This is a genomic window from Aeromicrobium halocynthiae, from assembly GCF_039531385.1.
Classification (GTDB): Bacteria; Actinomycetota; Actinomycetes; order Propionibacteriales; family Nocardioidaceae; genus Aeromicrobium; species Aeromicrobium halocynthiae.
Genome location: NZ_BAAAPY010000006.1, coordinates 1 through 112,017 on the forward strand (window position 1 = coordinate 1; position 112,017 = coordinate 112,017).

Below are 112,017 nucleotides of genomic sequence, written 5' to 3' on the forward strand. Positions count from 1 at the left end.
TCAGTGTCAGGGTGGGGCTCGCCGCCATCAGCGGCTGGTTGGATCCTGAGCATCTGAGGTCTGGCTCATAGGTTCGCTGTCGCCTTCGGGTTGATGAGCATGTGTTTTGCCGGCCTCGGGTGTGAAGGACCGGCCGGCGTGACTTGATAGGAGCGTGGCATCGCCCCGACTGAGATGTGTCCGCCGACCGGCCCAACCGTCCTCGCATCTGAGTGAAGGAGGCAACCACCATGGTTGTTGTTGGAGCCGACGTGCACAAGCGGACACACACGTTCGTCGCTGTCGATCAGGCTGGCCGCGAGCTCGGCCACAAGACGTTCGATGCTGATTCGACTGGTCACCGCAAGGCGGTCGCCTGGGCCCGGGAGCGGTTCGGGACAGAGTTGCTGTGGGCGGTCGAGGACTGTCGCCATCTCTCGGCGCGGTTGGAGCGTGATCTGTTGACCGCGGGCCAGCAGGTGGTGCGAGTGCCGCCGAAGATGATGGCCGAGCAGCGTCGCATCGCCCGCACTCGCGGGAAGTCCGACCCGATCGACGCTGCCGCAGTCGCGCGGGCCGCGTTGCGTGAGCCGAACCTCCCGGTCGCGTCCCATGACGAGACCTCGCGTGAGCTGAAGTTGCTGGTCGACAGGCGTGATGACCTGGTCAAGCACCGCACCGCCACGATCAATCGGATGCTGTGGCGCGTTCACGAGCTCGACCCGGCGTGGGCGCCGAAGGCGCGTTCGCTGGACCTGGCCAAGCATCAGCAGATCCTCACCGACCGACTCGCTGGGGTGGGTGGGATCGTGGCCGAGCTGGCCCGCGACGAGCTCGCCGACGTCGTCGAGCTGACCGGGAGGATCAACCAGCTGGAACGGCGTATCGCCGAGCTGGTCACCACAGCCGCACCCACCCTGCTGGCCATGCCAGGGGTCGGCGTTCTGACCGCTGCCAAGCTGGTCGGAGAATCCGCTGGCATCACGCGGTTCAGGTCCGAGGCCGCGTTCGCCCGGCACGCCGGGATCGCCCCGATCCCCGTCTGGTCAGGCAACACCCGTGGCCGGGTCCGACTCACCAGATCCGGCAACCGGCAACTCAACGCCGCCATCCACCGCATCGCCATCACCCAGATCCGACTCGACGGCCTCGGCCGCATCTACTACGAGAAGAAGAAGGCCGAAGGCATGTCCACCCCCGAAGCACTGCGCTGCCTCAAACGCCGTCTAGCACGTGTCGTCTTCAACCACCTCACCACCGACCACACAGCCGCCCGGGCTTGCCTTCCGGCCGCGGCTTGACATAGGAGAAACCCATGACCACCTACTCCATCGCCCTCGTCCCCGGTGACGGCATCGGGCCCGAGGTCACCACCCAGGCCCTCGCCGTGCTCGATGCCGTCGCCCCCGCCCATGGCGTCTCGCTCGGGACCACCGAGTACGACCTCGGCGCGCGCCGCTGGCACGCCACCGGGGAGACGCTGCCGGACTCGGTGCTGGAGGAGATCCGTGGTCACGACGCGATCCTGCTGGGCGCCGTGGGCGACCCCGGGGTGCCGTCCGGCGTGCTGGAGCGCGGGCTCCTGCTGCGACTGCGCTTCGAGCTCGACCACTACGTCAACCTGCGCCCGAGCCGCCTGTACCCCGGTGTCCCGACGCCCCTCGCGGATCACGTCACCGGTCGTGGCGGGACCGGCGCCGCGCGCGACATCGACTTCGTCGTGGTGCGCGAGGGCACGGAGGGCCCCTACGTGGGCAACGGCGGCGCCATCCGGGTCGGCACGCCGCACGAGGTGGCGACGGAGGTCAGCCTCAACACCGCCTACGGCGTGGAGAGGGTCGTGCGTGATGCCTTCGCCCGCGCGCAGGCGCGACCGCGCCGCACGCTCACCCTCGTGCACAAGAACAACGTCCTCGTGCACGCCGGCCACCTGTGGAGCCGCACCGTCGCCGCGGTGGGCGAGGAGTTCCCGGACGTCACCGTCGACTACCTGCACGTCGACGCGGCGACGATCTTCCTCGCCACCGACCCGTCCCGGTTCGACGTCATCGTCACGGACAACCTCTTCGGCGACATCCTGACCGACCTCGCCGCGGCCGTCACCGGAGGCATCGGGCTGGCCGCGAGCGGCAACGTCAACCCGGACCGCACCGCCCCGAGCATGTTCGAGCCGGTGCACGGCTCGGCGCCCGACATCGCCGGCCAGTCAAAGGCCGACCCGACGGCGGCGATCCTGTCCGGTGCGCTCCTGATGGAGCACCTCGGGCACCACGACGCCGCGGCCGCGATCGCGTCGGCCGTCGAGGCCGACATCGCCGAGCGCAGCGGTCCGCGCAGCACCGAGGAGGTGGGGGAGGCCATCGCGTCACGCGCGGCCGGGCAGGTACGCGCGGGCTGACCCACGCATCCGCTCCCGACCCGACCGAGGAAGTACCGTGACCCCCATGACCACCCCGCCGTACGAGAGCCGACGAGATCCCCACCCCGCACCACGGACGCCGTCCGAGCGGGAGGCGATCCTCGCCGAGCCGGGCTTCGGCGTGCACTTCACCGACCACATGTTCCTGGCCGAGTGGACGCCGGACTCCGGTTGGCGCGACGCACGCGTCGTGCCGTACGGCCCGTTGTCGATCGACCCGGCCACGGCCGTCCTGCACTACGCCCAGGAGATCTTCGAGGGCCTGAAGGCCTACTCCCATGCCGACGGCTCGGTGTGGCTGTTCCGGCCCGAGGAGAACGCTGCTCGTCTGCGGCGCTCCGCCCACCGCCTGGCCCTGCCCGAGCTGCCCGACGAGTGGTTCCTCGGCTCGATCCGCGACCTCGTCACCGCGGACCGCGCGTGGGTGCCGCACGGCGGGGAGACGAGCCTGTACCTGCGACCGTTCATGTTCGCCTCCGAGGTCTTCCTCGGGGTGCGGCCGAGCAAGCACGTGACGTACAGCGTCATCGCCTCCCCGGCCGGCGCGTACTTCCCCGGCGGGGTCCGGCCGGTCTCGATCTGGCTGTCCTCGGACTACTCCCGCGCCGCCTCCGGAGGCACGGGCGCGGCGAAGTGCGGTGGCAACTACGCCGCGAGCCTGCTCCCGCAGCAGGAGGCCATCGACAACGGGTGTGCCCAGGTGGCCTTCCTCGACGCCGAGAAGCACCGATGGGTCGAGGAGCTCGGGGGGATGAACCTGTACTTCGTCCAGTCCGACGGCTCGATCGTCACGCCCGAGCTCACCGGGTCGATCCTCGAGGGCATCACCCGTGACTCCATCCTGCAGATCGCCCGCGACCTCGGGCACGAGGTGGTCGAGCGCCGGGTCAGCATCGACGAGTGGCGCGACGGCACCGCCGACGGCACCATCACCGAGGTCTTCGCGTGCGGCACCGCCGCCGTCGTCACGCCCGTCGGGGCGCTGAAGTGGGACGGCGGGCAGGCCGTCGCCGGAGACGGCGAGGCGGGCAAGGTCACGATGGACGTGCGCTCCGCGCTCGTCGACCTCCAGTACGGCCGCGCCGACGACCCGCACGGTTGGATGCGCCAGGTCGTCTGAGCCGCGAGGCTACTCGTCGGTCCGTCGGGGGTGTGGCATCGTGTGGCTGGCGTCACACGTCGGCGATCCCGACCATGGCGCCTGTCCGCCCGGCCGTCGACCCACCCTCGCGAGGAGCCTGCCGCATGAACGCCGCCGACCTGCCCACCCGGACCGAGCACGACCTGATCGGTGACCGCGAGGTCCCGGCCGACGCGTACTGGGGCATCCACACGCTGCGCGCGCAGGAGAACTTCCCGATCAGCGGGGTGACGATCGGCGACAGCCCCTTCCTGGTCGAGGCGCTCGCGTGCGTCAAGCAGGCCGCGGCACTGACGAACCACCAGCTCGGGCTGCTCGACGACGAGCGCTTCGCGGCGATCGAGCGGGCGTGCGAGGAGGTCCGTGCGGGCGACCTGCACGATCAGTTCGTCGTCGACGTCATGCAGGGCGGTGCCGGCACCTCCACGAACATGAACGCCAACGAAGTCATCGCCAACCGTGCGCTGGAGATCCTGGGCCGGGCGAAGGGCGACTACGCGTTCCTGCACCCCAACGAGCACGTCAACCTCAGCCAGTCGACCAACGACGTCTACCCCACGGCCGTCAAGATCGCCATCATCGAGGCGACGCACTCGCTCCTCGGTGCCATGGAGGTGCTGCAGGGGTCCTTCGCCGCCAAGGCCGAGGAGTTCCGCGGAGTGCTGAAGATGGGGCGCACGCAGCTGCAGGACGCGGTGCCGATGACGCTCGGCCAGGAGTTCGGCACCTACGCCGTCATGCTGGGCGAGGACCGCAGCCGGCTGTCCGAGGCGGTCGCGATGCTGCACGAGATCAACCTCGGGGCCACGGCGATCGGCACTCAGCTCAACGCGCCGCTGGGGTACGTCCCTGTGGCCTGTGAGCACCTGGCGGCCCTCACGGGGTTGCCGTTGGAGAGTGCCGTCGACCTCATCGAGGCCACGCAGGACTGCGGCTCGTTCGTCCAGCTCTCGGGCACGCTCAAGCGCGTCGCGGTCAAGATCGGGAAGATCTGCAACGACCTACGGCTGCTGTCCTCCGGTCCGCGTGCCGGCCTCAACGAGATCAACCTGCCGGCCGTCCAGGCGGGCTCGAGCATCATGCCCGGCAAGGTGAACCCGGTCATCCCCGAGGTCGTCAACCAGGTCGCCTTCCAGGTGATCGGCATGGACGTGACCGTCACGATGGCCGCGGAGGCCGGTCAGCTCCAGCTCAATGCGTTCGAGCCGGTCATCTGCTACTCCCTCTCGGTCGGCACGTACCGCCTGCGGGAGGCGATGCTGGTGCTCGCCGAGCGGTGCGTCGACGGCATCACTGCCAACGAGGAGCTGCTGCGAGCCGAGGTGGAGAGCTCCATCGGTCTGGTGACGGCCCTCAACCCCTTCATCGGGTACGCCGCGGCCACCGAGGTGGCGAAGGAGGCGCTCGCCACGGGTCGAGGTGTGGCCGAGCTCGTCCTCGAGCGGGGTCTGCTGCCTCCCGAGCAGCTGCGTGCCATCCTCCAGCCCGAGGTGCTGGCGAACCTCGCCCCCAGACCGTGAGAGCACAGACCGTGAGAGCACAGACCGTGAGAGCACAGACCGTGGGGAGCAGGTGCCTCACGCCCCGGCGAACAGCACCTCGGCCGGGTCGTCCTGCCAGGTCGCGGTGAGCACCTGAGCCCGGTCGTCATGGGCGATGTCGATCGCCAGGACCGGCTTCACCGGCGTCTCCTTCGCCTGTGGGTCACCCAGTCCGTGGGCGATGTCGCGCAAGGTGATGCCCGCGGGGCCCACCGGGTCGTGGTCCGGCCACTCGGCGACGAGCCGGTGGACGATGCCTGCCACGACGGCACCACCGACGGCCCGCGCGCCCGGACCGACGTCGTCGATCCGCAGCTCCGGCAGCCCGAACTGCACGAGCCCGTCGGTCTGCAGCCGGCCGTCGAGGACCGCCGCGGCGTCGAGGACGTACCACTGGCTCGCGGCGCCGGCGGAGACCTCGTGCGAGCCGAGCTCCAGGACCCGCGGGACCGTCAGGTCGACGACGACCCCGTCGTGCTCCTCGGCCAGTCGCAGTGCCTCGACGCGCAGCTCGACGGCGGCGTCGACCGCGCGTTCGACCGGCACCCGGTGGTGCAGCACGCGTTGGTGGCGCAAGCTCTCGAACCGTTCGAGCGCTGCGGCCGACGTGCCGTGGTGCCGCAGCAGGGCGGCGCTGGGGAGGGGGAGCGTGTCGTCGACGCCGAGCGGTCGAGGGGTGAGGACGACGTACATCGCCTGGCACGTCCGCGGGACGGGCACGGGTCTGGTGCTCATAGGCGGCTCAGTCTAGGATGTGGTCCGTGCAGCACCTCTCGATCATCATCGTCGGGCGCGCCGGGCACACCGGGACCATCGCCTCCCGAGGCTGACCACCTCAGGACCGACCCCTCGCCCGACGCGCTGCCTCCCATGACCTGGGAGGCTTTTTTGTTGAGGGCCCCACCCCAGAGCAGGACGCAGCACCCGACACCGGAGGACCAGACCGTGATCACCGACGACTTCCACGTCTACGACACGACGATGCGCGACGGCGCCCAGCAGGAGGGTCTCAACCTCTCCGTGCAGGACAAGCTCCACATCGCCCGCCACCTCGACGACCTCGGCGTGGGATTCATCGAGGGTGGGTGGCCCGGCTCCAACCCCAAGGACACCGAGTTCTTCGCGCTGGCCGCCAAGGAGCTGGAGCTGACCAACGCCCGCCTCGCGGCCTTCGGGGCCACGCGACGCGCCGGTGCCGTGGCCGCCGACGACCCGCTCGTCGCAGCCCTGCGCGAGTCGGGCGCGCCGGTCGTCACCCTCGTGGCCAAGAGTCACGACCGTCACGTGGAGCTGGCGCTGCGCACGACGCTGGAGGAGAACCTCGCCATGGTGCACGACACCGTCGAGCACCTCCGGTCGGAGGGCCAGCGGGTCTTCGTCGACCTCGAGCACTTCTTCAACGGCTACCTCGACAACCGCGACTACGCCCTCGAGGTGGTGCGAGCGGCGATGGAGGCCGGCGCGGACGTGGCAGTCCTGTGCGACACCAACGGTGGGATGCTGCCCCACCAGGTCAGTGACGTCGTCGCCGACGTGCTCGAGAGCACCGGGGCCCGGCTCGGGATCCACGCCCACAACGACACCGGCTGCGCGGTGGCGAACTCCATGGCCGCCGTGCTCGCCGGGGCCACCCACCTCCAGGGATGCATCAACGGCTACGGCGAGCGGACCGGCAACGCCGACCTCGTCACCTCCGTCGCGAACCTCGAGCTCAAGCTCGGACGGCCCGTGCTGCCCGAGGGAGCACTCGCCGACGCGTCCCGCATCGCCCACGCCGTCGCAGAGATCACGAACTACCCGCCGTCGGCACGCCAGCCGTACACCGGCGTCTCGTCCTTCGCGCACAAGGCCGGCCTGCACGCGAGCGCCATCCGCGTCGACCCCGACCTCTACCAGCACATCGATCCCGCCCTCGTCGGCAACGACATGCGCCTGCTCGTCTCGGAGATGGCCGGCCGCGCCACCATCGAGCTCAAGGGCAAGGAGCTGGGTTTCGACCTCGCCTCGGACGCCGAGCGGCTCGCCCGTGTCACGGACCGGGTGAAGTCGATGGAGCAGCAGGGCTACACCTTCGAGGCGGCCGACGCCTCGTTCGAGCTGCTGCTCGCCGAGGAGATGGAGGGCGCCCGACCGGCCTTCTTCGAGGTCGAGTCCTGGCGGGTCCTCGCCGAGTCCGACCGCGGCGCCCCCGCCGACGTCCCCACCGCCGAGGCCACCGTGAAGCTCCGGGCGGCCGGCCAGCGCCTGGCGGTGATCGGCGAGGGCAACGGTCCGGTGAACGCCCTGGACCACGCGCTGCGCCAGGCCATCGAGCAGGTCTACCCCGACGTCGCGCGCTTCCACCTCATCGACTTCCGCGTGCGGATCCTCGACCAGGGTCACGGCACCGACGCCGTCACGCGGGTCCTCATCGAGACCACCGACGGCAAGGACGCCTGGGTGACGGTGGGCGTCGGAGCCAACATCATCGAGGCCTCGTGGGAGGCGCTCGTCGACGCGTTCACCTACGGTCTGCGTCGCCACGGCGTCGCTCGGGCCGAGGCCTGAAGCGCACGTGGGACGTCTTCGCCTGCTCGCGCTCGTCGTGCTCCCGACGCTGCTCGTCGGCGCCGTCATCGCAGGGGTGCTCGTCGTCGACGCGCTGGACCGCCGGGAGCAGGTCGCCGAGGCCGACGCCGCCGCCGAGCGGTACACCCAGCAGCACGAGGCGTTCCGCGAAGCGCTCGCGGGCTCGGTCGACAGCGCGGACTTCGAGGACGTCGACCGGGTGCGCAGCGCCGTCGCCGCCGCCCGCGAGGACGTGCCGACCCTCCCGGCGGTCGGCGAGCACGGCGCCGAGAGCTCGGAGGGCTACCGCTTCGCCCGACGGGTGCACCAGCTGACCGAGACCAACCTGGTCGACCTGGAGTCCGCGCTCGACCGCGCAGAGGAGGCGCAGGCCTTCGCCGCCGACGCCGAGCGTGCGCTCGACGTCGACCCGCGGTCGTTCCTCACCACCACGACGGTCCCGAGCGGGGCCCCCGTGCGCGCCTCCGTGATCCCGCCGATGCAGTCGGCCCTCGCTCGGTTCGAGGCGGTCGAGGTGCCCGAGGGCGGGGACGACGCGGCGGACGAGGTGTCGGGCGCGCTGCGGTTCGTCATCGGCGAGGCCGAGACCCTCGCCCGCGAGCTCGACGCCGGCCGCGGGTACCAGTTCGAGTTCGGTCTGCGGTACGGGGAGGCGCGCGGGGCGGTGCAGCAGTACGTCACCGCGGTCGTGGCCGAGGTCCGCGAGGCCTTCGACCTCGTGGTCGGCGAACCTGCGGGACAGGTCTGAACGTCCTAGCGTGGGGACCATGAGCGGCTCACTGCCCGATGGACGACACGAGCGGCCCGACGGGGTCGACGACGCGACGGTCGAGGCCGTCGGCAAGCTGACCGAGGCGCTGGAGGTCGTCGAGCAGGCGCGAGGCTTCCTGTACGGGTTCCACCGCCTGTGCGGCACGGCCGACCTGACCCTCGGCGAGGCCGTCGACGCCCTGCGTGACGCGGGGCACGAGGACCTGGCCGAGGAGATCGCGCGCGACCTCGTCGGACGCAACATCCTGGAGGGTCGGTGGAGCTTCCAGGTCGTCGAGGAGTACGACGCCGACTACTACGCGGCCTTCAAGGAGAGCGAGCGCCGCGTGCGCGACGCCCTGCTCGACGGGACGCCGCACGTGTTCGAGGCCGAGATGAAGCAGGACCGGCGGACCGAGGGCAGGCGCCACCACGAGGCGCACCCCTGACCGGTCATCGAGTGCCGTCCCTGCGCATCGGGACGTGCTCGATGCCGGCCTCCATGAAGTTCTCGCCCGAGCGCACGAAGCCGAAGCCGGCGTACCAGTCGTGCAGGTAGGCCTGGGCCCCGAGCGCGATGACGCCATCGCCCCACCGCTCCAGGACGGTCTGCATCAGTCGGCTGGACAGTCCGCGGCCCCGGGCGTCGGCGCGGGTGGCCACCCGGCCGATCTTGCGCAGCCCGGACTCTGTGGTGAAGGTCCGTAGATAGCTGGTGAGTCCGGCGTCGTCGGCGAGCCAGACGTGGGTGCACGTGGGCAGGAGGTCGACGCCGTCGACGTCGGGCTCGTCGCACTGCTGCTCGACCGCGAAGACCGCGTCGCGGATGCGCCAGATCGCGTAGACCTCGGCGGCGCTCAGGTCGTCGCCGCGGCGGACCACCGGCTCCTGGACGCCGCTCATGCCTGGGCCCCGGCTCTCTCGGCGCGCGCGAGCAGGTCCTCGCACAGCCCCAGCAGACGGGCTCGCAGTGGGGCGGCGCGCTCGGTCAGGTCGCGCTGACGACGGACGTACTCGGCCTTCCCCTCGCCGGTCTCGATCGCGATCGGTTCGATGCCCAGCCCGGTGACGTCGTAGGGGGAGGCGGCCATGTCGGTGCGACGGACCTCCATCGCCAGCTCGAACGCATCGAGCACGACGGTCGCCTCGATGAACGGCAGCATGCGGAAGGCGATGCGGTACAGGTCCATCGTGACGTGCAGACAACCGGGCTGCTCACGCCGGAGCTGGTCCGCGCGCTGGAGCGGCCACGCGTTGAGGGGACGCGCGGCCGGGGTGAAGAAGCGGAAGGCGTCGACGTGCGAGCACGCGATCCGATGGGACTCCACGACCCGCGAGGTCCCCTCGGCGCCCAGTCGCAGCGACAGCTGGGGGTGCCGGACGGACTCGCTGCGGTGGACCATGGCCCACTCGTGCAGGCCGAAGCACCCGAAGGCCGGCTCCCGGGCCGTCGTGACCTGCAGCAGGTCCCTGGTCCAGCGGAGTCCCCGGACGCGCCGGTCCAGTCGTGCGGGATCGACGGTGGTCACGTCGCCGGTGGTGACGTAGGCCCCGAGACCGGCGTACTCGGGTGCGTCCACCAGACCGGTGCCGAGGCCAGGGTGCCAGCGCTCGAGCTGCCCGGGGGAGAGGTTGTAGTACTCGAACAGGAAGTCCTCGACGGGATGCTTCTCCCCGCGCAGCGACCGCTCGAGGCGACGGCTCGTCCACCGCGCGGCTCGCGTCCGGTGCCGTTCGGCCCGTGGACCCCACTGGTCGCGGGTCAGGCGGGTCATCAGCGGCTGCACGAGCGGCAGGTGCCGAAGATCTCCAGGGTGTGGGCGACGTCGGTGAACCCGTGCTCGCGCGCGACGGCGTCGGCCCAGGTCTCGACGGTGGGACCCTCGACCTCCACCGTGCGACCGCACTGACGGCACACGAGGTGGTGGTGGTGCCCAGCGCTGCAGCGCCGGTAGAGCACCTCGCCGTCGTCGTTGCGCAGCGCGTCGACCTCGGAGGCGTCGACGAGTGTCTGCAGGTTGCGGTAGACGGTCGACAACCCGACCTTCTCGCCGCGGTGACGCAGCTTGTCGTGGATGTCCTGGGCGCTGACGAACGACTCGAGCTCGTCGAGGATCGCCTGGACCGCCCGCCGCTGACGGGTGTTGCGCACGACTTCGACCACGGTTCCTCCTCCGCCTGCCTCGAGCACCGACTAGCCCGAGGGTACCCGCCGGGTCTCACGCACGCCCCACCCCTTGACGGCGCGGCCCACGACGACGCGACCGACGGCGGCGACCGCGAACACCGCGAGGGTGAGCAGGACGATCGCCGGCCCCGGCTGCACGTTGGCCTCGTAGCTCAGCACCACGCCCCCGAGTGCCGAGGCCACACCGACGACCATGGCGAGCAGGTGCGTCCCGCGGAAGCTGCGGGTGAGCTGTTGCGCCGCAGCGACCGGGACGACCATCAACGCCGAGACGAGCAGCAGCCCGACGGTCCTCATCGCCACCGTGATCGTCAGCGCGGCCATCACCGCGAGCAGGAGGCCGTAGAGACGTACGGGGACGCCGCTGACCCGCGCGTGCTCCTCGTCCTGGCACAGGGCGAACAGCTGTGGTCCGAGCAGGAGGGACGTGGTCACCACGACGACGCCCAGCACGGCGACGATGCCGACCTCGAACCGGTCGACGGTCGTGATGGCGCCGAACAGGAACTGGTTCAGCGCAGCGGGGCTCTCGCCGGCGAGGTTGATGAGGAACACCCCGCCGGCGATGCCGCCGTAGAAGAGCATCGCCAGGGCGAGGTCGGCGCTCGTGCGGGTGTAGATGCGGAGCACCTCGATGAGGGTCGCACCCAGCGCGGCGATCACCAGCGCGGTGAGGACGGGGGTGGTGCCGGTGAGAATGCCCAGTGCGACCCCGGTCAGCGCCACGTGCCCGAGACCGTCGCCGAGCAGCGCGAGCCGCCGCTGGACGAGGAAGATCCCGATGGCCGGCGCCGCCACGCCGGTGAACAACGCGGCGACCAGGGCCAGGCGCATGAACTCGTAGTCGAGCAGTCCGATCACGGCCAGACTCCTTCCCGCGGAAGCGGCTCGAGCCGGTCGGGTTGGCCGCTGTGCAGGTGGGTGTGACCGTGCTCCGCGTCGCGCACGGCGCCAGGGTCGCCGTCGTGCACGACGCGCCCGTCGGCGAGCACGACGGCGCGATCGAGCAGTGGCCGCATGGGACCCAGCTCGTGGGCCACCAGGAGCACCGCGGTGCCCTGGTCGGAGAGGCCGGCGAGCAGCCGTGCGAGCGCCTCGGTGTTCTCCTTGTCGACGCCGGCGGTCGGCTCGTCCATGACGAGCAGCTCGGGCTCCCCGGCGAGCGCACGCGCGATGTGCACCCGCTGCTGCTGGCCGCCGGACAGCTCGACGAGGGGGGAGCGGGTCCGCCCGCTGAGGCCGACCGCGTCGATGGCGGCGGCCACGGCCCGCTTGTCGGCGGCGCGCGGCAGACCCGCGAACCGACGATGGGTCAGCCGGCCGCTCGCCACGACCTCCCCGACCGACGCGGGGACGCCGCTGACCGTCGCGGCACGCTGCGGCACGTAGCCGAGTCGTGAACGGTCACGGAAGCGTTCGACCGGTGTCCCGAACAGGCGGATGCTGCCGGTGAAGGGGACCAGGCCGACGGCGGTCCGCACGAGCGTGGACTTGCCGGAGCCGTTGGCTCCGAGCAGCGCCACGAACTCGCCCGCGCCGACGTCGAGTCGCACGTCGTGCAGCACCTGTCGCCCGCCGAGCTCGACGTCGAGCCGGTGGATCGAGAGTGCCGGGTCGGCTCGCCCTGCGCCGGTTCGTCCCGGGTCTGGGGGACTGGCGCTCACGAACAGGCGTTGGCCTGCGTGATGGCCTCGAGGTTCTGTCGCATGAGGGAAATGTAGTCCTCGTCGGACGTCTCGTCGCTCAGACCCTCGATCGGGTCCAGGACCGCGGTCTCGACCCCGGCCTCGCGCGCCACGGTGTCGGCCACGGCCGAGCTCGCCAGACGCTCGGTGAAGACCGTGGTGATGCCCTCCTCCTGCACGAGGTCGGAGATGCGCGCCAGCTGCGCGGCGGACGGCTCGTTGCTCGGGTCGAGGCCGTTGACCGCGATCTGCTCGAGGTCGTACGTGCGGGCGAGGTAGCCGAACGCCTCGTGGCTCACGACGATCTCGCGGCGCTCGCAGGTGGCGACGCCCTCGGCGAAGTCGGCGTCGAGGGTCTCGAGCTCCTCGACGAGCGACTCGGCGTTGGCCGCGTAGGTCTCGGCGTTGTCCGGGTCGGCCGTCGCGAGAGCGCTCTCGACGTCGCGGGTCAGCTCGACCATGTTCGCGGGGTCCAACCACAGGTGGGGATCGTTCGGCCCGTGGTCGTGGTCGGAGTGGTCGTCGGCCTCGTCCTCGTGCGCGTGGTCGTCGCCGTGGTCACCGCCCTCGATCAGCTCGACACCTTCGGCGGAGTCGACGACGGTGGCCGGATCACGGTCGGCTGCGGCGACGGCGTCGTCGACCGCGGCCTGGAAGCCGGACTGGTAGACCACGAGGTCGGCGTCCTGGACCGACGCGATCTGCTGCGGGGTCAGCTCGAGGTCGTGTGCGTCGGTCCCGGGACGGATCAGCACGTCCACGGTCGCGAGGTCCCCGGCGACACGCTCGGAGACGAAGGCGACCGGGTAGAAGGACGCGACGACGGTGAGGTCGGCGTCGTCCCCGGCCTCGGCGCCGCAGGCGGCCAGTGCGGGAACGGTCAGGAGGGCGGCGGCGAGGGGACCGATGGTTTTGCGCATGGGAACGATTCTCGGAAATGATGAGAACGAATGTCAAATCAGCGTGATCCGCCCCGACCACCGACGCCGGTGCCACCACGTGGACCCTTCCGTGGGCGACAATCGTCGGCGTGAGAACACTCCTGGCGCTCGGTGCGACGATGGTCCTCCTGCTGGCGGGCGCCTGCTCCACGGACGACGACCCCGAGCCCGTGCCCACGCCCTCGGGCTTCGAGGCCCCGGACGGCGTGGAGCTGACCCCGCCCGGGTCCGAGCTCGCCGTCGAGGAGCCCGCCACGGTCGTGCTCGACCTCGGGGGTGCTGCCTCGAGCGCGATCACGGTGGAGGTCACCGAGGTGGTCACGGGGACGATGCGCGACTTCCGGTTCTTCTCCCTCGACGAGGCGGCCCGCGCGTCCACGCCGTACTACGTCCGTGCCACGGTGACCAACGAGGGCCCGGCCGGCCTCGGGGGAGTGAGCCTGCCGCTGCTCGCCCACTCCGACGCCGACACCGTCTACCCGGCGAGCGAGCTCGTCGGCACCTTCGAGCCCTGCCCGACCCCGACCGTCCCCGAGTCCTTCCTCGCGGGCAGCAGTGCCGACGTCTGCCTGGTCTTCCTCGTCCCGGAGGGGGAGACGCTGCGCACGGTCGACCTCCAGCCGGGGGAGCCGTCGGACGCGGTCCGCTGGGTCGCGCCCGAGGACGACCGGGACGACCAGGACGACCGGTCCGAGGACGGCTGAGAGGTCGACCTGCGGCGTGCCCCGTCGACCACGGACCGGCCCTCGTGGTCCGGTGCGGCACCATGGGACGGTGACGACGACCGCCCTGCCCGCCCGGCGTGAGCCCCTGAGCCTGGGCCCCCTGCAGCTCGAGGTGCCCGTCGTGCTCGCACCCATGGCAGGCGTCACGAACGTCGCCTTCCGCCAGCTGTGCGCCGAGCAGGGGGCCGGCCTCTACGTCTGCGAGATGATCACGTCCCGCGGACTGGTCGAGGGTGACCGCACGAGCCTGTCGATGCTGACGTTCGCAGAAGGCGAACGCGTCCGGTCGGTGCAGCTGTACGGGATCGACCCCGACACGATCGGTCGGGCCGTCCGGATCCTGTGCGAGGAGCACGGCGTCGACCACGTGGACCTCAACTTCGGCTGCCCCGTCCCGAAGATCACCCGCCGCGGAGGCGGTGCGGCCCTGCCGTGGAAGTCCGGGTTGCTCGGCCGCATCCTGACCGCAGCCGTCGGCGGCGCCGAGGGGTTCGACGTGCCGGTGACCATGAAGACCCGCAAGGGGATCGACGAGGACCACCTCACCTTCCTCGACGCCGGGCGGATCGCCGAGGACACCGGTTGCGCCGCGATCGCCCTGCACGGGCGCACCGCCGCCCAGCACTACTCCGGGCGGGCCGACTGGGACAGCATCGGCGAGCTGAAGGCCTCCGTCGGCATCCCGGTGCTCGGCAACGGTGACGTCTGGGAGGCCGACGACGCCCTCGCGATGGTGGCCTCCACGGGGTGCGACGGAGTCGTGGTCGGTCGCGGCTGCCTCGGTCGTCCGTGGCTGTTCGCCGACCTCGCGACGGCGTTCGGCACCGCCGACACGTCGGCGCGACGGCTGCCGACGCTCGGGGAGGTCGCCGGGGTCATGCGCCGTCACGCCGAGCTGCTGTCGGACTGGCTGGGCGAGCCGCGCGGCTGCACCGAGTTCCGCAAGCACGTCGCGTGGTACCTCAAGGGCTTCCGCGCCGGGTCCCAGGTGCGCTCGCGGCTCGGCACGCTGTCGTCGCTGGTCGAGCTCGATGCCCTCCTGGGCGAGCTCGACCCCGACGAGCCGTTCCCCGAGCGTGAGCTGGGCCGGCCGAGGGGACGCCAGGGCAGTCCGCGTCGGGTGGCCCTTCCCGAGCGCTGGTTGGACTCGCGGGACGTCGACGCGGTGGACGCCGAGGCCGAGGACGACACCAGCGGCGGGTGACCGGGCTCTCAGGACGTCTCGACCGGCGCCGGGTGGGCCCGTGAGCGTGCCCGCCGGGCACGCTCGACCTGCTCGAGCGCGATCGCGCGAGCCGTCTCGGCGAGGAGGTGCCGCCCGTCGGCGTCCACCGGTCCGTCCGGGGTGTGCACCTCGAGGGTCGCGAGTCCGAGGCGGCGCTGCAGCGGGCCCTGGCGCACCTCCACCGACTGCGTCTTGTGGTGCGGGACGACGTTGCTGCGGCGCTGGAACCATCCCTCCACCCCGACGAACCCGACGGCGTCGGCCCCGACCCACCGCGACCGCCAGACGAAGGGCGCGAACGGCCAGGACCGTGGCGGTGGTCCGGTGCGCTCCATCTCCTCGGGCCTGACGTCGAGGACGTGCCTGACGATCTGCCCGATGCGTTCACGGTCGGCCACCGGAACGAGCGTCGACGTGCTCTCGCCGGACCCGTCGCCGGCGTCGTTGCCGTACCCGGCGACGTCGACCTTCAGACGGGCCCACCCGAGGCGGCGCCAGACCACGGGCTCCTCGACGGCCAGGCCCTGGATGCGCTCCCACGGCACCGTCTGCGTGGTGCGGGTGAACAGTCCGCGCTCGATCCGCAGGCCCCGCCGGTCCTCGGTGAGGGTGGAGTCCCACTGGGCCGCGACGCGGTGGGAGACGATGTTGAGCAGGACCGTGGCGAACGGGATGGCCGCGCCGAACGCGGCGAACGGCGCGTCCACCGCCACGAGCACCGCCAGGACGGCGACCCCGAGCACGAGGGACGCGGCCAGGTCGAGGGAGACGAGTGTCCCGAGCAGGAGACGGGCCGGCGTGACGTGGCTGATCACCCGTCGCTCGCGTGCGGGGACGGTGCTCCCGGCGGTGTCGCTGGCGGTCTCGCCGAGCTGGGACCCCGGCTCCGCCTCGACGCCCGGACCGTCGGCACGCTCGAGCAGGACCCGGCGCAGCGCCCGGGCGTCGGCGAGGCGGAGGTACTTCAGCGAGGTCCGGGAGTCGGACCCCCCGGCGGTCTCCAGACGCAGCTCGCACAGCCCGACGAGACGCGCGAGGAGCGGCTCGGCGATGTCGACGGACTGCAGGCGCTCGTACGGCACCCGGCGCGAGGACCTGAACAGCAGTCCGGAGTCGACGCGCACCTCCTCGCCGTCGATCACGTAGGTCGTGACGTACCAGGAGACGAAGCCGACCGCCGTGCCGACGACGAAGCCACCCACCGCGAGGAGCACGGGAACGAGCAGCAGGAGCCACCACGGCAGGTCCGGCAGTCGACCGTTCTGCAGCGAGGAGAGGACGAGGGTGGCCGCCGCCGGCAGCGAGAAGAGCAGACCGGTCGTGACCGCCGTGAGCGGGTGCGTGCGCAGGCCGACCGCGTCGGCGAGCGGGGCAGCGTCGGGCTCAGAGTCCGGCGCCATGGCTCTCCCCGAGCTCGGTGAGGCGGTTCCGCAGGCGACGTGCCTCCTCCGTGGGCACCCCGGGGACGTCCGCGGCCGTCTCGGTGCTCGCGGTGTGGAGGGTGACGGTGGCGTAGCCGAGCCGGCGCGCGAGCGGACCGGCCGAAACGTCGACGAACTGCATGCGGCCGTACGGCACTGCGACCAGCCGCTTGAACAGGACCCCCGACGTGACCAGGAGGTCGTCCTCGGCCTCCGCGTAGCCCCAGCTGCGCTGGTTGCGTCCCGCCCACGTCCAGGCGACCGCGGCGACGACCAGGAGGACGACGACGCCCGCGGTGGCCGCGACTCGCACGGCCGTCGAGGAGGTGGTGGCGCCGACGACCGCGGCCGCGACGGCGGGCAGCGCCAGCATGGGCATCGCGACGAGGCGACGGCCGGTGGCGAGGGACGCGGAGACGGGGACCCAGTCCTCGCCGACCGGACGGAAGATGTCGGTGCTCACCCCGCGAGCCTATGCCGCCGCCCCGACCGTTGCAGGGACGGTCAGGTTTGACCCTGCGGGGCCCGCAGTGCGACACTCGTAGACGCAGCCACCGCTGCCGTTCCCGTCATTTTCCGCGGAGGAATCCATGGCCAAGGCGCTCGTCGGTTTCGTCGGAGGTCCCATCCCCGACCAGGCTCGTGAGATCGCTCAGCTGCGTCGTCGCGTCGCCGACCTGCAGGACGAGGTCCTGCGCCTCAAGAACGAGAACGACGGTCTGCTCAAGGCGCTCGGTGAGCGCGTCGACGCCGTCGACGAGCTGCTCGAGCCGCTCGCTCGCTGACGCGACGCGCGCTCGGTCGGCGCCGGTCCGGCCCTCGGGGAACCCGGCTGTTCTAGGGTGGGACGACGGTCCGACCATCGGGCGGTTCCAGCGACCACGTCCTGCTGGTCCGGTCCCGCCGACGCAGGAGGTTGCGGTGTATCTCAAGAGCCTGACCCTGCGCGGCTTCAAGTCGTTCGCGTCCACGACGACCCTGCAGCTCGAGCCGGGCATCACGTGCGTCGTCGGCCCGAACGGGTCGGGGAAGTCGAACGTCGTCGACGCGCTCTCGTGGGTCATGGGCCAGCAGGGCGCCAAGTCGCTGCGCGGCGGCACGATGGAGGACGTCATCTTCGCCGGGACGTCGGGTCGACCGCCGCTCGGTCGGGCCGAGGTCGCCCTGACGATCGACAACACCGACGGTGCCCTGCCGATCGAGTACAGCGAGGTCACGATCTCGCGGACCATGTTCCGCAACGGTGGTTCGGAGTACGCGATCAACGGCACGCCGTGCCGGCTCCTCGACGTCCAGGAGCTCCTGAGCGACTCCGGCATCGGTCGGGAGATGCACGTCATCGTGGGGCAGGGCCAGCTCGACTCCATCCTGCGTGCCACGCCAGAGGAGCGTCGCGGATTCGTCGAGGAGGCCGCGGGGGTGCTCAAGCACCGCAAGCGCAAGGAGAAGGCGCTGCGCAAGCTCGAGTCCACCCAGGCCAACCTGACGCGGCTGCAAGACGTGCTCACCGAGCTGCGTCGCCAGCTCAAGCCGTTGGGTCGCCAGGCAGAGGTCGCGCGCCGCGCGGTCACGATCCAGGCCGACGCCCGTGACGCCAGGGCCAGGCTGCTGGCCGACGACGTCGTGACGGCACGCTCCACCATCGCCGAGGAGCTGGCGGACGAGGCGGCTCTGAAGGATCGTCGCGCGAGCCTGGAGCGGGCGATCGCGGACTCGCGTCGTCAGGAGATGGAGCTCGAGGACGCCCTGCGTGCCGACTCCCCGGCGCTCTCGGCCGCCCAGGAGGTCTGGTACGGACTGTCGGGACTGCGCGAACGGCTTCGTGGGACAGCAGGTCTCGCGACGGAGCGGGTCCGACTCGCCGCCGTCGAGACCGACGAGCGGCACCTGGGGCGCGACCCCGAGGACCTGGAGGCAGAGGCCGCCCGCGTCCGCGAGCAGCACGACGCGCTGGGCTCGGCCGTCGAGGCGGCGGCTCGGTCCCTGGAGGAGGCGATCGCGGCGCGCACCGAGGCCGAGGAGGCGTACGGGACCGAGGAGCGTCGGGTGGCAGGACTCCTGCGTGCTGCCGCCGACCAGCGCGAGGGCCTCGCCCGGTTGCGAGGCCAGGTGGGAGCGCTGCGCAGCCGGGCCGAGGCTGCCGACGCCGAGGTCGCGCGTCTCACCGCTGCCCGCGACGAGGCGGTCCGTCGTGCCGATGAGGCCCAGCACGCCTTCACGGTCGAGGAGCACCAGATCGCCGGTCTCGACGCCGGTGAGTCCGGCCTCGACGCCGAGCACGAGAGCGCCGAGGCCGCCCTCTCGGTCGCCGAGGCCGCCGTCGCCGAGACCATCACCGCCGAGCAGGAGGCCGAGCGCAGGCACGCCGCGCTGCAGGCCCGGCGCGAGGCGCTCGAGGTCGGGCTCGCGCGCAAGGACGGTGCTGGCGCGCTGCTCGCCGCGTCCGACGAGCTCAACGGCCTGCTCGGGTCCGTGGCGGCGCTGCTGAGCGTCCGCGCCGGGTTCGAGACGGCCGTCGCCTCCGCCCTCGGCTCGGCTGCCGACGCCGTGGCCGTGGACCACCTCGACACCGCCGTCGACGCCATGGAGAAGCTCAAGGCAGAGGACCTCGGGCGCGCCGGCCTGCTCCTTGGCGGCGAGCACGAGGTCGACGACGCCGGCTGGCCCGGTCTGCCCGACGGCGCCACCTACGCCGTCGACGTCGTGGAGGCGCCACCTGCGCTGCAGAGCACCCTTCGTCGGCTGCTGTTCAAGACGGCCGTCGTCGACGACCTCCCGGCAGCGCGCGACCTCGTGTCCCAGGCGCAGGACGTCACCGCGGTGACGAAGGACGGCGACATCCTCGGTCGACACTTCGCCTCCGGTGGTTCGACGTCGGAACAGAGCCTCATCGAGGTGCAGTCGGCGATCGACCAGACGACGGCCGACCTCGAGCGGGCCGAGCACGCGCTGCACGAGGCACGTTTCGCCAAGCAGCGCGCTGCGGCCGACCGGGACGAGGCGCGCCGACGCGCGGAGGCGGTGCTGGAACGCCTGCACGAGTCCGACGCCGAGATGGCCGCCGTGGCCGAGAAGCTGGCCAACCTCGGGTCGACGGCTCGGTCGGCGCGTGCCGAGGCCGAGCGGCTCTCGGCGGCGATCGAGGAGGTCCGCGCCGCTCACGAGCGTGACCTCGGAGGACTCGCCGAGCTGGAGGACCGGCTCCAGCAGGCTGAGGACGCCCCGGAGACCGAGCCCGACACCGCCGAGATGGAGCGGCTCGCGGAGGCGGCGTCGGCCGCTCGGCGCGCCGAGACCGACGCACGGCTGGCCCTGCGCACCAACGAGGAGAGGGCACGCGCCCTCGAGGGCCAGGTGGCCTCCCTCGTCCAGGCCGCGGCCGACGAGCGCGAGGCGCGCATCCGTGCCCGTGAACGCCGGGAGCGTCAGCTGCGCGACGCCGAGACCGCACGGGCCGTGCTGGCGGTGAGCGACGTCCTGCTCGACCGGCTGGAGACCTCCCTGGCCTCGGCGGCGGCCGAGCGGACCCGCATCGAGCAGTCCCGCTCCGAGCGCGAGGAGCGGCTGCGCGAGGTTCGCGCCGGGCTGCGCGAGCTCTCCACGGAGCTGGAGGGCGTGACCAGCTCGGTGCACCGCGACGAGATGGCGCGTGCCGAGCAGCGCCTGCGCCTGGAGTCGCTCGAGGCGCGTGCCCTGGAGGAGCTCGGCATCGAGGTCGAGGCACTCGTCGAGGAGTACGGTCCCGACCAGCTCGTCCCGCCGCCTGCCGCGCAGGAGACCGAGGACGGTGGCGAGGACGCCGGTGGTGCCGAGCCCCAGCCGTACGACCGTGCCGTGCAGACCAAGCGACTGCGCGCCGCCGAACGGGGCCTGGCGATGCTGGGCAAGGTCAACCCCTTGGCGCTGGAGGAGTTCAGTGCGCTCGAGGAGCGCCACCAGTTCCTCTCCGAGCAGCTGGAGGACCTGCGCAGCACCCGTCAGAGCCTGCTGGACATCGTCGAGGAGGTGGACGCGCGCGTCGAGCAGGTCTTCACCGAGGCGTGGCACGACGTCGAGGCGGAGTTCGCCGGCATCTTCTCGCGGCTGTTCCCCGGCGGCGAGGGTCGGCTGATCCTGACGGACCCGCAGAACATGCTCACCACCGGCATCGACGTGGAGGCGCGTCCACCGGGCAAGAAGGTCAAGCGGCTCTCGCTGCTCTCCGGCGGCGAGCGTTCCCTCGTCGCGGTCGCCTTCCTCGTCGCGCTGTTCAAGGCCCGGCCCAGCCCGTTCTACATCCTCGACGAGGTGGAGGCCGCGCTCGACGACACCAACCTCGGCCGGCTCCTGGAGATCTACGAGGAGCTGCGTGCCAGCTCCCAGCTCATCGTCATCACCCACCAGAAGCGCACGATGGAGGTCGGCGACGCCCTCTACGGCGTCTCCATGCGTGGCGACGGGGTGTCCGCGGTGATCAGCCAGCGTCTGCGCGAGGAGGAACCGGTGTGAGCGTCTCGATGACGTCCGAGCCCGCCCTGGCCGACTACCCGGCCCGGTACACGATCTCGACGCGGTGGGAGGACGAGGACGTCTACGGCCACGTGAACAACGTCGTCTACTACTCCTACGTCGACACCGCGGTCAACGGTTGGCTCATGCAGGCCACGGGCACCGACGTCCGACGGCTCGAGGCGTACGGCATCGTCGCGGAGACCAGCTGCCGCTTCCTGCGCGAGCTGCGCTTCCCCGGGGACGTCGAGGTGGGCCTGCGGGTCGAGCGGCTCGGCACCTCGAGCGTCGTCTACGGTCTGGGCCTGTTCCAGGGCGACCCGGTGGCCCCGGCCGCCGTCGCGCGGTTCGTGCACGTCTACGTCTCCGGCGAGGAACGTGCCGTCACCCCGGTCCCCGCCCTGCTCCGCGGGGTCCTCGAACCCCTGACGTGATCCGCGCGGCGCTCAGACGTCGAGCGTGCGGACCGTCCTGGTGATCGTCGAGCCGTCGTTCTCGAGGAAGACGATGTGGCCGTAATCCAGGCGTAGCCAGTCCTCGGTGCTGTCGGTCAGGGGCTCCGACGCGAGGATCACCGCGGTCGCGTCCTCCTCGGTGCAGTCGCGGAACCCGTACGTGGTGTCGTCGTTCTCGATGTCGCGGCCCATCAGGTAGTAGAGCGGCTCGAGCAGCATCGACAGCGCGTAGTCGTCGGTGCCCGGACCGGACTCGCGCAGGGCCAACCAGTCGCCCTCGGGCCACGTCTCGCCGCTGTGGCCCAGGCCGGCGTTCACGCCGATGATCCGGTCGGGGGAGACCAGGGCCACCTTGAACTTGGCCAGCGCCACGAGGTCCAGGTCGGTCATCGCCCGCTGCACGAGCCGGATCATCTCCTCGACCGCACGCTGGACGCTCGCGTCGTCGTCTCCCTCGAGCAGCGAGAGCAGCAGCACGTAGAGGAACTCGGTGTCGGTGTCGCCGGCCATCTGCGACAGGTACTCGTCCTTGCAGTGGGCGAGCAGCTCGCGTTGCAGCAACCGCCAGCTGGGGAGGTCACCGTTCTGCGCGATGATCCAGGAGGAGCCCTCGTAGGAGAACGGGTGGCAGTTCTCGTCGCTGAGCACGACGCTGGCCTCGTAGGCGCTCGCCCGGACGTGGGCGAGCACCGTGCTCGCCTGCAGGCTCGGGATGATGCCCGGGGCGTTGTCGTCGTAGAACGCCGCCATGGGCCGGCGGTACAGCAACGGTCTCTCCGGTGCGAGCAGGTGCTCGCTCCAGGCACCGAAGCCCCACCCGGCGAGCTGGAGGTCCGGATGACCCTCGGGGTCGAGAGCCTGGTTGAGCAGGCTGTTCTCCGGCCTCAGCAGGAGGTTCTCCAGGGGGACGTCCGGACCGATGTAGGCGAGCACTCGACACATGCGTCTTCCTCACTGCAGGGTGGGGCCCGGTCGTGCGGCCGCAGGACCCGGTCAGCCTAGGGCCGTTCGGGGCCGCTGTCGTGATGGACCCGTCGTGACCGCCGGGGTGACCTGGCGCGTGCTGCCCGAGCGGACAGAAGGGGATCCCCGCCACGCTCGCCGCGATCAAGCAGGTCGTCGAGCTCGGCTGACGACGAGGCGGGCGCTCAGTCGTCGCCCCCCTCGGGGAGCAGCCACCCCGGGCCGACCACGACGAGTCGCACCTCGCGGCCCGGACCGGGCGCGGCGCCGGGCGTGCGGACCGCCACGGTGCTCCCGTCGACCAGACGCACGTGCGCGAGCGAGTCGTGCCCGTGGAAGACGGTCCGCTCGATCGTGCCGGGCACACCGTCGGGGCCCAGACGCAGCTGCTCGGGACGCACCAGGACGCTCCGGCCGTCGGTCGGGCCGGTGACGTCGATGGTCCCGAGGACGGTCTCGGCTCGGGTCCCGGCACCGACCACCCGCGCGTCCACGACGACCGAGTCGCCGAGGAACCGGGCGGTCCAGGCGTCGGTCGGTCGGGCGTACAGGGTCGCCGGGTCGGCCTGCTGGCGCACGCGCCCGTCGCGCATGATCGCCACCTCGTCGGCGAGGGAGAGTGCCTCCTGCTGGTCGTGGGTGATCAGCAGTGCGGTGGCGCCCTCGCGGCGCAGCATGTCGCGGACGTCCTGACGCAGCTGGTCGCGCAGCTGGGCGTCGAGGCTGGAGAAGGGTTCGTCGAGCAGGACGAGGTCGGGCTCCGGCGCGAGGGCGCGGGCCAGGGCGACGCGTTGCTGCTGGCCACCGGAGAGCTCGTGCGGCTGGCGCCGCCGGTGCTCGGCGAGGCCGACGAGCTCGAGCATGCGTTGGACCCGGTCGGCGACGTCGTGGCGGTCGCGACCCTTCAGGCCGAAGGCGACGTTGGCGGCGACGTCGAGGTGGGGGAACAGGGAACCTTCCTGCGGCACGATCGTGACGCGCCGACGATGCGCCGGCACGCGCGTCGCGGCCGACTCGACGACGCGGTCCCCGACCCGGATGCGGCCGCCCGTGACGGGATGGAACCCGGCGACGGTCCGCAGGAGCGTGGTCTTGCCGCACCCGGACGGACCGAGCAGTGCGACCAACCGGTGCTCGGCCACGAGCAGGTCCACGCCCCGCAGCACCGGCGCGTCACCGTACCCGGCGTGGACGCCGGTGATCTCGAGCGCCGTCACCGTGGTCCGTCCCAGGTCACCGGGCGAGAGAGCCAGAAGGCGGGCACGGCTGCGACGAGGAGCAGGGCGAGGGCGTACCAGGACGCGGCTCCGTAGGCGGCGGAGGAGGTTCGGCTCCAGATCTCCGTGGCGAGGGTGTCGGTGCCGGTGGGGCGCAGCAGGAGCGTCGCGGGCAGCTCCTTCATGGCCGTCAGCATGACGAGCAGCCCGCCGGCGGCGATCCCGGGGGTGGCCAGCGGCCACGTGACGGCGCGGTGCGCGGCGACGGGAGGCCGGCCCAACGAGCGGGCCACCTCGGTCAACGCCGGCGGGACCTGACCCACCGAGGTCCGGGTCGCGCCGATCGCCTTCGGCAGGAAGAGGACGGCATAGGCGAACATCAGCACGATCATGCCCTGGTAGAGCGACGGCACGACGCGCAGGGAGAGGTAGACGAGCGAGAGCGCGACGACGATGCCGGGCAGCGCATGACCGCTGAAGCCCCCTGCCTCGACGGCATCGACCACGACGCCGCGATGACGGGCCGCGAGCACACCGATCGGCACGGCCAGCACGAGGGCCAGGGCCGCACCGCCGGCTGCGACCGTCATGGTCGAGACCGTCGCGTCCAGGAGGTCGGCCGGGTCGAGCGCCCGGGCCGTTCCCTGGGCGAGGCGCCGGAAGAGCGCCACCACCGGAACCCCGATCGCCACGACCGGGGCGAGCAGGAGCACGGCGACGCAGCTCAGGGTCGGCACCGGAGCGACCGCGACGGGCGAGAGCGGACGTCCCGTGCCGGACCCGATGCGTCGTCGCTCCCCCCGACCGCGCACCCATCGCTCGAGGCCCACCACGGCGAGGGCGAGTGCGACGAGCACGAGGGCGAGGACCACGGCGTTGTCCCGGCCCACGAACGAGCCGTACTGCCGCTGGATGGCGAACGTGAAGACGGGGAAGCGCAGCAGCGCCACCGCGCCGAAGTCCGAGAGGACGTACAGAGCCACGAGCAACGTGCCGGCGCCCGCAGCAGGCGTGACCTGGGGCAGGACGCCGGTCCGCCAGGACGCCCACCGCCCTCGGCCCAGGGACCTGGCCACCAGCGCGAGGTCCGCGTCGGCGCGGCGCAGGGCGGCACCGACGGGCAGCGCGACGTACGGGACGCAGACGGCGGACAGGACGAACCAGGCCGGCACGAAGCCGCTCCAGCCGGGGACCGTCGACAACCATCCGAACGCGGCGACGTACGACGGCACGGCGAGCGGGAGGGCGGTCAGCACCCACCACCAGCGGTGCCCGGGAAGACGCACGGTCGCGAGGATCCAGGCCGAGGCGACGCCGAGCACGAGGGTCGTCGCGCAGACGGCCAGAGCCAGGCCGAGGCTGGAGACGAGCAGCTCGGCCGTGCGGGGGCGCACGAGCACGTCGGCGAACGTGTCGAGGCCGATCTCACCGGCTCTGACGAGCAGGTAGACCAGGGGCACGGACGCGACGAGGGCCCCCGCCGCCGCTGCGATGAGCAGGGGCAGCGGGGGCCGCGTCGACGTCACTGGGCGGTGCAGTCGACTCAGCTCAGCCCGGACTCGTCGATCATCGTGACCGTCGTCTCGAGGTCGGCAAGGTCGGAGAGGTCGATCTCCGGACCCTGGAGCTCCTCGAGGGCGGGCAGTCCCTCGGGGGCGGCAATGCCCGGGACGAGGGGGTACTCGTAGGTGTTCTCGACGAAGTAGGTCTGTCCCGCCTCGGAGACGAGGTACTCGACGAACGCCCGCGCGTCGGGGTGGTCGGACAGGACGGCCGCGCCGGTGACGTTGACCAGGGCGCCGGGATCGCCGGCCTCGGGGAACTTCAGCTGTGCGCGCATGTTCTCCGCCCCGACCTCGGCAGCGGTCTGGAACCAGTAGTAGTGGTTGATGAGGCCGAGGTCGAGCTGGCCGGAGTTCACGGCCTCGAGCACCTCGCCGTTCTTCTCGTAGGACTGGACGTCGTTGTCGGCCATGCCCTCGAGCCAGGCCTGGGCGGCTGCGTCGCCCTCGGCGACCCGGTAGCCCGTCACGAACGACTGGAACGAAGCGTTCCCGGGCGGGAACCCGACACGGCCCTCCCACTCGTCGGCGGTGAGGTCGGTGACGGAGTCGGGCACCTCGTCGGCGGAGAGCTCCTCGCCGTCGTAGGCGATGACGCGGGCGCGTCCGGTGACGCCGACCCAGGTGCCGTCGGTGGAGGTCAGCTCGGGGGAGACGGCCCCGGTGATCTCGTCGGGCAGCGCGTCGACCAGGCCGGCGTCGGACAGCGCCCCGAGGGCACCGGCGTCCTGGGACAAGAAGACGTCGGCGGGGCTGTTCTCGCCCTCGTCGAGCAGGGTCGCGGCCAGCTCGGGGGTGCCGGCGTAACGAGCCTCGACCTCGATGCCGGTCTCCTCGGTGAACTGCTCGAGCAGCGGCGCGACCAGCTCCTCGTCACGGCCGACGTAGACGGTCAGGGGATCGTCCGAGGCGTCGGCCTCGTCGGAGGAGCCGCCGCAGGCGGAGAGCACGAGCACAAGGCCGAGTGTGGGGGCGATGGCAGGCAGAGCGAGACGCAGGGTGCGAGACGGGTGCATGGTTCCTTGGGGGTAGGGACGGCGAGCCGTGTCGAACCTCGAAGCGGCTCGTCGGTCGCCGTCGATCGGCGTGTTCAGGGCACCCTAACTTAGGCGTGCCTGTCCTTCGACAGCGGTCTCGTCCTCACCGGGTCAGCAGGACCTCGAGCGCATGGGCCATCCAGGGGACGGCGAGTGCCACGGTCGGCACGACGAGCACCGCGCAGGAGATGGCGATTGCGAGGGTCGTGGCCCACCACGACGAACGGTCCGCGTCCCGCAGCCGCTCGAGCCGCACGAGGGCGTCACCACCGGCGCCGAGGGCGCCGGCGGGTGTCCGACTCCCGGCGAGGGCGACGATGGCGCGAGCGAGCGGTGCGTCGCCGACCCGTCGGCGAGCGGCGTCGTCGGCCATCAGCTCGACCAGGAGCTGGCTCTGGCGCAGGGGCGCGTCGGTGCGCAGGACGCGGGGGTAGGCGCGGCGCAGGACGCTGAACGCCTCGAGCACGAGGTCGTGCCGCGTGCGCACGTGGGCGCGCTCGTGCTCGAGCACCGCGGCGACGGACTCCTCGTCGAGATTCTCGAGGGCACCGCTCGACAGGACGACCCGGGAGTCGCGCAGGCGCGGGATGCAGTAGGCGACCGGCGTCTGCTCGGCCAGGATCCGGACCGCCGGCGCGAGCCCGTGCGGCTCGCCGAGGAGGTCCACCAGCTCGCGGTGGCGTCCCCGACGTCGTTGAGTGTCGCGCCAGACGTGCCAGGCTGCCCACCAGAAGCGGGCCCACACCATCAGGCCGACGCCCAGGACCACGACGTGCGCGACGATGCGCCAGGGAGCTGGGTCCTCGTCGGTGACCAGCCACAGGGCGGTGGCGAGGCCGGCTCCGGAGGTCGCGAGGATCGCGGCGAGCGCCAGGGACTGCCACATGACGATCGCGGCGGCGGGGGACCGGTGGGGCCACCGGGCGCGGGCGAGCAGCGCAGGGACCGGCAGCGCCAGGGCGAGGCCGATCAGTCCGAGCGCGACGGGAGTCACGTGCCTGCGCCGCGCTCGATCTCCTCCAGTGCGGCGCGCAGGGCGGCGGCCTCGGCGGCGTCCACGCTCCTGGCGAAGTGCACCAGCGCGGACGTCCGGTCGCCACCGGCCTCGTCGAGAGCGGCGTGCAGCACCTCGGCGGTGGCCTCGTCGCGGCTGCGGGCCGGCAGGTAGCGGAACGCTCGTCCGGCTCGCTCGCGCTGGACCATGTCCTTGGCGCCGAGCCGGTCGAGCACGGTCATGACCGTCGTGTAGGCGAGCTCGTCGGGAAGGGCGTCCAGCACCTCGCGGACCGACAGGGGGCCCGCGGCGTCCCACAGGACGTTCATGACGGCGCGTTCGAGGTCTCCGAGACGGGGCATGACCCCAATCTACTACGTGAGGTAGGACTCGGTGCGTGGCGACCTCCTCGTGTACTACTGTCGGTAGTAGTTACTACGACCAGTAGTAGTTCTGCCCCGACGCGGAGGACACCATGGACGCACTCGAGCTCGCCCGGTGGCAGTTCGGCATCACGACCGTCTATCACTTCTTCTTCGTGCCCATCACGATCGGCCTGATCTTCCTCGTCGCGATGTTCCAGACCGCGTGGCACCGCACGGGCAAGGAGAAGTACCTCCGGCTGACGAAGTTCTACGGCAAGCTCTTCCTGATCAACTTCGCGATGGGCATCGCCACCGGGATCGTCCAGGAGTTCCAGTTCGGCATGAACTGGAGTGACTACTCGCGCTTCGTCGGCGACGTGTTCGGTGCCCCGCTCGCGATCGAGGGACTGCTGGCGTTCTTCCTGGAGTCGACCTTCTTGGGGCTGTGGATCTTCGGCTGGGACCGGCTCAAGCCGGCCCTGCACCTGACCTGCATCTGGCTCGCGGCGATCGGGACCGTCCTGAGCGCCTACTTCATCCTCGCCGCGAACTCCTTCATGCAGAACCCCGTCGGCTATGCGATGAACGAGGAGCTCGGTCGAGCCGAGCTCACCGACTTCTGGGCCGTGCTGACGAACCCCGTCGTCCTCATCACCTTCCCGCACACGATCTTCGCGTGCTTCATGGTCGGTGGTGCCTTCGTCGCGGGCATCTCGATGTGGCAGATGATGCGGCCGTCGAACAACGACGGCAGCGAGACCGGCACGAGCGAGCGGGAGACGTTCCGCACCGCCCTGCGCCTCGGTGGTGTCGTCCTGCTGGTCTCGGGGCTCGGGACGATGATCACCGGAGACATCCAGGGCAAGGTCATGACCGAGGTCCAGCCGATGAAGATGGCGGCGGCCGAGGCGCTGTACGAGGACGAGGCGCCCGCGTCGTTCTCGGTCCTGACGATCGGGACCCTCGACGGACGCGAGCCTGTCCTCGAGATCACCGTGCCGAGACTGCTCTCCTACCTCGGCACCGGCACGTGGGACGGGCAGGTGCGCGGCATCAACTCCCTGCAGGCCGAGTACGAGCAGCTCTACGGGCCCGGCGACTACAGCCCGAACATCCCGGTCACGTACTGGACCTTCCGCATGATGATCACCGCCGGTGCGCTGGCGATGCTGGGCGGAGCCTGGATGCTGTGGGCCACCCGGCGCGGCCGGTCACCCGAGCGTGGCACCCGTTCGGGCCGCTGGCTGCTGCGGACGGCGATCGTCCTGCCGTTCCTGCCGCTCGCCGCCAACTCCTTCGGGTGGTTGTTCACCGAGCTGGGCCGACAGCCCTGGGTGGTCTTCGGGCTCATGCCGACCGCCGCCGGTGTCTCCCCGAGCGTGGGCCCCGGGACCGTCCTGACCTCGCTCGTCGGGTTCACCGCCCTCTACGGGGTCCTCGCGGTCATCGAGGTCAAGCTCCTGCTCACCTACATCCGCAAGGGCCTTCCCGACGTCGATCCGCAGGAGACGGTCGACGACCCGGACAAGCCGCTCGCCTACGCCTACTGACCCCCGACCCACCCGGAACGAGGAACACCGCCATGGAGCTCACGACCGTCTGGTTCCTGCTCATCGCCGTCTTGTGGATGGGCTACCTCGTGCTCGAGGGGTTCGACTTCGGGGTCGGCATGCTCACCGCCGTGCTGGCCCGCGACGAGAAGGAGCGGCGGGTGCTGCTCAACACGATCGGGCCGGTGTGGGACGGCAACGAGGTGTGGCTCCTCGTGGCCGGCGGGGCCACGTTCGCGGCCTTCCCGGAGTGGTACGCGACGCTGTTCAGCGGGTTCTACCTGCCGCTGCTGCTGATCCTGGTGGCCCTGATCCTGCGCATCGTCGGCCTGGAGTACCGCAGCAAGCGCCCCGAACAGGCGTGGAAGCGTCGGTGCGACGTGGCGATCGTCTTCGGCTCCGTGGTGCCCGCGGTCCTGTGGGGCGTGGCGCTGGCGAACATCGTGGCCGGGGTCCCGATCGACGCCGACAAGGAGTTCGTCGGCAGCGTCCTCGACCTGCTGAACCCGTACGCCCTGCTCGGCGGTCTCGTGACCCTGACGGTCTTCCTCACCCACGGAGCGATCTTCGTCGCGCTCAAGACGGTCGGTGACATCCGCGAGCGCTCGCGTGGCTTCGCGCTGCGCGTCGGCTCGGTCGCGGCGGTGCTGGCGGTGGTCTTCGTCGTCTGGACCGCCGGTCGCGACGACAGCGTGCTGGTGTGGGCAGCCGGTGGCGTCGCCGCGGCAACCTTCCTCATGGCCCTCCTCGCCACCGGCTCGCGCCGCGAGGGCTGGGCCTTCACCGGGACGGCCCTCAGCATCGCGGCCGTCACCGTGATGCTGTTCGGTTCCCTGTTCCCCGACGTGATGCCGTCCTCGCTCGATCCTGCCTGGAGCCTGACGACGGAGAACGCCTCCTCCACGCCGTACACCCTGACGATCATGACGTGGGTCGCGGCCGTCTTCACGCCCGTCGTCGTCGGCTACCAGGCCTGGTCGTACTGGGTCTTCCGCCGCCGCATCGGCACCCACCACATCCCCGACGACGTGCTCATCGAGTCCGGCACGACGGGAGCGTCACGATGAAGCCCGTCGACCCCCGGTTGGTGCGACGCTCCCGCGCGGTGCGGTGCCACCTGGTGGCGGTGGTCGGACTCGGAGTCGTCACCGCCGGTCTGCTCGTCGTGCAGGCCGGGTTGGTCGCGAGCGTCGTGGCGGCGCTGTTCACGTCCGACCCGGCCCTGCTCGCCGCCGTCGCCCTCGCTCTCGTGCTCGTCCTGCGGGGGCTGGTGTCCTGGACGTCGGGCGTGCTGGCGACTCGCGCCTCCACGACGGTGCGCACCGAGCTGAGGCACGAGCTCGTCGACCATCTGCTGGACCCTCGCCGCACGGGGCAGGTGCCTCAGTCGGCACGGTTCAGCACCCTGCTCGACGGTGGTCTCGACAGGCTCGACGGCTACGTCGCGCGGTTCTTGCCGCAGGCGGCACTCACCGCCGTCGTGCCGGTCGTCGTGGTGGTGGCCCTCGCCGTCGTCGACCTGCTCTCGGCCCTCATCGTGGTCCTGACGGTGCCGCTGGTCGTGGTCTTCCTGGTGCTCGTCGGCCTGGTGACGCGTGACCGGCTGGACCGGCGCTGGGGCGAGCTCGGACGGCTCGGGCGGCACTTCTCCGACGTCCTCGACGGCATCGTCCTGTTCAAGGTCTTCGGCCGTGACCAGGAGCGTGGTCTGCGGGAGAACGGACGACGGCACCACCGCGCGACGATGGAGTCGCTGCGCACGGCGTTCCTCTCCTCCCTCGTGCTCGAGCTGTTCTCGACGCTGTCGGTCGCGATCGTCGCGGTGAGCACCGGCCTGCGACTGGTCGGCGGGTCCATGGACCTGCAGACGGGCCTGTTCGTCATCGTCCTGGCCCCGGAGGCCTACCTCCCGCTACGTCGGCTCGGCGCGGCCTTCCACGACAGTGTCGACGGTGCCACGGTCGCGCACGAGGCCATGGACCTGCTGGAGTCCGGGCGGTCGAGCGGATGGGCGGCGCCCCCGGTCCGGCCCCGGATCGTGCTGGACGGACTCGAGGTCCGCCACGAGGGGCGCGAGGCGCCGTCGCTGCGGGTCGACCACGAGGTGATCGAGCCGGGGGAGTTCATCGCCGTCACCGGTGCGTCGGGAGCGGGCAAGTCGACGCTGCTGGCCGTGCTGCTCGGCTTCGTCCACCCCACCGCCGGTCGGGTGATCGTGGGTGGGCACGAGCTCGACCAGCTCGACGTCGAGCAGTGGCGCCGACGCATCGCCTGGGTGCCCCAGGTGCCCGGCCTGCTCGCCGGGACGGTCGCCGACAACGTCCGCCTCGGTGATCCCGACGCCGACGACGAGCAGGTCCGGCGTGCGCTCCGCGACGTCGGGGCGGCTGACGTCTCGCCGGACCGGTCGATCGACGAGGCCGGTCGCAGCCTCTCGGCAGGAGAACGACGACGTCTCGGGATCGCCCGAGCCCTGCTGCGGGTGCGGACCGGGACGACCGACCTGCTGCTGCTCGACGAGCCCACAGCAGGACTCGACGACGCCCGCGAGAGCGCGGTGCTCGGCGTCCTGTGCGACCTCGACGTCACCGTGCTCGTCGTCTCGCACCGGCCGGAGGCGGTCCATGTCGCCGAGCGGGAGATCAGGCTCGACGTCTCGTCGGGGACCGTCGTGTCCTCGGTGGCCGAGGGGACGACGCGATGAGTCGCGAGTCGCGGCGACGCCTCGGCGCCGGCGCGAGGACCGTGCTCGCCACGGGCCTCGCCGCCGGGGCGCAGGTCAGCTCGGTGGCCCTGCTGCTGACCTCCGGCTGGCTGGTCGTCCGGGCCGCGGAGCAGCCGCCGGTGCTCTACCTGCTCGTGGCCGTCACCTCGGTGCGCATGTTCGGCGTCTCACGCGCCGTCCTGCGCTACGCCGAACGGCTCGTCAGTCACGACGTCGCCCTCGAGCGGGCCGTCGAGGCCCGGGTCGGGGCCTACCGTGCCCTGGACCGGGCCGCCCCGGCCGGTCTGGCTGGACTGCGCCACGGAGAGGTCGTCCAACGCGTCGTCCAGGACGTCGAGCGGACTCAGGACCGCCTCCTGCGCGTCCGGTTGCCGTGGACGAGCGCGGCGGCCACGACGACTCTCCTCGTCGCGGTGACCGCCTGGCTGCTCCCGGCGGCCGGCCTGGTGCTCGCGCTGCAGGCCCTGCTCGTGGCCGTCATCGTGCGCTGGGTGCTGCCGCGGACGCGCGGGCGCTCGAGCGCAGGGCTCGAGCTCACGCAGGAGGACCGGCTGGCCGGTCGCGTCACCGAGCTCACCCGCACCGCACCCGACCTGCTCGCCTACGGCTCCTCCCGCGAGCGGGCCGAGCAGGCACATGCCGTCGTGGACGCGATGGCTCGCCTCGACCGTGGTGACACCGGGTGGCAGGGTCGTGGGACCGCCCTCGTCCTCGCCTCGACAGCGCTCTCGCTCCTCGCGGTCGTCGTCCTGGTGCCAGGAGCCTCCGTCCCGGCGTCGGTGGTCGGCGTGCTCGTGCTCGCGCCGCTCGGCCTGGCCGAGGTCCTGGAGTCCCTCGTGGAGGCCGAACGACACCGTCCGGCCGTCGAGGCCGCGCAACGCCGGCTCGACGCCCTGGAGACGATCGGCGTCCCGGTGGCGACCGCGGGTCGGCGCACGGCCTCGACCGAGGCGCTGCGCATGCAGGACCTCGTCGTCGGGTGGGCCGGACGGCCCGCACCCGGAGCAGCCTGCGGACTCACCGCGACGCTCCCGCGCGGGCAGGTGCTTCTCGTCACCGGCCCGAGTGGCAGCGGCAAGAGCACGCTTGCTGCGACGCTGCTCGGCTTCCTGCCGCCCGTCTCCGGCCGCGTGGGCGGGGTGGACCCCTGCCGCATCGGCCTCCTGGCTCAGGACGAGACCGTCCTGGACACCACGGTCCGCGAGAACCTCAGGGTCGCGGACCCCGGTGCCGACGACGAGGCGATGCTGGCCGTGCTCGACCGAGCCGGCCTCGGCACCTTCGTCCGATCGCTCCCGCAGGGCCTGGACACGGCCGTGGGGGAGTCGGGCTCGCGTCTCTCCGGTGGGGAACGGCAACGCCTCGCGCTCGCCCGGCTGTTGCTCGCCGACCACGACGTCCTCGTGCTCGACGAGCCCACCGAGCACCTCGACGCGCCCACCGCCGCGGCCCTGCTCGACGACCTGGCCCGACTCGTCCCGGCGCACTCCCTGGTCGTCGTGACGCACAGCCCGGCGGTCGTCGACCGATTCGCCGGCGCTCACCGCCTGCACCTCGAGGTGCCGCGCCCGGCCGGCGTCGACCACGCCGACGCCGCCCTCGCGAGCAGCCCGCCGTCGGCCACCTAGGGTGGGATCCGTGACCTCACTGACCACGGAAGCCCTTGTCGCCCTCATCGCCCTGGCCGTCGTCGTCATCGGCGGTGGCGGCGCGTTGCTGGTCCGTCGGGGCCGGGGGGAGCTGCCACCGCCCTCGGAGCTCGACGCGATCACCGAGGAGCACATCGAGCACCCCGAGGACCCGGAACCGCACCTCCCGTCGGAGGACGAGGAGCCACCGTTCGAGGAGACCCCGGCCGTGGGCACCGCCACGCTGGAACGACCCGAGGCGCCCCGCGGTCGACTCGCACGCCTGCGCGGACGGCTCGCGCGCTCCAACTCCTCGCTCGGGCGCGGCCTGCTGGCCGTCCTCGGGCGCACCGACCTCGACGACGCCGCTTGGGAGGAGCTGGAGGACACGCTGCTCGCCGCCGACGTCGGTGTCGGTCCGACGACCGAGCTGGTCGAGAACCTGCGCACGCGCGTGCGGGTGGAGGGCATCGACGACCCCGAGCGCGCCAAGGCGGCCCTGCGCGAGGAGCTGATCGACCTCGTCGGCCCGCAGATGGACCGCTCCCTCAGGAGCATCGGGGACGACGGGTTGCCCGGGGTCGTGCTCGTCGTCGGCGTGAACGGCACCGGCAAGACCACGACCGTCGGTCGCCTGGCGCGCGTGCTGGTCGCGCAGGACCGGACGGTGCTGCTCGGCGCCGCCGACACCTTCCGCGCCGCGGCGGCCGACCAGCTGCAGACCTGGGGAGAGCGGGTCGGCGTCCCCACCGTCCGTGGCGCCGAGGGGGCCGACCCGGCCAGCGTCGGCTACACCGCCGTCCAGCGGGGCATCCAGGACGGCGTCGACACCGTGCTGGTCGACACCGCCGGACGCCTGCACACGAAGGCCGGGCTCATGGACGAGCTGGGCAAGGTCAAGCGGGTCGCCGAGAAGCAGGCACCGATCACCGAGGTGCTCCTGGTCATCGACGCCACCACCGGTCAGAACGGACTGCGCCAGGCGCAGGTCTTCAGCGAGGTGGTCGACGTCACCGGGGTGGTGCTCACCAAGCTCGACGGCACGGCCAAGGGGGGCATCGTCGTGGCGGTCCAGCGCGAGCTGGGCGTGCCGGTCAAGTTCGTCGGCCTCGGCGAGGGTGCTGACGACCTCGCGCCGTTCGAGGCGGAGGAGTTCGTCGACGCCCTGCTGGACTGAGCTCGCTCGATCCCCTCCGTTAGGGTGGTCCTCGCCCATCGAGTCACCCGTCCGACGACCGTCCCGGAGAAGCACCGCGCATGTTCGACAGCCTGCAAGACCGCCTCCAGTCGGCGTTCAAGAACCTGCGTGGCAAGGGTCGGCTCAGCGAGGCCGACATCGACGCGACGGCTCGCGAGATCCGTCTCGCGCTGCTGGACGCCGACGTCGCCGTGCCCGTCGTGCGTGCCTTCGTGGGTCGCATCAAGGAGCGCGCGTCCGGCGAGGAGGTCTCCGCGGCCCTCAACCCGGCGCAGCAGGTCATCAAGATCGTCAACGAGGAGCTCATCGGCATCCTCGGGGGCGAGACTCGCCGCATCCGGTTCGCCAAGACCCCGCCGACGGTCATCATGCTGGCCGGCTTGCAGGGAGCCGGCAAGACCACGCTCGCCGGGAAGCTCGCCCGCTGGCTGAAGGAGCAGGGCAACAGCCCGCTGCTCGTCGCGGCCGACCTCCAGCGACCCAACGCCGTCAACCAGCTCCAGGTCGTCGGCGAGCGCGCCGGCGTGACGGTGTTCGCGCCGGAGCCCGGGAGTACCGGCGCGGGCGACGGCGGCACGGAGGGGACCCGGTCCTCCGGCGACCCGGTCCAGGTGGCTCGCGACGGCGTCGCCGAGGCCAGGCGGTCGCTGCACGACGTCGTCATCGTCGACACCGCCGGCCGTCTCGGCGTCGACGCCGAGCTCATGCAGCAGGCCTCCGACATCCGCGACGCCGTGCAGCCCGACGAGGTGCTCTTCGTCATCGACGCGATGATCGGCCAGGACGCCGTGCAGGTGGCACAGGCCTTCGCCGAGGGCGTCGACTTCACCGGCGTCGTGCTGTCGAAGCTCGACGGCGACGCGCGAGGCGGTGCCGCGCTCAGCATCCGCGAGGTCACCGGCCGTCCCATCATGTTCGCCTCCACCGGCGAGCAGCTCACCGACTTCGAGGTCTTCCACCCCGACCGGATGGCCTCGCGCATCCTCGACATGGGCGACATGCTCACCCTGATCGAGCAGGCCGAGAAGGTCTACGACGCCGAGCAGGCCGAGAAGGACGCCGCCCGGCTCATGGGCGGTCAGTTCACCCTTGCCGACTTCCTCCAGCAGATGGAGGCCATGGCCAAGATGGGCTCGATGACCAAGCTCATGGGGATGCTCCCGGGCATGGGTCAGTTCAAGGAGCAGCTGGCGAACTTCGACGAGCGCGAGGTCGACAAGCTCAAGGCGATCATCCGCTCGATGACCCCGGCCGAGCGCGACAACCCCAAGATCATCGACGGCTCGCGCCGCAAGCGCATCAGTGCCGGCTCGGGCACCACGGTCCAGGACGTCAACCAGCTGGTCACGCGATTCTTCGAGGCCAGCAAGATGATGCAGCAGATGGCCAAGGGTGGTGGCATGCCCGGGATGCCGGGCGCGATGCCTGGCATGCCCGGCGGGCCCGGCAAGCGTGCCGGCGCGCGGCAGAAGCCGCAGAACAAGAAGAAGAAGGGGCGTCGCGGCCCCGGCAACCCGGCCAAGCGCGCCCAGCTGGAGCGCGAGGCCGCCGAGAAGGCGCAGGGCAAGCAGGCCGGTGCCGGCGCGTTCGGCTTCGACCAGGCCGGTGGGGCCGACGACTTCGAGCTGCCCAAGGAGCTGCGCGACCTCCTGTGATTCCACAGGCCCCCGCGTGGATGATCGCCTCTGGTGGTCGGCGCGACTAGGGTAGGTCCGTCGAGAGGAACCCATGCCTGCTGCAGCACCCGAGCCCGGACGTCGTGACCTGGATGCCCGAACGGACGACCAGGTCGCTCTGGAGCGGTCCGCGCAACGCGTCTCGGACGTCCTGCTCACCCTCGAGCACTCCATCGCTGCGGCGAAGAAGGCGTTGAAGGTCGTGCAGAAGGACGGCGTCGACACGAATGCCGAGCTCGCGCTCACGGCGCTCATCCCCGAGCTCGAGCGTCAGCGCAAGCGCCTGCAGCAGGACACGTACTTCGCCGGCGACTCGCTGCGTCTGCTCTGACCCGTGGCGCTCAGCGGCCTCGAGATCCAGGCCAACCTCACGTCGTTCGTGCAGCGGTGGAGCGGGTACCAGGGCACGGAGAAGTCGGAGGCGCAGACCTTCCTGAACGAGCTGTTCGCCTGCTACGGGTCGGACCGCCTGCTGGTGGGGGCGCGCTTCGAGGACTTCAGGTCCTCGGCCGGCTTCATGGACCTGCACTGGCCCGAGGTCTGCATCGTGGAGATGAAGCGCCCCGGCACCGATCCGGCGACGGCACGGCGGCAGATCCAGCGGTACTGGGTGGAGTCGGCCGACGAGGCCGAGGGTCGGCGCGCCGCGCGGTACGTCGTCATCTGCTCCTTCGACGCCTTCGAGATCTGGCAGCCGGGGGAGTTCCCCAAGAACCCGCGCGTGACGCTGCGCCTGGAGGACCTCCCGTCCCGCTACGACGTGCTGGCCTTCCTGGCCGGACCGCAGGTGGAGCCGTCGTTCGTCGAGCACGACCGCGAGATGACCAAGGAGGCGGCGGGGGCGCTCGCTCGGGTCTACGAGTCGCTCGTCGACCGTGTCGCGGCTCCGCCGCAGGACATCCAGCGGTTCGTCATGCAGTCGGTCTGGTGCATGTTCGCCGAGGACCTGCGGATGCTGCAGGACTGGCCGTTCGAGCGGACGGTCCACCGGCTCCTGCAGGACCCGTCGCTGAACTCCGCCAAGGAGCTCGGCTGGCTGTTCCGGGTGCTGAACCAGAAGGGCAAGCAGAACCGCGTCGGCGAGCTGACGGGCACGACCTACGTCAACGGGGACCTCTTCGCCGAGCCTGCCGAGGTGACGCTCCGCCCCGACGAGCTCCGCTGGTTGAGCGAGGCGACGTCGTACGACTGGAGCCAGGTCGACCCCACGATCTTCGGGTCGCTCATGGAGGGCGTGCTGGGCGACCGACGCTGGGAGCTGGGCGCCCACTACACCCACGAGGTCGACATCATGAAGATCGTCGGACCGACGATCGTCGCCCCGTGGCGCGAGCGCATCGAGGCCACCGCCACCCCGGCGCAGGCCCGGGACCTGCTCGACGAGCTGTGCCGCTTCCGGGTCCTCGACCCCGCGTGCGGCTGCGGCAACTTCCTCTACGTGGCGTACCGCGAGCTGCGCGAGCTGGAGTTCGTCCTGAAGCAGCGGATCCGTGACCTCGCGCAGGAGACCGGCCTGCCGGTGCCGCCCGGCCCGTGGCCGTTCGTGCCGCTCACCAACATGCAGGGCATCGAGATCGAGCCGGCCTCGGCGCTGATCGCACGGGTGACGCTCTGGATGGGTCATCGCCAGATGATCGAGCGGTTCGGCGAGGCGGAGCAGCCGCTGCCGCTCGTCACGCTGTCGAGCATCAAGACCGCCGACGCCCTCCGGGTCCCCTGGCCCGAGACCGACTGCATCGTGGGCAACCCGCCGTTCCTCGGTTCGCAGCGCATCCGGCAGGCCTTGGGTGACGCCTACACGGAGTGGCTGAAGACAGAGTTCGGTGTCGGCGTGAAGGACCTGTGCGTCTACTGGTTCCGACGGGCTGTCGATCATCTGCAGCCCGACCAGCGTGCTGGACTCGTCGGCACGAACTCGATCTCGCAGAACCGAGCCCGTAGCGCCTCCTTGCAGTACGTCGTCGATCGGGGCGGCGTCATCACTGATGCGGTGGCCTCGCAGAAGTGGCCCGGCGAAGCCAAGGTTCATGTGTCGATCGCGAATTGGGTGCACGATCCGTCGGTGATTCCGGCCGTCGCCGTCACCGACGGGCTCGCAGTGAGCGCCATCGGACCTGACCTGCGCGAGACAACGTCAGAGCGGACGCCAGAGACCCTTTCGGCCAACCGATCGAAGTGCTTTCAAGGGCCGATCCCCGTTGGCGCGGGGTTCATCCTGGACGAGAGCGACGCTCGTCGGCTGCTATCCATTGAGGAGATGGACTACTCAGCAGTGGTCCGTCCATTCCTGACGTCAGACGACATCTTGAACCGTCCGTCTCAGGCTCCATCGCGTTGGATCATCGACTTCGCGTCGGCCACTCTCGAGGAGGCGAGCCGGTACCCGGCTGCTCTTGAGATCGTGCGCGACCAAGTCAAGCCCTTCCGCGAGGGGGTTCGCCGAGAGGGACATCGAAAAAAGTGGTGGCTCTTCGGGGAACCGCGAGTTGGTATGCGAGCGGCGTTGGAGCCGCTCTCTCGTCACATCGCTACCGGTCGACATTCGAAACGTTTCGGTCTCGCATGGGCAGAACCCTGGACGCTTGCAAGCGATGCCACGAACATCTTCGCCTTCGACGACGACTTCTCCATGGCGGTGCTGCAGTCGCGGGCCCACGTGGCGTGGGCGTGGCAGCAGGCCTCCACCCTGAAGGGCGACCTCCGCTACACGCCGACCTCGGTGTTCATGACCTTCCCGTGGCCCGACCAGGCCACGCAGGAGCAACGCGACGCGGCCGCCGACGCCTCGCGGCGCCTGCTGGCGCACCGCGCCGAGCTGTGCCGGGAGTTCTCGGTCGGTCTCACGAAGCTCTACAACGCGATGGACGAGGGTGCGCACGCCGGGCTCGCGGGGTTGCACCGGGAGGTCGACGTCGCGGTCGCCGCCTGCTACGGGTGGCCGGCCTCGGTGGCGCAGGACGACAGGGAGCTCGTCCGACGGCTTCGTGACCTGAACCAGGAGATCGTCGAGGGCGCCCGCCCGTACGCCCCCTTCGACTGATGATTCACGAGCGCAGGAACTCCTCGGCGCGAGCCTTCGGCCGGCCGATGATCGCGCGATCGCCGCGCACGAGCACCGGACGCTCGAGCAGACGCGGGTGCTGCACCAGCAGGTCCGCGACCTGCTCGGGAGTCGTGTAGGCGTCGGCGTCGAGCCCTTGCTCCACGAAGAACCTGTCCTTGCGGACGAGGTCGGCCGGATCGTCCTCGAGGATCGCGATGAGCTCGAGCAGCTCCTCGCGCGTGAGCGGGGTGGTGAGGTAGCGCACCAGCTCCGGTGCCAGCCCCGCGTCGCGCGCCTGCTCCACCGCGTGGCGGGAGGTCGAGCACGAGGGGTTGTGCAGGATGCGCAGCGTGCTGTCGGACATGGCTGGATCCTAGGGAGCCACGGTCGTCGTGCGTAGGGTGAGCCCATGACAGGCATCACCTTCGCGGTCGACGGACCGGTCGCCACCGTCACGATGGACCGGCCCGAGGTGCGCAACGCCGTCGACGGCCCGATGGCTGCGGCGTTGCGCGACGCCTTCCTGGCCGCCGAGGCCGATCCGCAGGTCTGCGTCACCGTGCTGCACGGCGCGGGAGGCACCTTCTGCGCGGGTGCGGACCTGAGCGCCGTCGCCGACCCCGAGCGGCGCCACGAGCTCGACCCGGCCGGCGGTGGTTCCGGGCCGATGGGACCGACGCGTCTCGCGCTGGGCAAGCCGCTGATCGCTGCGGTCGCCGGCCACGCAGTGGCCGGCGGTCTCGAGCTCGCGCTGCTCGCCGACGTGCGCATCGCCGAGCCCGACGCCGTCTTCGGCGTGTTCTGCAGGCGCTGGGGCGTCCCGCTCATCGACGGCGGCACGGTGCGTCTGCCGCGGGTCGTCGGCCAGGGCCGTGCGCTGGACATGATCCTCACGGGTCGGCCCGTGGACGCCGAGGAGGCGTTCGCCATGGGACTGGTGAACCGTCTCGTGGGGCCAGGGGAGGCCCTCGGTGCCGCGCAGCAGATGGCACAGGACATCGCCGCGTTCCCGCAGGAGTGCCTGCGGGTCGACCGGGCCTCGGCGCTCGCCCAGTGGGACCTCGACCTGGCCGATGCGTTGCGTGCCGAGGGGGCGGCCGGGGTGCCGGTCGTGGCGGCCGAGGGCGCCGCAGGGGCCGAGCGCTTCGTCACCGGCGAGGGTCGGCACGGCGCCTTCTGATCGACGAGGAGCCGCCGATGATCGCGGGGTCGTCAGGCGGGGACGTGCTCGGCAGGGCTTGACGGGATGGTGCGTCCGGTGGGCAGGATCCATCGCAGGACGTCGTGTCCCTTCATGGAGTGGTGTCTCCTGCACAGTGCCCACATGTTCGATCCGTTCGTCGCCCCGGTGGGCCAGGGTTCTCGGTGGTCCAGGTCGCATCTCTCCGCCGGGACTCGACATCCTGGTGCGCGGCAGACCCCGTCCCTGAACCTGATGGCCTTGGCGAGGGTCTCGGGGGCGAACCGTCCGACGTAGTCGTGAGCGAGGACGTCGCTGGTGACGGGATCGGTGACGATCCGGTGCCAGAAGGTGTCGTCGGGGTCGAGGTCGTCGAGGATCCACGAGGCGGGGACGGACCATTCGCCATCACTGGATTCGGCGTGGCCGTCGATGAGTCCGGTGAGGACGTCCGCCTCGATCGTGACGGCGATGTCGCCGGTGACGGTGGGGAGGTCGGTGGTCTCGCCGTGGGTGAGCCAGGAGACGAACAGATCCGCAGTCCGCTGCGGCAGCGTGCGGGTGTCGTCATCGTCCAGAGGAACGCGGGCGGCGCGGTCGAGGCGCTTCATCACCGCCGCTGCCTGGTGCGACGGGAGGTAGGCCGAGAGCCAGGACATGCCGTCCTCGAGGTGGTGCAGCGACACGTGCCGCTGCTCACGGGCCTTCTCCGCCCGCTCGAGCGCCTCGGCGGGCTCGACCTTGGTGACGAACCGCTTGATCCAGGCCCTGAGCTCGCTGGTGGTGTGGGTGGTCGCGTAGGCGAGGGCCTTGGAGTCCAGCAGCGCCCACGAGGACTCCCGTTCCAGGCGATCCAGACCGGTGGAGATCTCCCGAACCCGGGCGGCATCGATGACACCGTCGCAGAACGCGGCCCAGCAGGTGGGCGCGTGGGCGACCATCCGGTCTGCGATCGCGAGCCTCGACCAGACCTGGTTCTCCGAGAGGCCCATGGCCTGCCCGATCGACATCGGGATCGCCGAGCGCTCCACGAGCTGACGCATCGAGCCGTCGAGCCGACTGATGCGTGCCTCCTCGGCGTCGCGGAAGGCGAGCATCGCCGAATACTGTGCCGCCTCGGCCCGCGCCACCGCGCGGGTGGCCGAGGTCATGGCCGCCTCGCTCGTGCTCTCCCCGATGTCCATGAATCAAACCTACGTGCGACCACCGACAGTCGATCTCGCATGATCGCGATGTGGTGCTGGTGGCTCGATGCGTCCGCGTCGGTTCGTTCTTCTCCGCCTCGGCCATGCCCCCAGGCACTGTGTGCAGGGCCTCGTGTCGGACGTCCGTCGCTCTGCGCTGGCGGACCGCGCCAGGGGGTTTGGCCCAGCCGTCCCGGCTCTGGCACAATGACCCATTGCGTCCGGAAGCGTCGCGGTCCCTCTCAACCGCGCGATCCCGGCCCACCGGCTCCCGGCCCTCACGTGCCCCACGCGCGAGGCCGCGTCATCACCTGAACTACCACCAAGGAGACACCACACCCGTGGCCGTCAAGATTCGCCTCAAGCGGATGGGCAAGATCCGCACCCCGTTCTACCGCATCGTCGTCGCCGACTCGCGCACCAAGCGCGATGGTCGAGTGATCGAGGAGATCGGCACCTACAACCCCAAGACCGAGCCCTCCACGATCCACGTGCAGTCCGAGCGCGCCCAGTACTGGCTCGGCGTGGGCGCACAGCCCACCGAGGCCGTCGCGGCCATCCTGAAGCTCACCGGCGACATCGGCGGCACCAACACCCTGCGCCAGCCCGAGCCGAAGGCCGACAAGGCCGAGCTCTTCGACAAGGCGCTCAAGGAGATGCACGCCGAGCCCAAGGCCGAGGCGACCACCAAGAAGGCGAAGAAGGCCGAGGAGCCGAAGGCGGAGAAGGCCGAGGAGCCCAAGGCCGAGGAGCCGACGGCCGACGAGACCCCGACCGAGGACGCAGCCGAGGCCACCGCCAAGGACGAGGCCTGAGCATGGCCGCACCCACCCGTGAGGTCATCGAGCACCTCGTCGCCGGCATCGTCGAGCATCCCGACGACGTCCGGGTCCGCTCCAAGCAGACCCGGAACGGTGACCTCTTCGAGGTGCGCGTCAACCCTTCCGACCTCGGCAAGGTGATCGGCCGCCAGGGCCGCACCGCCAAGGCGATCCGCACGGTCACCCAGGCCGTCGCGGGGTCCACCCGCATCGACTTCGTCGACGTCGACCGCCAGCGCTGAGGACAGCGTGCAGGTGGTCGTCGGCCGCATCTCCCGTGCCCACGGGATCCGCGGCGAGGTGACGATCGACATCCGCACCGACGAGCCCGAGCGCAGATTCGCGCCGGGCTCGTCGGTGCGTGTGGGCGAGCAGGAGATGCAGGTGCGCTCGTCGCGTCGTCACTCGGGCCGGCTCCTGGTGCAGCTGGAGGGAGTGGTCGACCGGACCGCGGCCGAGGCCCTCCAGGGCCGTACGGTCTCGAGCGAGGTCGACCCGGACGAGGCCACGGGCCGCTCCGACGAGTTCTACGACCGTCAGCTCGTGGGTCTCGAGGTCGTCCTCGCGTCCGCGCCCGACGCGCCGGTCGGACGCGTCACGGCCGTGCAGCACCTGCCCGCGCAGGACCACCTCGTCGTGCGCGTGGGCACCCAGGACGTCATGGTCCCGTTCGTCGAGGCCCTGGTCCCCTCCGTCGACCTGCAGACGGGGACCGTGACGGTCGTCGACCTCCCGGGTCTGCTCGACCCGGACGCAGCCGACGAGGTGCGCTGAGTGCGCATCGACGTCGTCTCCATCTTCCCGGCCTACCTCGACGCCCTCGACCTCTCGCTGGCCGGCCGCGCCAGGGCCAGCGGACTGCTGCAGGTCCAGGCGCACGACCTGCGCGACTTCACCCATGACCGGCACCGCACCGTCGACGACACGCCCTACGGAGGCGGAGCCGGCATGGTCATGCGCCCCGAGCCGTGGGGGGAGGCGCTCGACGCCGTCGCGGGCGACGACGCCGTCGTCATCGTCCCGACCCCGTCCGGACGCCCGTTCACGCAGCGCGACGCGGAACGACTCGCGCTCGAGCAGCACCTCGTCCTCGCCTGCGGTCGGTACGAGGGCATCGACCAGCGCGTCATCGACCACGCCTCGACCCGGTGGCGCGTCGAGGAGATCTCGCTCGGCGACTTCGTCCTCAACGGGGGAGAGGTCGCCGCGCTCGCGGTGATCGAGGCCGTCGTGCGGCTGCTGCCGGGATTCATGGGCAATCCTCGGTCGCTGCAGGAGGAGTCCCACGGCCCCGACGGGCTGCTGGAGTACCCGGTGTACACCAAGCCGGCGGTGTGGCGCGGGCTCGAGGTCCCCGAGGTCCTGCGCTCGGGCGACCACGGCGCGATCGCCCGGTGGCGTCACGACCGCGCGCTCGAGCGCACCGCCGAGCGTCGGCCCGACCTGCTCGAGCGCCCCGACGACCACGCCGACGGCGGCGGACCCGAGGCCCCCGACACGCGGATTTAACACACCCGGACGTCGTGTAACGGCCCCGTCACACCTTGGCAAGGCCGGGAAAACACCTCGCACTCAGGATCGTCTCAGCGTCAGGGAGCAGCAGCATCGCTGCCCAGGCGTACCGATTCCCAATCCATAGGTGAGGTAGATATGTCCATCTACGTAGCGTGGACGCTCGTGTGTGCGGCGCTCGTGATCTTGATGACTCCGGGTCTCGCGTTCTTCTACGGCGGTCTCGTGAAGTCCAAGTCCGTCGTGTCGATGATGATGCTCAGCTTCGGCTCCATCGTCGTCGTCGCGATCCTGTACGTCCTGTACGGCGCCAGCCAGATCGGAAGCGAGGGCGGCGGCTACTTCGGCAACCCCCTCGACGACTTCGGCCTGTCGGGGGTCGCCGAGAGCGCCAACGGGGCAGCGTTCGAGGCCACCGAGGTCGCTCAGCTGTTCGAGGGCGGCAGCTTCGCAGACCACGCCTTCCTGGTGGCCTTCTGCATCATCACCGTCGCCCTGGTCTCCGGTGCCGTGGCCGATCGCGCGCGCTTCTGGCCCTGGATGCTCTTCGCCGCGCTGTTCGCCACCCTCGTCGTCTTCCCGACCTTCCGCTGGCTCTGGGGCGGCTCGGGCTGGCTGGCCGAGGACGTCTTCGGTCTCGGGGGTGCCTACGACTGGGCCGGCGGCACGATCATCCACCAGTCCGCCGGTGCCGCGGCGCTCGCGCTCGCGCTCGTCCTGGGACGCCGCAAGGCCGGCTTCTCCAAGGAGGAGGCCGCCCCGCACAACGTCCCGCTGGTGCTCATCGGTGCGGCCATCCTGTGGTTCGGCTGGTTCGGATTCAACACCGGCGTCTACGGCTCCAACCTCGACCAGACGGGGCTGATCTTCCTCAACACGCTGATCACCCCGGCCGCTGCCGCCCTGGGCTACATCGCCGTCGAGACCTTCAAGGACGGCAAGGCGACCGCTGTGGGCGCCGCCTCCGGCATCGTCGCCGGCCTCGTGGCGATCACCCCGGCCTGTGCGTTCGTGACGCCGGTCTGGGCCATCGTGCTCGGGATCGTCGCCGGGTCGATCTGCGCCTTCGCGATCGACCTGAAGTACAAGCTCGGCTACGACGACTCGCTCGACGTGGTCGGTCTGCACCTGGTCGCCGGCTTCATCGGCTGCCTCTACGTCGGCCTCTTCGCCAGCGTCGAGGTCGAGGGTCTGTTCATGGGCGGCGGTGCCACCCTGTTCGGTGCCCAGCTGGTGTCCTCGCTCTTCGTGATCGCCTTCTCCTTCATCGTCACCTACGTGATCGGCACGGCGATCGAGAAGACGATCGGCTTCCGCGCCACGGAGGAGGACGAGATCGCCGGTATCGACATCGTCCTGCACGGCGAGGGCTACGCCCTCGACTGATCGGGACCGGTGGGGCACCCTCTCGGGTGGGTGCCCCGCCACCGAAGGGGCATCCGCTCGGGTGGGTGCCCCTTCGGCGCGTCCAGGCGCCGTGCCATCTCCGCGTATCCGAGCGGTCGCAGCCGGGAGGCGATTTCGTCGCGACGGCCGGGCTGTGGCAGACTTGTCCTTTGGCGCCGGACGGCTCTGCCACAGGGGATCCGTCACGCGACGCCGATGGGTCCGGCCCATCGCCCCCCACTTCTGAACCACCGTCGGTGACCTGTGGCACCAGCGAGGAGCAACCATGACCAACGTCGTCGACCAGATCGCCGCCGAAGCCAAGCGCGATGACGTGCCCGACTTCCGTGCCGGCGACACCCTCAAGGTCCACGTCAAGGTGGTCGAGGGCAACCGCTCCCGCGTGCAGGTCTTCCAGGGCGTCTGCCTCAAGGTCCAGGGCTCCGGCGTCGGCCGGACGTTCACCGTCCGCAAGGTCAGCTTCGGTGTCGGTGTCGAGCGCACCTTCCCGCTCCACACCCCGGTCATCGAGAAGATCGAGGTCGCGACCCGCGGCGACGTCCGTCGCGCCAAGCTGTACTACCTGCGCTCCCTGCGCGGCAAGGCCGCCAAGATCAAGGAGAAGCGCGAGGACTGAGGGTCTCGACCCTCGCTGCGCGCATGTCCTCGTCACGACTCAGGAACAGGCGGTTAGGCTCCGTGCGTGAGTGAGACCACCAAGCGCCAGCTGCCCGTCTGGCAGGAGTCGATCCTCCTGGTGGTCACGGCGGTCGTCATGGCCGTCGTCGTCAAGGCCTTCCTCCTGCAGGCGTTCTACATCCCGTCGGAGTCGATGGAGCCCACGATGCTCGTCGACGACAAGATCCTCGTCCAGAAGGTGTCCTACTGGGCCGGCGACCCGCAGCGCGGGGACGTCGTCGTCTTCGACGACCCCGGCGGATGGCTCAACGAGTCCGAGACCGCGGCGCCGGCCAACGTGCTGCAGCAGGGTCTCGAGCGGATCGGTCTCTTCCCCACCGGCGGTCACCTCATCAAGCGCGTCGTCGGGGTCGGCGGCGACCGCGTCGAGTGCTGTGACGAGCAGGGCCGGCTCATCGTGAACGGCGAGCCGGTCGAGGAGCCCTACCTGCAGGACCCCTCGGTGAACGGCGATCTCACCTTCGACGTCGAGGTGCCCCAGGACTACCTGTGGGTGCTGGGCGACAACCGCGGCAACTCCGCGGACTCCCGGATGCACCAGGGCGACCCCGGCGGAGGGTTCATCCCCGTCGAGTCGGTCGTGGGCAAGGCGTGGCTGCGGGTGTGGCCCTGGAAGCGGATCGGCTTCCTGCGCGACACCGAGGCGTTCTCGGCCACGTCCGGACCGTGACCACCCTGGCGCCCGGACGCTCGGTGCGCCGCGACGCCGGGCTCTACGGGTACGAGCGGGCCCTGCGACGTCGCGGGCTCGAGCCCGTCGCCGGGGTCGACGAGGCGGGCCGCGGCGCGTGCGCCGGACCGCTCGTCGCGGCCGCCGTCGTGCTCGAGCGGGAGGTGCCCGGTCTGGCCGACTCCAAGCTGCTCACCGCTGCCGCGCGTGAGCGCTGCTTCGACCTCATCGCGAGCCGCGCCACCGACGTCGCGGTGGTCGTGGTGCCGCCGCAGGAGTGCGACGCCACGGGCCTGCACCGTGCCAACGTGGCAGCGCTGCGGCGAGCGCTGTGGCGTCTGCGGGTCCGTCCCGGGTACGTGCTGACGGACGGCTTCCCGGTCGACGGGCTCGGTGTCCCCGGCCTGGCGGTCTGGAAGGGCGACCGCGTGGCGGCGTCCATCGCGGCGGCGTCCGTCGTGGCGAAGGTGACCCGTGACCGGCTCATGACCGACCTCCACGAGCGATACCCTCACTACGACTTCGCCACGCACAAGGGCTACACCACCGCGACGCACAGCGATGCGCTCGCCCGGTTCGGTCCGTGCCCGGAGCACCGCTTCAGCTACGTCAACGTCCGTGCAGCGATGGAAGGCCGATGAACGCATGAGCGCCGAGGACCTCGAACGGTACGAGAACGAGCAGGAGCTCGCCCTGTACAAGGAGTACCGCGACGTCGTGAAGATCTTCACCTACGTCGTGGAGACCGATCGCCGCTTCTACCTGTGCAACGCGGTCGACGTGAAGGTGCGCTCCGAGACCGGCGACGCCTACTTCGAGGTGACCATGACCGACGCGTGGGTCTGGGACATCTACCGCCCCGCGCGGTTCGCCAAGAACGTCAAGGTCCTGACCTTCAAGGACGTCAACGTCGAGGAGCTCGCCGACTCCGACGTCAAGCTGCCCCCGGGCACGGGCAGCTGATCGCGACCCCCTCCGGAGACCTCGGGGGCTGAGGCTCGTCCACAGGCAGCCTCGGACGAGGGCGTTTCCCACAGCGGCCCGGCCGACGCCTTCTCCCTGCCGCCATCACGGACGAGGCTGGGGCCATGAGCCACGCCCGCAACCACGCCCTCGGTCGCTACGGCGAACGTGTCGCTGCCGAGCACCTCGTCTCCCTCGGGATGACGATCGTCGCGACCAACTGGACGAGCCGCTACGGAGAGATCGACCTCGTGGCCCGCGACGGCGGCACGCTGGTGGTCTGCGAGGTGAAGACCCGCACGGGCTCGGCGTTCGGCGGTCCGCTGGAGGCGGTCACCCCCACCAAGGCCGCCCGGCTGCGGCGACTCGCCGCCCACTGGCTGGAGGTCCACGACGTGGAGCCGGAGTCCCTGCGGATCGACGTCGTCGGCGTGCAGGTCCCACGGCGCGGCGCGGCTCGCGTCGAGCGGATCGCAGGAGTCGCCTGATGGCCGGCATCGCGCACTCGGTCGCGCTCGAGGGCCTCGTCGGACGTCCGGTCGAGGTGGAGGTCGACGTCAGCTCCGGCATGCCGGGCACCATCGTCGTCGGTCTCGGGGACACCATCGTCAGCGAGGCACGCGAGCGTGTCCGGGCGGCGGTCATCAACTCCGGCGTCGCGTGGCCCGAGCACCGCGTGGCGATCAACCTGGCCCCGAGCACGTTGCCCAAGAGCGGCTCCCACTACGACCTCGCCATGGCACTCGCCGTGGTGGCGGCCAAGCGGGTGATCTCCTCGGACCAGCTCGCCGGGACCGCCTACGTCGGGGAGCTGGCGCTCGACGGCCGACTCCGCGCGGTGCGCGGCGTGCTGCCGGCGACCCTCGCGGCTGCCGAGGCGGGCTTCGAGTCCATCGTCGTGCCGGAGGTCAACGTCCCCGAGGCGCGGCTGGTCCCCGGCATCCGGGTCGTGGGGGTGCGCTCGCTGCGCCAGTGCCTCGCCCGGGTGACCGGTGAGCCCGAGCCCGACGACCCCGAGGTCCCGCCGCTCGACGACTCCGCGGGCACGACGGCATGGGGCGGCGCCGGAGGAGGGATCGGCCTCGACCTCGCGGACGTCGCCGGCCAGGAGGACACTCGCACCGCCGTGGTCGTCGCGGCTGCCGGCGGACACCACCTGCTCATGACGGGGCCGCCGGGGATCGGCAAGACGATGCTCGCCCAGCGCCTCCCCGGACTCCTGCCCGACCTCGACCACGCCCAGGCCCTGGAGGTCAGCGCCGTGCACTCCCTGGCCGGCGTGCTCCCCAGCGACGCCCCGCTCGTGCGACGACCGCCCTTCGTCGACCCCCACCACACCGCGACGGCCGTGGCCATCGTCGGCGGCGGCAGCCGCGGCATCCGGCCGGGGGCCCTGAGCGTCGCCCACCGCGGGGTGCTGTTCCTCGACGAGGCGCCCGAGTTCGCCTCCAACGTCCTCGACGCCCTGCGCCAGCCCCTGGAGAGCGGGCACGTCGTCGTCTCGCGCTCGGCGCAGACCGCTCGGTTCCCGGCCCGCTTCCAGCTGGTGCTCGCGGCGAACCCCTGCCCCTGCGGTCAGGGCGGGTCCGTGACCCAGGAGTGCGACTGCACCCCGCTGATGCGCCGTAGGTACCGCGACCGCATCTCCGGGCCGGTGCGCGACCGCATCGACATCCACCGCCAGCTCGTGGCGCCCTCCCGGCCGGAGCTGGCCCATGCAGTGGCGGCCGGGCGGTCCACCGCCGAGCTCGCACCGCTCGTGCATCTCGCACGCGAACGGCAGCAGCATCGCCTCGCGGACACCCCGTGGGCGTTGAACACCGACGTCCCGGGGGTCGAGCTGCGCAAGCGCTGGCCGGTGAGCGAGTCGGGCAGGGCACTCGTGGAGTCCCAGCTGGCGGCCCGCAAGCTGTCGGCTCGCTCGGCCGACCGCATCCTTCGCGTCGCCTGGACGGTGGCGGACCTGCGCGGGCACGACCGACCGGACCCGGACGACGTCGAGCTGGCCCTCGCGCTCCGCCGCGGCACACCCTTGGGCAGCGGTCTACGCGACCTGACCGTGGGTGCCGCCTCGTGAGCGGGCGCAGCCAGGAGCGACTCGCCCGCCTCGAGCTGTCACTCGTGGCCGAGCCTGGCGACGGGCGGCTCGCAGCACTTCTGCAGGAGCTGGCACCCTCCGACGTCCTGGACGCGGTGCGGCGTGGAACGGCGTCCGTCCCGGCCGTCTGGCGTGAGCGCGTCGCCGGCTCCGACGAGCGGGCTCGCTCGGTCCTCGAGCTCGGTCGCGAGCGCGGTCTGCGGTGGGTCGTGCCAGGCGAGAGGGAGTGGCCGGCCCCGGTCGACGACCTCGCTCACCTCACCGGCCGCGGGATCGGCGCGTCGCACGACGGCGGTGGTGCCCCGGTCGGGCTCTGGGTCCGGGGGCGAGGGCGACTCGACGAGGTGGTCGAGCAGGCGGTGGCCGTCGTCGGCGCCCGCGACTGCACCGCCTACGGCAGCGAGATCGCCTCCGAGCTGGCCGCCGACCTCGCCGACGCCGACGTCGGGGTCGTGAGCGGAGCCGCTTTCGGGATCGACGCCTCGGCCCACCGCGGTGCGCTGGCCCTCGGCGGACCCACGGCCGCCGTGCTGGCGTGTGGCGCCGACCTCGACTACCCACGTGCCAACGCTGCGCTGCTCAGCCGGATCGCCTCCGACGGGGTGGTCGTCAGCGAGCAGCCTCCCGGCCAGGTGCCGACCAAGTCCCGCTTCCTCTCCCGCAACCGCATCATCGCGGCCCTGGCCACCGCGACGGTCGTCGTCGAGGCAGCGGTCCGCAGCGGGTCCCTCAACACGCTCCGGTGGGCCGAGGCGCTCGGCCGTCCAGCCATGGCAGTGCCCGGCCCGGTGTCCTCCCAGCAGTCCGCGGGCTGTCACCGAGCGATCCGCGACGGTCGCGCCGTCCTCGTGACGGAGGGCCGTGACGTGCTCGCCGAGGTGCGGGGTCCCGGCGTCGTCGCCGAGCCACCGCCCGGCGGGTCGGGCACGGAGTTCGACCGTCTGCCCGCACCGGTGCGTTCCGTCCTCGACGCGCTCAACTGGGAGCGTGCGCTGGCCGTCGCGGAGGTCAGCGCGGCCGCCACGGTCGCCACCGGCGACACCCGGCGTGCCCTGGAGCTGCTGCGCCGGCGAGGTCTCGCCGAGACGTCCGACGCGGGCTGGCTCCTCGCACGGCGAGCCGACCTGGCCTGAGCGACGCGGCGGGGCACAGTGGACCCGTGGAGGAGATGGCGGAGGCATGGGCGGAGGCGCTGGCCGCCTTCGAGCGCCACCTACGTCACGAGCGCGGGCTGTCGGAGCACTCCGTGCGGGCGTACCTCACCGACCTCTCCACCCTCGCCGAGCACGCCGGTCGGCTGCGGGTCGACGACCCCCGCCACCTGACGTTGCGCACCCTGCGCAGCCACCTCGCCACCCAGCAGACCCTCGGCCGCGCCCGCACGACACTCGCGCGGCGCGCGACGTCCACCCGTGTCTTCACGGCCTGGCTCGTGCGGACCGGACGCGCCGACGAGGACGCCGGTGCTCTCCTGGCCAGCCCCAAGGCGCACCGCGAGCTACCCGCGGCGTTGAGCCGCACCGAGGTGCGTGACCTGCTGGACGCTGCGGGCCACCGGGCACGCAGCGACGGTCCCGTTGGCCTGCGGGACCACGCGATCCTCGAGCTGCTCTACGCCACCGGCGTCCGCGTCGGCGAGCTGTGCGGGCTCGACGTCGACGACGTCGACCACGCCCGACGGCTCGTGCGGGTCATGGGCAAGGGAGCCAAGGAACGGTCGGTGCCGTTCGGCGCACCGGCCGCCGAGGCGCTGCAGGCATGGTCGTCCGCGGGACGCCCGCACCTCGTCCGGGACGGGAGCGGGCCCGCCCTGTGGCTGGGTGTCCGCGGTGGACGACTCGACGTCCGCGCGGTGCGCGCCGTGGTGCACGACCGGCTCGCCGACGTCGACGGAGCACCCGACCTCGGTCCCCACGGGTTGCGGCACACGGCCGCCACCCACCTGCTCGAGGGCGGCGCCGACCTCCGCAGCGTCCAGGAGATCCTGGGGCACGCCTCGCTCGGGACCACCCAGATCTACACCCACGTCAGCTCCGAACGGTTGCGCGCGGCCTACCGCCAGGCCCATCCCCGCGCCTGACGTCGCGATCGGCGTCGGTCCCTCACACGAAGAGCATCGGGTCGACCGGCGCGCCGTCGCGCTCGACCATGAAGTGCAGGTGGCAGCCGGTGGACAGCCCGGTGGTGCCGACGCTGCCGATCCGCGTCCCGGCCTCGACCCGCTGGCCGACGACCACGGCGAAGGCCTGCAGGTGCGTGTAGCCGGTCCGTGTGCCGTCCCCGTGGTCGAGCACCACCCGCCAGCCGTAGGCGGGGTGCCGCTCGCGCAGCACGACCGTCCCGGCGGCGGCGGCCTGCACCGGGGTGCCGCACGGGGCGCCGAGGTCGACACCGTCGTGGAGCTTGCGAACACCGGTGACCGGGTGCACGCGCATGCCGAACGGCGACGTCACGGGACCGCCGACAGGACGCAGGAACGAGCCGTCGCCTGCCGTCGCTGGCCGCGGAGGTGGTCCGTCCGGGTCGACGAGGCGCACGCGCTGCCCTCGGCCCAGTCGCTCCAAGGGGTCGAGGTAGTCCTCGCCGAGCAGGCGACCGAGGTGCAGGCAGACCGTCGCACAGTGGCTGCCGGCCGGTCCCAGGCGACCGAGGCCCTGGCCGCGGTCGACCGCGTCTCCCACGGCGACGACGCGATCCTCGACGGGCTGGTAGGTGGAGCGTTCCGCACCGTGGGACACCGTGACCACGCCGACCCCAGCGACGGTCCCGGCGAAGGTCACGGTGCCCGGGGCGACGGCGCGGACGGTCTCCCCGGGCGCGCCGCTGAGGTCGACCCCACGGTGGCCGGCACCGTAGCGTGACGCCGGCAGGTCGAGGTCCCGGGCCACCGCGCGAGTGTCGAGCGGCCATGACCAGACCGCGTCCTGCTCGGCCCCGTCCGCCGCCGACGGCACCGTGACGAGGAGGAGCGAGACGGCCGTCGCGACCAGGAGGAGGCACCGGCGGACGGGCGATGCCTGGCCGGGAGATGAGGGCGAGGAGCAGTGCATGCGCTCAGCCAAGCGGCCTGCGGCCGAGGCGCCCACCGACGAGCTGCGCCCTTGTGGACACTGCGGCCCGGTCGGCTCGGCTGTGGATTTCCCGATTCCGCCGGACCTGGCGTACGATGAGCCCCATCACGTCCTCGGACGTGAAATTCGCACGCCCGTCCTCCTTGTGACGCGAGAGCCGAACACGGGCGCGGTCCTGGTCCCCTCGGGGTTGGCCCGCGCAGCACGGGTGTCAGGGCACCGCCGCCGGCGGTGCGACAACCAGGACCGGGCACACGCGTGCCCACGAAGGAGAAACGACCATGGCCGTCGTCACCATGCGCCAGCTGCTCGAGAGCGGCGTCCACTTCGGGCACCAGACCCGTCGGTGGAACCCCAAGATGAAGCGCTTCATCATGACCGAGCGCAACGGCATCTACATCATCGACCTGCAGCAGTCGCTGGCCTACATCGACGCCGGGTACGAGTTCGTCAAGAGCACCGTCGCGCGCGGCGGCACGATCCTGTTCGTCGGCACCAAGCGCCAGGCCCAGGAGCCCGTCGAGGAGCAGGCCAAGCGCGTCGGCATGCCCTACGTCAACCAGCGCTGGCTCGGTGGCATGCTCACCAACTTCCAGACGATGCACCAGCGCCTGCAGCGCATGAAGGAGCTCGAGGAGATCGACTTCGACGACGTGGCCGGCTCCGGCCGCACGAAGAAGGAGCTCCTGCAGATGCGTCGCGAGTACGACAAGCTCAACCGCACCCTCGGTGGCGTGCGCGACATGGGCCGCACCCCGTCGGCGGTCTGGATCGTCGACACCAAGAAGGAGCACCTGGCGGTCGACGAGTGCAAGAAGCTCGGCATCCCGATCGTCGCGATCCTCGACACCAACTGCGACCCCGACGACGTCGACTACCCGATCCCGGGCAACGACGACGCCATCCGCTCGGTCGGCCTGCTGACCCGGGTCGTCGCCGACGCCGTCGCCGAGGGCCTGATCGCCCGCAGCGGCGCCAAGACCGAGGGGGAGGCCGGCAACGAGCTCGGCTCCGAGGAGCCCATGGCCGAGTGGGAGCGCGAGCTGCTGCAGTCCAAGGACGCCCCGGCTGCCGAGGCACCCGCCGCCGAGGCTCCTGCTGCCGAGGCGCCCGCCGAGGAGGCCCCGGCCGCCGAGGCGACCGAGGCCGAGTCCGCCGAGACTCCCTCCGCCTGATCGCCACCCACCCACCCAGAATCTGAGGTAGACACCCCATGGCCATTGCAGCCGCAGACGTCAAGAAGCTCCGCGACGCCACGGGCGCCGGCATGATGGACGCCAAGAAGGCGCTCACCGAGGCCGACGGCGACTTCGACAAGGCGATCGAGATCCTGCGGATCTCCGGTGCCGCCAAGGCCGCCAAGCGCGGCGCCGAGCGCGAGGCCGGCTCCGGCCTGGTCGCCAGCGCCGGCTCGGCGCTCGTCGAGCTCAACTCCGAGACCGACTTCGTCGCCAAGAACGACCAGTTCGTCTCGCTCGCCGAGGAGCTCGCCACCGCTGCCGACGCCACCAAGCCGGCCTCGGTCGAGGAGTTCCGCGGCCAGCAGCTGCCGAGCGGCAAGACCGTCGACGAGGCCATCTCCGGGCTCGCGGCCGTCATCGGCGAGAAGCTCGAGCTGGGTCGCGTCGTGGCCTTCGACGGCCAGGTGGCCACGTACCTGCACCGTCGCGCCAGCGACCTGCCGCCGGCCGTCGGCGTGCTCGTCGAGTACACCGGTGACGACGTCGAGGCCGCTCGTGCCGCAGCCATGCAGATCGCCGCGATGCGTCCGCAGTACCTCAGCCGTGACGAGGTCCCGGCCGACGTCGTGGCCAAGGAGCGCGAGATCGCCGAGGCCACCGCACGCGAGGAGGGCAAGCCCGACCAGGTCGTCGCCAAGATCGCCGAGGGCCGCCTCAACGGGTTCTTCAAGGACGTCGCGCTGCTCGACCAGCCGTCGGTCCAGGACAACAAGAAGTCCGTCAAGGCGATCCTGGACGAGGCCGGTGTCACGATCACCCGCTTCGCCCACATCGAGATCGGCGCCTGAGGCACCACCGCACGACCCATCGACGAAGGGACCGGATCGACCATGGACGAGACCACCACGGACGATCCGGTCCCTGTTCGTCGGGTGCTGCTGAAGCTGTCCGGTGAGGTGCTGGGTGGTGGGTCCCTCGGCATCGACCCCGACGTCGTCAACGGCATCGCCGCCCAGATCGCCGAGGCCGTCAAGGACGGCGTGCAGGTAGGGATCGTCGTCGGCGGCGGCAACTTCTTCCGCGGTGCCGAGCTCAGCCAACGGGGCATGGAGCGTTCGCGTGCCGACTACATCGGCATGCTCGGCACGGTCATGAACTGCCTCGCCCTGCAGGACTTCTGCGAGAAGCAGGGCATCGAGACGCGGGTGCAGTCGGCCATCACGATGGGCCAGGTCGCCGAGCCGTACATCCCACGCCGGGCCATCCGGCACCTGGAGAAGGGCCGCGCGGTGATCTTCGGCGCCGGCGCCGGCATGCCGTACTTCAGCACCGACACGGTCTCGGCCCAGCGTGCGCTGGAGATCAAGGCCGACGCGGTGCTCATGAGCAAGAACGGGGTCGACGGCGTCTACACCGCCGACCCGCGGACCGATCCCGACGCCCGACTGCTCTCGGAGGTCTCCTTCGAGGACGCCCTGCGCCACGGCTTGAAGGTCGTCGACGCGGCCGCGTTCGCGTTGTGCATGGAGAACGCGCTGCCGATGATCGTGTTCGGCATGGAGGGTGAGGGGAACATCTCCCGAGCGCTGCGAGGTGAGAGGATCGGCACGCTGGTCCATGACGGATCGGCGACGACGACAGGAGAAGCACCGTGATCGACCAGACGCTGCGCGAGGCCGACACCAAGATGGGCAAGGCCGTCGAGCACACCCGCGAGGAGTTCGCCGCGATCCGCACCGGTCGTGCCCATCCGGCGATGTTCGCCCAGATCACGGCCGAGTACTACGGCACGCCCACGCCGCTGCAGCAGCTCGCCGGGTTCCAGGTCCCCGAGCCGCGCACCGTGATCATCAGCCCCTACGACGCCGGCGCCAAGCCGGCGATCGAGCGGGCCATCCGCGACTCCGACCTCGGCGTCAACCCGACCGACGACGGCAAGGTGCTGCGCGTGACGCTGCCCGAGCTGACGGAGGACCGGCGCAAGGAGTACATCAAGCTCGCCAAGAGCAAGGCCGAGGACGGGCGGGTCGCGGTGCGGGGCGTGCGCCGCAACGCCAAGCAGTCGCTCGACAAGGCCGAGAAGGACTCCGAGATCAGCCAGGACGAGAACGTCGGCGCCGAGAAGCGCCTCGACGCCCTCACCAAGAAGCACGTCGAGCTGATCGACGAGATGCTCAAGAACAAGGAAGCGGAGCTCCTTGAGGTCTGAGGCACCGACCGACGGACCAGCAGGAGAGCCCGACCCGGCCGTGGCTCAGAAGCAGAGCCGCGCCGGCCGCAACCTGCCGGCGGCGATCGCCGTCGGTGTCGGGCTCGCGGGCACCGTCATCGCGTCGTTGGTCCTGCTCAAGGACGTCTTCGTCCTGGTCGTCGTGGTGGCGCTCGGGATCGGGCTGTGGGAGCTGACGCGGGCCTTCCGCACCGCCGACATCACCGTCCCCGTCCTGCCGGTGCTCACCGGCGGCACGTTCATGCTGGTGGGTGCCTTCTACGGCGGCATGGAGACCGCTGCCGTGGCGATGGCGCTGACCGTCATCGGCACGCTGGTCTGGCGCCTGTCCGACGGCGCGAACGGCTTCGTCCGCGACGCCAGTGCCGGCGTGTTCTCCCTGTCCTACCTGTACCTCATGGGCGTCTTCGTCCTGCTCATGCTCGTCGAGGACGACGGACCGTGGCGCATCGTGGCGTTCATCGTCGTCACGGTCGGCTCCGACATCGGGGGCTACGTCGCCGGCATCCTGTTCGGTCGGCACCCGATGGCTCCGACGATCAGCCCCAAGAAGTCCTGGGAGGGCTTCGCCGGCTCGCTCACCTTCGGCGTGCTCGTCGGCGTCCTCGTCGTGCTCTACGGCCTGCAGGGCCCGTGGTGGGCCGGGGTGGTCCTCGGGGTGGCCGCGGTCATCATGGCCACGCTCGGCGACCTCTCGGAGTCGCTCATCAAGCGCGACCTCGGGATCAAGGACATGGGCGACCTCCTGCCCGGGCACGGCGGGCTCATGGACCGGCTGGACTCGCTCATCGCGGTCGCGCCCGTCGCCTGGCTGATCCTGTACTACCTGGTTCCCGTGGCCTGAGGGCTGGGCCGCCCCGTGTCAGCGCTGCGGGACTACGCCGCCGCCACCAACCAGCCCCCCTTGCAGGGCGGTCCTCGCGCGTTCGACGAGGTGGTGGCACCGGACGGCACGCTCCGCAGGCCGTGGCGTGCCCTGGCCGCCGGCCCGCTCGACCTCGCCGACGTCGACCTGCGACGGGTCGCGCACCAGATCGGACGTCACCTCGAGGACGACGGCGTCACGTACCGGCGCCCCGGCGGCACGTCCGACCGCTGGCACCTCGACCCGCTGCCGCTGGTCGTCACCGCGCAGGAGTGGGCGACGCTGAGCGGGGGGCTCGCGCAGCGCGCCGAGCTCCTCGACGCCGTGGCCGACGACCTCTACGGGCCGCGGCGCCTCCTGCGGGAGGGCGTCCTGCCGCCAGAGCTCGTGCTCGCCCACCGAGGGTTCCGTCGCGAGGTCTCGCGACCCCGCCGGGCCGGTCGGTCCCTGCACGTGGTGGCGTGTGACCTCACGAGGACCGCGTCCGGGCAGTGGCAGGTGGTGGCGGACCGGACCCAGGCTCCATCGGGTCTCGGGTACGCGTTGGAGAACCGTCGCGTGACGTCCCGTGCCATCACGCCGACACCTCTCGACGCCCCCGTCCACCGGCTCGCGCCCTTCGTCCCCGTGCTGCGCGACGCGCTCGCCGGTGCCGCGCCGCGCACCGCGAGTGACCCGCGCATCGTGCTGCTGACGCCCGGTCCCGAGTCGGAGACGGCCTACGACCAGGCGCACCTGGCGACGGTGCTCGGCATCCCACTCGTCCGCGGCGACGACCTCGTCGTCCGCGGAGGTGCCGTGTGGATGCGGGTGCGGGGCCGACTCGAGCGGGTCGACGTCGTCCTGCGGCGCGTCGATGCCGCGTGGTCGGACCCGCTGGAGCTGCGCGGGGACTCCCGGCTCGGGGTGCCGGGTCTGGTGGAGGCCGACCGGCGGGGCAGCGTGCGCGTCGTCAACGGCTTCGGCACCGGGGTCCTGGAGAACCCGGGTCTGCTGCCCTTCATGGACCACGTCTGCGAGGTGCTGCTCGACGAGCCGTTGCGGCTGCCCTGCGTGCCCGTGCACTGGCTCGGCGATCCGGCGACGCTGGCGCGTCTGCGGACCGACCTGCTCGACCTGGAGGTCCGCGCCATCGACGGTGGCGGCGTGCTCGACGCCGACGCCCCCGACGCGCTGCTCGCGGCCGTCGAGGCGGCCCCCCACCGCTACGTCGCCGGCGAGCCGATCGTGTGGTCGCGTGCGCCGCGGCTGGACGCGGGGACCCTGACGGCGTGCGAGGTGTCCCTGCGGGCCTTCACGGTGGCGCACGGCAGCGGGTACCGCCCCCTCGCCGGCGGGCTGGGCTCGGTCCTGCAGGACGGTCGCTCCATCGCGAGCAAGGACGTGTGGGTGCTCAAGGAGTCCGCGTCAGAGCCCGACCAGGGGCTGGAGGAGCCCGCGCGTCCGTCGGTCGCCTCCGGCGCTGCGCCGATCGCCGTGCCCCGCGTGCTGCAGGACCTGTACTGGTTCGGACGCTACGCCGAGCGGGCCGAGCACGGCGTGCGGTCGCTGCTGGCCCTGCCCGCAGTGGGCGACGGGCTCGATCTCGACCGGATCGGCCCCGGCGACCCGGCGGCCGAGGCCCTGCTGGGGGTGCTCGGTGCGAGCGGAGCTCCGGGCGAGCGCGATGCCCGGTGGTTGCAGTCGATCCTCCTGGACGAGCGTCGTCCCTCCTCGGTGGCGCAGTCGCTGGTAGCCCTGCGGGCGGTGGCCGCCTCGGTCCGCGACCAGCTGTCGATCGACGTGTGGCGTGCCTTCGCCGTCACCGACCGGGCCGTGGCCTCGGCCGGGACGGATCTCGCCGTGACCGCGGAGCAGGTGCTCGTCGGGCTGCTCGCGTTGCGCGGGACGACCGAGAGCATGGTGCACGACGACGGGTGGCACGCGCTCGAGGTCGGCCGCGCCCTCGAGCGGGCCCTGCAGGTGGGTGCCCTGCTGAGTCGCACCGTGACCACGATGCGACCACTCTCGGTGGAGGAACGGGTGCACGAGGCCGTGCTGGGGGCGACGGAGAGCGTGGTGACCCACCGGCGTCGCCACCGCGGACGGGTGCGCCTGGTGGGGTTGCTCGAGCTGCTCCTGACCGACCCGGACAACCCGCGGTCGCTCGCGGCCGCGCTCGAGCGCCTGGGACATGCCCTGGCCCGCCTGCCGATGTCGACGTCGAGCTCGCGTCCCGAGCGGCTCCTGGAGGACCTCGTGGCACAGGTGCGCGACGTCGACCTGTCGGCGCTCGCCCGGGTCAGCGGTCAGCGTCGCCGCGGTCTGGAGGACCACCTCGAGGACGTGGAGGGCCAGCTGACCCGCCTCGCCGACGCGTTCGCCGAGCTGCACCTCGTCTCGGGGCCGTCGCCGCGCTCGCTCACCCTGGCGCGGAGGGTCTCGTCGTGAGGTGGCACGTGCGGCACCGCACGCGGTACACCTACGACGACGTCGTGACCGACAGCTACGGCCACGCGGTGCTGCTTCCCCGTGACGTGCCGGGTCAGCGGGTGCTCTCGGCGCAGGTCGACGTGGATCCGGTCGCCGTGGATCGCTCGGAGGACATCGACCACTTCGGCAACCGCGTGACCTACCTGCAGGTCGACGTCCCGCACACCCGGCTGACGGTCGAGGCGGACCTCGACGTCGAGGTCGAGCCGGCCTCCATCGACCCCGAGGCGCTCGGCGCTCCGTGGGAGGCAGCTCGACCGCGGGCACTCGACGGCGTCCCCGCGTGGGAGGTGGTCGAGCTGGCTCTGGAGTCGCCGTCGATCGGCCACGGTGGTGCGGTGCTCGACTACGCACGGCCGTCGTTCCCTCCGGGCCGGGCCCTGGGGGAGGCCGCCCGTGACCTGATGCACCGCGTCCACGACGACTTCGCCTACGAGCCCGGCACGACGAGCGTCACGTCGACGATCGACGACGTCCTGGCCGCCCGGGCCGGGGTCTGCCAGGACTTCGCGCAGCTGATGATCGCGTGCCTGCGCAGCCAGGGCCTCGCCGCGCGCTACGTGAGCGGCTACCTCGCCACCGATCCGCCGCCGGGGCGCGAGCGGGTCGTCGGGGCCGACGCCACCCACGCCTGGGTGGCCGTGTGGACGCCGGCCGGTGAGTGGCTGGCGCTCGATCCGACGAACGACCAACCGGTGGGCGAGCGTTACGTCACGATCGCCTGGGGCAGGGAGTACGCCGACGTCTCGCCGCTCAAGGGCGTCATCGTCTCCGAGGCGTCGTCGTCCGAGCTCGAGGTCCAGGTGGACGTCCTGCCGGCATGATCGGTGTGACGTCGCCGGTGGGCCGGGTCTGAGGCTGCGCCGGTGGTCGCGAGGGGCGAGGATGGGCAGGTGAAGGCCTTCTCTTGTCGCATCTGCGACTCCCCGCTCTTCTTCGAGAACTCTACCTGCGTCACGTGCGGTGCGGTGCTGGCCTACTCGTGTCCCGAGCACGACATCGTCCCCCTCGAGGAGGACGGGACCTACGTCGACGCCGACGACGTCCGCTGGTACCGGTGCGCGAACCTCGAGCTGTCGGACTGCACCTGGTTGACCGACGTCGAGGGCGGTCAGTGCTTCTCCTGCGACCTGACCCGGACCCGCCCCAACGACGCCGACGCGAAGGGGTTGTCGCAGTTCGGAGTGGCCGAAGCCGCCAAGCGGCGTCTGGTGGTCGAGCTCGACGCCCGCGGGCTGCCGATCGTCGGTCGCGAGGAGGATCCTGAGGGCGGTCTCTGCTTCGACCTGCTCTCGAGCGTCGCCGAGAACGTCGTGATCGGGCATGACAACGGCGTCATCACGATCGACCTCGCCGAGGGTGACGACGCCCACCGGGCGAAGGTCCAGGCACAGCTCGACGAGCCCTACCGCACCATGCTCGGGCACTTCCGCCACGAGGTCGGTCACTACTACGAGGGCGTCCTGGTCGGCGACGGTCCGCTGCGTGCGGACTACCGCGCGCTGTTCGGCGACGAGTCCGTCGACTACCAGGAGCAGATCGATCGCCACTACGCCGAGGGCCCGCCGCAGGACTGGGCGGAGTCGTACATCAGCACGTACGCGACGATGCACCCGTTCGAGGACTTCGCGGAGACGTTCGCGCACTGGATGCACATCAGCGAGACGATCGACTCCGCCCGGGCCCAGGCCCTGGTCACCGTCGATCCGGACGCGTTCTCCCTGTTCGCCGACCTCGTGAACGGGGTGTGGGTGCCGCTCTCGGTCGCGCTCAACCAGATCAACCGAGCGATGGGTCGCGACGACCTCTACCCGTTCGTCATCGCCCCGCCCGTCCTCGACAAGCTCGAGTTCGTCGCCGCCCTCACCCGCCCCCACGCCGCCGCGTCACAGCCTCCCGCGAGTGGCGCAAACCTGGCTTTATGAGACGGCGTGTCGCGCTCGATTGCGCCACTCGGTGAGCACAGTGCGCCACTCGGTGGGCACAGTGCGCCACTCGCGTCGTCCGGGATCGTCGGATTCGTGACCGCGTGGTGGCGTCTGGGAGGATGGGGGGATGAGCGAGGAGTCCCGGACCGCCCTGCCGCTGGTCTTCGAGCAGCCGCGCGGACGCAAGAAGCCGCCGCGACACCTCGCGGACCTCACGCCCGAGGAGCGGACGGCCCTCGCGGCCGAGCTCGGTGAGCCCGCGTTCCGCCTGAAGCAGGTCGCCCACCACTACTTCGCCAAGCTCGAGCGCGACCCCGCGGCGATGACGGACCTGCCTGCCGCCAGCCGCGACGCGATCGTCGAGGCCGCCCTGCCGGAGCTGCTGCACAGCGTCCGGGTGATGGAGGCCGACCGCGGCACCACCCGCAAGACGCTGTGGCGCCTGTTCGACGGTGCGCTCGTCGAGTCGGTGCTGATGCGCTACTCCGATCGGGCCACCCTGTGCGTCTCCAGCCAGGCCGGCTGCGGCATGGCGTGCCCCTTCTGCGCGACGGGTCAGGGCGGACTGCAGCGCAACATGAGCACCGGCGAGATCATCGACCAGGTGGTCGACGGGGCGGCCGCCATGGCGAACGGTCTCGTCCCCGGAGGTCCCGGTCGGCTCTCGAACATCGTCTTCATGGGGATGGGCGAGCCCATGGCCAACTACAAGGCCGTCATCGGCGCGATCCGTCGCATGGTGGCGCCGGCCCCTGACGGGCTCGGCCTGTCGGCGCGCAACATCACGCTCAGCACGGTCGGGCTCGTGCCGCGGATCCGCCAGCTCACCGACGAGGGCATCCCGGTGACGCTCGCACTCTCCCTGCACGCCCCCGACGACGAGCTGCGCAACGAGCTCGTCCCGATCAACACCCGCTTCTCGGTCCACGAGGCCGTCGAGGCGGCGTGGGACTACGCGCGCGTGACCAGGCGTCGGGTCTCGATCGAGTACGCGATGATGCGCGACATCAACGACCAGGCGTGGCGTGCGGACCTCCTCGGCGACGTCCTCAACGCCTACGGCGACTGGGGTTGGGTGCACGTGAACCTCATCCCGCTCAACCCGACGCCCGGTTCGAAGTGGACCGCGTCGCGGCGTGAGGACGAGCGTGAGTTCGTGCGCCGCCTCGAGGCCAAGGGCATCCCCACCACCGTCCGCGACACCCGCGGCAGCGACATCGACGGCGCCTGCGGCCAGCTGGCGGCCGCGGAGTGACGCAGGCGCCGACCGGGCGGCCGCGGCTCGTCGCCACCGACCTGGACGGCACGCTGCTGCGATCGGACGGCTCGCTGTCCGAGCGCACGACGACGGCGATCGCCGAGGCCGAGCGGGCAGGCATCGACGTCGTGTTCGTCACGGCCCGCCCCCCGCGGTGGCTGCACGACCTCGCCGACGCCGTCGGCGGGCACGGGGTCGCGCTGTGCGCCAACGGAGCCTTCGTCCTCGACGTCGGCCGGCGTGAGGTCGTCGAGTCCTGGCCGTTCGACGCGGCGCAGCTCGCCGACGTCACCACCGACCTGCGTGCGGCCGTCCCGGGCATCGCCTTCGCCGTGGAGTGTGCCGACGGGATGCGCCGCGAGGAGGACTTCGTGGACCACTACGCCGACGAGCACGAGCCGGGCTCGGTCGACGGAGCGCTGGCCGGGAAGCTGTTGGCTCGGGCACCCCACCTGCCGGACGAGGAGTTCCTGCAGCGGGTCGAGCGCGCGGTCCAGGGCCGTGCGGAGCTCGGCTTCTCCGGTGCGGTCGGTCTGGCCGAGCTGACGCCGAAGGACGTCACGAAGGCCTCGGGACTCGCACGGTGGTGTGCAGGTCGCGGCATCGACCAGGCCGACGTGTGGGCGTGCGGTGACATGCCGAACGACCTGCCGATGCTGCGCTGGGCGGGCCGCTCCTTCGCCGTCGCGAACGCCCACGACAGTGTGCTGGCCGAGGCCGACGAGCGGCTCGGATCCAACGACGACGACGCCGTCGCCGATCTGCTCGAGTCGCTCGTGACGGTCTGAGCGGGACTCAGAGCGGGTTCGGCAGCAACAGCTCGGTGTTCCGGTCCGCCGGCGTGCCGCTGTAGCCGGCTCCGGCCTGAGGGTCGTTGGCGGCGAGCTCTCGACCGAGGCCGGCGAGACGCAGGGGGTCGGCGAGCGATCCGGAGTGCGACGTCGGCCCCGCGTGGTCGACCATCGTCGTGAACAGGGAGATGGTGCCGTCACGGTTGTCGGCGAGCTCGATGAGCCGGGACTGCTGGGGGAAGTCGATGTGCGACGCGCTGTTGATCTCCCAGAACCCGCTCGTGCCGTCGGGGGAGCGATGGGCGGTGACGGCGTTCTTGTGCGTGTGCCCGTTGACCCACGCCACGACCTGCGGATGGGCCAGCAGGAGGTCGACGACGGCCGGTCCGGGGACCCGCGGGTCGAGGTCGAGGCCGGTGGCGACCAGCGGGTTGTTCATCGTGGCGGAGGTGTGGTGGCTGAAGACCATGACGTAGCGGTCGGTGGAGCGCTCGAGGACGCCACGCAGCCAGGCGAGCTGTGTCGCGTCGATCGATCCGTCGGCGTAGCCGTTCGGGTTCACGCTGTCGAGCGCGATGCACCGGACCGGGCCTGCGTCGAAGGCGTAGTAGGCGGTGCCCCGGGATCGGTTGTCCGCGGTGAAGCCGTGGCCCACGGGGGTGCCGGTGGTGCGGAAGTGCTCCTCCACGACCTGACGGCGGGTGAGCGAGCGACGCTCGGGGTCTGCCGTGACGAGGCGGGCCCCGAGCAGGGTCGTGGAGGCCAGGAGCAGCGTGGGGTCGACGCCCCGCAGCGCGGCCAGGACGTCGGCCTGGGAGACCCCCGGTGGCAGCGTGGTGGGCTTGAGCGGGCCCGTCCCGATCACGCCCAGTCCGAGCCCGGGCGGGAAGTTGCCCTGGACGAGACCGTCGTGGTTGCCGAAGACCGAGTACCACGGGGTCGACAGCCCCTGTGCCGTGAAGGGACGACGCGCGGCGTCGAGCAGTCCGTCGACCCGGGGGAAGCCGAACCGCGAGCGGTAGGTGTCGTTGACCGTCCCCTCGGGGTGCCAGTAGTGGCTGTCGCGCGTGCGGTTGTCGTGGACGCCCTCCCACCGGCTGCGGCTGCCGGAGTCCGGACGGACCGTCGTGCCGTCCAGGACGTCGATGTTCCAGCGGACCTCGTTGTACTGGCAGTTGTCGGAGTTGTCGCCCGTCTGGATCGCGAAGGCCAGGTCGGCACCCGTGACGGGCCCGGTGCGGACGGCGTTGACGGCGCGGACCATCGCGTCGCTGATCTGGGCCGAGAGCATCTCCTGGGGCCGGTAGCTGGACGTCAGCAGACCGCCGAGCGTGGGGTCTCCGGCGGTGTACTGGTCCTCGAGCCGGTCGAGGAACTCCACGCGCAGCGGGGACTGTGCGTCGATGATGTGCACGTCGGTCAGGTGCGTGAAGGCGAGGAGGGGACGCCTCGTGCCGACGCGCCCGGGGCGCGCGAGCCCACCAAGGTCGGTACGGACGACGTGCGCCTCACCCGGTGCCGCGACGATCGGCGTGTAGCCGAGCGGGCCGGGCGCCCCGCGCACCAGGCGTCGGGCGACGGTCGTTCGCGCGGCCGAGGAGGGCGAGGCGAGGGCGGACGATGTCGGCAGGCCGGCCGCGGCCACGCCGGCGACGATGGCGCCGGAGCGCAGGAGGGTGCGTCGAGTCAGGCTCACGACGCATGCAACGAGCGAGACGTGATGCAAGTCACGGCCGATGTCCGACGTGCTGACGCGGCGTCCCGGCCCCACGGCTCGCTCGCTAGATTGACGCCATGCTCGACGTGACCCGCGACGGTGCCGTGACCATCCTGACGTTGCAGCGACCGGAGCGTCGCAACGCACTGGACCTCGGGCTCTGCCAGGCGATCCACCGGGCGGTCGACGACGCGGTCGCCGACGACGCGCGCGCGATCGTCGTCACGGGGGAGGGCACCGCCTTCTGCTCGGGGGCCGACCTCGGTGGCGTGTACGGCGGGGACGCTGCCGCGCCCACGAGCGAGGGTGGCTTCCTGGAGGTGCTGTACGGGATGCTGCACCACCTGGCGGAGGTTCCCGTGCCGATCGTCGCGGCGGTCAACGGCCCGGCCATCGGAGCCGGGACGCAGCTCGCCATGGCCTGCGACCTCCGGGTCGCCGACGAGTCGGCGCGCTTCGCCGTGCCGACCGCGAAGAACGGCATGGCCGTCGACGCCTGGACCATCCGCACGCTGGCGGCGCTCGCGGGCACGGGTCCGGCGCGCCGGCTCATGCTCGCGGCCGAGTCGCTCTCGCGCGACGAGGCGCTGCACCACGGTCTCGTCGACCGCGCGGGCGACGTCGAGGCGGCCGTTGCCTGGGCGCACGAGATCGCCGAGCTGGCGCCCCTCGCGCTCGCGTACAACAAGGCCGTCGTCAACGGCACGGCCACGGACACCGAGATCGAGGAACGGTTCACCAGCATCTGGGCGAGCGACGACGTCCGCGAGGCGGCGCAGGCTCGTGCCGAGAAGCGCGCGCCGGTCTTCCGGGGCCGCTGATGCCGTCGCTGGGGTTCGCGATGCTCGACCGGCACGTCGTGGCGGGCCGGGCCGACGACCTCGCCGTCGACGTGGACGGGGCGACACTGACGTTCGCTCGGCTCCTGGAGCACACCGCTGCGCTCGCCGGCGGGTTGAAGGTGCTCGGGGTCGGCGAGGGAGATCTCGTCGTGGTCGACCTGCCGCCGGGGCCCGAGCGGGTCACGGCGGTGTGCGCTTGTCTGCGCCTGGGGGCGTTGCCCGGGCGGTCCGGCCGCCCCGGCGGGAGCACTGGACCTCGGGCCGGCACCGGTGTGCAGGTGCGACACGTCGACGGCGTGTCCGTGGTGACGGCAGGGGCGGACCGGATCGACCTCGTCACGGTGCGGCGGGCCGGCACCTCGGACCCGGCTGTCGCCCTGCCCGGCGACGCCGAGGGGTTCGGCGCGGAGGCCGAGGCGTGCGCGCCCGACGTCGTGCTGCCGCTGCTGGCGGGCCGGCCCGTCACCGTCTGACGCCTGCCCTCCGTTCCTGCTCGCCGCCGCCCGCGTCCGTTCCCTCGGACGTGGAGGGGTCTTGACACGCCGGCGCCCGGGAGTAGCATCCGAACGGTGGTAGGTCATACATACACCGACAGGCGATCCGTACGGCGTCAGGAGACGATCGACGAGATCCTCGAAGCGGCCTGGCGCCTGGCGGGCGCGCACGGCGTGGCCGGGTTGTCACTGCGTGAGCTGGCCGGAGAGGTCGGCATGCGTCCGCAGTCGCTGTACTCCTACTTCGAGTCCAAGAACGCCATCTACGACGCCATGTACGCCCAGGGGTGCCGGGAGTTCGCCGACGGGCAGCGGGAGTGGGAGCTCGTCGGGGACGCGCGGGCGGACCTGAGGCTGATCGCCGGGTACGTGACCGCGTTCTGCACGGCGAACCCGGTTCGGTACCAGCTGATGTTCCAACGGACGGTCCCGGGCTTCGAGCCGTCAGCGGAGTCCTTCGCGCTCGCCGTGGCGAGCCTGTCGGCGGTGCAGGCGCACCTCGCCTCGCTCGGCATCGACGGGCCAGGCGACATCGACCTCTTCACTGCGGTCTTCACCGGCGTGGTGGACCAGCAGATCTCCAATGATCCAGGGGGTGATCGCTGGAGTCGACTCATCGACCGGGCTGTCGACATGTACGTCGACCACGTCGAGTCCACCCACCGTGAGGAACCCCCGCCATGACCGTCACCGCCGTCGACGAGATCGCGCCGACCACCAGGACCGAGGCTCGCGTGCTCGCCCGCACCGAGTACGAACGCCTCGCCGACCAGCTCCGCTCGCTCACCGCGCAGGACTGGCGCAGACCGACCGACTGCCCGGGGTGGGACGTCCGCGCGGTGGCCGGCCACTGCGTCGGGATGCTGTCGGACTTCTCCTCGTACCGCTCCATGATCCGTCGCGTGCGTGCCGCCGAGAAGGCCGCCGCACGCGACGGCGGACCGATGGTCGACTCGATGACCGCCCTGCAGGTGAGCGAGTACGCCCCACTGAGCGTCGAGCAGCTCATCGACCGGGTGGACGAGCACGGTCCCAAGGCGGCACGGTGGCGCACCCGGGTCCCCTTCCCGCTGCGGGCGATGCCGATGAAGGAGGAGGTGGGCGGCCGGCCCGAGACCTGGCGGCTGGGATTCCTGCTCGACACGATCCTGACCCGCGACCCGTGGATGCACCGGGTCGACATCGCCCGGGCGACCGGTCATGACCTGGTGCTCACCGCCGACCACGACGGCCGCATCGTGGCCGGCGTGGTCGCCGAGTGGGCCCGGCGCCACGGGCGGCCGTTCGAGCTCGAGCTCACCGGACCGGCCGGCGGGCGGTTCGTGGCCGGTGCCGGTGATCGTGAGCGGCTCCACCTCGACGCCGTGGAGTTCTGCCGCATCCTCTCCGAGCGCGCGCCCGGGAGCGGCCTGCTGGCCCAACCGGTCCCGTTCTGATCTGGCGACCGCTCGGAGCGGCTCCACGACCGCCGAGCGGTCAGCCGTCGGCGACCAGGGCCTCCACGCCGGCCCAGACGCGCCGCCGGGCTTGCACGTCCTCCCCACGGCCGGGCAGGAAGGACGTCGGCCGTGGCCGACGATCGCACCAGAACAGCCCACTGCGTCGGCGGCCCCCGGGAGCGGCGACGAGCCACACGATCGTGTCGGCACCGTCCTCGGGCGTTCGCAGGAACGGACCGAGCAGGGACGCGAACCGCGGGAGCGCGTCCGTGACACCGGGGGTGTCGGCCCACCCCGGATGCATGCTGTTCACGGCGATCGAGTCCTCGCGGAGCTCGTCGGCGAGCTCCTCGGCCAGGACGACCTGCAGACGCTTGGTGCGCGCGTAGGCGCGCACCCCGTCGTAGTCACCGTCGCGATACTCGAGGTCCCCGGCGATCGTGGCGTCCAGCGGGGCGGTGTACATGCCGCCGGACGAGACCACCACGACCCGCGGGTCGTCCGAGGAGGCGAGCAGGGGACGGAGCAGCCTGGTCAGCAGCAACGGTCCCAGGACGTGCGTGGCCAGCGTCGACTCGTGACCCTGCACCGACTCCTGCCGCTGCGCGGGCATGACGCCCGCGCAGTGGACGAGGGCGTCCAGGCTCGCGTGGTCCTGGCGCAGCCGCTCGGCGTAGGCACGCACGGCATCGAGGTCCGAGACGTCGCAGACGTCCTCGACGACCCGGGTCCCGGGCACGGCGTGCCGGATCCGGTCCGCCGCCGCAGCGAGGCGCTCGGCGGTGCGTCCGACGAGGTGGACCGAGGCGCCGAGGCGGGCGAGACCGACTGCGGTGGCCTCGCCCAGACCTCCGCTGGCGCCGGTGACGACGACGCGCCGGCCGACGAGCGCACCGGCATCGGGGTCGGCCGGCCACCAGCGTCGCCGTACCCGCGGACCGATGGAGGTGTATCCGAGCACGACGGACTTGTCGAGCAGGGTGTCGAGGGCGGAGGTGACCGATGTGCTCATGGTCCAACGCTAGGGCGAGCGGCGTCACGGAGCAGTCCGGCCTCGTGGACGCAGATCGCCACCTGCACCCGGTTCACGGTGCCCAGCTTGTCGAAGACGTGGGAGACGTGCGCCTTGACGGTGGCGAGGCTCACGTAGAGCTCGGCGGCGATCTCGGCGTTGGACCCTCCGCGAGCGATCGCGATGGCGACGTCCCTCTCGCGCTCGGTGAGCAGGTCGAGGCGGGCCCGGGCCTGCTCCGAACGCGTGTCCGGACCGCTGCCCTCGGTGACCTGCTCGATGAGGCGTCTCGTGATGCCGGGGGACAGGGCGGGCTCGCCGCCGGCGACCGCGCCGATGGCGTCGGCGATCTGCGCCGGCGGCGTGTCCTTCAGCAGGAAGCCGTGGGCGCCGGCCGCCAGCGCCCGGACGACGTAGTCGTCGGCGTCGAAGGTCGTGAGCACGATCACCTTGGTCCCGCGGTCGAGCTCGACGATGGCGCGGGTGGCGTCGATGCCGTCCATGACCGGCATCCGCAGGTCCATGAGGACGAGGTCGACCCCGCCGGCCTGGACGGCCTCGAGTGCCGCGCGACCGTCGCCGACCTCGCCGACCACCTCGACGCCGTCCTCCTCGCCGAGCATGAGGGTCAGTCCCGCCCGGACCAGGGCGTCGTCGTCGCAGATCAGCACGCGGGTCATGGGGGCCACGGTAGTGCCCCCTCCAGGACGAAGGAGTCGTGCTCGAGCCGGTGCCGCAAGGTGCCTCCGGCGAGCTCGGCGCGCTCCTGCAGGCCCACGAGTCCGAGCCCGGAGGCGGGCACGGCCGCCGTAGGGCCGAGCGGCAAGCGGTTGCGGACCGAGATCTCCAGCGACTCACCGGCTCGTCCCGCGATGCGGACCTGGACGAGCGTGTCAGGTGCGTGCTTGCGGGCGTTGGTGAGCGCCTCCTGCACCAGTCGGTAGGCCGTGCGCCCGACGGTGGGCGGGACGACGTCGAGGTCGACGTCCTCGGTGTGCACGAGCAGACGCATCCCGCCGTCGCGTGCCTCCTCGAGCAGGGTCGCCAGGTCCGAGGCGTCGGGCTGCGGGGGCTCGGGCACGGCGTCACCGGCGTCCTCGCGCAGCACCCCGAGCACCTCGCGCAGCTCCACCAGCGCCTGGTGCGCGGTCGACCGGATGAGTCCGGCGGTCTCACGGACCTGGGTCGGCTCCAGGTCGGAGCGGTAGGTCAGGGCGCCGGCGTGCATCGTGACCAGGGAGATCCGGTGGGCCAGCACGTCGTGCATCTCGCGGGCGATCCGGGCACGCTCGGCGGTGCGCGCCTGGGCGATGCGCGCGGCCTGCTCGGTCTCGGCGGTGCGTGCACGGTCCCGCAGGCTCTGCAGGAGCTCACGTCGTGAGCCGACGTACATCCCCCACCCGATGGTGAACCCGACGACGACGGCGATGAGCGGGTAGATGATGACGGCCTCGACGTCGACCGTCGGGTCGAAGGCGGTGAGCACGACGCCGGCGACGAAGGACAGGATCGCCAGTGGCACGATCTCGCGCCACCGGCGTCGCGTCGCCAGGGAGAACAGCGCGAGGGTCGCCGCGCCCCCGGCGGAGGCCGAGACGGCGGTCGCCAGGGTGATCACCGTCGTCACGACGACCGGGTGCTCGCGCCGCCACCAGGCCACCACCAGGCACGTCAGACCGAGCGCGAGGTCCAGCCAGAACCAGGAGCGGGCCTCGCGCCACTGCCAGATCGCCAGCTCCGACCAGGCCAGGGCGCCGATGAGCGCCGCCAGCACGAACCGCCACGCGATGCCCCAGCGGGTCAGGGCAGGGGCGGACGAGGTCATGGCGTCACCCTAGGACGATCCGCGGGCCTTCCACCTCGGGCGGAGGTCGCGGCCGGCTCGTCCTTTCGGCTGAGGCCGTTCCCGCCTCGGGGTGGATGTGTCCGGCCGACGCGTCGGGCAGAGTATGGGCCATGATCCAGGTCGAACACCTCACCAAGACGTACGGGGGCTTCACCGCCGTCGACGACGTCTCCTTCACCTGCCGGCCCGGCACGGTCACCGGGTTCCTCGGACCGAACGGCGCCGGCAAGTCCACGACGATGCGCATCATGGCCGGTCTGACCATCGCCTCGTCCGGGAAGGCGACCGTCTCCGGCGTGAGCTACCGCGACATCCCCAACCCGGGCACCCAGGTCGGCGTCCTGCTGGACGCCTCGGCCCAGCACGCGGGCCGCACGGGTCGCGAGGTCCTCACCATCGGGCAGAAGACGATGGGCCTGCCGGCCTCGCGCGTCGACGAGATGCTCGATCTCGTCAGCCTCACCGACAAGGAGTCCAAGCGGCGGGTGCGCAACTACTCGCTCGGCATGCGGCAGCGGCTCGGCATCGCCCACGCGCTGCTCGGTGACCCCAAGATCCTCATCCTCGACGAGCCGGCCAACGGGCTCGACCCGGCAGGCATCCACTGGATGCGCAGCCTGCTGCGCGAGTACGCCAACCGCGGTGGCACCGTGCTGCTGTCCTCGCACCTGCTGCACGAGATCCAGATCATCGCCGACGAGATCATCGTGATCGGCAACGGCCGCATCGTCGCGCAGGGCACCAAGGAGGAGCTCCTGCGCGGCGACGGCACGTTCGTCCGTGCCGGTGACAACGCCGCCCTCGCGGCGGCGCTGCGGGACGCGGGGATCGCCGCGAACGCGTCCGGGGAAGGCCTCGGGGTCGAGGCGGCACCCGAGAAGGTCGGCCAGGTGGCTGCTGCCGCCGGTGTCGCCCTCGTCGAGCTGCGTCCGGCCGACGGAGCCGGCCTCGAGGAGATGTTCTTGCAGCTCACCGCCCCGAACCAGCGTGACCAGACCACCCGAGGAGTGCCCGCATGAGCACGGCGTCGACCCCTGTCACCCCCGTCACCATCGACACCGACCGCCCGGCGGTCCCGTTGACCCGCCTCGTCGGCGTCGAGCTGCGCAAGTCGCTCGACACCCGCGCCGGCCGCTGGTTCAGCATCTCCATCCTCGCCCTGTGCGCGGTCGTGATGCTGATCCTGGCGTTCCTCGTCGAGCCCGGCAACCAGGACTTCAGCTTCTTCCTGAGCGCCATGGGAGGGACGTTGGGCTACTTCCTGCCCATCATCGCGATCATGCTCGTGACGTCGGAGTGGAGTCAGCGCACGGCGCTGGTCACCTTCTCGCTCGAGCCTCGGCGCTCGCGCGTCGTCACCGCCAAGCTGGTCGCCGGCCTCCTGCTGTCGGTCGCCGTGCTGCTGCTGTCGATGGTCCTGGCGGCCATCGGCACGGGACTGGCCTCGGGCGTCCGCGGTCTGGACGTCTCCTGGACGATCGACGGGCGCGAGCTCTTCACGTTCTTCGTCACCAACCTGATCGTGGTCCTCATCGGCTTCGCCTTCGCGATGCTCCTGATGAACACGCCGGCGGCCATCGTGGCGTACTTCGTGTACTCCCTCGTGCTGCCGATCGTCGTCGGCATCGTCGGCGCGCTCATCGAGTGGTTCGGGGACCTCGCTCCGTGGATCGAGTTCAACACCGCCCAGGTCCCCCTGTTCACCGGTGACGGGACACCGACCGGCCAGGAGTGGGCGCAGATCGTGACGTCCGGCGTGATCTGGCTGGTGCTGCCCCTGACGTTCGGCATCATCAGGCTGCTGCGCGCCGAGGTGAAGTGACCCGGCAACGCACCACGAGCTCGGGGTCCGTGGGCGGGACACTCATCCGACCCCGATGAGAGAGGATGGCGGCATGCGCAAGCGTGTCGCCATCCTCGGTTCCACCGGGTCGATCGGTTCCCAGGCCCTCGAGGTCGTCGCCGCCAACCCCGATCGCTTCGACGTGGTGGCTCTGGCCGCCGGGGGCGCGGACCCCGCGACGCTGGCGGCACAGGCCATCGCCCACGAGGTGGAGCTGGTCGCCGTCGCTCGGGCCACCTCCGCGCAGGACGTCCAGCTGGCGATCTACGCCGAGGCCCAGAGGCGCGGCTGGCGCGAGGGCGACCACCGCATCCCGCGACTGGTCGCCGGACCGAGCGCCGCCACCGAGGCGGCGAGGGTCCGGTGCGACGTCGTCCTCAACGGCATGACCGGCGCCGTCGGCCTCGAGCCGACCCTCGCGGCCCTCGAATCCGGGACGACACTCGCCCTGGCGAACAAGGAGTCGCTCATCATGGGCGGCGCACTGGTCAAGGACGCCGCGAAGCCGGGGCAGCTCGTGCCGGTGGACTCCGAGCACTCCGCCATCGCCCAGGCACTCAGGGGGGAGCGGCCCGAGGACGTCGCTCGGCTCGTCGTGACCGCGAGCGGCGGTCCCTTCCGCGGGCGCACGCGAGAAGAGCTCGTCGACGTCACCCCCGAGCAGGCCATGGCCCACCCCACGTGGGACATGGGACCGGTCATCACCATCAACTCCGCCACCCTCGTGAACAAGGGGCTCGAGGTCATCGAGGCCCACCTGCTCTTCGACATCGGCTTCGACCGGATCGACGTCGTGGTGCACCCGACGTCGGTTGTGCACTCCATGGTCGAGATGGTCGACGGCTCGACCATGGTGCAGGCCTCGCCGCCGGACATGCGCCTGCCGATCGCTCTCGGACTCGCGTGGCCGCAGCGGGTCCCTGGCACGAGCACGCCGTGCGACTGGAGCGCCCCCGCGACGTGGGAGTTCTTCCCTCTCGACGAGACCGCGTTCCCCGCGGTGTCCCTCGCCCGGACCGCTGGGGAGTTCGGTCGCACCGCGCCGGCGACCTTCAACGCCGCGAACGAGGTCTGTGTCGACGCCTTCGTGGCGGGGGACGTGGACTTCCTCGGCATAGTCGACGTGGTGGGCCAGGTGCTCACCGAGCACGTGGCGGACCCCGACGTGGCCCGGGGCCCCCTGACCCTGGCGACCGTCCTGGACGCCGACCGACGCGCGCGCGAGCGCGCCATGACCCTGGTGGAGCAGCGGTGACGGCACTCATCTACACGCTCGGCGTCCTCGTCTTCGTCGTCGGCGTGATCGCCTCGATCGCCCTGCACGAGGTCGGCCACCTCTATCCCGCCAAGAAGTTCGGGGTCAAGGTCACGCAGTACTTCGTCGGGTTCGGCAACACCATCTGGTCCACGCGTCGCGGCGAGACCGAGTACGGCCTGAAGTCCATCCCCCTCGGCGGCTACGTGAAGCTCGTCGGCATGCTCCCGCCGGCGAAGGAGCAGGACCCGGCCGTGGTGCGCGACACCAACACCGGCCTGTTCACCCAGCTCGTCGCCGATGCCCGTCACGCCGAGTACGAGCTCGTCACCGAGGAGGACCAGCAGCGCCTCTTCTACAAGCTGCCGTGGTGGAAGAAGGTCGTCGTGATGGCCGGGGGACCGATGGTGAACGTCGCCATCTCGGTGGTGCTGTTCGCGATCGTGCTGATGGGCTTCGGCATGCTGCAGCCCACCACGACCGTCGCCGCGGTCTCCGACTGTGCCATCACCGACGCCGAGCTGGGCCGCACGTGCACCGACGAGGACCCGGTCACCCCGGCGCGCCTCGCCGGGCTCCAGCCGGGCGACGAGATCGTCGAGTTCAACGGTGAGGCGATCACCAGCTGGGACCAGCTCAGCCGGCTCATCCGCTCCAACAGCGATCGCGAGGCGAGCATCTCGGTCGTGAGGGACGGGCAGCGGATCACCGAGCAGGTCCCCACGACCGTCATCCCCCGAGCCTCCCTGGACGACCCGGAGCGGACCGAGGAGGTCGGGTTCCTCGGGGTGCAGCCCGAGCAGGACCAGGTCCGCCAGGGCCCGCTCGTCGTCGGCGAGGTCATGTGGGAGCAGGTCAAGGCCACCGGCGCGGCCATCGTGCGGTTGCCGGTGCGCATGGTCGACGTCACCAGGTCCGCGTTCGGTGCCGAGCGTCCCGAGGACGGTCCCATCAGTGTCGTGGGCGCGAGCCGCGTCGCCGGCGAGCTCGTGACGATCGACCAGCCCACGTGGTCCGAGCGGGCACAGCGCCTGCTGATGCTGCTGGCGTCGCTCAACCTCTTCCTCGCCCTGTTCAACTTCGTGCCCCTCCTCCCGCTCGACGGCGGACACATCGCCGGCGCCCTGTGGGAGGGTCTGAAGCGCAACGTCGCCCGCCTGACCGGACGCCCGGACCCCGGGCCGGTCGACGTGGCGAGGATGCTGCCGGTCGCCTATGCGGTGGGTGGCATCCTGATCGTCATGAGCGTGATCCTGATCTACGTCGACATCGTCAACCCGGTGAGGTTGTCGTGACCGAGCCAACTCCAGGAAGGTCGTCGTGAACCAGCCCATCAGCCTCGGCATGCCCGAGGCGCCGCCTCCGGTCCTCGCGCCCCGTCGTCCGACCCGCAAGATCAAGGTCGGGTCGGTGGAGGTCGGTGGTGACGCTCCCATCTCCGTGCAGTCGATGACCACGACGCTCACCTCCGACGTCAACTCCACGCTGCAGCAGATCGCCGAGCTGACTGCCGCCGGCTGCGACATCGTGCGGGTCGCCTGCCCCAGCCAGGACGACGCCGACGCGCTGCCCGACATCGCGCGCAAGAGCCAGATCCCGGTGATCGCGGACATCCACTTCCAGCCGAAGTACGTCTTCGCCGCCATCGACGCCGGCTGCGCGGCCGTGCGCGTCAACCCCGGCAACATCCGCAAGTTCGACGACCAGGTCGGTGCCATCGCCAAGGCCGCCAAGGACGCCGGCGTGTCGCTGCGCATCGGCGTCAACGCCGGTTCGCTCGACAAGCGCCTGCTGGAGAAGTACGGCAAGGCCACGCCCGAGGCGCTCGTGGAGTCGGCCGTGTGGGAGGCCTCGCTGTTCGAGGAGCACGACTTCCACGACTTCAAGATCTCGGTCAAGCACAACGACCCCGTCGTCATGGTGAGCGCCTACGAGATGCTCGCAGAGCGCGGCGACTGGCCGCTGCACCTCGGCGTCACCGAGGCCGGGCCGGCGTTCCAGGGCACGATCAAGAGCGCCACGGCCTTCGGCGCACTGCTGAGCAAGGGCATCGGCGACACCATCCGCGTCTCGCTGTCCGCCCCGCCGGTGGAGGAGATCAAGGTCGGCCAGCAGATCCTCGAGTCGCTGAACCTGCGTCCGCGCAAGCTCGAGATCGTCTCGTGCCCGTCGTGCGGTCGCGCCCAGGTCGACGTCTACTCCCTGGCCGACGAGGTCACCGCCGGGCTCGACGGTCTCGAGGTCCCGTTGCGGGTCGCCGTCATGGGCTGTGTCGTCAACGGTCCGGGGGAGGCCCGCGAGGCCGATCTCGGTGTCGCGAGCGGCAACGGCAAGGGTCAGATCTTCGTGAAGGGCGAGGTCATCAAGACGGTGCCCGAGAGCAAGATCGTCGAGACCCTCATCGAGGAGGCCATGCGGATCGCCGAGGAGATGGAGTCCGGCGCGGAGGGTTCGCCGAGCGTCACGGTCTCCTAGGTCTCGTCCTCGAAGGCCCCGTCCTCGACGGTCCCGTCCTCGACGGTCCCGTCCTCGAAGGCCCCGTCCTCGAAGGCACTGTCCAGGACCATGGTCCGCTCGGCATCGGCCGGATCGGCGTTGCCGCGCACGACCACGACCGGGCAGTGGGCATGTCGGCTGACCTGCTCGGCCACCGATCCGAGGACGAGCCCGCGGAAGCCGCCACGTCCGCGGGGACCCACCACCACCAGCTCTGCCTGCTCGGAGAGGGCCACGAGCCGGTTGGCGGCGGCGCCGTGCGCCGCCTCGAACCGGACGACCACCTCGGGCGCGGTCTCGCGCAACGCCGCCGTGTCGGCACGGAGCCGCTCCCGGACGGCCTCCGCGTAGTCGGCCAGCGGCGGGACGTACCCAGCCGTGGCGGTCGTCGGGCGCGGGGCCGTGGTGATGGACCAGCTGCGGACGAGGACGACCTCCAGCCCCGTGCGAGCGGCCCAGCGCAGGGCCCACCGCAGGGCGTCGTCGGAGAAGCTCGAGCCGTCGTGGCCGACGACGATGGCGTGCTGAGTACTCATGTGGCGGATCCTAGGAGCACGCCGGGTCACGAGGTGGCGAGACGGGTCGCGGCGGGGTCGACGGTGTCGCGTCGACCGCGCGCAGGGACGGCTGCGGGGACTACGATGGGGTCCTCACCTGGCAACCGGGCGAGGCACTCACCGGGAGGCAGCCGTGTCGCACACCGTGCCCGAGCAGCGTTCCGGGGCCGGTCGTCTGTGCACCCTCGGGCCGGCCGACCTCGGACGGCTGCGAGCGCTGATGGACCGCGACCCGGCCGTGCACGTGTTCGCACGTCACCGCGTCGACCAGACAGGCCTGCACGAGGTCCTCATGGGCGGCCGCTTCTACGGGTGGTACGTCGGCACCGAGCTCGCCTCGGCGTGCCATGCCGGCGCGAACGTCGTGCCCGTCGAGGCGACCCCGGAGGCGATCGAGGCCTTCGCCGACCAGCTGCTGCTCGACGGCCATCGTGCGGCGTCGGTGGTCGGTCCCCGGGACCAGGCCAGCGCCCTGTGGGAGCTCGTGAGGCCCTCGTGGGGGCCTGCTCGCTCCGAGCGGCCCGACCAGCCGTTCCTCGTGCTCGACCGGTCTCCGGCGGTCGCGGCGGACCCTCGGGTCCGGCGCGTCGTGATGGACGAGTTCGACCTGCTCTACCCGGCGTCGGTGGCGATGTTCCGCGAGGAGGTCGGCGTGGACCCCGAGGCTGGGGGAGCGTCCGGCTATCGCGCCCGGGTGGCGCAGCTCATCGGCTGGGGGTGGTCGTTCGCGATCGTCGAGGACGACCGGGTGCTCTTCAAGGCCGAGGTCGGTGCGGCGACGGCCCAGGCCTGCCAGGTCCAGGGAGTGTGGGTGGCACCGGAGCTGCGCGGCACCGGCATCGCCGCAGCGGCGATGGCGGCAGTCGTCGAGCAGGTCCGCGAGAGCGTGGCGCCCCTCGTGACGCTGTACGTGAACGCCCACAACGTGCCGGCGCGTCGTCTCTACGACCGCGTCGGTTTCGAGCAGGTCGAGACCTTCGCCTCCTACCTCCTGTGACCTTGCGCGACGGCGCGGCTCCGATCGCTCTAGGGTGCGGTCATGGATCGTGACGTCAAGGCCCTCGCCGCTCTCCTGGCCGTCGCCGGGGTGGCGCACTTCGTGAAGCCCGAGCCGTTCGAGCGGATCGTCCCGCGGGCGCTCCCGGCCCACCGTGAGCTCGTCCTGGCCTCCGGCGCCGTCGAGGTGGCGGCGGCGGCGATGCTGGCCCACCCGCGGACCCGGCGCTCGGGCGGCACGCTCGCTGCGGCGCTCCTCGTCGGCGTCTTCCCGGCCAACGTGCAGATGACCGTCGACGTCCTGCGCAGCGAGCGCGCCCCCGGTTGGTTCAAGGCCGGCACGCTCGCTCGCCTGCCGTTGCAGGCGCCCATGATCCGCACGGCCCTGAAGGCACGGGGCTAGCGGCACGGGCGACGGCACGAGGTTCACGGCACGGGCTGACGGACCGCGCTGACGGACCGGGTCGTTCTCGATCGTCCCCGCCCGACCGCCCCGGGCGGACCGACCGGGCGACGGGACCGGGTGCCTCGGTAGCCTCTCGGCATGCGCATGTCCCAGCTGTTCCTGCGAACCCTGCGAGACGACCCGGCCGACGCGGAGGTGCCCAGCCACCGCCTGCTGGTGCGTGCGGGCTACGTGCGTCGCGCCGCGCCAGGCATCTACTCCTGGCTGCCGCTCGGGCTCAAGGTGCTGGACAAGGTCGAGGCCATCGTGCGCGAGGAGATGGACGCGATCGGTGCGCAGGAGGTGCGCTTCCCGGCGCTGCTGCCGCGCGAGCCGTACGAGGCCACGAACCGGTGGACCGAGTACGGTCCGAACCTCTTCCGCCTGAAGGACCGCCGTGGCACCGACATGCTGCTCGGCCCCACCCACGAGGAGATGTTCGCCCTCCTCGTGAAGGACCTGTACTCCTCCTACAAGGACCTCCCGCTCAGCCTCTACCAGATCCAGACGAAGTACCGCGACGAGGCACGGCCGCGTGCCGGCATCCTGCGTGGCCGGGAGTTCGTGATGAAGGACTCCTACAGCTTCGACGTCGACGACGCGGGCCTGGAGGCGAGCTACGCGGCGCACCGCGCGGCCTACGTGCGCATCTTCGACCGGCTCGGTCTCGACTACGTCGTCGTCCACGCCGACTCCGGAGCGATGGGTGGCTCGGCCAGCGAGGAGTTCCTCGCGGTCGCCGAGACGGGTGAGGACACCTTCGTGCGGTCGCCCGGTGGCTACGCCGCGAACGTGGAGGCCGTCACGACCGTCGTGCCCGAGCCGCTTCCCTACGACGACGTGCCGCCCGCGCACGCCGAGCGCACGCCCGCGACCCCCACCATCGAGACGCTCGTCGACCACCTGCAGGAGCACTTCCCGCGCGACGACCGGCCCTGGCAGGCCGCGGACACGCTCAAGAACGTGCTGGTCGTGCTGCGCCACCCCGACGGCACCCGCGAACCGCTCGCCGTCGGCGTCCCCGGTGACCGCGAGGTCGATCCCAAGCGCCTCGAGACCCAGGTCGCACCGGCGGAGGTCGAGCCGTTCGGCGACGACGACTTCGCCGCGCACCCGACGCTCGTGAAGGGGTACATCGGCCCCGGTGTCCTCGGGACGGACTCCGCGTCCGGGATCCGCTACCTCGTCGACCCGCGGGTGGTCGAGGGGACCCGCTGGGTGACCGGCGCGAACGAGGAGGGATCGCACGTCATCGACCTCGTCGCGGGACGTGACTTCACCGCCGACGGGACGATCGAGGCGGCCGAGGTGCGGGCCGGTGACCCCGCCCCCGACGGCTCCGGACCGTTGGAGCTCGCCCGGGGCCTCGAGATGGGCCACATCTTCCAGCTCGGGCGCAAGTACGCCGAGGCGCTCGGGCTCCAGGTGCTCGACGAGAACGGCAAGCTCGTCACCGTCACGATGGGCTCCTACGGCGTCGGTGTCTCCCGCGCGGTCGCCGCCGTGATCGAGGGATCGCACGACGAGCTCGGCCTCGTGTGGCCGCGCGAGCTCGCCCCGTACGACGTGCACCTCGTCGCGGCCGGCAAGGACCCCGCGATCCTCCCGGCGGCGGAGCAGATCGCCGCAGAGCTCGAGGGCAGTGGCATCAGCGTCCTGCTGGACGACCGTCCGAAGGTCTCGCCGGGCGTGAAGTTCAAGGACGCCGAGCTGCTCGGGATGCCGACGATCGTCGTCGTCGGTCGCGGTCTCGCCGACGGTGTCGTCGAGGTCAAGGACCGGGCCACGGGCGAGCGTCGCGACGTCGCCGTCGACGCTCTCGTGGGGGAGCTGCGCGGCACCTGCCGCTGACCGGACGGCTCGGAGCGGACGACCCCGTTCAGTCCAGACCGGGGAACGCCCGGGGCGACTCGCCCCACCGCACCGCGGCTCGGGCGGCCACGGCGACCGCCTCGACGCCGTCGCCCCGCTCCGCACGCACGAGCAGGGGCACGATCGCGAGGCACGCCGCGCTCAGACGTCTCTCGACGTCCGCGATCGCGAGACGCGCCGCGTCCGCGTCGGCCGGCGGGACACCGTAGGAGGCCCGTGGTGCACCGGCGTCGACGTCCTCGACGTCGAGGACCGCCAGCAGCACGTCGCGCTGCGCCAGGTGGCGGTCCAGCTCGTCGGCGACCCGGTCGCGGAGCGCGGCCTCGCGGCCCCCGACGAGTCCGAGCAGCCACACGGCCTCGTGCTCGAGCTCCAGCTGGTTCAACCGTGCGCCGACCAGTCGGCCGGTGTCCGGTGCCGGGTCGGATGCCGCCGTCATGCGTCCCTCCGCAGCACGTCGGAGACGACGGCCTGGGCGGCGCTGAGCGAGGCCAGCACCGTCACGAGCGCTGAGGACGAGGCGAGCGCGACGTCCTCGCGGCGACGCTCGGAGACGGCCTGCCATGCATCGGCGGCCGACCGCAACGCGTCCGCAGGATCGTGGACCACCGCCGCGGGAGCGGGTCGTGGAGCACCCCCGAGCGCGGCGAGCTGCTCGTCGGCGATCGCGACGAGTGCCGCGACGTCGAGGCCGTGGCGCTCGGCCAAGGCCTCGAGGTCGACGGCGAGCTGCGCCTGCTCGAGGGCCGCGGCCTCCAGGAGCGCCGTGTCCTGCTCGTCCGGGATCGGCCTGGGCCGGGCTCCGAGGGCCCGGAGCACGTCGTCGTCGTAGCCGAGGGCCCGGGTCCCTGCGACCGTGGCCACGACCGCGGTGAGCGCCGCTGCCCCCACGAGTCCTCGGCGGCTGATCACACCCGCAGGGTAGTCCAGCACGGTTCGCTAGGGTGGGACACCCGCGGCGCCGACGCCGCGACACGGACCTTCGGGGTCCGTCCGGGACCGACCAGCACAACAGAACACGGGAGGCAGTGTCGACATGGCCGACGCAAGGGAGAACGCGATCCGCGAGGTGGTGCGCGGACCGATCGAGGACCTCGGCCTCGACGTCGAGTCGTTGGCGGTGTCGAGCAGTGGGTCCAAGCGGATCGTGCGCATCGCCGTCGACGCCGACGGAGGAGTCGGCATCGACCGGATCGCCAAGGCCTCGCGTGCGGTCTCGGCGACACTCGACGAGAGCGACGTCATGGGTCAGCAGCCCTACACCCTCGAGGTCACCTCCCGCGGCCTGGACGCCCCGCTCACCGCGGAGCGGCACTGGCGTCGCGCTGCGGGTCGCCTCGTCGCAGTGACGCTCGCCGACGGTGCCTCCGTCACCGGACGCGTCGCCGGGAGCGATCCCGATGGCGTCGACCTCACCGTCGGCACCGAGCCGCGCCGCCTGGCCTACGACGAGGTGCAGACCGCCGTCGTGGTCCCCGAGCTCAAGCCGCGCAAGGAGTCCTGACGTGGATATCGACATCCGTGCCCTCCGTGCCCTCGAGCAGGAGAAGGACATCTCCTTCGACGTCGTCGTCGAGGCCATCGAGAGCGCCCTGCTCACCGCCTACCAGCGCACCCCCGGGGCGCACCAGAACGCCCGCGTCGTGCTCGACCGCACGAGCGGGCGGGTGACGGTCTGGGCGAAGGAACGCCTGGCCGACGAGCCGACGCCCGACCCGGTGGCGGACCCGACGCCCCGCTCCTCCTCCGACTCCGCGGAGACGGAGGCCACGGGCGGGGACGACGCGTCGGCGCTGCGCGTCCCACGCCCCGCGCCCCGCTTCAGCAAGGAGTTCGACGACACGCCGGAGGACTTCGGCAGGTTCGCCGCCTCGATCGCCCGCCAGCTCATCATGCAGCGTCTGCGCGACGCCGAGGACGAGGCGACGTTCGGGGAGTTCTCCGGGCGGGTCGGCGACGTGGTCTCGGGCGTCATCCAGCAGGGCTCGCGCCCCGGCGACGTGCTGATCGACCTGGGCAAGGTGGAGGCCCTGCTGCCGGCCGCCGAGCGGGTCGCCGAGGAGAAGTACACCCACGGCGAGCGCATCAAGGCCTACGTCTACGAGGTCGAGAAGGGCCCACGCGGACCCCGCGTGAAGGTCTCGCGCACCCACCCGCAGCTGGTCCGGCTGCTGTTCGCCCTCGAGGCGCCGGAGATCGCCGACGGCTCGGTCGAGATCGCGGCGATCGCCCGCGAGGCCGGTCACCGCACGAAGATCGCGGTCCGCTCGACGGTCCCGGGCGTCAACGCCAAGGGCGCCTGCATCGGTCCGATGGGCCAGCGCGTGCGCAACGTCATGCACGAGCTGCACGGCGAGAAGATCGACATCGTGGACTTCAGCGAGGACCCGGCGGAGTTCATCGGCCACGCCCTGTCACCGTCGCAGGTCAAGAAGGTGACCGTGGTGGACGAGCAGGCGAGGGCGGCGCGCGTGGTCGTCCCGGACTTCCAGCTGTCGCTCGCCATCGGCAAGGAGGGCCAGAACGCCAGGCTCGCCGCGAAGCTGACGGGATGGCGCATCGACATCCGCTCCGACACCGAGACGTCACCGCCTCGTCGCACGCCGTGACGGACGCGATTGCCCCGGGTGAGGGCACAGCGGGTACAGTGGGCTCGGTCGTCCGCACGTGCATCGGTTGCCGAGAGCGTGCGGAGGCGACCACTCTGGTGCGGCTCGTCGCCGTCCGGGGCACGACGCCCGTCGCCGTCGTCCCGGATCCGCGGCGGACCATGCCGGGGCGAGGGGCGCACCTGCACCCCGATCCCCGGTGTCTGGAGCGAGCACGACAGCGCAAGGCCTTCGGGCGGGCACTCCGGGTGGAGGGCCCCCTGGACCTGGACGCGGTCGTCGCCTTCCTCCCGCCAGCGACCAACCACCCCGGACCCCCGTCCCCAGACCGAAATCGGAGCACACGCTCATGAGCACTCGATGAGTACTTTCCGATGAGCCTGCACGTCAACTAACGGTTCGAGCCTTCTTCGGGTTCGGACTCCCCGAAGGAGAACAGTGGCTGTCAGAGTCCACGAGCTCGCCCGCGAGCTCGGAGTAGCGAGCAAGGACATCCTGTCCACCCTCAAGGACATGGGTGAGTACGTGAAGTCCGCCTCCTCCACCGTCGAGGCGCCGGTGGTCCGTCGTCTCAAGGAGGAGCACGGCGACGCCCTGCGCGAGAAGGGTGCCAAGAAGGGGGCCAAGAAGGGGGCCAAGAAGGCTCCCGCCGCACCCCCGGCCGCTGCGCCGGCGGCGCCCACCGGTGAGCGCGAGCCCCAGGCGACGTCCGAGTCCGCGCCCGCCGGCGCCGGCGCGGAGCAGTCCGCCCCGGCGGCAGCCGCGCGCCCGGCTCCCCAACCCGGTCCCAAGCAACCCGGTCCCAAGCAGCCCGGTCCCAAGCAGCCGGGCCCGATGCCGGGTCCGCGCCCGGGTCCTGCCTCCACCGCACCGTCCGCACCGGAGTCCGGACCGACGTCCGGTGGCGAGGAGTCCTCGGCGCCGGCCAAGCCCGGCCCGAAGCCCGGTCCCATGCCGGGTCCCCGCGGGGGCGCGCGACCGGGCAACAACCCGTTCAGCTCGCGCCAGGGCATGCAGCAGGACCGTCCGCCGCGTCCGCCGGCCGCTCGCGAGGGTGGCAGCAGCGGTGCACCGGCGCGTCCGGGCATGCCGCGCCCCAACCCGGCGATGATGCCCAAGCAGTCGGGTCTGTCGCAGCAGCGTCCTGCGGCCGGCCGCGGGCGTCCCGGCCCCGGTGGCGCTCGCCCCGGCGGCGGCGGACGTCCCGGTGGCGGCGGCGGCTTCGGCGGTGGCCCCGGTGGCGGTCGTCCAGGTGGCGGCTTCGGTGGCCCGGGCGGTCGCCCGGGCGGTCCCGGCCGCGGTGGTCGTGGCGGCACCCAGGGTGCCTTCGGTCGCGCCGGCGGTCCGCCGCGCCGTGGCCGCAAGAGCAAGCGCGCCAAGCGTCAGGAATTCGACCAGATGCAGGCGCCGGCGATCGGCGGCGTGCGGGTCCGCAAGGGCAACGGCGAGACCGTCCGCCTGACGCGTGGCTCGTCGCTCAGCGACTTCGCCGACAAGATCGGCGTCGACGCCGCGTCGCTCGTGCAGGTGCTGTTCCACCTCGGTGAGATGGTCACGGCCACCCAGTCGGTCAACGACGAGACGTTGCAGCTGCTCGGCGAGGAGCTCAACTACGAGGTCGAGGTCATCTCGCCCGAGGACGAGGACCGCGAGCTGCTGGAGTCGTTCTCGCTGGAGTTCGGCGAGAACGAGGGCGGCGAGGACGATCTCATCGCCCGGCCGCCGGTCGTCACCGTCATGGGTCACGTCGACCACGGAAAGACCAAGCTCCTCGACGCGCTGCGCTCCAGCAACGTCGTCGACAAGGAGGCCGGTGGCATCACGCAGACCATCGGCGCCTACCAGGTCGCGACGCAGGTCGAGGACGAGGAGCGTCGCATCACGCTGATCGACACCCCCGGTCACGAGGCGTTCACCGCCATGCGTGCTCGCGGTGCCCAGGCGACCGACATCGCGATCCTCGTGGTCGCTGCCGACGACGGTGTGATGCCGCAGACGGTCGAGGCGCTCAACCACGCCAAGGCCGCCGGCGTGCCGATCGTGGTGGCGGTCAACAAGATCGACAAGCCCGACGCCGATCCCACGAAGGCTCGCGGCCAGCTGACCGAGTACGGCCTCGTGCCCGAGGAGTACGGCGGTGACACGATGTTCGTCGACGTCTCGGCCAAGGCCGGCACCGGCATGGACTCCCTGCTGGAGGCCGTCGTGCTGACCGCCGACGCCGAGCTGGACCTGCGCGCGAACCCGTCGCAGAACGCCGAGGGCCTGGTCATCGAGGCGCACCTGGACCGCGGTCGCGGGCCGGTCGCCACGGTGCTGGTGCACCGAGGCACCCTGCGGGTCGGCGACTCCGTCGTCGCGGGTCCGGCGTTCGGCCGCGTGCGCGCCATGCTCGACGAGCACGGCGAGAACATCGAGGAGGCGACGCCGTCGCGTCCGGCGCTCGTGCTCGGCCTGACGGCCGTCCCTGGCGCCGGCGACAACTTCATGGTCGTCGCCGACGACCGCCTGGCCCGCCAGGTGGCCGAGAAGCGCGAGGCCCGCGAGCGCAACGCCCTGCTGGCCAAGCGCAGCGGGCGCCGCACCCTCGAGGACTTCATGTCCTCGCTGGAGAAGGGCGAGACCGACGAGCTGCTGCTCATCCTCAAGGGCGACGGTTCGGGTTCGGTGGAGGCCCTCGAGGACTCCCTGGCCCAGATCGACGTCGGCGAGGAGGTCTCGCTGCGGGTCATCGACCGTGGTGTCGGTGCCATCACCGAGACCGACGTCAACCTCGCGGCCGCGTCGAACGCCGTCATCATCGGCTTCAACGTGCGACCGCAGGGCAAGGCGACCGAGCTGGCCGACCGCGAGGGCGTGGAGGTCAAGTACTACTCGGTCATCTACCAGGCGATCGACGAGATCGAGGCGGCCCTCAAGGGGATGCTCAAGCCGGAGTTCGAGGAGCACCAGCTGGGCACGGCGGAGATCCGAGAGATCTTCCGCTCCTCGAAGATCGGCAACATCGCCGGCTGCATGGTCACGAGCGGCACGCTGCGGCGCAACGCCAAGGCGCGGCTGCTGCGCGACGGCTCCGTCGTCGCGGACAACCTCGACCTCTCGAGCCTGCGTCGCGAGAAGGACGACGTCTCGGAGGTCCGTGAGGGCTTCGAGTGCGGTCTGGTGCTGCGCGGCTACAGCGACATCAAGATCGACGACGTCGTCGAGATGTTCGAGCTGCGCGAGAAGGTTCGCAGCTGAGACGACCCGGGGTCGGTCCCACCGGACCGGCCCCGGGCACGTCCACCCCGTCATCACCCACGCCCGTGACCAGGAGGTCCCATGCCAGGGCACCGCAACCACCAGCTCGCCGACCGCATCAAGGCGATCGTCGCCGAGATGCTCGAGCGTCGGGTCAAGGACCCGCGGCTGGGGTTCGTCACGATCACCGACGTCCGTCTGACCGGTGACAACCAGCACGCCTCGATCTTCTACACCGTCCTGGGCGACCAGCGCGCCATCGAGGACACGGGCGCTGCGCTGAGCAGCGCGACCGGTTTGCTCCGCAAGGAGGTCGGCCACCAGCTGTCCCTGCGGCACACGCCGAGCCTGGAGTTCTTCCTCGACGCGGTGCCGGAGACGGCCCAGCAGATCGAGGAGCTCCTCGCCAAGGCGCGTGCGGCCGACGAGGAGGTCGCCTCCCGTGCCGCGGGTGCCGAGTACGCCGGCGACCCCTACCGCGCGCCGCGCGACGACGAGGACGACGAGGGGCAGGACGAGTCTCGGTGAGTGGGCTCGTCGTCGTCGACAAGCCCGCCGGATGGACCTCCCACGACGTCGTGGGACGCATGCGTCGTCTCGCCGGGACGCGCAAGGTCGGTCACGCCGGCACCCTCGACCCCATGGCGACCGGCGTGCTCGTGCTCGGCGTGGGACGCGCGACCCGTCTGCTCGGCCACCTGCAGCTGGCCGACAAGGAGTACCTCGCGACCATCCGCCTCGGCGTGCGGACCGTGACCGACGACGCCGAAGGTGAGGTCGTCGAAACCGTCGACGCCTCGGGTGTCGACGCCCGCTCCGTCGCCGCCGGTGCACGGGCACTGACCGGCGAGATCGACCAGGTGCCGTCGTCGGTCTCGGCCGTCAAGATCGACGGCGTGCGGTCCTACGCCCGCGTCCGGGCGGGGGAGGACGTGCAGATCCCGTCGCGACGCGTGACGGTCTCGACGTTCGAGGTCGAGGACCTCCGTCCCGGCGCCGGTGTCCTCGACGTCGACGTCCGGGTCGTGTGCAGCAGCGGCACCTACGTGCGGGCGCTGGCGCGCGACCTCGGCGACGCCTTCGGCGTCGGTGGCCACCTGACGATGCTGCGGCGTACCAGGGTCGGTGGCTTCGGCATCGACGTCGCCCGCACGCTGGAGCAGCATGCCGAGCAGCTGCAGATGACCGGACTCGACGACGCGGCGCGTGCCTGCTTCCCGTCCCACGACCTCGCCCCCGACGCCGCACGAGCGGTCGGCTTCGGCCGCACGCTGCCGGACACCGACCTCGGGGCCGCCGGACCGGTCGCGCTGTTCGCCGACGGCACCTTCCTCGCGCTCTACGAGCAGAGCGGTGCCGACGCCAGACCTGTCGCGGTCTTCGTCCAGGGTCCCGGCTAGGTCCGCGCCCGACCGTCGGCATCGCTAGGGTGAAGCCACCATGACGCGAATCCCGGTGCGGGCCATCCTGTGGCGGACCTTCCAGGGCTGGTTCTTCTCTGCGCTCGCGATCTCGGCCGCCCTCATGGGCACGAGCCGGGTCCGCAAGCTCCTGCGTGGCCGCGAGGTCGTGCGCCCCTTCCCTCGGCTCGCGCCACTGCGCACGGACGTCGGCCGAGGCGACCGCGCCACCGTCTACATGGCCGGCGACTGGCTCTACGCCGACATGCTGCGCGCCATCGAGCAGGCCGAGGACCGGATCCTGTTCGAGACCTACATCATCAAGTCCGACGAGACCGGACGTCGCTTCAAGGACGCCCTCGTCGCCGCCGCCGAGCGAGGCGTCGACGTCCGGGTGATCTACGACGGCTTCGCCAACCTCGTGGTCGACCCCCGCTTCCTGCGCTTCCCACGACCGGTCAAGGTGCTGCGCTACCCGGTCTTCAACGCGGGCTGGCAGGTCTTCAACCGTCGTCGCTGGGGGCGCGACCACCGCAAGATCCTGGTCGTCGACGACCGGGTCGGGTTCGTCGGGGGCTACAACATCGGCGCCTTGTACGAGCACTCCTGGCGCGACACCCACCTGCGCCTCGAGGGCGAGGCGGTGTGGGACCTCGCGAACGCCTTCATCGACTTCTGGAACCTGCGACGTCCCGGCGACCCCCTGCCCAGCAACGGGACGCCCACCTGGCAGCCGTACGTGCGTGCGCACCGGAACGTGCCCCGTCAGCTGGTGTTCCCGATCCGCGGGATGTACCTGGAGGCGATCGACCGGGCGTCGTCGCACATCCACATGACCGCGGCCTACTTCATCCCCGACCACGACATCCTCGCGGCGCTGGAGGACGCACGTCGCCGCGGCGTCGAGGTCGACATCATCGTGCCGAAGGTGAGCAACCACGTCCTGGCCGACTGGTTGTCGCGAGGCTTCTACGGTGGGCTGCTGCGCGCTGGCGTGCGGCTGCACCAGTACGAGGACGCGATGGTGCACGCCAAGACGGCGACGATCGACGGCTCGTGGTCGACCATCGGCACCGCCAACATCGACCGGCTGAGCCTGTCGGGCAACTACGAGATCAACCTCGAGATCTTCGACGACGGCCTCGCCCGCGACCTCGAGGAGGTCTTCGCCACGGACCTCGGCAACTGCACCGAGCTGACCCTCGCGCAGTGGCAGCGCCGCACCGTCGTGGCCCGTGCCTGCGAGATCCTCCTGAGGCCGCTGAGGCCGCTGCTCTGACGCCTTCGCCCCAGTCCCGGCGACCATGAGAGGCCTCTCACGGAACTCTCACGGGGACCTCACCGCCGACGGTCAATGTAGGGGATGTCAGAGAGACAGAACCCCTCAGAGGAGAAGATCATGAACACCACCATCCGCACCGGGATCGCCGCCGTCGCCGGGACCGTCGGGCTCGGGACCGTCGCCTTCGGGCTCGCCTCGACCGCGCAGGCCGACACCGACCCCGCCCTCAAGCGCGAGGACACCTCCACCAGCTGGACCGTCCCGGCCGCCGACGACGACCGTGACCGCGACGACGACCGTGACACCCGCCTGAGCCGCGACACCCGCAACAGCATCCAGACGCGCCAGAGCGCCCCGACCCGCCAGTCGGTGAAGACGGTCGCCTCGGCCCCGTCGAAGGTGAGCGCCCCCTCGAAGGTGAGCGCCCCCTCGAAGGTGAGCGCCCCGTCGAAGGTCAGCGCTCCGTCCAAGCCCAGCGCCCCGTCGAAGCCGAGCGCCCCGTCGGCTCCGTCCGCTCCTTCGCGCGACACGAACTGATGTCCACCGACATCTGGGGCCTGACCGGGGGCGAGGAGATCGCCCCCGGTCTGGTCGTGCTCAAGGACCTCGGTGGCGGGGTGGCCTACGAGGTGTGGCTCGCGCACGACGAGCGGCTGCTCGCGCCGGTCGTCGTGAAGATCGTGCGTCCGTCGAAGGTGGACGACGTCGACACCCGGCTGTCGTTCGACCGGGAGGTCGCCCTGCTGTCCCGGCTCAACCACCCGGGCCTGACGAGGCTGTTCGCCTACGACGACGAGGGCGAGCGGCCCTACCTGGTGCTGGAGCACGTCGAGGGCACCACGCTGTCGCAGCAGATCGGCCGGTTCGGCGCGCTGTCGGCGCACCAGCTGTACGCCGTCGCGCTCGAGCTGGCGTCGTCCCTGCACTACCTGGCGGGGGAGGGCGTCGCCCACCTCGACGTCAAGCCCAGCAACATCATCGCCGGGTCCCCGGCCAAGCTCATCGACCTGTCCGTGGCGATGGGCCTCGACGCCGCCGCCGCGCTGGACCACCCGGTCGGCAGCGAGGAGTACATGGCACCCGAGCAGTGCGCTCCGGGCGAGCGCGGCGTGCCCGGCACGGCGAGCGACGTGTGGGGGCTCGGGGCGACGCTGTTCCGCGCGGCCTGCGGGTACCGCGCCTTCGACCGGGACGTCGAGTTCCCGCAGCTGCGCGAGGCCCCCAAGGCGATGCCGACGTCGGTCGACCCCCGCTTCCAGCGGATCGTCCTGGACTGCATGGCTCCCGACCCGGTCGACCGGCCCACCCCGCGCGAGGTGGCCGACCGGCTCGAGCCGCTCATCGAGACGCTGCCGAGCGCGCGGCTGTCCGGCTTCAGCCTGCGCGGCTGAGGGCCGCTTCCGCAGGGCCGGCGACCGGGCGCCGCTCAGTCGACCCGGTAGCCGAGACCGCGCACGGTCGTCACGAGGTCGGCACCGAGCTTCTTGCGCAGGTAGCCGACGTAGACGTCCACGACGTTCGACCCGGGGTCGAAGTCGTAGCCCCACACGTGGGAGAGCAGCTGCTCGCGCGAGAGCACCTGCCCGCGGTGACCGATCAGGACCTCCGCCAGCGAGAGCTCACGGGCCGACAGCTCGACCTCCCGCTCCCCGACGTAGGCGCGCCGCTTCCGCAGGTCGAGGCGGACGTCACCGGCGGTCAGCACGTCGTCGGGCGGTCCCGACGCGGCGACGGGGCGCAGCCGCAGCCGCACGCGGGCGAGCAGCTCCGCGAACTTGAACGGCTTGCTCATGTAGTCCGCCGCACCGCCCTCGAGCGCGGTCACGGTGGCGTCGACGGAGTCGCGGGCGGTGAGCACCAGGACGGGCAGCTCGGGGCGGTCGGCGGACACCTGCTTCAGCACCTCGAAGCCGTCCTTGCCGGGCAGCCCGATGTCGAGGACCACGAGGTCGAAGTCACCGGTGAGGGCGTAGTCGAGCCCGGTGATGCCGTCCTCGACGACCGTGGGGGTGAAGCCCTCGGCCTTGAGGCCCTTGGCGACGAACGAGGAGATGCGCTGCTCGTCCTCGATGACGAGGATCCGATTCATGCCTGGCCTCCCGCGGGGATCGTGACTCGGAAGGTAGCACCGCGCCCGTCGACCGGCGCGGGGTCCAGGTCGAGTCGGCCGTCGTGGGCCTCGGCGATGGCACCCACGATCGACAACCCGAGCCCGAAGCCCTCCGTCGCGCCCTCGGTCTGGCTGAAGCGTTCGAAGACCCGCTCGCGCATGTCGTCGGGCACGCCGGTGCCGGTGTCGCGCACCCACAGCTCGAGGCGGCCCTCCGTCACGCGCGAGCCGACGCCGATCTCGTCGTCCTCACGCGTGTGGCGGACGGCGTTGTCCGCCAGCTGCAGCAGTGCCTGGATGATCCGCTGCTCGTCGAGCACGTGGGTGCTGCGTGCGACCGCGTCCAACACCCACCTGCGCGGCGCGAGTGCGCGAGCACGCTCGAGGGCTCCCAGGGTGACGGCCTCCACGTCGTGCGGGGACGGTTGCACGAAGTCCGGCCGCTCCGCCTTCGCGAGCAGCAGCAGGTCCGAGACGAGCCTGGCCATCCGGTCGATCTCGTCGGTGAGCAGGTCACGGGTGGAGGCGACGTCGTCGGGGTCGTGGGCGTCGAGCAGCTCCACGTGGCCGCGCAGCACCGTCAGGGGGGTGCGCAGCTCGTGGGCGGCGTCGTCGAGCAGCCGGCGCTGGCTGGCGAACGCCTCCTCCAGGCGGTCGAGCATGGCGTTGAAGGTCCGTTGGAGCTCGGTGAGGTCGTCGTTGCCGCGCACCTCGATGCGTCCGGTGAGATCGCCCTCGCTGATGCCCTGCGCGGTCTCGCGGAGCTCGCGCACCGGGGCGAGGAGTCGACCGGCGACCCACGACGCGATCGCGGCGATGACGATGACCGACAGTGCCGCGAGCAGGGCGTAGGTGACCATGAGCTCCAGCAGCGCCGTCCGCGCCGCGGTGACGTCGGAGGTGACCACGAAGGAGGCGCGGTCCTCGCCCTGGACGACCGGCTGCACCCCCACGCGGTAGCGGCGACCGTCGACGACGAGGTCGCGGATCCCGCCGGTCTCGGAGAGCTCGGCCACGAGGGCGGGGAACTCGGGGCTGCGCGACAGGCGCGGGTCGGGCTCGCCGACGAACGAGGGACGGTCGGACTGCGGGAAGGCCCACAGCATCTCGTCGGGGTCGGGCAGGTTGCGGGTCAGGAAGAAGGTGACGAGACGGTCGGGGGAGTCGAACGGCTCACCGGTCTCGGGGTCGAGACCGTCGGCCTGGAGCCGGCGCAGCTCGTCGACCTCCTGGCCGATGCCGGCCTCGATGCTCTGCCCCAGCTCGCGGGACTCCACCGCGTAGAGGGTCGCCCCGACCGCGACGAGAGCCGCCGTGGACAGGGCGGCCACGGCGGCGGTGAGACGTTGGCGGACGGAGAAGCCGGCCCGGGCCGTCCCGCTCACGTCCGCCTCATCGGCGCTCAGTCGTCGTCATCGTCATCGTCGTCGTCCCAGTCGTCATCGTCGTCGTCGATGTCGCGAGGCGCTGGAGTGACCTGCTCGAAGCGGTCGTCGTCGGCGTCGGCGCTCGGCGACGGGCTCGGGCGTGGGGAGGGCGAGGGCGACGGTGAGGGAGAGCTGCCGGGAGGCGTCGTCACGCTGATCGGGGTGAAGGTCGGCTCGGGACCCTCGTCGTCGGCCAGGACGCGAGCCCACGTCAGCCCGAGCAGCACGACGGCGACCGCGGCGAGGGCGGCGACGATGATGCGTGATCGGTTCATGGCTCCAGGCTGGCGGCGGTCGATGGGATCGGCATGAGGCGCCGATGAGAAGGTTCTCATCTCCGGCGGCGCTGGCGCAGCCCCTCGTCGGGGGGTGTGGCACAGTTTCGCCCGTGGACACGTGGGCCGAGGTGGCGGGATCCAGCACCGGGCGCAGGACGTCGCCGGCGGCGGTCACGATCGGCACGTTCGACGGCGTGCACCGCGGTCACCAGCACCTCCTCGCCCGCACGCGCGAGGTCGCCGACGGTCTGCCGGTCGTCGCCGTCACCTTCGAGCCGCACCCGCTCGCCGTCACGCGTCCGGACCGTGCCCCCGTGCTGCTGACCACCGTCGAGCGGCGTGTCGAGCTGTTGCACGAGCACGGGGCCGACGAGGTCCGCGTCCTGGGCTTCACCGCCGAGATGGCCGCCTGGAGTCCCGCGGAGTTCGTGGACCGAGCGCTCGTGGAGGACCTCGAGGCGCGGCACGTCGTGGTGGGGGAGAGCTTCCGCTTCGGGGCCCGAGCCGCCGGGGACACCGACTTCCTGCGCGAGCACTGCGCCCGGCTCGGTGTCTCGGCCGAGCCCCTCACGCTGCTGCGCGACGGTGAGTTCTCCTCCACCCAGGTCCGTCGCCACGTCGCGGCGGGCGACCTGCTGGCCGCGGCGAGGGTGCTGGGTCGGCCCCACGAGGTGTCCGGGACGGTCACCCCGGGCGACCAGCGAGGACGCGACCTCGGCTACCCGACGGCCAACGTGCCCGTCGACGAGCGCTTCGCCGTGCCGCCCGACGGCGTGTACGCCGGGCGGTTGGTCGTCGCCGGCACCCGCTACCCGGCTGCCGTCTCGATCGGGACGAACCCCACCTTCGACGGCACGCAACGTCGCGTCGAGTCCTACGTCATGGACCACGGCCACGACCTCGACCTCTACGGTCTCGACGCCCGCGTCGAGCTCGTCGAGCAGGTCCGCCCCATGGCCTCCTTCGACTCCGTCGACGCCCTCGTCGTCCAGATGCGCGACGACGTGGAGGCGGTCCGCGCCGTCCTCGCACGCTGATCGAGGAGGTGACCCGCACCACGGCGACCGTCGCGGCGATTGGGTCCTGGAGGGTGGGCGCTGATATCGTGGTCGCTGCCGTGCAACGGCCACGGATTCGAGTGCCCCGGTGAACAGGCCCGGGCGCGCCGTGCAACGACCTCCAGAGGAGACCGAATGTCGAAGAAGACTGCTGCGCCCACCGTGGCCAACATGCCCAAGGCGCAGATCATCGAGCAGTACGCCACGGCCGAGGGTGACACCGGCTCTCCGGAGGTGCAGATCGCTCTGCTGACCGGGCGCATCGCCCACCTGACGGAGCACCTGAAGGAGCACAAGCACGATCACCACAGCCGTCGTGGTCTGCTGCTGCTCGTCGGCCAGCGTCGTCGTCTGCTGAACTACCTGCAGAACACCGACATCGAGCGCTACCGCTCGCTCATCGAGCGACTCGGCCTGCGCCGCTGAGGCATCGGGGCGACCACCCACCGGGTGGTCGCCCCGTCCCATCGGTCCCGGCTCCTCGGAGCGAGGACCACGACCACAACTGAACACCACTCCAGGACGGGAGCCAGGCACGCCGTCTCGGTCCTCGGTAGTGGCCTTCGGAATCGTTTCCGCGGGCCTCGATCGAAGACCGATGCAACACCCCGCCTGCCTGCGTCCCGTCCCTCATCGCGAGCCGAACCGGCTCGCCGAACGAAGGGACTCCATGTCCGAGATCCACTCCACCGAGACCGTCATCGACAACGGCCGCTTCGGCCAGCGCACCGTGCGCTTCGAGACCGGCCAGCTCGCCCAGCAGGCGGCCGGCTCCGTGTCCGCGTTCCTCGACGACGACACCATGCTGCTCTCGGCCACCACGGCCGGCAAGCACCCCAAGGACCACTTCGACTTCTTCCCGCTGACGGTCGACGTCGAGGAGCGCATGTACGCCGCGGGCCGCATCCCCGGCTCGTTCTTCCGTCGTGAGGGTCGTCCCAGCGAGGACGCCATCTTGACCTGCCGCCTGATCGACCGCCCGCTGCGCCCGACCTTCAAGAAGGGGCTGCGCAACGAGGTCCAGGTCGTCATCACGGTCCTGGCGCTCAACCCCGACACCCCCTACGACGTCCTGGCGATCAACGCCGCGTCGGCGTCCACGCAGATCTCCGGCCTGCCGTTCTCCGGCCCCATCGGCGCCACCCGCGTCGCGCTCGTCGAGGGCCAGTGGGTCGCGTTCCCGACGCACAGCCAGCTCGAGACCGCCGTCTTCGACATGGTCGTCGCCGGCCGCGTCGCCGGTGACGACGTCGCGATCATGATGGTCGAGGCCGAGTCCACCGAGTCCACGTGGGACCTCGTCCAGTCCGGCGTCCAGGCGCCGACCGAGGAGATCGTCGCCGGTGGCCTGGAGGCCGCCAAGGGCGTCATCCGCCAGCTCTGCGAGGCCCAGGCCGCCCTGGCCGAGGTCGCCGCCAAGCCGGTCCAGGAGTTCCCGGTCTTCCTCGACTTCCAGGACGACGTCTACGACGCCGTCGCCGAGATCGCCTCCGGCCCCCTGGGCGAGGCCCTCACCATCGTCTCCAAGGCCGAGCGCGAGGACCGTGAGTCCCAGATCAAGGCCGACGTGCTGGACCAGCTCGGTGACCGCTTCGAGGGTCGCGAGAAGGAGGTCGGCGCCGCCCTGCGCGCCGTCACCAAGAGCCTCGTGCGCCAGCGCGTCCTGCGCGACAAGGTCCGCATCGACGGCCGCGGCCTCGCGGACATCCGTGCGTTGTCGGCCGAGGTCGGCGTCGTGCCCCGCGTCCACGGCTCCTCGCTGTTCCAGCGTGGCGAGACCCAGATCATGGGCATCACCACGCTGAACATGCTCGACTTGGAGCAGAAGCTCGACACGCTCTCCCCGGAGACGACGCGTCGCTACATGCACAACTACAACTTCCCGCCGTTCTCGACCGGCGAGACCGGTCGCGTCGGGTCGCCGAAGCGTCGCGAGATCGGCCACGGCGCGCTCGCCGGCCGGGCCCTGCTGCCCGTGCTGCCCTCGCGCGAGGAGTTCCCTTACGCGATCCGCCAGGTCTCCGAGGCGCTGAGCTCCAACGGCTCCACGTCGATGGGCTCGGTCTGTGCGTCCACCCTGGGCCTGCTCAACGCCGGCGTCCCGCTGCGCGCGCCGGTCGCCGGCATCGCCATGGGTCTGATCTCCGGCGAGGTCGACGGCCGGACCGAGTACGTCACGCTGACCGACATCCTGGGAGCCGAGGACGCGTTCGGCGACATGGACTTCAAGGTCGCCGGCACGCGCGAGTTCATCACCGCGCTGCAGCTCGACACCAAGCTCGACGGCATCCCGGCCGAGATCCTGGCCGGTGCGCTGACGCAGGCCAAGGGCGCCCGTCTCGCGATCTTGGACGTCATGGCCGAGGCCATCGACACCCCGGACGAGATGAGCCCCTACGCGCCGCGCATCATCACGGTGCGCATCCCCGTCGACAAGATCGGTGAGGTCATCGGCCCGAAGGGCAAGATGATCAACCAGATCCAGGACGACACCGGCGCGAAGATCTCGATCGACGACGACGGCACCGTCTACGTCGGCGCGGACAACGGCGACGCCGCCGACGCCGCACGCGACGCCATCAACGCGATCGCCAACCCGACGATGCCCGAGGTCGGTGAGCGTTACCTCGGCACCGTCGTCAAGACGGTCGACTTCGGTGCATTCGTCTCGCTCCTGCCCGGCAAGGACGGCCTGCTGCACATCAGCAAGCTGCGCGACCTCAACGGTGGCCAGCGGGTCAACAACGTCGAGGACGTCGTGAGCGTGGGTCAGAAGATCCAGGTCGAGATCGCCGAGCTCGGCGACCGAGGCAAGCTCTCGCTGATCCCCGTCGTCGAGAAGTCCGAGGACGCCGCGGACGACACCACCGAGGACGAGACCGCTCCGGCCGACGCCTGAGCCATCGGCTCCTCGACGCCCGGTCCACCCCGCGGGGTGGACCGGGCGTCGCCGTCCCGCCCGACGACTCGCTGATTCCCAGGAGGTCCTGGGAATCGGGTAGCCGGGCCCGGTTCTCCTGCGCAGACCATGGGTTGCTTCCCGGGGTCGGTGCCAGGAAGGCGTGCTGCCCGTCCCGGCTCCCGCACGACCACCACCTGGGCGGTCCGTTCCACCCGGGGCGGACCACGTGAGTCGCACCCGTCACTGACGGCTCGCTGATTCCCAGGAGGTCCTGGGAATCAGGAATCAGGGCCAGGCTTCCGTGCACCGCACCAGGGTTGCTTCCCGGGGTCGGGGGCAAGGAACCGTGGTCCCTGCCGTGCGTGTCCCACATCATCCACGCTTCCCGCCCGGCCGCAGCACCCGGCGCCTCCTGCCTCGCCCTGCGCCGTCCCACGGCTCGCCGCAGGTCCAGGTCGCCGGTCTCGTGAGACGATCGGCCACGATGATCGACCTCCGACGACGCGCCGCCCGCCTCGACGCTGCGGACCCCTTGGCCCGATGGCGCCGGGAGTTCGTCCTCGACCCTGACGTCATGGCCTACCTCGACGGGAACTCGCTCGGCCGACTGCCGCGGCGAACCGTCGAACGGCTCCAGACCTTCGTGCGCGACGAGTGGGGCGGCCGCCTCATTCGGGGGTGGTCCGAGGGCTGGGCCGAGCTGCCGACCGCCGTCGGTGACGAGGTGGGACGCCTCGTCGGGGCCGCGGCGGGGCAGACCGTCGTCGGCGACTCGACGTCGATCGCCATCGCGAAGGCGTTGCACGCCGCGGTCCGACTGCGTCCGGAGCGCGACGAGATCGTGGTTGCTGCGCACGACTTCCCGACCGACCGCTACCTCGCCCAACGGGTGGCCGCCGACACCGGCAGGACCCTTCGGACCGTGGGGTTGCGCGACGACGGCACCCTGGACCTGACCGACGTCCTGGGGGAGCGGACGGCGGTCGTCCTGCTGAGCCACGTCGACTACCGCAGCGGAGCCCTGCTCGACCTGCCGCGTCTCACCCGACGCGTGCACGACGCCGGCGCGCTCGTGGTGTGGGACCTGTGCCACTCTGTCGGGGTCGTCCCGATCGCCCTCGACCAGGCCGACGTCGACCTCGCCCTGGGATGCACCTACAAGTACCTGAACGCCGGCCCCGGAGCCCCGGCGTTCCTCTACGCAGCCGCCCGTCACCTGCCGCACCTGCAGCAGCCCCTCCCGGGCTGGTGGAGTGCCGACGACCTCTTCGCCATGGCCGACGACTACCGACCCGCCCCCGACGCGCGCCGCCTGCTGTCCGGCACGCCGAACGTGGCGGGCCTGCTCGCGGTCCGCGAGGGCGTCGCCATGGTCGACGAGGCCGGCGTGGAGGCGATCCGAGCGAAGTCGGTCCTGCTCACCGGCCTCGTCCTCGACCTGCTCGACGCCGAGGGCCTGGACGTCGTCACCCCGCGCGACCCGGCCTCGCGCGGCAGCCACGTGACGGTGCGGCTCCCGGGTGCGCGCGACGTCGCCGAACGCATGGCCGAGCGAGGCGTCCTGCCGGACTTCCGCGAGCCCGACCTCGTCCGCCTCGGCCTCTCCCCGCTCACGACGTCGTTCGAGGAGGCGGTCGTGGGCGTCGAGGCGATGCTCGACGTGGTCCGCTCGACGCGATGAGGCAGCTCCCGGCTCACGAGGGCGGGCCCTAGGCTAGGCCCATGACACGAGTCGCTGTGCTGGGTGCCGACGGACGGATGGGCTCGACCTCGGCCGCCGCGATCGAGGCCACCGACGACCTCGAGGTCGTCGCCCGCGTCGACGTCGGGGACGAGCTGTCCGCGGTGACCGGGGCCGACGCCGAGGTCGCGCTCGTCTTCAGCCCGCCGGACGTCGCGCCGGAGCAGGCCGAGTGGCTGATCGGACAGGGCGTGCACGTCGTCATCGGCACGTCGGGCTTCGGGGAGGAGCGCGTCGAGCGACTGCGGGAGGTCGCGGCGCAGCACGAGGGCGTCGGCGTCCTCGTCGTCCCGAACTTCTCCATCGGCGCCGTCCTCATGATGCGGTTCGCCGCCGTCGCCGCACCGTTCTTCGAGTCCGTCGAGGTCATCGAGATGCACCACCCGGGCAAGGTCGACGCGCCCTCCGGCACCGCCGTCCGCACCGCCGAGCTGATCGCGCAGGCGCGCGCCGAGGCCGGCAGCCCCGCGATCCCCGACGCCACCACGCACGACCCCGACGGCGCCCGCGGTGCGAGCGTCGACGGCATCAGCGTCCACGCCGTCCGCTCACGCGGCTACGTGGCGAGCCAGGAGGTGCTGCTCGGCGGTGAGGGCGAGATCCTCGCGCTGCGCCACGACTCCTCGACGCGCGAGTCGTTCATGCCCGGGGTCGTCGCGGCCCTGCGCGGAGTCGCCGACCGTCCGGGCGTCACCGTGGGTCTCGACGCCGTGCTCGGGCTCGACCGACCGCCGGCACCGGGTCCGCGATAGCCTGGCGCCATGACGAACTCGCTGAGGTTGCGCGCCGCCTGACGGCCGCGCCCACCACTGCTCAGCCAGCACCCGACTCCGCACGCTCGAGCGTGCCGAGTCGTGGGCGCGCGCCGTCCCGCAGGTCCACCCCACCTGCCGGATGCAGCGCGGCGCGTTCCTACCCGCCACCGTCTCGATCCTCGAGCGGCATCGCTCGACTGCGTCCGGCTCCTCACCCAGGAGCCAGCATGCCTCACACGACCGGCCGACACGAGCTCGGCCAGAACTTCCTCGTCGACCCCCGCGTGGTCGACACCGTCCTCTCCGTCGTGGCCACATGGCCCGACGACCGCCCACTGCTGGAGCTCGGGCCAGGAGACGGTGCCCTCACCGGCCCTCTCGCGGCCCTGGGGCGTCCCGTCACGGCCGTCGAGATCGACGCGCGCCGCGCCGCCCGTCTGCGGCGCCGGCTCGCCGGACGCGTGGACGTCGTCCGCGGCGACCTGGCGCGACACCGCCTCGACACCGGTGCCGACATCGTCTCCAACGTTCCCTACGGCATCACCACGCCGCTGCTGCGCCGACTGCTCGGTGCACCGCACTGGCACCACGCGATCCTCCTGCTGCAGTGGGAGGTCGCGCGCAAGCGCGCCGGCGTCGGTGGGACGACCCTCATGGCGGCGCAGTGGTGGCCGTGGTTCACCTTCGGGCTCGTCCACCGGGTGCCGGCGACGTCGTTCCGGCCGGTGACGTCGGTCGACGGTGGGCTGCTGGAGGTCCGACGTCGACCGGTCCCGCTGGTCGCGGACGCCGTCCACCACCGCTCCGTCGTGACCGAGACCTTCACCGGCAGGGGCCGCGGCGTCCTCGACGTGGTGGGACGGCGCCACGGTCGATCGGTGCGAGACCTCTGGGCGAGGTCGTCCTCCGTCGGGTCGCGGGACCTGCCGCGCGACCTCGACGTCGAGCAGTGGGTGACACTGGCCGAGCTGGTGCCGAGACGCTCAGAGTCGCAGCAGCGCCGCGGTCGCGGCCGCGACGACGACCATCGGCAGGAACGGCACCCGTAGCCACAGCAGGACCGCCGCGACGCCGAGGGCAGCGACCCTGGCGTCGACCGCCAGCGAATGGTCGGCGCCCAGGGTCTGCACGGCGAGCAGCGCCCCGAGCAGGGCGGCCGGGATGAGCAGGGTGGCACGTCGGGTGAGGGGGTGCTCCAGCCACCGTTCGGGCACCGAGAGCCCGGCGAGCTTCAGGGCGTAGCAGCCGGCCGCCGTCAGCAGGACGCCGGCCCACAGCCCGGTCACGACCCCTCCCTGACCGGCCACAGCAGTCCGACCAGCACCGCGACGGCACCACCGGCGATGATCGGCACACCGGCCGGGGTCCAGCTCACGAGCACCAGGGCGACCGAGGCCCCGACGAGGGCGCACAGCCGTCCCGCCGTAGTGCTCAGCCGTGGCCACAGGAGTCCCAGGAAGGCGGCGGCGACGGCTGCGTCGAGTCCGTACGTCCTCGGGTCTCCGATCGCCGAGCCGACGACGGCGCCGACCAGCGTCGCGAGGTTCCACAGGAGGAAGACGCTGAGCCCGGTCCACCAGAAGCCGGTGCGGCCGTCACGCTCGTCCTCCTGGGCGACCGCCATGGCGGTCGACTCGTCGATCACCAGGTGCGCCCCGGCGAGTCGGGCGAGGCCGCGAAGGCGGAGCAGCGCGGCGAGGCTGACACCGTAGAACAGGTTGCGCGACCCGAGCAGCACGGCCGTGAGTGCTCCGGTCAGCGGTGCACCACCGGCGGCCACGACCCCGACGAACGCGAACTGCGAGGCTCCGGTGAACGCCAGCAGCGACAGGGCGCACGTCTGGGCGACGTCGAGGCCCGAGGTGGTGCCGAGTGCTCCGAAGGAGATGCCGTACGTGCCGGTGGCGAGGCCGACGCCGAGTGAGTCGGCACGGACGGAGCGGGTCCGCCGGCTCATCCCTCGGTGAGCTCGGACTCGTCGGTCAGTGCCGTGTGCAGGCGCACCTGCTTGATGGCCCGGCCGGTCTCGTCCTGGAGCTCGCGGTGGGCGCCGTCGGTCTCCCACCCGGACTCGACGAGGAATCGCCGCAGCACGTCGTCGGTGGAGGAGAGCCACCAGACGGCGCGGGTGAAACGGTCGGCGCGCAAGGTGTCGACGGCGGCCTGGAGCAGGCGTGACCCGTGCCCGGCGCGACGGTGCTCGGGATCGACCACGAAGCCGCCGACCTCGCCGTCGGCCACGCGGTCGGCGTCGGGGTCGAAGCACGGGTGGACGACGGCGTAGCCGCGCACGGTGGCCCGCTCGAGCGCCACGAGGACACGCATCCGGGCCTCCGGCGGTGCCACGACCGACGCTCGCCAGCGTTCGGCGACCCCCTCGGGGTCGAGACCGGCGACGACGTCGTCACCGAGGACGTCGGCGTACTCGGCCCGCCACGTCCGCAGCTGGACGTCGGCCACGGCCGGGGCGTCGTCGGGCCAGGCGAGGCGGACGCTGACGTCGGCGCTCATGGGCGGGCCTCCTGCAAGTCGAAGGGGAACGGGCCGGCCGGGGCCGGTGGGGCGGGTCTCAGCGCTCGGCGAACTGCTCGACGAGGCCCGACTCGGCGCCGTCGGCGTCGAGCACCACCTCGGTCAGGGTGGTGGTCCGCAGCGACGGCGTGGCCTCGAAGGCCAGCAGGGCGATGCCCGGCACGGCACCGACGACGAGGGACCACGCGCCCCAGGGAGCGACGAACGTCACCAGGACGGCGATGATCACCGGAGCCTGGCAGATGGCGAGCCGGCGTACCGTGTGCGCGGCGTAGACGGCGACGCCCCGACGTCGCTGCTCCGTCGCGGGAGTGGCGGGGTCCAGCGCCGGAGCGTCCATCCACACGCGCTCGGCGAAGAAGGCCGCCACGGCCACGGGAGCGACCATCAGCACCATCGCCCACCACGGCGGGCGGGCGTCGTCGGCTCCACCGAGGGCGAAGAACAGCACCACCACGAACCCGGCGGTGATGACCACCTGGAGGGCGACGAACCGACGGACCTCGCCCGGCGACGCGTCGTACTCGTCGGGGAACATGCGGCTGAGTTTCGCACAGCCGTCCGCACCCCCGCGTAGCATGCCCCCATGCGCACGTACCTCGACCTCGTCCAGCGGATCCTCGACGAGGGGGTCGAGAAGTCCGACCGCACCGGCACCGGGACGCGTAGCGTCTTCGGCCACCAGATGCGCTTCGACCTCGCCGAGGGCTTCCCGGTCGTGACCACCAAGAAGGTGCACCTCAAGTCCGTCGTCGCCGAGCTGCTGTGGTTCGTGGCGGGTGAGACCAACACCGCCTACCTGCGTGAGAACGGCGTCACGATCTGGGACGAGTGGGCCGACGACCGCGGCGACCTCGGCCCCGTCTACGGCCACCAGTGGCGCAGCTGGCCGACGCCGTCGGGGGAGACGATCGACCAGCTCGCCGGCGTGGTCGCGAACCTGCGGTCCGACCCGCACTCGCGCCGACACGTCGTGAGCGCGTGGAACGTCGCCGACCTCGACGCCATGGCCCTCGCCCCGTGCCACGCGTTCTTCCAGTTCTACGTCACGCCCACCGGCGGCGACGAGCCCGACCGGCTGTCCTGCCAGCTGTACCAGCGCTCTGCCGACGTCTTCCTCGGCGTGCCGTTCAACATCGCCTCCTACGCGCTGCTGACGCACATGGTCGCGCAGGTCACCGGCCTGGGCGTCGGCGACTTCGTGCACACCCTCGGCGACGCCCACCTCTACCTCAACCACCTCGACCAGGCTCGCGAGCAGCTCACCCGCGAGCCCCGCCCGCTGCCGGAGCTGTGGCTCGATCCCTCCGTCACGAGCATCGACGGCTTCACGCTCGACTCGATCAAGGTCACCGGCTACGACCCCCACCCGGCGATCAAGGCGCCGATCGCCGTATGACGGTCACGCTCGTCGTCGCGATGGGTGCGAACCGGGTGATCGGGGTCGACGGCTCGCTGCCGTGGCGCCTGCCGGAGGACCTCGCGAACTTCAAGCGCCTCACCCTCGGCCACCCGATGGTGATGGGTCGGGCCACGTACGAGTCGATCGGCCGGCCGTTGCCGGGGCGCACCACGATCGTCGTCACCCGGGACACCGACTGGTCCGCGGGGGACGTCGACGGGGTCGAGGTCGTGCACTCGCTCGACGGTGCGCTGCGTCGCGGCGCCGAGCTCGACGACGAGGTCTTCCTCGTCGGGGGAGCGCAGGTCTACGCCCAGGCGCTCGAGGAGGGTCGCGTCGACCTCATGGTCGTCACCCGTGTCGCCGCCTCGCCGGTCGGCGACACGTTCTTCCCGAGGATCGACTGGCAGGCGTGGCACGAGGTGGGCCGCGTCCCGCACGTCGGTCCCGAGCCGGAGCGAGTCGCCTTCGACATCGTCACCTACCGCCGCGCCTGACGACCGTCGTCGCCGGCCCTTGCCGCCGCCGCCGTCACGGAGCACGATGAGCCTGTCCGACGCGGCGAGAAGGGGAACGACCATGGCCCACGGCGACATCACCCACCTCGAGATCCCTGTCTCCGACCTCGCTGCGGGCACGCGGTTCTACGGCAGCGTCTTCGGCTGGCGGATCGAGGAGGCCCCCGGGTTCGAGGGGTACCCGATGTGGCAGGCCCCCAACGGCATCAGTGGGGGAGCCCTCACGTCCCGCGAGGACGGGTTCGCCCAGCCGCGCTCGGTGGTGGAGGTCGACTCCATCGACGACACGCTCGCCGTGGTGGAGTCGCACGGTGGTCGCGTCGTCGCTGCGAAGGCTCCGATCAGCGAGACGTCCTCGTGGGCGCTCGTCGCCGATCCGGACGGCAACGTCCTCGGGCTGTACGAGGAGTCGCCGGAGGACAGGGACGCATCGGCGCCCTGACTGGGCGCCGCGGACACACCGACGGCACAATGTTGACCTAGGTAACTTACCCGTGACAACATGTTCGCGTGTCCTACGACGCCTCCCGGCCCGCCTATCGTCTGCACACGCTGGTGGCGACGCTCGACACCGCGGCCGACCGGATGCTGCTGGAGGCGCACGGCACCGGGTACGCGCGCTTCCTGACCCTCGTCACGGTGCAGGCGCTCGAGCGGCCCACCCAGGCCGACCTCGCCACGGCGCGCGGCACCTCGGCGCCGGCCACCAGCCGGATGGTGCAGGCGCTCGTCGACGACGGCCTCCTGCTCGCCGAGAGGTCCCCGGGGGAAGGCAACCGGCGCACCCTGGCCCTGACGTCGGCGGGGGAGCGCTTCGTGACCGCCGGCGGAGAGCTCCTCGGGGGCGCCTTCGCTCGTCTTCTCGAGGCCGCGCAGGTCTCCGAGGCCGACGTCCTCGCCGTCACCGACCCCCTCCTCGCCGTCCTCGACCCGGAGATGCCATGACCCCGCTCGTCGCCACGCACGCGTTCGCCGCCCTGGTCGCCCTCCTGGTCGGGGGGTGGCAGCTGTTCATCGGCCCCCGCGGTACCCCGGGACACCGGCTCGCCGGCCGGGTGTGGGTCGTCGCGATCCTGTTCGTCGCCGCGTCGTCCTTCTGGATCCGCGAGATCACCCCAGGTTCCTTCAGTGCCCTGCACGCCCTGTCGATCGTCACGCTCGTGACGGTTCCCCTGGGCGTGCTCGGGGCGCGTCAGGGACGCATCGCCTCGCACCGTGCGGCCATGACCGGCAACTGGATCGGTCTCCTCGGCGCCGGAGCGGCGGCCTCGGCGATCCCCGAGCGCGACATCCCACAGCTCGTGGTCGCCGATCCGGTCACCGCGACGCTCGCCGCGGTCATGGTCGTCGTCCTGGCCGCCGTCGTGATCGGCATCGGTCGCGTCGTCGACGTCGCCGTGGTCCGCGACGCCTGACCCCGCTGGCCACGCCCGAGTGGCTCAGGACAGGATCGCCAGCTGGCGCGACTGGGCGATCAGTCGACCCTCGCGGTCCCACAGCTCGACGTCCTCGTCGTGGTAGCCGTCGATGACGTGCCTCGTGGTCACGTGCATGAGGGCCCAGTCGGTGTCCGGTCGCCGCCGCAGGTGCACCGTCAGCTGCACGGTGGCCGAGGCGAGCAGGCCGAGGTCGGCGGTCACCGGCGGGTAGCCGTCGACGATGGCGGCCGCCGCGACGGCGTCGATCCGGCGGCCGTCCTCGGGTCGCACCCACACGGTCGCCTCGGGGACGCCGCTCGGCTCGCCTCGCAGCCAACCGGGCACGTGGGGGGAGCGGACCTCGTAGCGGTCGACGATGGGCACGGCACCCGCCGGGATGCTCTCGGCGAGGTCGTGGCCCTCCTCGGGTCCCGGGACCGCGGGCGCTGCGTGGGGCGTGTGCTCGGCGTCCCCGGTCGTGTCCCAGTCGTGCAGCGTCACCACGGCGTGCGCGACGGCGCCGCCCGCCTGGCTCAGGACCGCCTGGTGCACCGAGACCCGCCGGCCCACGCGCACCGTCGTGACGGCCACGGCGGCGGGTCCCGGGGTCGGCGGCTTGAGGTAGTTGACCGAGACCGACAACGGGTCGGGGTGGTCCGGTGCGCTCGTCGCGGCCTCGTCGAGGACCGCCCGCAGGACCACCGCGAGCACGTAGCCGCCGTTGGCGGTGCCGTTCGGGGTGTTCCAGTCGGCGGTCAGCTCCAGGTGCCGGGCGCCGTCGGCGCCGAGGGTGCTGGCGACGGCTCGATCCAGCTCGTGGGGCGGTGGGGGAGTCGAGGTGGACATGCGCCCATCCTGCACCGAGGCCCGTGCTCGGCTCGCGGTAGCCTCGCCCCATGACCTCCCCGCACGCCAGCGAGTCGGCCCCCTTCGGACGGGTGCTCACCGCGATGGTCACTCCCTTCGCCTCCGACGGCAGCCTCGACACCGACGCCGCCCAGCGGCTCGCGACGCACCTCGTCGACGCGGGCAACGACGGGCTCGTGGTCAGCGGCACCACCGGGGAGTCGCCCACGACCACGGGCGAGGAGGACGGACGGCTGCTCGCGGCGGTCCTGGAGGCCGTCGGCGACCGGGCCACCGTCGTGGCCGGCGTCGGCACGAACGACACCCGGCACAGCGTCGAGCTCGCCGCCCAGGCGCGCACCACCGGCGCGCACGGGCTGTTGCTGGTGACGCCCTACTACAGCAAGCCCCCGCAGTCCGGCATCGTCGATCACGTCACCCAGGTGGCCCGCGCCGGCGTCGACGTGCCCGTCATGCTCTACGACATCCCGGGTCGCACGGCGGTGCAGATCGCCGAGCCCACCTACACCGAGCTGGCTCGCAACCCCCTCGTCGTGGCGGTCAAGGACGCCGTCGGCGACCTCGAGCGCGGCGCCTGGATCATGCGCGAGACCGGTCTGTGCTGGTACTCCGGCGACGACGCCGCGAACCTGCCGTGGCTCGCCGTCGGCGCCGCCGGGATCGTGAGCGTCGTCGGTCACGTCGCGGGACGCCAGTACGCGGAGATGGTGGCGGCGGTGGACGCCGGCGACCTCCCCGCAGCGCGCGAGATCAACGACCGGCTGCTGCCGGTGGTCCGCGCGATCATGACCCACACCCAGGGTGCGATCACCGCCAAGGCGGCCATGCAGCTGCTCGGCGTCATCGAGCACCGGACCATGCGCGCCCCCCTCCCCGCCGCCACCGACGACGAGGTCACCACCGTGCGTGACGCGCTGGTGACGGCGGGCCTACTCACGAACTGAGGCACCACCCTTCATGAGCCACATGCACCTCGAGCTCCCCGCTCCCGGCCCCCTCGCCCCCGACGCCCTGCGGGTCATCCCGCTCGGCGGTCTGGGCGAGATCGGTCGCAACATGACCGTCTTCGAGTTCGGCGGGAAGCTGCTGATCGTCGACTGCGGCGTGCTCTTCCCGGAGGAGAACCACCCGGGCGTCGACCTCATCCTCCCGGACTTCGAACCGATCCGGGACCGGCTCGACGACGTCGTCGGCGTCGTCCTGACGCACGGCCACGAGGACCACATCGGCGGCGTGCCGTTCCTGCTGCGCGAGCGTGGCACCATCCCGATCGTCGGGTCCAAGCTCACGCTGGCCTTCGTAGAGCCGAAGCTCAAGGAGCACCGACTCAAGCAGGCGCCCAAGCACGAGGTGTCCGAGGGCGACGTGCTGGAGCTCGGTCCGTTCTCGTGCGAGTTCGTCGCCGTCAACCACTCCATCCCCGACGCACTGGCCGTCGCGATCACGACGCCGGCAGGCGTCGTGCTGCACACGGGCGACTTCAAGATGGACCAGCTGCCGCTCGACGACCGCATCACCGACCTGCGCGCGTTCGCCCGGCTCGGCGAGGCCGGCGTCGACCTCTTCCTCACCGACTCCACCAACGCCGACGTCCCCGGCTTCACGGTGCCCGAGCGCGACATCACGCCCGCGATCGACGCCGTGTTCGCCTCCAGCGCCCAGCGCGTGATCGTGGCGTCGTTCGCCTCGCACATCCACCGCGTGCAGCAGGTCCTCGACGCCGCACACCGGCACGGCCGCAAGGTGGCGTACGTCGGTCGTTCCATGGTCCGCAACATGCAGATCGCCCGCGAGCTCGGCTACCTGCACGTCCCGGACGGCGTCGTGGTCGACCGGATCGACGCCGCGCCGCCGCACGAGATGGTGCTGATGTCGACCGGTTCGCAGGGTGAGCCCATGGCGGCGCTCTCGCGCATCGCCAACAACAGCCACCCGCAGGTGAGCCTGGAGCCCGGTGACACCGTGCTGCTCGCGTCCTCGCTCATCCCCGGCAACGAGAACGCCGTCTACCGCGTCATCGACGGCCTCACCAAGATCGGCGCGCGAGTCGTCCACAAGGGCAACGCTCTCGTGCACGTCTCGGGCCACGCCTCGGCCGGTGAGCTGCTCTACTGCTACAACATCGTCCGGCCCACGAACGTCCTGCCGGTGCACGGCGAGATCCGTCACCTGCACGCCAACGGTGCCCTGGCCACCAAGACGGGCGTGCCGAACGTCCTCCTCGCGGAGGACGGCTACGTCATCGACCTCGTCGACGGTCACGCCTCGATCGTGGGCGCCGTCGACTGCGGCTACGTCTACGTCGACGGCTCGTCGGTCGGCGAGATCACCGACTCCGAGCTGAAGGACCGACGCATCCTGCGCGACGAGGGGTTCATCTCGATCGTCACGGTCGTCGACTCCACGACCGGCAAGATCGTCACGGGCCCGGAGATCCATGCCCGTGGCCTGGCCGAGGACGAGTCCGCCTTCGACGAGATCGTGCCCAAGCTCATCGACGCCCTGGAGCAGTCGCTGGCCGACGGGACCCGCGACACCCAACAGCTCCAGCAGGTCGTGCGCCGGGTCGTCGGGTCGTACGCAGGCCGTCGCCTGCGCCGCCGACCGATGATCATCCCGATCGTCCTGCAGGCCTGACCCGCGCATCCGGCGAGCCGTCGGCACGCCGCGCGAACTGTTACCGCGCCGAAACACCGACTTGGCGGTCGCGAAACACGCGCTGCCTAGCGTGACGGGTGTTCGGCGCGGGGCCGAACTCTGGTGGGACACCGGCCGCGGTCGACGAGGGATGTTGCGCACGGACCTCGTCGGCCGCGTCGCCGGTTCCGGAGGAGGGCGGGGCCTGTGTCGATCCGACAGACCGGCGAGGTCTTGTACGCGTGCTCGTCCGGGAGTGCCGATCCGGCCCAGCGGGCCGCCCTCGGTCATCTGGTGACCGCCGTGCGGCGCGACGCGCCGTCGGTCGACGTCCGTGACACGCCGGTGGAGATGCTGGCCAGCACCGAGGACAGCGCGCCGGTGCGCGTGGCCGTGCCGTTGACGCTCACCGAGGGCACGGACGTCGCCGCGGCACTGGCCGTGGCGCGTCGCGGGGACCCCGGGCTCAGCGTCGCCGCGCCACTCGGACCGGACTGGAGCCTCGCGGAGATCTGCGTCCAGCGCCTCATCGAGGCGGGGGGCCGCAAGGAGGACACGATCGTCCTCGGGGTCGCCGGTGGCCAGGGCGCGGAGTCGCTCCAGGGGTACCAGCGCGCCGCACGCCTCGTCAGTGCCGTCTGGGGAGGGCCCGTGCACATCGGGGTGGTCGCCGGACCGGGCACCGCGCTGACCGACGCCGTCGACCTGGCGCACAAGGACGGCGGCCGGGTGGTCGTCGCCTCCTACGTCCTGACGCCCGGCCGGTACGCCGACCTCCTGCGCCACTGCGGTGCCGACCTGGTGACGGCACCACTGCTCGACGGGGGGACCCCCGACCCGCGGATCGTCGCGCTCGTCGTGACGCGGTTCCACCAGGCGCTCGGCGTGGGTGCTCCGTCCCTGTGAGCGGACGTCGTCGTCAGGCTCGCTCGACACGTCGATGACGCGCGGTCCCGCAGGTCCGCACCGGGTGGCGACGCGCCGACGCCGGCCCGCGGCGCGGGAACCGGTCCACCCTCGACCTGTGCTTTAGGCTTTCGCCATGGCGACCCGAACGTCTTCCCCCTCGCGTCAGCGAAGTTCGGCACAGCCGCGCAAGCGGCCGTCCGGCAGTCAGGCCAAGAAGAAGCGGCCTGCGTCGCGTGGTTCCTCCACGGCTCGGCGCAAGCCTGCCTCCCCGGGCCCCGGTCCGGTCGCCGTCGTGGTGGGCGGTCTCGCGCGTGGCGTCGCCGCGGTGTGGCTCGCGATCGCCGGGATGATCGGCGCGCTCGCTCGCGGCATCGGCAGCTCGGCGTCCGAGCTCGAGCCGGAGCAGCGACGCGACGGCGCCGGCTTCGCCATCGTCGCGCTGTCGATCGTCGTCGCCGCCTCGGTGTGGTGGCAGATCCCCGGACCCGTCGCCGAGGGCGTGCGGGCCGCGACCACGGGGACGGTCGGCCTGCTGGCCTGGGCCGTGCCTCTCGTGCTCCTCGTCGTCGCCTGGCGCACCCTGCGCCACCCGGACCGCAACGGTCCCGTCGGGCGTCAGGTCATCGGGTGGTCCGCGATCTGCGGCGGGGTGCTCGGGCTCGTCCACCTCGCCCATGGCGTTCCTCGCCCCGACGACATGGGTGCGCTCCGCGAAGCCGGAGGAGCCCTCGGCTTCCTCTTCTCCGCCCTCCTCATGGACCTGCTGCGGACGTCGTTCGTCGTCGCACCGATCCTGGTGCTCGTCGTCCTCTTCGGTGTCCTCGTCGTCACAGGCACGCCGCTGCACGCCGTGCCCGTCCGCCTGAGGGAGGGCCGCGATCGCCTGCTGGGCCGCTCGTCCGACGAGGCGCAGGACTCCGAGACGCAGGGCGCCGCAACGCGGCGTCACCCGCGCACCACCCCCGACGAGCCGTACGACAACCCGCTGGTCGAGGATCCGGCCGAGGAGAAGAAGCCCGCCCGCAAGCGCCGTGCGCCGGACCCCGTCGACGTCGCCGAGGCGGCCCCTGTCGGCGTCGCGGAGGCCGGCGAGGCCGAGGTCGTCGAGGCGCCGCCGATGGAGCCGCTGCCGGCCCGCGCCGAGCAGCTCGCCCTGTCCGGCGACATCGTGTACTCCCTTCCGGACTCCACCGTCCTGCGCGAGGGCTCGCCGCACAAGGCGCGGTCAGCCGCCTCCGACGCCGTCGTCGACCGGCTCACCGAGGTGCTCGAGCAGTTCCAGATCGACGCCCAGGTCACCGGCTACACGCGCGGTCCGACCGTGACGCGGTACGAGGTCGAGCTCGGCCCCGCCGTGAAGGTCGAGAAGGTGACGGCGCTGAGCAAGAACATCTCCTACGCCGTGGCCTCCAACGAGGTGCGGATCCTCAGCCCCATCCCGGGCAAGTCCGCCATCGGCGTCGAGATCCCGAACGTCGACAAGGAGATGGTCTCCCTCGGCGACGTGCTGCGCTCGGGCAAGGCCCGCGGAGACCACCACCCGATGATCGTCGGTCTCGGCAAGGACGTCGAGGGCGGTTTCGTCGTGGCGAACCTCGCCAAGATGCCCCACCTGCTCGTCGCCGGCGCCACCGGCTCGGGCAAGTCGAGCTTCGTCAACTCCATGATCGCCTCGCTGCTCATGCGTGCCACGCCCGACGAGGTGCGCATGATCATGGTCGACCCCAAGCGTGTCGAGCTCACCGCCTACGAGGGCATCCCCCACCTCATCACCCCGATCATCACCAACCCCAAGAAGGCCGCCGAGGCGCTGCAGTGGGTCGTGCGCGAGATGGACATGCGCTACGACGACCTCGCCAACTTCGGCTTCCGTCACATCGACGACTTCAACAAGGCCGTCCGCGCGGGCACCGTCACGGTGCCGCCGGGCAGCGAGCGCGAGCTGGCGCCGTACCCCTACCTGCTGGTGGTGGTCGACGAGCTCGCCGACCTCATGATGGTCGCTCCGCGCGACGTCGAGGACTCGGTCGTGCGCATCACGCAGCTCGCCCGCGCGGCCGGCATCCACCTCGTGCTCGCCACCCAGCGACCGAGCGTCGACGTCGTCACCGGCCTGATCAAGGCGAACGTCCCCAGCCGGCTGGCCTTCGCCACCAGCTCCCTCGCCGACAGTCGCGTCATCCTCGACCAGCCCGGAGCGGAGAAGCTCGTGGGCCAGGGTGACGGGCTGTTCCTGCCCATGGGGGCGAACAAGGCCATGCGCATGCAGGGCGCCTGGATCACCGAGGCCGAGATCGCCGAGGTCGTGCGTCACTGCAAGGAGCA

113 protein-coding genes (1 of these 113 only partly in view) are annotated in these 112,017 nt (G+C 71.7%); 80 read left to right on the forward strand and 33 right to left on the reverse strand.

The features are described from left to right. The first annotated feature begins 212 nt into the window (after positions 1-212). The 4 genes from ABD213_RS09395 to ABD213_RS09410 all read left to right on the forward strand — a co-directional run bounded on the left by ABD213_RS09395 (position 213) and on the right by ABD213_RS09410 (position 5,059). The gene (locus ABD213_RS09395) at positions 213-1,280 is read left to right on the forward strand and encodes an IS110 family RNA-guided transposase (protein ID WP_344327320.1); all 1,068 of its coding nucleotides are present in this window, start codon (positions 213-215) and stop codon (positions 1,278-1,280) included. Between the two features lie 14 nt (positions 1,281-1,294). After that, positions 1,295-2,377, forward strand: coding sequence for a 3-isopropylmalate dehydrogenase (locus ABD213_RS09400; RefSeq protein ID WP_344327323.1), 1,083 nt, complete (start codon positions 1,295-1,297; stop codon positions 2,375-2,377). A 46-nt stretch (positions 2,378-2,423) separates the two neighbouring features. Further along, entirely contained in the window at positions 2,424-3,518 is a 1,095-nt protein-coding gene (locus tag ABD213_RS09405) for a branched-chain amino acid aminotransferase (protein WP_344327325.1), read from the forward strand. Positions 3,519-3,643: 125 nt separating this feature from the next. After that, positions 3,644-5,059 (forward strand): aspartate ammonia-lyase, encoded by a 1,416-nt coding sequence (locus tag ABD213_RS09410; protein ID WP_344327327.1) that lies wholly within the window; start codon positions 3,644-3,646, stop codon positions 5,057-5,059. Positions 5,060-5,116: 57 nt separating this feature from the next. Here the strand turns inward: ABD213_RS09410 and ABD213_RS09415 are convergent, their stop codons facing one another. Beyond that, positions 5,117-5,815 (reverse strand): hypothetical protein, encoded by a 699-nt coding sequence (locus ABD213_RS09415; RefSeq protein ID WP_344327329.1) that lies wholly within the window; start codon positions 5,813-5,815, stop codon positions 5,117-5,119. Positions 5,816-6,025: 210 nt separating this feature from the next. Here ABD213_RS09415 and cimA point away from each other — a divergent pair, with 210 nt between their 5' ends. From cimA to ABD213_RS09430, 3 genes are read left to right on the forward strand one after another with little or no spacing between them, the layout of a single operon-like run. Further along, positions 6,026-7,627: a citramalate synthase gene (cimA, locus tag ABD213_RS09420; RefSeq protein WP_344327330.1), complete on the forward strand. Its 1,602-nt coding sequence runs from the start codon at positions 6,026-6,028 to the stop codon at positions 7,625-7,627. A 7-nt stretch (positions 7,628-7,634) separates the two neighbouring features. Further along, on the forward strand, positions 7,635-8,396 hold the full coding sequence (locus ABD213_RS09425; RefSeq protein ID WP_344327333.1) for a hypothetical protein: 762 nt from the start codon (positions 7,635-7,637) through the stop codon (positions 8,394-8,396). 19 nt (positions 8,397-8,415) lie between these two features. Then, positions 8,416-8,847: a hypothetical protein gene (locus tag ABD213_RS09430; protein ID WP_344327335.1), complete on the forward strand. Its 432-nt coding sequence runs from the start codon at positions 8,416-8,418 to the stop codon at positions 8,845-8,847. Positions 8,848-8,851: 4 nt separating this feature from the next. On the opposite strand, the gene ABD213_RS09435 is transcribed toward ABD213_RS09430, so the two are convergent. The 6 genes from ABD213_RS09435 to ABD213_RS09460 are packed head-to-tail and all read right to left on the reverse strand — an operon-like array spanning position 8,852 to position 13,191. Further along, positions 8,852-9,301: a GNAT family N-acetyltransferase gene (locus tag ABD213_RS09435; RefSeq protein WP_344327337.1), complete on the reverse strand. Its 450-nt coding sequence runs from the start codon at positions 9,299-9,301 to the stop codon at positions 8,852-8,854. Next, entirely contained in the window at positions 9,298-10,173 is an 876-nt protein-coding gene (locus ABD213_RS09440) for a 3-methyladenine DNA glycosylase (protein ID WP_344327338.1), read from the reverse strand. The genes ABD213_RS09435 and ABD213_RS09440 overlap by 4 nt, the downstream gene beginning before the upstream one ends. Then, positions 10,173-10,562: a Fur family transcriptional regulator gene (locus tag ABD213_RS09445; RefSeq protein ID WP_344327339.1), complete on the reverse strand. Its 390-nt coding sequence runs from the start codon at positions 10,560-10,562 to the stop codon at positions 10,173-10,175. The genes ABD213_RS09440 and ABD213_RS09445 overlap by 1 nt, the downstream gene beginning before the upstream one ends. Positions 10,563-10,592: 30 nt before the next feature. Continuing rightward, positions 10,593-11,447 carry a metal ABC transporter permease gene (locus ABD213_RS09450; RefSeq protein ID WP_344327341.1) on the reverse strand — a complete coding sequence of 285 codons (855 nt, stop codon included), beginning with the start codon at positions 11,445-11,447 and terminating at the stop codon, positions 10,593-10,595. Next, positions 11,444-12,250 carry a metal ABC transporter ATP-binding protein gene (locus ABD213_RS09455; RefSeq protein ID WP_344327342.1) on the reverse strand — a complete coding sequence of 269 codons (807 nt, stop codon included), beginning with the start codon at positions 12,248-12,250 and terminating at the stop codon, positions 11,444-11,446. The genes ABD213_RS09450 and ABD213_RS09455 overlap by 4 nt, the downstream gene beginning before the upstream one ends. Continuing rightward, entirely contained in the window at positions 12,247-13,191 is a 945-nt protein-coding gene (locus tag ABD213_RS09460; RefSeq protein ID WP_344327344.1) for a metal ABC transporter substrate-binding protein, read from the reverse strand. Before ABD213_RS09460 ends, ABD213_RS09455 begins: the two co-directional genes overlap by 4 nt. Positions 13,192-13,301: 110 nt before the next feature. Between ABD213_RS09460 and ABD213_RS09465 the strand changes: the two genes are divergently transcribed. After that, the gene (locus ABD213_RS09465) at positions 13,302-13,916 is read left to right on the forward strand and encodes a hypothetical protein (protein WP_344327346.1); all 615 of its coding nucleotides are present in this window, start codon (positions 13,302-13,304) and stop codon (positions 13,914-13,916) included. Between the two features lie 70 nt (positions 13,917-13,986). Continuing rightward, entirely contained in the window at positions 13,987-15,141 is a 1,155-nt protein-coding gene (gene dusB / locus ABD213_RS09470; protein WP_344327347.1) for a tRNA dihydrouridine synthase DusB, read from the forward strand. A gap of 8 nt (positions 15,142-15,149) precedes the next feature. On the opposite strand, the gene ABD213_RS09475 is transcribed toward dusB, so the two are convergent. Together ABD213_RS09475 and ABD213_RS09480 are read right to left on the reverse strand one after the other, a co-directional pair. Next, positions 15,150-16,562 carry a PH domain-containing protein gene (locus tag ABD213_RS09475; protein WP_344327348.1) on the reverse strand — a complete coding sequence of 471 codons (1,413 nt, stop codon included), beginning with the start codon at positions 16,560-16,562 and terminating at the stop codon, positions 15,150-15,152. Beyond that, positions 16,546-17,046 carry a PH domain-containing protein gene (locus ABD213_RS09480; RefSeq protein WP_344327350.1) on the reverse strand — a complete coding sequence of 167 codons (501 nt, stop codon included), beginning with the start codon at positions 17,044-17,046 and terminating at the stop codon, positions 16,546-16,548. Before ABD213_RS09480 ends, ABD213_RS09475 begins: the two co-directional genes overlap by 17 nt. 127 nt (positions 17,047-17,173) lie before the next feature. Between ABD213_RS09480 and ABD213_RS09485 the strand changes: the two genes are divergently transcribed. From ABD213_RS09485 to ABD213_RS09495, 3 genes are all read left to right on the forward strand, one after another. Next, positions 17,174-17,368: a hypothetical protein gene (locus ABD213_RS09485; RefSeq protein WP_344327351.1), complete on the forward strand. Its 195-nt coding sequence runs from the start codon at positions 17,174-17,176 to the stop codon at positions 17,366-17,368. 136 nt (positions 17,369-17,504) lie between these two features. Next, positions 17,505-21,071 (forward strand): chromosome segregation protein SMC, encoded by a 3,567-nt coding sequence (gene smc / locus ABD213_RS09490; RefSeq protein WP_344327352.1) that lies wholly within the window; start codon positions 17,505-17,507, stop codon positions 21,069-21,071. Continuing rightward, complete coding sequence (locus ABD213_RS09495; RefSeq protein ID WP_344327354.1) at positions 21,068-21,505, forward strand: acyl-CoA thioesterase; 438 nt, start codon at positions 21,068-21,070, stop codon at positions 21,503-21,505. The genes smc and ABD213_RS09495 overlap by 4 nt, the downstream gene beginning before the upstream one ends. Positions 21,506-21,517: 12 nt before the next feature. On the opposite strand, the gene ABD213_RS09500 is transcribed toward ABD213_RS09495, so the two are convergent. The 6 genes from ABD213_RS09500 to ABD213_RS09525 all read right to left on the reverse strand — a co-directional run bounded on the left by ABD213_RS09500 (position 21,518) and on the right by ABD213_RS09525 (position 27,661). Then, complete coding sequence (locus tag ABD213_RS09500) at positions 21,518-22,468, reverse strand: class II glutamine amidotransferase (RefSeq protein ID WP_344327356.1); 951 nt, start codon at positions 22,466-22,468, stop codon at positions 21,518-21,520. A 206-nt stretch (positions 22,469-22,674) separates the two neighbouring features. Then, entirely contained in the window at positions 22,675-23,706 is a 1,032-nt protein-coding gene (locus tag ABD213_RS09505; protein WP_344327357.1) for an ABC transporter ATP-binding protein, read from the reverse strand. Beyond that, on the reverse strand, positions 23,703-25,232 hold the full coding sequence (locus ABD213_RS09510; RefSeq protein ID WP_344327359.1) for an ABC transporter permease: 1,530 nt from the start codon (positions 25,230-25,232) through the stop codon (positions 23,703-23,705). The genes ABD213_RS09505 and ABD213_RS09510 overlap by 4 nt, the downstream gene beginning before the upstream one ends. A 17-nt stretch (positions 25,233-25,249) precedes the next feature. After that, a complete protein-coding gene (locus ABD213_RS09515; protein WP_344327360.1) occupies positions 25,250-26,224 on the reverse strand; it encodes an iron ABC transporter substrate-binding protein in 975 nt (324 codons plus the stop codon). 184 nt (positions 26,225-26,408) lie between these two features. Then, positions 26,409-27,299, reverse strand: a complete 891-nt coding sequence (locus tag ABD213_RS09520) for a M56 family metallopeptidase (RefSeq protein WP_344327361.1) — start codon at positions 27,297-27,299, stop codon at positions 26,409-26,411. Continuing rightward, positions 27,296-27,661 carry a BlaI/MecI/CopY family transcriptional regulator gene (locus tag ABD213_RS09525; RefSeq protein WP_344327363.1) on the reverse strand — a complete coding sequence of 122 codons (366 nt, stop codon included), beginning with the start codon at positions 27,659-27,661 and terminating at the stop codon, positions 27,296-27,298. Before ABD213_RS09525 ends, ABD213_RS09520 begins: the two co-directional genes overlap by 4 nt. Before the next feature lie 113 nt (positions 27,662-27,774). On the opposite strand from ABD213_RS09525, the gene ABD213_RS09530 reads away from it, so the two are divergent. From ABD213_RS09530 to ABD213_RS09565, 8 genes are all read left to right on the forward strand, one after another. Continuing rightward, the gene (locus ABD213_RS09530; protein WP_344327364.1) at positions 27,775-29,214 is read left to right on the forward strand and encodes a cytochrome ubiquinol oxidase subunit I; all 1,440 of its coding nucleotides are present in this window, start codon (positions 27,775-27,777) and stop codon (positions 29,212-29,214) included. Positions 29,215-29,246: 32 nt separating this feature from the next. Continuing rightward, positions 29,247-30,281 carry a cytochrome d ubiquinol oxidase subunit II gene (gene cydB / locus ABD213_RS09535; RefSeq protein ID WP_344327366.1) on the forward strand — a complete coding sequence of 345 codons (1,035 nt, stop codon included), beginning with the start codon at positions 29,247-29,249 and terminating at the stop codon, positions 30,279-30,281. Then, positions 30,278-31,918, forward strand: a complete 1,641-nt coding sequence (gene cydD / locus ABD213_RS09540) for a thiol reductant ABC exporter subunit CydD (protein ID WP_344327368.1) — start codon at positions 30,278-30,280, stop codon at positions 31,916-31,918. Before cydB ends, cydD begins: the two co-directional genes overlap by 4 nt. Next, positions 31,915-33,567 (forward strand): thiol reductant ABC exporter subunit CydC, encoded by a 1,653-nt coding sequence (gene cydC / locus ABD213_RS09545; RefSeq protein ID WP_344327369.1) that lies wholly within the window; start codon positions 31,915-31,917, stop codon positions 33,565-33,567. The genes cydD and cydC overlap by 4 nt, the downstream gene beginning before the upstream one ends. Before the next feature lie 19 nt (positions 33,568-33,586). After that, positions 33,587-34,744: a signal recognition particle-docking protein FtsY gene (gene ftsY / locus ABD213_RS09550; RefSeq protein WP_344327724.1), complete on the forward strand. Its 1,158-nt coding sequence runs from the start codon at positions 33,587-33,589 to the stop codon at positions 34,742-34,744. Between the two features lie 80 nt (positions 34,745-34,824). Further along, a complete protein-coding gene (gene ffh, locus ABD213_RS09555; protein WP_344327371.1) occupies positions 34,825-36,420 on the forward strand; it encodes a signal recognition particle protein in 1,596 nt (531 codons plus the stop codon). Positions 36,421-36,493: 73 nt separating this feature from the next. After that, positions 36,494-36,772, forward strand: a complete 279-nt coding sequence (locus tag ABD213_RS09560; protein WP_344327372.1) for a hypothetical protein — start codon at positions 36,494-36,496, stop codon at positions 36,770-36,772. A gap of 3 nt (positions 36,773-36,775) precedes the next feature. After that, positions 36,776-39,481, forward strand: coding sequence for a DNA methyltransferase (locus tag ABD213_RS09565; RefSeq protein WP_344327374.1), 2,706 nt, complete (start codon positions 36,776-36,778; stop codon positions 39,479-39,481). Positions 39,482-39,485: 4 nt separating this feature from the next. Here ABD213_RS09565 and ABD213_RS09570 read toward each other — a convergent pair whose 3' ends face one another. Further along, the gene (locus ABD213_RS09570) at positions 39,486-39,848 is read right to left on the reverse strand and encodes an ArsC/Spx/MgsR family protein (RefSeq protein ID WP_344327376.1); all 363 of its coding nucleotides are present in this window, start codon (positions 39,846-39,848) and stop codon (positions 39,486-39,488) included. 45 nt (positions 39,849-39,893) lie between these two features. Here ABD213_RS09570 and ABD213_RS09575 point away from each other — a divergent pair, with 45 nt between their 5' ends. After that, complete coding sequence (locus ABD213_RS09575; RefSeq protein ID WP_344327378.1) at positions 39,894-40,664, forward strand: crotonase/enoyl-CoA hydratase family protein; 771 nt, start codon at positions 39,894-39,896, stop codon at positions 40,662-40,664. Between the two features lie 32 nt (positions 40,665-40,696). On the opposite strand, the gene ABD213_RS09580 is transcribed toward ABD213_RS09575, so the two are convergent. After that, positions 40,697-41,848, reverse strand: coding sequence for an HNH endonuclease signature motif containing protein (locus tag ABD213_RS09580; RefSeq protein ID WP_344327379.1), 1,152 nt, complete (start codon positions 41,846-41,848; stop codon positions 40,697-40,699). Between the two features lie 341 nt (positions 41,849-42,189). On the opposite strand from ABD213_RS09580, the gene rpsP reads away from it, so the two are divergent. The 13 genes from rpsP (at position 42,190) to ABD213_RS09645 (ending at position 52,077) form a co-directional block, all read left to right on the forward strand. Beyond that, on the forward strand, positions 42,190-42,663 hold the full coding sequence (rpsP, locus tag ABD213_RS09585; RefSeq protein ID WP_344327381.1) for a 30S ribosomal protein S16: 474 nt from the start codon (positions 42,190-42,192) through the stop codon (positions 42,661-42,663). Positions 42,664-42,665: 2 nt separating this feature from the next. Continuing rightward, the gene (locus ABD213_RS09590; RefSeq protein ID WP_344327382.1) at positions 42,666-42,911 is read left to right on the forward strand and encodes an RNA-binding protein; all 246 of its coding nucleotides are present in this window, start codon (positions 42,666-42,668) and stop codon (positions 42,909-42,911) included. A gap of 7 nt (positions 42,912-42,918) precedes the next feature. Further along, positions 42,919-43,443 carry a ribosome maturation factor RimM gene (gene rimM / locus ABD213_RS09595; protein ID WP_344327383.1) on the forward strand — a complete coding sequence of 175 codons (525 nt, stop codon included), beginning with the start codon at positions 42,919-42,921 and terminating at the stop codon, positions 43,441-43,443. Next, positions 43,444-44,178: a tRNA (guanosine(37)-N1)-methyltransferase TrmD gene (gene trmD, locus ABD213_RS09600; RefSeq protein ID WP_344327386.1), complete on the forward strand. Its 735-nt coding sequence runs from the start codon at positions 43,444-43,446 to the stop codon at positions 44,176-44,178. It abuts the gene before it with no gap. Positions 44,179-44,319: 141 nt separating this feature from the next. After that, positions 44,320-45,567, forward strand: a complete 1,248-nt coding sequence (locus tag ABD213_RS09605) for an ammonium transporter (RefSeq protein WP_344327387.1) — start codon at positions 44,320-44,322, stop codon at positions 45,565-45,567. Positions 45,568-45,853: 286 nt separating this feature from the next. Next, a complete protein-coding gene (gene rplS, locus ABD213_RS09610) occupies positions 45,854-46,204 on the forward strand; it encodes a 50S ribosomal protein L19 (RefSeq protein ID WP_344327389.1) in 351 nt (116 codons plus the stop codon). Between the two features lie 66 nt (positions 46,205-46,270). Next, the gene (gene lepB / locus ABD213_RS09615) at positions 46,271-46,936 is read left to right on the forward strand and encodes a signal peptidase I (protein ID WP_344327390.1); all 666 of its coding nucleotides are present in this window, start codon (positions 46,271-46,273) and stop codon (positions 46,934-46,936) included. Next, positions 46,933-47,577 carry a ribonuclease HII gene (locus ABD213_RS09620; protein ID WP_344327391.1) on the forward strand — a complete coding sequence of 215 codons (645 nt, stop codon included), beginning with the start codon at positions 46,933-46,935 and terminating at the stop codon, positions 47,575-47,577. Before lepB ends, ABD213_RS09620 begins: the two co-directional genes overlap by 4 nt. A 4-nt stretch (positions 47,578-47,581) precedes the next feature. Continuing rightward, on the forward strand, positions 47,582-47,899 hold the full coding sequence (locus ABD213_RS09625; RefSeq protein WP_344327393.1) for a DUF2469 domain-containing protein: 318 nt from the start codon (positions 47,582-47,584) through the stop codon (positions 47,897-47,899). Positions 47,900-48,024: 125 nt separating this feature from the next. Next, on the forward strand, positions 48,025-48,387 hold the full coding sequence (locus ABD213_RS09630) for a YraN family protein (protein ID WP_344327394.1): 363 nt from the start codon (positions 48,025-48,027) through the stop codon (positions 48,385-48,387). Then, entirely contained in the window at positions 48,387-49,976 is a 1,590-nt protein-coding gene (locus tag ABD213_RS09635) for a YifB family Mg chelatase-like AAA ATPase (protein WP_344327396.1), read from the forward strand. The genes ABD213_RS09630 and ABD213_RS09635 overlap by 1 nt, the downstream gene beginning before the upstream one ends. Next, positions 49,973-51,130 carry a DNA-processing protein DprA gene (gene dprA / locus ABD213_RS09640; protein ID WP_344327398.1) on the forward strand — a complete coding sequence of 386 codons (1,158 nt, stop codon included), beginning with the start codon at positions 49,973-49,975 and terminating at the stop codon, positions 51,128-51,130. Before ABD213_RS09635 ends, dprA begins: the two co-directional genes overlap by 4 nt. Positions 51,131-51,165: 35 nt before the next feature. Beyond that, positions 51,166-52,077: a tyrosine recombinase XerC gene (locus ABD213_RS09645; protein ID WP_344327726.1), complete on the forward strand. Its 912-nt coding sequence runs from the start codon at positions 51,166-51,168 to the stop codon at positions 52,075-52,077. 22 nt (positions 52,078-52,099) lie between these two features. Here ABD213_RS09645 and ABD213_RS09650 read toward each other — a convergent pair whose 3' ends face one another. Then, positions 52,100-52,885, reverse strand: coding sequence for a peptidoglycan DD-metalloendopeptidase family protein (locus tag ABD213_RS09650; protein WP_344327399.1), 786 nt, complete (start codon positions 52,883-52,885; stop codon positions 52,100-52,102). Between the two features lie 464 nt (positions 52,886-53,349). On the opposite strand from ABD213_RS09650, the gene rpsB reads away from it, so the two are divergent. The 10 genes from rpsB to ABD213_RS09700 all read left to right on the forward strand — a co-directional run bounded on the left by rpsB (position 53,350) and on the right by ABD213_RS09700 (position 63,790). Beyond that, complete coding sequence (gene rpsB, locus ABD213_RS09655) at positions 53,350-54,243, forward strand: 30S ribosomal protein S2 (RefSeq protein ID WP_344327401.1); 894 nt, start codon at positions 53,350-53,352, stop codon at positions 54,241-54,243. Positions 54,244-54,281: 38 nt separating this feature from the next. Further along, a complete protein-coding gene (gene tsf, locus ABD213_RS09660) occupies positions 54,282-55,097 on the forward strand; it encodes a translation elongation factor Ts (protein WP_344327402.1) in 816 nt (271 codons plus the stop codon). Between the two features lie 42 nt (positions 55,098-55,139). Then, positions 55,140-55,904, forward strand: coding sequence for a UMP kinase (gene pyrH / locus ABD213_RS09665; protein WP_344327405.1), 765 nt, complete (start codon positions 55,140-55,142; stop codon positions 55,902-55,904). Continuing rightward, positions 55,904-56,458, forward strand: a complete 555-nt coding sequence (gene frr, locus ABD213_RS09670) for a ribosome recycling factor (protein ID WP_344327728.1) — start codon at positions 55,904-55,906, stop codon at positions 56,456-56,458. The genes pyrH and frr overlap by 1 nt, the downstream gene beginning before the upstream one ends. Positions 56,459-56,498: 40 nt before the next feature. After that, positions 56,499-57,323 (forward strand): phosphatidate cytidylyltransferase, encoded by an 825-nt coding sequence (locus ABD213_RS09675; RefSeq protein ID WP_344327406.1) that lies wholly within the window; start codon positions 56,499-56,501, stop codon positions 57,321-57,323. A gap of 15 nt (positions 57,324-57,338) precedes the next feature. Next, positions 57,339-59,774, forward strand: a complete 2,436-nt coding sequence (locus ABD213_RS09680; protein ID WP_344327407.1) for a circularly permuted type 2 ATP-grasp protein — start codon at positions 57,339-57,341, stop codon at positions 59,772-59,774. Then, positions 59,771-60,640 carry a transglutaminase family protein gene (locus ABD213_RS09685; protein ID WP_344327409.1) on the forward strand — a complete coding sequence of 290 codons (870 nt, stop codon included), beginning with the start codon at positions 59,771-59,773 and terminating at the stop codon, positions 60,638-60,640. The genes ABD213_RS09680 and ABD213_RS09685 overlap by 4 nt, the downstream gene beginning before the upstream one ends. 69 nt (positions 60,641-60,709) lie before the next feature. After that, the gene (locus tag ABD213_RS09690; RefSeq protein ID WP_344327410.1) at positions 60,710-61,741 is read left to right on the forward strand and encodes a zinc-binding metallopeptidase family protein; all 1,032 of its coding nucleotides are present in this window, start codon (positions 60,710-60,712) and stop codon (positions 61,739-61,741) included. A gap of 130 nt (positions 61,742-61,871) precedes the next feature. Further along, positions 61,872-62,999: a dual-specificity RNA methyltransferase RlmN gene (gene rlmN, locus ABD213_RS09695; protein ID WP_344327411.1), complete on the forward strand. Its 1,128-nt coding sequence runs from the start codon at positions 61,872-61,874 to the stop codon at positions 62,997-62,999. Continuing rightward, positions 62,996-63,790 (forward strand): HAD family hydrolase, encoded by a 795-nt coding sequence (locus ABD213_RS09700; protein ID WP_344327414.1) that lies wholly within the window; start codon positions 62,996-62,998, stop codon positions 63,788-63,790. Before rlmN ends, ABD213_RS09700 begins: the two co-directional genes overlap by 4 nt. 7 nt (positions 63,791-63,797) lie before the next feature. Here the strand turns inward: ABD213_RS09700 and ABD213_RS09705 are convergent, their stop codons facing one another. Continuing rightward, positions 63,798-65,489, reverse strand: a complete 1,692-nt coding sequence (locus tag ABD213_RS09705) for a TIGR03767 family metallophosphoesterase (protein WP_344327415.1) — start codon at positions 65,487-65,489, stop codon at positions 63,798-63,800. Between the two features lie 98 nt (positions 65,490-65,587). Here ABD213_RS09705 and ABD213_RS09710 point away from each other — a divergent pair, with 98 nt between their 5' ends. From ABD213_RS09710 to ABD213_RS09725, 4 genes are all read left to right on the forward strand, one after another. Further along, the gene (locus ABD213_RS09710; protein ID WP_344327416.1) at positions 65,588-66,331 is read left to right on the forward strand and encodes an enoyl-CoA hydratase; all 744 of its coding nucleotides are present in this window, start codon (positions 65,588-65,590) and stop codon (positions 66,329-66,331) included. Beyond that, the gene (locus tag ABD213_RS09715; RefSeq protein ID WP_344327418.1) at positions 66,331-66,825 is read left to right on the forward strand and encodes an AMP-binding protein; all 495 of its coding nucleotides are present in this window, start codon (positions 66,331-66,333) and stop codon (positions 66,823-66,825) included. Before ABD213_RS09710 ends, ABD213_RS09715 begins: the two co-directional genes overlap by 1 nt. Positions 66,826-66,921: 96 nt before the next feature. Further along, entirely contained in the window at positions 66,922-67,530 is a 609-nt protein-coding gene (locus ABD213_RS09720; RefSeq protein WP_344327419.1) for a TetR/AcrR family transcriptional regulator, read from the forward strand. Next, complete coding sequence (locus ABD213_RS09725) at positions 67,527-68,282, forward strand: maleylpyruvate isomerase family mycothiol-dependent enzyme (protein ID WP_344327421.1); 756 nt, start codon at positions 67,527-67,529, stop codon at positions 68,280-68,282. Before ABD213_RS09720 ends, ABD213_RS09725 begins: the two co-directional genes overlap by 4 nt. Positions 68,283-68,322: 40 nt before the next feature. On the opposite strand, the gene ABD213_RS09730 is transcribed toward ABD213_RS09725, so the two are convergent. Genes ABD213_RS09730 through ABD213_RS09740 form a run of 3 tightly spaced genes read right to left on the reverse strand, consistent with a single transcriptional unit; the run spans position 68,323 to position 71,122 of the window. Continuing rightward, entirely contained in the window at positions 68,323-69,297 is a 975-nt protein-coding gene (locus ABD213_RS09730; protein WP_344327422.1) for an SDR family NAD(P)-dependent oxidoreductase, read from the reverse strand. Then, positions 69,294-69,977 carry a response regulator gene (locus tag ABD213_RS09735; RefSeq protein WP_344327424.1) on the reverse strand — a complete coding sequence of 228 codons (684 nt, stop codon included), beginning with the start codon at positions 69,975-69,977 and terminating at the stop codon, positions 69,294-69,296. Before ABD213_RS09735 ends, ABD213_RS09730 begins: the two co-directional genes overlap by 4 nt. Further along, positions 69,974-71,122 carry a sensor histidine kinase gene (locus ABD213_RS09740; protein WP_344327426.1) on the reverse strand — a complete coding sequence of 383 codons (1,149 nt, stop codon included), beginning with the start codon at positions 71,120-71,122 and terminating at the stop codon, positions 69,974-69,976. The genes ABD213_RS09735 and ABD213_RS09740 overlap by 4 nt, the downstream gene beginning before the upstream one ends. A gap of 131 nt (positions 71,123-71,253) precedes the next feature. Between ABD213_RS09740 and ABD213_RS09745 the strand changes: the two genes are divergently transcribed. The 5 genes from ABD213_RS09745 to ispG all read left to right on the forward strand — a co-directional run bounded on the left by ABD213_RS09745 (position 71,254) and on the right by ispG (position 76,716). Then, the gene (locus ABD213_RS09745) at positions 71,254-72,162 is read left to right on the forward strand and encodes an ABC transporter ATP-binding protein (RefSeq protein WP_344327427.1); all 909 of its coding nucleotides are present in this window, start codon (positions 71,254-71,256) and stop codon (positions 72,160-72,162) included. Beyond that, positions 72,159-72,965 (forward strand): ABC transporter permease, encoded by an 807-nt coding sequence (locus ABD213_RS09750; RefSeq protein ID WP_344327428.1) that lies wholly within the window; start codon positions 72,159-72,161, stop codon positions 72,963-72,965. Before ABD213_RS09745 ends, ABD213_RS09750 begins: the two co-directional genes overlap by 4 nt. Positions 72,966-73,038: 73 nt before the next feature. Then, positions 73,039-74,241 carry a 1-deoxy-D-xylulose-5-phosphate reductoisomerase gene (gene dxr, locus ABD213_RS09755; RefSeq protein WP_344327429.1) on the forward strand — a complete coding sequence of 401 codons (1,203 nt, stop codon included), beginning with the start codon at positions 73,039-73,041 and terminating at the stop codon, positions 74,239-74,241. Continuing rightward, on the forward strand, positions 74,238-75,536 hold the full coding sequence (locus ABD213_RS09760) for a M50 family metallopeptidase (protein ID WP_344327430.1): 1,299 nt from the start codon (positions 74,238-74,240) through the stop codon (positions 75,534-75,536). The genes dxr and ABD213_RS09760 overlap by 4 nt, the downstream gene beginning before the upstream one ends. A gap of 49 nt (positions 75,537-75,585) precedes the next feature. Beyond that, positions 75,586-76,716, forward strand: a complete 1,131-nt coding sequence (ispG, locus tag ABD213_RS09765; RefSeq protein ID WP_344327731.1) for a flavodoxin-dependent (E)-4-hydroxy-3-methylbut-2-enyl-diphosphate synthase — start codon at positions 75,586-75,588, stop codon at positions 76,714-76,716. On the opposite strand, the gene ABD213_RS09770 is transcribed toward ispG, so the two are convergent. Then, a complete protein-coding gene (locus ABD213_RS09770; protein WP_344327433.1) occupies positions 76,713-77,273 on the reverse strand; it encodes a universal stress protein in 561 nt (186 codons plus the stop codon). The two genes, ispG and ABD213_RS09770, sit on opposite strands and share 4 nt — an antisense overlap. A gap of 154 nt (positions 77,274-77,427) precedes the next feature. Between ABD213_RS09770 and ABD213_RS09775 the strand changes: the two genes are divergently transcribed. From ABD213_RS09775 to ABD213_RS09785, 3 genes are all read left to right on the forward strand, one after another. Then, complete coding sequence (locus ABD213_RS09775) at positions 77,428-78,291, forward strand: GNAT family N-acetyltransferase (protein WP_344327434.1); 864 nt, start codon at positions 77,428-77,430, stop codon at positions 78,289-78,291. Positions 78,292-78,333: 42 nt separating this feature from the next. Beyond that, positions 78,334-78,693, forward strand: coding sequence for a DoxX family protein (locus ABD213_RS09780; RefSeq protein WP_344327436.1), 360 nt, complete (start codon positions 78,334-78,336; stop codon positions 78,691-78,693). Between the two features lie 147 nt (positions 78,694-78,840). Then, positions 78,841-80,586 (forward strand): proline--tRNA ligase, encoded by a 1,746-nt coding sequence (locus ABD213_RS09785; protein WP_344327735.1) that lies wholly within the window; start codon positions 78,841-78,843, stop codon positions 80,584-80,586. A gap of 28 nt (positions 80,587-80,614) precedes the next feature. On the opposite strand, the gene ABD213_RS09790 is transcribed toward ABD213_RS09785, so the two are convergent. Together ABD213_RS09790 and ABD213_RS09795 are read right to left on the reverse strand one after the other, a co-directional pair. Further along, positions 80,615-81,046 carry a DUF4439 domain-containing protein gene (locus tag ABD213_RS09790; RefSeq protein WP_344327437.1) on the reverse strand — a complete coding sequence of 144 codons (432 nt, stop codon included), beginning with the start codon at positions 81,044-81,046 and terminating at the stop codon, positions 80,615-80,617. Then, on the reverse strand, positions 81,043-81,519 hold the full coding sequence (locus ABD213_RS09795; RefSeq protein WP_344327438.1) for a hypothetical protein: 477 nt from the start codon (positions 81,517-81,519) through the stop codon (positions 81,043-81,045). The genes ABD213_RS09790 and ABD213_RS09795 overlap by 4 nt, the downstream gene beginning before the upstream one ends. A 124-nt stretch (positions 81,520-81,643) precedes the next feature. Here ABD213_RS09795 and rimP point away from each other — a divergent pair, with 124 nt between their 5' ends. From rimP to ABD213_RS09840, 9 genes are all read left to right on the forward strand, one after another. Next, positions 81,644-82,111 carry a ribosome maturation factor RimP gene (gene rimP / locus ABD213_RS09800; RefSeq protein WP_344327440.1) on the forward strand — a complete coding sequence of 156 codons (468 nt, stop codon included), beginning with the start codon at positions 81,644-81,646 and terminating at the stop codon, positions 82,109-82,111. A gap of 1 nt (position 82,112) precedes the next feature. Next, complete coding sequence (nusA, locus tag ABD213_RS09805) at positions 82,113-83,216, forward strand: transcription termination factor NusA (protein ID WP_344327441.1); 1,104 nt, start codon at positions 82,113-82,115, stop codon at positions 83,214-83,216. Continuing rightward, positions 83,159-83,569 (forward strand): YlxR family protein, encoded by a 411-nt coding sequence (locus ABD213_RS09810; protein WP_344327443.1) that lies wholly within the window; start codon positions 83,159-83,161, stop codon positions 83,567-83,569. The genes nusA and ABD213_RS09810 overlap by 58 nt, the downstream gene beginning before the upstream one ends. A gap of 85 nt (positions 83,570-83,654) precedes the next feature. Continuing rightward, a complete protein-coding gene (infB, locus tag ABD213_RS09815) occupies positions 83,655-86,456 on the forward strand; it encodes a translation initiation factor IF-2 (RefSeq protein ID WP_344327445.1) in 2,802 nt (933 codons plus the stop codon). An 81-nt stretch (positions 86,457-86,537) separates the two neighbouring features. Next, entirely contained in the window at positions 86,538-86,984 is a 447-nt protein-coding gene (gene rbfA, locus ABD213_RS09820) for a 30S ribosome-binding factor RbfA (protein WP_344327447.1), read from the forward strand. Continuing rightward, complete coding sequence (gene truB / locus ABD213_RS09825; RefSeq protein WP_344327449.1) at positions 86,981-87,856, forward strand: tRNA pseudouridine(55) synthase TruB; 876 nt, start codon at positions 86,981-86,983, stop codon at positions 87,854-87,856. The genes rbfA and truB overlap by 4 nt, the downstream gene beginning before the upstream one ends. A 40-nt stretch (positions 87,857-87,896) precedes the next feature. Further along, a complete protein-coding gene (locus ABD213_RS09830; protein ID WP_344327452.1) occupies positions 87,897-89,135 on the forward strand; it encodes a phospholipase D-like domain-containing protein in 1,239 nt (412 codons plus the stop codon). A 120-nt stretch (positions 89,136-89,255) separates the two neighbouring features. After that, a complete protein-coding gene (locus ABD213_RS09835) occupies positions 89,256-89,675 on the forward strand; it encodes a hypothetical protein (RefSeq protein ID WP_344327454.1) in 420 nt (139 codons plus the stop codon). Continuing rightward, positions 89,675-90,529 carry a serine/threonine-protein kinase gene (locus tag ABD213_RS09840; protein ID WP_344327457.1) on the forward strand — a complete coding sequence of 285 codons (855 nt, stop codon included), beginning with the start codon at positions 89,675-89,677 and terminating at the stop codon, positions 90,527-90,529. Before ABD213_RS09835 ends, ABD213_RS09840 begins: the two co-directional genes overlap by 1 nt. A 35-nt stretch (positions 90,530-90,564) precedes the next feature. Here ABD213_RS09840 and ABD213_RS09845 read toward each other — a convergent pair whose 3' ends face one another. The 3 genes from ABD213_RS09845 to ABD213_RS09855 are packed head-to-tail and all read right to left on the reverse strand — an operon-like array spanning position 90,565 to position 92,950. Further along, complete coding sequence (locus tag ABD213_RS09845; protein ID WP_344327459.1) at positions 90,565-91,227, reverse strand: response regulator transcription factor; 663 nt, start codon at positions 91,225-91,227, stop codon at positions 90,565-90,567. After that, positions 91,224-92,633: a sensor histidine kinase gene (locus ABD213_RS09850; RefSeq protein ID WP_344327461.1), complete on the reverse strand. Its 1,410-nt coding sequence runs from the start codon at positions 92,631-92,633 to the stop codon at positions 91,224-91,226. Before ABD213_RS09850 ends, ABD213_RS09845 begins: the two co-directional genes overlap by 4 nt. A 17-nt stretch (positions 92,634-92,650) precedes the next feature. Beyond that, complete coding sequence (locus ABD213_RS09855; RefSeq protein ID WP_344327462.1) at positions 92,651-92,950, reverse strand: hypothetical protein; 300 nt, start codon at positions 92,948-92,950, stop codon at positions 92,651-92,653. A 113-nt stretch (positions 92,951-93,063) separates the two neighbouring features. Between ABD213_RS09855 and ABD213_RS09860 the strand changes: the two genes are divergently transcribed. From ABD213_RS09860 to ABD213_RS09885, 6 genes are all read left to right on the forward strand, one after another. Continuing rightward, entirely contained in the window at positions 93,064-93,990 is a 927-nt protein-coding gene (locus ABD213_RS09860; protein WP_344327465.1) for a bifunctional riboflavin kinase/FAD synthetase, read from the forward strand. Between the two features lie 192 nt (positions 93,991-94,182). Next, complete coding sequence (gene rpsO / locus ABD213_RS09865) at positions 94,183-94,437, forward strand: 30S ribosomal protein S15 (RefSeq protein ID WP_344327737.1); 255 nt, start codon at positions 94,183-94,185, stop codon at positions 94,435-94,437. A 244-nt stretch (positions 94,438-94,681) separates the two neighbouring features. Continuing rightward, the gene (locus ABD213_RS09870) at positions 94,682-96,910 is read left to right on the forward strand and encodes a polyribonucleotide nucleotidyltransferase (protein WP_344327466.1); all 2,229 of its coding nucleotides are present in this window, start codon (positions 94,682-94,684) and stop codon (positions 96,908-96,910) included. 487 nt (positions 96,911-97,397) lie between these two features. Beyond that, positions 97,398-98,594 carry a kynureninase gene (gene kynU, locus ABD213_RS09875; RefSeq protein WP_344327469.1) on the forward strand — a complete coding sequence of 399 codons (1,197 nt, stop codon included), beginning with the start codon at positions 97,398-97,400 and terminating at the stop codon, positions 98,592-98,594. A gap of 41 nt (positions 98,595-98,635) precedes the next feature. Beyond that, positions 98,636-99,406, forward strand: a complete 771-nt coding sequence (gene dapB / locus ABD213_RS09880; protein ID WP_344327471.1) for a 4-hydroxy-tetrahydrodipicolinate reductase — start codon at positions 98,636-98,638, stop codon at positions 99,404-99,406. A 230-nt stretch (positions 99,407-99,636) separates the two neighbouring features. Further along, positions 99,637-100,458, forward strand: coding sequence for a ribosomal RNA small subunit methyltransferase A (locus tag ABD213_RS09885; RefSeq protein WP_344327473.1), 822 nt, complete (start codon positions 99,637-99,639; stop codon positions 100,456-100,458). On the opposite strand, the gene ABD213_RS09890 is transcribed toward ABD213_RS09885, so the two are convergent. From ABD213_RS09890 to ABD213_RS09905, 4 genes are read right to left on the reverse strand one after another with little or no spacing between them, the layout of a single operon-like run. Next, complete coding sequence (locus ABD213_RS09890; RefSeq protein ID WP_344327475.1) at positions 100,393-100,695, reverse strand: AzlD domain-containing protein; 303 nt, start codon at positions 100,693-100,695, stop codon at positions 100,393-100,395. The two genes, ABD213_RS09885 and ABD213_RS09890, sit on opposite strands and share 66 nt — an antisense overlap. Then, positions 100,692-101,366, reverse strand: a complete 675-nt coding sequence (locus ABD213_RS09895; protein WP_344327477.1) for an AzlC family ABC transporter permease — start codon at positions 101,364-101,366, stop codon at positions 100,692-100,694. The genes ABD213_RS09890 and ABD213_RS09895 overlap by 4 nt, the downstream gene beginning before the upstream one ends. Then, the gene (locus tag ABD213_RS09900) at positions 101,363-101,920 is read right to left on the reverse strand and encodes a GNAT family N-acetyltransferase (RefSeq protein ID WP_344327481.1); all 558 of its coding nucleotides are present in this window, start codon (positions 101,918-101,920) and stop codon (positions 101,363-101,365) included. Before ABD213_RS09900 ends, ABD213_RS09895 begins: the two co-directional genes overlap by 4 nt. A 58-nt stretch (positions 101,921-101,978) precedes the next feature. Then, a complete protein-coding gene (locus tag ABD213_RS09905) occupies positions 101,979-102,479 on the reverse strand; it encodes a hypothetical protein (protein WP_344327484.1) in 501 nt (166 codons plus the stop codon). A 48-nt stretch (positions 102,480-102,527) separates the two neighbouring features. Between ABD213_RS09905 and ABD213_RS09910 the strand changes: the two genes are divergently transcribed. The 5 genes from ABD213_RS09910 to ABD213_RS09930 all read left to right on the forward strand — a co-directional run bounded on the left by ABD213_RS09910 (position 102,528) and on the right by ABD213_RS09930 (position 105,276). Then, entirely contained in the window at positions 102,528-103,340 is an 813-nt protein-coding gene (locus tag ABD213_RS09910) for a thymidylate synthase (protein WP_344327487.1), read from the forward strand. Continuing rightward, the gene (locus ABD213_RS09915) at positions 103,337-103,840 is read left to right on the forward strand and encodes a dihydrofolate reductase (protein ID WP_344327493.1); all 504 of its coding nucleotides are present in this window, start codon (positions 103,337-103,339) and stop codon (positions 103,838-103,840) included. Before ABD213_RS09910 ends, ABD213_RS09915 begins: the two co-directional genes overlap by 4 nt. Positions 103,841-103,922: 82 nt before the next feature. Continuing rightward, a complete protein-coding gene (locus ABD213_RS09920; RefSeq protein ID WP_344327497.1) occupies positions 103,923-104,303 on the forward strand; it encodes a VOC family protein in 381 nt (126 codons plus the stop codon). A gap of 68 nt (positions 104,304-104,371) precedes the next feature. Next, the gene (locus ABD213_RS09925; protein ID WP_344327498.1) at positions 104,372-104,806 is read left to right on the forward strand and encodes a MarR family winged helix-turn-helix transcriptional regulator; all 435 of its coding nucleotides are present in this window, start codon (positions 104,372-104,374) and stop codon (positions 104,804-104,806) included. After that, positions 104,803-105,276, forward strand: a complete 474-nt coding sequence (locus ABD213_RS09930) for a DUF2306 domain-containing protein (RefSeq protein WP_344327501.1) — start codon at positions 104,803-104,805, stop codon at positions 105,274-105,276. The genes ABD213_RS09925 and ABD213_RS09930 overlap by 4 nt, the downstream gene beginning before the upstream one ends. A 24-nt stretch (positions 105,277-105,300) precedes the next feature. Here the strand turns inward: ABD213_RS09930 and ABD213_RS09935 are convergent, their stop codons facing one another. Continuing rightward, on the reverse strand, positions 105,301-106,125 hold the full coding sequence (locus tag ABD213_RS09935) for an acyl-CoA thioesterase (RefSeq protein WP_344327503.1): 825 nt from the start codon (positions 106,123-106,125) through the stop codon (positions 105,301-105,303). A gap of 50 nt (positions 106,126-106,175) precedes the next feature. Between ABD213_RS09935 and dapA the strand changes: the two genes are divergently transcribed. The 4 genes from dapA to ABD213_RS09955 form a co-directional block, all read left to right on the forward strand. Then, the gene (gene dapA, locus ABD213_RS09940; RefSeq protein WP_344327505.1) at positions 106,176-107,090 is read left to right on the forward strand and encodes a 4-hydroxy-tetrahydrodipicolinate synthase; all 915 of its coding nucleotides are present in this window, start codon (positions 106,176-106,178) and stop codon (positions 107,088-107,090) included. 13 nt (positions 107,091-107,103) lie between these two features. Next, positions 107,104-108,783, forward strand: coding sequence for a ribonuclease J (locus tag ABD213_RS09945; protein WP_344327506.1), 1,680 nt, complete (start codon positions 107,104-107,106; stop codon positions 108,781-108,783). A gap of 207 nt (positions 108,784-108,990) precedes the next feature. Beyond that, positions 108,991-109,689: a sirohydrochlorin chelatase gene (locus tag ABD213_RS09950; RefSeq protein ID WP_344327508.1), complete on the forward strand. Its 699-nt coding sequence runs from the start codon at positions 108,991-108,993 to the stop codon at positions 109,687-109,689. Between the two features lie 136 nt (positions 109,690-109,825). Continuing rightward, positions 109,826-112,017, forward strand: the 5' portion of a protein-coding gene (locus ABD213_RS09955; protein ID WP_344327509.1) for an FtsK/SpoIIIE family DNA translocase. Its footprint extends 304 nt past the window's final position; only the first 2,192 of its 2,496 coding nucleotides appear in the window; its start codon is at positions 109,826-109,828; the stop codon falls past the right edge of the window.

Excerpts from the sequence above, each read along its gene's own strand:
- ABD213_RS09835 (WP_344327454.1), top strand. The coding sequence starts at position 89,256 with ATGAACACCACCATCCGCACCGGGATCGCCGCCGTCGCCGGGACCGTC.
- ABD213_RS09780 (WP_344327436.1), top strand. The coding sequence starts at position 78,334 with ATGGATCGTGACGTCAAGGCCCTCGCCGCTCTCCTGGCCGTCGCCGGG.
- ABD213_RS09730 (WP_344327422.1), bottom strand. The coding sequence starts at position 69,297 with ATGAGCACATCGGTCACCTCCGCCCTCGACACCCTGCTCGACAAGTCC.
- cydB (WP_344327366.1), top strand. The coding sequence starts at position 29,247 with ATGGAGCTCACGACCGTCTGGTTCCTGCTCATCGCCGTCTTGTGGATG.
- ABD213_RS09915 (WP_344327493.1), top strand. The coding sequence starts at position 103,337 with ATGACGGTCACGCTCGTCGTCGCGATGGGTGCGAACCGGGTGATCGGG.
- ABD213_RS09895 (WP_344327477.1), bottom strand. The coding sequence starts at position 101,366 with ATGAGCCGGCGGACCCGCTCCGTCCGTGCCGACTCACTCGGCGTCGGC.
- ABD213_RS09645 (WP_344327726.1), top strand. The coding sequence starts at position 51,166 with ATGGCGGAGGCATGGGCGGAGGCGCTGGCCGCCTTCGAGCGCCACCTA.
- cydD (WP_344327368.1), top strand. The coding sequence starts at position 30,278 with ATGAAGCCCGTCGACCCCCGGTTGGTGCGACGCTCCCGCGCGGTGCGG.
- ABD213_RS09630 (WP_344327394.1), top strand. The coding sequence starts at position 48,025 with ATGAGCCACGCCCGCAACCACGCCCTCGGTCGCTACGGCGAACGTGTC.
- ABD213_RS09440 (WP_344327338.1), bottom strand. The coding sequence starts at position 10,173 with ATGACCCGCCTGACCCGCGACCAGTGGGGTCCACGGGCCGAACGGCAC.
- ABD213_RS09810 (WP_344327443.1), top strand. The coding sequence starts at position 83,159 with ATGGCGCATCGACATCCGCTCCGACACCGAGACGTCACCGCCTCGTCG.
- dxr (WP_344327429.1), top strand. The coding sequence starts at position 73,039 with ATGCGCAAGCGTGTCGCCATCCTCGGTTCCACCGGGTCGATCGGTTCC.
- dapB (WP_344327471.1), top strand. The coding sequence starts at position 98,636 with ATGACACGAGTCGCTGTGCTGGGTGCCGACGGACGGATGGGCTCGACC.
- ABD213_RS09735 (WP_344327424.1), bottom strand. The coding sequence starts at position 69,977 with ATGACCCGCGTGCTGATCTGCGACGACGACGCCCTGGTCCGGGCGGGA.
- ABD213_RS09945 (WP_344327506.1), top strand. The coding sequence starts at position 107,104 with ATGAGCCACATGCACCTCGAGCTCCCCGCTCCCGGCCCCCTCGCCCCC.
- ABD213_RS09435 (WP_344327337.1), bottom strand. The coding sequence starts at position 9,301 with ATGAGCGGCGTCCAGGAGCCGGTGGTCCGCCGCGGCGACGACCTGAGC.
- ABD213_RS09415 (WP_344327329.1), bottom strand. The coding sequence starts at position 5,815 with ATGAGCACCAGACCCGTGCCCGTCCCGCGGACGTGCCAGGCGATGTAC.
- pyrH (WP_344327405.1), top strand. The coding sequence starts at position 55,140 with ATGGACGAGACCACCACGGACGATCCGGTCCCTGTTCGTCGGGTGCTG.
- rlmN (WP_344327411.1), top strand. The coding sequence starts at position 61,872 with ATGAGCGAGGAGTCCCGGACCGCCCTGCCGCTGGTCTTCGAGCAGCCG.
- ispG (WP_344327731.1), top strand. The coding sequence starts at position 75,586 with ATGCCCGAGGCGCCGCCTCCGGTCCTCGCGCCCCGTCGTCCGACCCGC.
- ABD213_RS09905 (WP_344327484.1), bottom strand. The coding sequence starts at position 102,479 with ATGTTCCCCGACGAGTACGACGCGTCGCCGGGCGAGGTCCGTCGGTTC.
- ABD213_RS09410 (WP_344327327.1), top strand. The coding sequence starts at position 3,644 with ATGAACGCCGCCGACCTGCCCACCCGGACCGAGCACGACCTGATCGGT.
- kynU (WP_344327469.1), top strand. The coding sequence starts at position 97,398 with ATGATCGACCTCCGACGACGCGCCGCCCGCCTCGACGCTGCGGACCCC.
- rpsB (WP_344327401.1), top strand. The coding sequence starts at position 53,350 with ATGGCCGTCGTCACCATGCGCCAGCTGCTCGAGAGCGGCGTCCACTTC.
- tsf (WP_344327402.1), top strand. The coding sequence starts at position 54,282 with ATGGCCATTGCAGCCGCAGACGTCAAGAAGCTCCGCGACGCCACGGGC.
- rpsO (WP_344327737.1), top strand. The coding sequence starts at position 94,183 with ATGCCCAAGGCGCAGATCATCGAGCAGTACGCCACGGCCGAGGGTGAC.
- dapA (WP_344327505.1), top strand. The coding sequence starts at position 106,176 with ATGACCTCCCCGCACGCCAGCGAGTCGGCCCCCTTCGGACGGGTGCTC.
- ABD213_RS09900 (WP_344327481.1), bottom strand. The coding sequence starts at position 101,920 with ATGAGCGCCGACGTCAGCGTCCGCCTCGCCTGGCCCGACGACGCCCCG.
- ABD213_RS09770 (WP_344327433.1), bottom strand. The coding sequence starts at position 77,273 with ATGAGTACTCAGCACGCCATCGTCGTCGGCCACGACGGCTCGAGCTTC.
- ABD213_RS09790 (WP_344327437.1), bottom strand. The coding sequence starts at position 81,046 with ATGACGGCGGCATCCGACCCGGCACCGGACACCGGCCGACTGGTCGGC.
- ABD213_RS09605 (WP_344327387.1), top strand. The coding sequence starts at position 44,320 with ATGTCCATCTACGTAGCGTGGACGCTCGTGTGTGCGGCGCTCGTGATC.
- ABD213_RS09740 (WP_344327426.1), bottom strand. The coding sequence starts at position 71,122 with ATGACCTCGTCCGCCCCTGCCCTGACCCGCTGGGGCATCGCGTGGCGG.
- ABD213_RS09625 (WP_344327393.1), top strand. The coding sequence starts at position 47,582 with ATGAGCGCCGAGGACCTCGAACGGTACGAGAACGAGCAGGAGCTCGCC.
- ABD213_RS09560 (WP_344327372.1), top strand. The coding sequence starts at position 36,494 with ATGCCTGCTGCAGCACCCGAGCCCGGACGTCGTGACCTGGATGCCCGA.
- ABD213_RS09635 (WP_344327396.1), top strand. The coding sequence starts at position 48,387 with ATGGCCGGCATCGCGCACTCGGTCGCGCTCGAGGGCCTCGTCGGACGT.
- ABD213_RS09710 (WP_344327416.1), top strand. The coding sequence starts at position 65,588 with ATGCTCGACGTGACCCGCGACGGTGCCGTGACCATCCTGACGTTGCAG.
- ABD213_RS09870 (WP_344327466.1), top strand. The coding sequence starts at position 94,682 with ATGTCCGAGATCCACTCCACCGAGACCGTCATCGACAACGGCCGCTTC.
- ABD213_RS09430 (WP_344327335.1), top strand. The coding sequence starts at position 8,416 with ATGAGCGGCTCACTGCCCGATGGACGACACGAGCGGCCCGACGGGGTC.
- ABD213_RS09485 (WP_344327351.1), top strand. The coding sequence starts at position 17,174 with ATGGCCAAGGCGCTCGTCGGTTTCGTCGGAGGTCCCATCCCCGACCAG.
- ABD213_RS09475 (WP_344327348.1), bottom strand. The coding sequence starts at position 16,562 with ATGGCGCCGGACTCTGAGCCCGACGCTGCCCCGCTCGCCGACGCGGTC.
- ABD213_RS09830 (WP_344327452.1), top strand. The coding sequence starts at position 87,897 with ATGACGCGAATCCCGGTGCGGGCCATCCTGTGGCGGACCTTCCAGGGC.
- rplS (WP_344327389.1), top strand. The coding sequence starts at position 45,854 with ATGACCAACGTCGTCGACCAGATCGCCGCCGAAGCCAAGCGCGATGAC.
- ABD213_RS09570 (WP_344327376.1), bottom strand. The coding sequence starts at position 39,848 with ATGTCCGACAGCACGCTGCGCATCCTGCACAACCCCTCGTGCTCGACC.
- ABD213_RS09845 (WP_344327459.1), bottom strand. The coding sequence starts at position 91,227 with ATGAATCGGATCCTCGTCATCGAGGACGAGCAGCGCATCTCCTCGTTC.
- ABD213_RS09525 (WP_344327363.1), bottom strand. The coding sequence starts at position 27,661 with ATGCCCCGTCTCGGAGACCTCGAACGCGCCGTCATGAACGTCCTGTGG.
- rbfA (WP_344327447.1), top strand. The coding sequence starts at position 86,538 with ATGCCAGGGCACCGCAACCACCAGCTCGCCGACCGCATCAAGGCGATC.
- ABD213_RS09910 (WP_344327487.1), top strand. The coding sequence starts at position 102,528 with ATGCGCACGTACCTCGACCTCGTCCAGCGGATCCTCGACGAGGGGGTC.
- ABD213_RS09715 (WP_344327418.1), top strand. The coding sequence starts at position 66,331 with ATGCCGTCGCTGGGGTTCGCGATGCTCGACCGGCACGTCGTGGCGGGC.
- ABD213_RS09725 (WP_344327421.1), top strand. The coding sequence starts at position 67,527 with ATGACCGTCACCGCCGTCGACGAGATCGCGCCGACCACCAGGACCGAG.
- ABD213_RS09400 (WP_344327323.1), top strand. The coding sequence starts at position 1,295 with ATGACCACCTACTCCATCGCCCTCGTCCCCGGTGACGGCATCGGGCCC.
- ABD213_RS09530 (WP_344327364.1), top strand. The coding sequence starts at position 27,775 with ATGGACGCACTCGAGCTCGCCCGGTGGCAGTTCGGCATCACGACCGTC.
- ABD213_RS09840 (WP_344327457.1), top strand. The coding sequence starts at position 89,675 with ATGTCCACCGACATCTGGGGCCTGACCGGGGGCGAGGAGATCGCCCCC.
- ABD213_RS09935 (WP_344327503.1), bottom strand. The coding sequence starts at position 106,125 with ATGTCCACCTCGACTCCCCCACCGCCCCACGAGCTGGATCGAGCCGTC.
- ABD213_RS09575 (WP_344327378.1), top strand. The coding sequence starts at position 39,894 with ATGACAGGCATCACCTTCGCGGTCGACGGACCGGTCGCCACCGTCACG.
- ABD213_RS09405 (WP_344327325.1), top strand. The coding sequence starts at position 2,424 with ATGACCACCCCGCCGTACGAGAGCCGACGAGATCCCCACCCCGCACCA.
- ABD213_RS09590 (WP_344327382.1), top strand. The coding sequence starts at position 42,666 with ATGGCCGCACCCACCCGTGAGGTCATCGAGCACCTCGTCGCCGGCATC.
- ABD213_RS09930 (WP_344327501.1), top strand. The coding sequence starts at position 104,803 with ATGACCCCGCTCGTCGCCACGCACGCGTTCGCCGCCCTGGTCGCCCTC.
- ABD213_RS09580 (WP_344327379.1), bottom strand. The coding sequence starts at position 41,848 with ATGGACATCGGGGAGAGCACGAGCGAGGCGGCCATGACCTCGGCCACC.
- ffh (WP_344327371.1), top strand. The coding sequence starts at position 34,825 with ATGTTCGACAGCCTGCAAGACCGCCTCCAGTCGGCGTTCAAGAACCTG.
- rimP (WP_344327440.1), top strand. The coding sequence starts at position 81,644 with ATGGCCGACGCAAGGGAGAACGCGATCCGCGAGGTGGTGCGCGGACCG.
- ABD213_RS09460 (WP_344327344.1), bottom strand. The coding sequence starts at position 13,191 with ATGCGCAAAACCATCGGTCCCCTCGCCGCCGCCCTCCTGACCGTTCCC.
- ABD213_RS09855 (WP_344327462.1), bottom strand. The coding sequence starts at position 92,950 with ATGAACCGATCACGCATCATCGTCGCCGCCCTCGCCGCGGTCGCCGTC.
- ABD213_RS09785 (WP_344327735.1), top strand. The coding sequence starts at position 78,841 with ATGTCCCAGCTGTTCCTGCGAACCCTGCGAGACGACCCGGCCGACGCG.
- ABD213_RS09750 (WP_344327428.1), top strand. The coding sequence starts at position 72,159 with ATGAGCACGGCGTCGACCCCTGTCACCCCCGTCACCATCGACACCGAC.
- ABD213_RS09920 (WP_344327497.1), top strand. The coding sequence starts at position 103,923 with ATGGCCCACGGCGACATCACCCACCTCGAGATCCCTGTCTCCGACCTC.
- cydC (WP_344327369.1), top strand. The coding sequence starts at position 31,915 with ATGAGTCGCGAGTCGCGGCGACGCCTCGGCGCCGGCGCGAGGACCGTG.
- ABD213_RS09745 (WP_344327427.1), top strand. The coding sequence starts at position 71,254 with ATGATCCAGGTCGAACACCTCACCAAGACGTACGGGGGCTTCACCGCC.
- ABD213_RS09885 (WP_344327473.1), top strand. The coding sequence starts at position 99,637 with ATGCCTCACACGACCGGCCGACACGAGCTCGGCCAGAACTTCCTCGTC.
- ABD213_RS09500 (WP_344327356.1), bottom strand. The coding sequence starts at position 22,468 with ATGTGTCGAGTGCTCGCCTACATCGGTCCGGACGTCCCCCTGGAGAAC.